Origin of the sequence: Chryseobacterium sp. SNU WT5, assembly GCF_007362475.1 — a bacterium.
GTDB lineage: Bacteria > Bacteroidota > Bacteroidia > Flavobacteriales > Weeksellaceae > Kaistella.
In genome coordinates, this window is sequence record NZ_CP041687.1 from 2,017,621 (window position 1) to 2,132,963 (window position 115,343).

107 protein-coding genes and 1 tRNA gene (2 of these 108 only partly in view) are annotated in these 115,343 nt (G+C 35.0%); 87 read left to right on the top strand and 21 right to left on the bottom strand.

The annotated features are described in order from the left end of the window. From FNJ88_RS09545 to FNJ88_RS09600, 12 genes are all read left to right on the top strand, one after another. A protein-coding gene (locus FNJ88_RS09545) for a DUF5991 domain-containing protein (RefSeq protein ID WP_143852897.1) crosses the window boundary here: on the top strand, positions 1 to 346 show its 3' portion. 371 nt of this gene lie to the left of the window's left edge; only the last 346 of its 717 coding nucleotides appear in the window; its start codon lies off the left edge, out of view; it ends in the stop codon at positions 344 to 346. Positions 347 to 529: 183 nt separating this feature from the next. Further along, on the top strand, positions 530 to 1,906 hold the full coding sequence (locus FNJ88_RS09550; RefSeq protein ID WP_143852898.1) for a DUF4403 family protein: 1,377 nt from the start codon (positions 530 to 532) through the stop codon (positions 1,904 to 1,906). Between the two features lie 60 nt (positions 1,907 to 1,966). Continuing rightward, positions 1,967 to 2,037, top strand: a tRNA-Cys gene (locus FNJ88_RS09555). Positions 2,038 to 2,196: 159 nt separating this feature from the next. After that, positions 2,197 to 3,486 (top strand): DUF389 domain-containing protein, encoded by a 1,290-nt coding sequence (locus tag FNJ88_RS09560; protein ID WP_317132171.1) that lies wholly within the window; start codon positions 2,197 to 2,199, stop codon positions 3,484 to 3,486. 150 nt (positions 3,487 to 3,636) lie between these two features. Then, positions 3,637 to 4,227, top strand: coding sequence for a YMGG-like glycine zipper-containing protein (locus FNJ88_RS09565; RefSeq protein WP_143852900.1), 591 nt, complete (start codon positions 3,637 to 3,639; stop codon positions 4,225 to 4,227). A 53-nt stretch (positions 4,228 to 4,280) separates the two neighbouring features. Continuing rightward, positions 4,281 to 5,900, top strand: coding sequence for an LIC_10190 family membrane protein (locus FNJ88_RS09570; RefSeq protein WP_143852901.1), 1,620 nt, complete (start codon positions 4,281 to 4,283; stop codon positions 5,898 to 5,900). A gap of 73 nt (positions 5,901 to 5,973) precedes the next feature. Then, positions 5,974 to 7,041 carry a chorismate synthase gene (gene aroC / locus FNJ88_RS09575; protein WP_143852902.1) on the top strand — a complete coding sequence of 356 codons (1,068 nt, stop codon included), beginning with the start codon at positions 5,974 to 5,976 and terminating at the stop codon, positions 7,039 to 7,041. A 54-nt stretch (positions 7,042 to 7,095) separates the two neighbouring features. Then, positions 7,096 to 7,707, top strand: a complete 612-nt coding sequence (locus tag FNJ88_RS09580; RefSeq protein WP_143852903.1) for a thioredoxin family protein — start codon at positions 7,096 to 7,098, stop codon at positions 7,705 to 7,707. Between the two features lie 19 nt (positions 7,708 to 7,726). Beyond that, positions 7,727 to 8,278 carry a TlpA family protein disulfide reductase gene (locus tag FNJ88_RS09585; protein ID WP_143852904.1) on the top strand — a complete coding sequence of 184 codons (552 nt, stop codon included), beginning with the start codon at positions 7,727 to 7,729 and terminating at the stop codon, positions 8,276 to 8,278. Positions 8,279 to 8,347: 69 nt separating this feature from the next. Then, positions 8,348 to 8,686 (top strand): YkvA family protein, encoded by a 339-nt coding sequence (locus FNJ88_RS09590; protein WP_410494963.1) that lies wholly within the window; start codon positions 8,348 to 8,350, stop codon positions 8,684 to 8,686. Between the two features lie 507 nt (positions 8,687 to 9,193). After that, positions 9,194 to 10,102 (top strand): tRNA (adenosine(37)-N6)-dimethylallyltransferase MiaA, encoded by a 909-nt coding sequence (miaA, locus tag FNJ88_RS09595; protein WP_143852905.1) that lies wholly within the window; start codon positions 9,194 to 9,196, stop codon positions 10,100 to 10,102. 4 nt (positions 10,103 to 10,106) lie between these two features. Beyond that, positions 10,107 to 10,664: a thioredoxin family protein gene (locus tag FNJ88_RS09600; protein ID WP_143852906.1), complete on the top strand. Its 558-nt coding sequence runs from the start codon at positions 10,107 to 10,109 to the stop codon at positions 10,662 to 10,664. 68 nt (positions 10,665 to 10,732) lie between these two features. Here FNJ88_RS09600 and FNJ88_RS09605 read toward each other — a convergent pair whose 3' ends face one another. Then, the gene (locus FNJ88_RS09605) at positions 10,733 to 11,371 is read right to left on the bottom strand and encodes an MBL fold metallo-hydrolase (protein WP_143852907.1); all 639 of its coding nucleotides are present in this window, start codon (positions 11,369 to 11,371) and stop codon (positions 10,733 to 10,735) included. Positions 11,372 to 11,496: 125 nt separating this feature from the next. Here FNJ88_RS09605 and FNJ88_RS09610 point away from each other — a divergent pair, with 125 nt between their 5' ends. Next, positions 11,497 to 12,708 (top strand): type IX secretion system plug protein domain-containing protein, encoded by a 1,212-nt coding sequence (locus FNJ88_RS09610; RefSeq protein WP_143852908.1) that lies wholly within the window; start codon positions 11,497 to 11,499, stop codon positions 12,706 to 12,708. Between the two features lie 93 nt (positions 12,709 to 12,801). Here FNJ88_RS09610 and hemH read toward each other — a convergent pair whose 3' ends face one another. Next, positions 12,802 to 13,830, bottom strand: a complete 1,029-nt coding sequence (gene hemH, locus FNJ88_RS09615) for a ferrochelatase (protein WP_143852909.1) — start codon at positions 13,828 to 13,830, stop codon at positions 12,802 to 12,804. Between the two features lie 201 nt (positions 13,831 to 14,031). Next, a complete protein-coding gene (locus tag FNJ88_RS09620) occupies positions 14,032 to 14,910 on the bottom strand; it encodes a NifU family protein (protein WP_143852910.1) in 879 nt (292 codons plus the stop codon). A 189-nt stretch (positions 14,911 to 15,099) separates the two neighbouring features. Between FNJ88_RS09620 and FNJ88_RS09625 the strand changes: the two genes are divergently transcribed. Beyond that, the gene (locus FNJ88_RS09625; RefSeq protein WP_143852911.1) at positions 15,100 to 15,615 is read left to right on the top strand and encodes a gamma carbonic anhydrase family protein; all 516 of its coding nucleotides are present in this window, start codon (positions 15,100 to 15,102) and stop codon (positions 15,613 to 15,615) included. A gap of 20 nt (positions 15,616 to 15,635) precedes the next feature. Here FNJ88_RS09625 and FNJ88_RS09630 read toward each other — a convergent pair whose 3' ends face one another. After that, on the bottom strand, positions 15,636 to 16,172 hold the full coding sequence (locus FNJ88_RS09630; protein ID WP_143852912.1) for a hypothetical protein: 537 nt from the start codon (positions 16,170 to 16,172) through the stop codon (positions 15,636 to 15,638). 27 nt (positions 16,173 to 16,199) lie between these two features. Between FNJ88_RS09630 and FNJ88_RS09635 the strand changes: the two genes are divergently transcribed. Continuing rightward, positions 16,200 to 18,320, top strand: a complete 2,121-nt coding sequence (locus tag FNJ88_RS09635) for a helix-turn-helix domain-containing protein (RefSeq protein WP_143852913.1) — start codon at positions 16,200 to 16,202, stop codon at positions 18,318 to 18,320. Between the two features lie 147 nt (positions 18,321 to 18,467). On the opposite strand, the gene lnt is transcribed toward FNJ88_RS09635, so the two are convergent. The 6 genes from lnt to FNJ88_RS09665 form a co-directional block, all read right to left on the bottom strand. Next, positions 18,468 to 20,129, bottom strand: a complete 1,662-nt coding sequence (gene lnt, locus FNJ88_RS09640) for an apolipoprotein N-acyltransferase (protein ID WP_143852914.1) — start codon at positions 20,127 to 20,129, stop codon at positions 18,468 to 18,470. A 179-nt stretch (positions 20,130 to 20,308) separates the two neighbouring features. Beyond that, positions 20,309 to 20,668 carry a dihydroneopterin aldolase gene (gene folB, locus FNJ88_RS09645; protein WP_143852915.1) on the bottom strand — a complete coding sequence of 120 codons (360 nt, stop codon included), beginning with the start codon at positions 20,666 to 20,668 and terminating at the stop codon, positions 20,309 to 20,311. Between the two features lie 177 nt (positions 20,669 to 20,845). Then, a complete protein-coding gene (gene nadA, locus FNJ88_RS09650) occupies positions 20,846 to 21,865 on the bottom strand; it encodes a quinolinate synthase NadA (RefSeq protein ID WP_143852916.1) in 1,020 nt (339 codons plus the stop codon). 3 nt (positions 21,866 to 21,868) lie between these two features. Next, complete coding sequence (locus FNJ88_RS09655) at positions 21,869 to 22,600, bottom strand: NAD(P)-binding domain-containing protein (protein WP_143852917.1); 732 nt, start codon at positions 22,598 to 22,600, stop codon at positions 21,869 to 21,871. Continuing rightward, complete coding sequence (gene gmk, locus FNJ88_RS09660; RefSeq protein ID WP_143852918.1) at positions 22,597 to 23,160, bottom strand: guanylate kinase; 564 nt, start codon at positions 23,158 to 23,160, stop codon at positions 22,597 to 22,599. The genes FNJ88_RS09655 and gmk overlap by 4 nt, the downstream gene beginning before the upstream one ends. An 84-nt stretch (positions 23,161 to 23,244) precedes the next feature. Further along, positions 23,245 to 24,102 carry a YicC/YloC family endoribonuclease gene (locus FNJ88_RS09665; RefSeq protein ID WP_143852919.1) on the bottom strand — a complete coding sequence of 286 codons (858 nt, stop codon included), beginning with the start codon at positions 24,100 to 24,102 and terminating at the stop codon, positions 23,245 to 23,247. A 129-nt stretch (positions 24,103 to 24,231) separates the two neighbouring features. Between FNJ88_RS09665 and FNJ88_RS09670 the strand changes: the two genes are divergently transcribed. The 5 genes from FNJ88_RS09670 to murI all read left to right on the top strand — a co-directional run bounded on the left by FNJ88_RS09670 (position 24,232) and on the right by murI (position 29,955). Continuing rightward, positions 24,232 to 25,293 carry a PASTA domain-containing protein gene (locus FNJ88_RS09670; protein ID WP_143852920.1) on the top strand — a complete coding sequence of 354 codons (1,062 nt, stop codon included), beginning with the start codon at positions 24,232 to 24,234 and terminating at the stop codon, positions 25,291 to 25,293. 63 nt (positions 25,294 to 25,356) lie between these two features. Continuing rightward, complete coding sequence (locus FNJ88_RS09675) at positions 25,357 to 26,415, top strand: RluA family pseudouridine synthase (RefSeq protein WP_143852921.1); 1,059 nt, start codon at positions 25,357 to 25,359, stop codon at positions 26,413 to 26,415. 49 nt (positions 26,416 to 26,464) lie between these two features. Then, positions 26,465 to 27,409, top strand: coding sequence for a type IX secretion system membrane protein PorP/SprF (locus tag FNJ88_RS09680; protein WP_185145803.1), 945 nt, complete (start codon positions 26,465 to 26,467; stop codon positions 27,407 to 27,409). Between the two features lie 216 nt (positions 27,410 to 27,625). Beyond that, positions 27,626 to 28,750, top strand: coding sequence for a radical SAM family heme chaperone HemW (hemW, locus tag FNJ88_RS09685; RefSeq protein WP_143852923.1), 1,125 nt, complete (start codon positions 27,626 to 27,628; stop codon positions 28,748 to 28,750). Positions 28,751 to 29,124: 374 nt separating this feature from the next. Continuing rightward, complete coding sequence (gene murI, locus FNJ88_RS09690) at positions 29,125 to 29,955, top strand: glutamate racemase (RefSeq protein WP_143852924.1); 831 nt, start codon at positions 29,125 to 29,127, stop codon at positions 29,953 to 29,955. Between the two features lie 6 nt (positions 29,956 to 29,961). On the opposite strand, the gene FNJ88_RS09695 is transcribed toward murI, so the two are convergent. The 3 genes from FNJ88_RS09695 to FNJ88_RS09705 all read right to left on the bottom strand — a co-directional run bounded on the left by FNJ88_RS09695 (position 29,962) and on the right by FNJ88_RS09705 (position 31,771). Then, on the bottom strand, positions 29,962 to 30,570 hold the full coding sequence (locus FNJ88_RS09695) for an RsmD family RNA methyltransferase (protein ID WP_143852925.1): 609 nt from the start codon (positions 30,568 to 30,570) through the stop codon (positions 29,962 to 29,964). 117 nt (positions 30,571 to 30,687) lie between these two features. After that, positions 30,688 to 30,933, bottom strand: coding sequence for a four helix bundle protein (locus FNJ88_RS09700; protein WP_228414513.1), 246 nt, complete (start codon positions 30,931 to 30,933; stop codon positions 30,688 to 30,690). Positions 30,934 to 31,048: 115 nt separating this feature from the next. Further along, positions 31,049 to 31,771 (bottom strand): DUF3822 family protein, encoded by a 723-nt coding sequence (locus FNJ88_RS09705; protein WP_143852926.1) that lies wholly within the window; start codon positions 31,769 to 31,771, stop codon positions 31,049 to 31,051. 190 nt (positions 31,772 to 31,961) lie between these two features. Here FNJ88_RS09705 and FNJ88_RS09710 point away from each other — a divergent pair, with 190 nt between their 5' ends. Next, a complete protein-coding gene (locus tag FNJ88_RS09710; RefSeq protein WP_228414514.1) occupies positions 31,962 to 32,267 on the top strand; it encodes a DUF6370 family protein in 306 nt (101 codons plus the stop codon). A 155-nt stretch (positions 32,268 to 32,422) separates the two neighbouring features. Here the strand turns inward: FNJ88_RS09710 and FNJ88_RS09715 are convergent, their stop codons facing one another. Further along, entirely contained in the window at positions 32,423 to 32,989 is a 567-nt protein-coding gene (locus tag FNJ88_RS09715; protein WP_228414515.1) for a Smr/MutS family protein, read from the bottom strand. Between the two features lie 502 nt (positions 32,990 to 33,491). Between FNJ88_RS09715 and glyA the strand changes: the two genes are divergently transcribed. The 19 genes from glyA (at position 33,492) to FNJ88_RS09810 (ending at position 53,016) form a co-directional block, all read left to right on the top strand. After that, positions 33,492 to 34,757: a serine hydroxymethyltransferase gene (gene glyA, locus FNJ88_RS09720; RefSeq protein WP_143852927.1), complete on the top strand. Its 1,266-nt coding sequence runs from the start codon at positions 33,492 to 33,494 to the stop codon at positions 34,755 to 34,757. A 271-nt stretch (positions 34,758 to 35,028) separates the two neighbouring features. Then, positions 35,029 to 35,211, top strand: a complete 183-nt coding sequence (locus FNJ88_RS14635) for a hypothetical protein (RefSeq protein ID WP_410495267.1) — start codon at positions 35,029 to 35,031, stop codon at positions 35,209 to 35,211. Positions 35,212 to 35,292: 81 nt separating this feature from the next. Continuing rightward, positions 35,293 to 35,721 (top strand): regulatory protein RecX, encoded by a 429-nt coding sequence (locus tag FNJ88_RS09730; RefSeq protein ID WP_143852928.1) that lies wholly within the window; start codon positions 35,293 to 35,295, stop codon positions 35,719 to 35,721. A gap of 206 nt (positions 35,722 to 35,927) precedes the next feature. Beyond that, entirely contained in the window at positions 35,928 to 36,569 is a 642-nt protein-coding gene (locus tag FNJ88_RS09735; protein ID WP_143852929.1) for an outer membrane beta-barrel protein, read from the top strand. Between the two features lie 75 nt (positions 36,570 to 36,644). Further along, the gene (locus FNJ88_RS09740) at positions 36,645 to 37,445 is read left to right on the top strand and encodes a polysaccharide biosynthesis/export family protein (protein ID WP_143852930.1); all 801 of its coding nucleotides are present in this window, start codon (positions 36,645 to 36,647) and stop codon (positions 37,443 to 37,445) included. A 5-nt stretch (positions 37,446 to 37,450) separates the two neighbouring features. Next, positions 37,451 to 39,769 carry a GumC family protein gene (locus tag FNJ88_RS09745; protein ID WP_143852931.1) on the top strand — a complete coding sequence of 773 codons (2,319 nt, stop codon included), beginning with the start codon at positions 37,451 to 37,453 and terminating at the stop codon, positions 39,767 to 39,769. A gap of 73 nt (positions 39,770 to 39,842) precedes the next feature. Further along, entirely contained in the window at positions 39,843 to 40,763 is a 921-nt protein-coding gene (locus tag FNJ88_RS09750; protein ID WP_143852932.1) for a glycosyltransferase family 2 protein, read from the top strand. Positions 40,764 to 40,773: 10 nt separating this feature from the next. Further along, positions 40,774 to 41,610 (top strand): glycosyltransferase family 2 protein, encoded by an 837-nt coding sequence (locus FNJ88_RS09755; protein WP_143852933.1) that lies wholly within the window; start codon positions 40,774 to 40,776, stop codon positions 41,608 to 41,610. 7 nt (positions 41,611 to 41,617) lie between these two features. After that, positions 41,618 to 42,499 (top strand): glycosyltransferase, encoded by an 882-nt coding sequence (locus FNJ88_RS09760; RefSeq protein WP_143852934.1) that lies wholly within the window; start codon positions 41,618 to 41,620, stop codon positions 42,497 to 42,499. Next, on the top strand, positions 42,499 to 43,380 hold the full coding sequence (locus FNJ88_RS09765; protein ID WP_143852935.1) for a GT-D fold domain-containing glycosyltransferase: 882 nt from the start codon (positions 42,499 to 42,501) through the stop codon (positions 43,378 to 43,380). Before FNJ88_RS09760 ends, FNJ88_RS09765 begins: the two co-directional genes overlap by 1 nt. Before the next feature lie 128 nt (positions 43,381 to 43,508). Continuing rightward, positions 43,509 to 44,348, top strand: coding sequence for a glycosyltransferase (locus tag FNJ88_RS09770; protein WP_143852936.1), 840 nt, complete (start codon positions 43,509 to 43,511; stop codon positions 44,346 to 44,348). Between the two features lie 10 nt (positions 44,349 to 44,358). Continuing rightward, the gene (locus FNJ88_RS09775; protein WP_143852937.1) at positions 44,359 to 45,477 is read left to right on the top strand and encodes a glycosyltransferase; all 1,119 of its coding nucleotides are present in this window, start codon (positions 44,359 to 44,361) and stop codon (positions 45,475 to 45,477) included. After that, positions 45,470 to 46,441 carry a glycosyltransferase gene (locus tag FNJ88_RS09780; protein ID WP_143852938.1) on the top strand — a complete coding sequence of 324 codons (972 nt, stop codon included), beginning with the start codon at positions 45,470 to 45,472 and terminating at the stop codon, positions 46,439 to 46,441. Before FNJ88_RS09775 ends, FNJ88_RS09780 begins: the two co-directional genes overlap by 8 nt. A 36-nt stretch (positions 46,442 to 46,477) precedes the next feature. Further along, on the top strand, positions 46,478 to 47,545 hold the full coding sequence (locus FNJ88_RS09785; protein ID WP_143852939.1) for a hypothetical protein: 1,068 nt from the start codon (positions 46,478 to 46,480) through the stop codon (positions 47,543 to 47,545). Further along, positions 47,538 to 48,512 (top strand): glycosyltransferase, encoded by a 975-nt coding sequence (locus FNJ88_RS09790; protein WP_143852940.1) that lies wholly within the window; start codon positions 47,538 to 47,540, stop codon positions 48,510 to 48,512. The genes FNJ88_RS09785 and FNJ88_RS09790 overlap by 8 nt, the downstream gene beginning before the upstream one ends. A gap of 87 nt (positions 48,513 to 48,599) precedes the next feature. Continuing rightward, positions 48,600 to 49,694 (top strand): hypothetical protein, encoded by a 1,095-nt coding sequence (locus FNJ88_RS09795; RefSeq protein ID WP_143852941.1) that lies wholly within the window; start codon positions 48,600 to 48,602, stop codon positions 49,692 to 49,694. A 168-nt stretch (positions 49,695 to 49,862) separates the two neighbouring features. Next, positions 49,863 to 50,903 carry an EpsG family protein gene (locus FNJ88_RS09800; RefSeq protein WP_143852942.1) on the top strand — a complete coding sequence of 347 codons (1,041 nt, stop codon included), beginning with the start codon at positions 49,863 to 49,865 and terminating at the stop codon, positions 50,901 to 50,903. Further along, a complete protein-coding gene (locus FNJ88_RS09805; protein ID WP_143852943.1) occupies positions 50,903 to 51,871 on the top strand; it encodes a glycosyltransferase family 2 protein in 969 nt (322 codons plus the stop codon). Before FNJ88_RS09800 ends, FNJ88_RS09805 begins: the two co-directional genes overlap by 1 nt. 11 nt (positions 51,872 to 51,882) lie before the next feature. After that, positions 51,883 to 53,016, top strand: a complete 1,134-nt coding sequence (locus FNJ88_RS09810) for a glycosyltransferase family 4 protein (RefSeq protein WP_143852944.1) — start codon at positions 51,883 to 51,885, stop codon at positions 53,014 to 53,016. Between the two features lie 49 nt (positions 53,017 to 53,065). Here the strand turns inward: FNJ88_RS09810 and FNJ88_RS09815 are convergent, their stop codons facing one another. Further along, positions 53,066 to 54,049 (bottom strand): lipoate--protein ligase, encoded by a 984-nt coding sequence (locus FNJ88_RS09815; protein WP_143852945.1) that lies wholly within the window; start codon positions 54,047 to 54,049, stop codon positions 53,066 to 53,068. A gap of 431 nt (positions 54,050 to 54,480) precedes the next feature. Between FNJ88_RS09815 and FNJ88_RS09820 the strand changes: the two genes are divergently transcribed. The 37 genes from FNJ88_RS09820 to FNJ88_RS10000 all read left to right on the top strand — a co-directional run bounded on the left by FNJ88_RS09820 (position 54,481) and on the right by FNJ88_RS10000 (position 98,562). Further along, positions 54,481 to 60,072 (top strand): GEVED domain-containing protein, encoded by a 5,592-nt coding sequence (locus FNJ88_RS09820; protein ID WP_143852946.1) that lies wholly within the window; start codon positions 54,481 to 54,483, stop codon positions 60,070 to 60,072. A gap of 227 nt (positions 60,073 to 60,299) precedes the next feature. Continuing rightward, positions 60,300 to 60,560 (top strand): hypothetical protein, encoded by a 261-nt coding sequence (locus tag FNJ88_RS09825; RefSeq protein ID WP_143852947.1) that lies wholly within the window; start codon positions 60,300 to 60,302, stop codon positions 60,558 to 60,560. Positions 60,561 to 60,619: 59 nt separating this feature from the next. Then, positions 60,620 to 61,228, top strand: a complete 609-nt coding sequence (locus FNJ88_RS09830) for a sugar transferase (RefSeq protein WP_143852948.1) — start codon at positions 60,620 to 60,622, stop codon at positions 61,226 to 61,228. Next, positions 61,225 to 61,836 carry an acetyltransferase gene (locus FNJ88_RS09835; RefSeq protein ID WP_143852949.1) on the top strand — a complete coding sequence of 204 codons (612 nt, stop codon included), beginning with the start codon at positions 61,225 to 61,227 and terminating at the stop codon, positions 61,834 to 61,836. Before FNJ88_RS09830 ends, FNJ88_RS09835 begins: the two co-directional genes overlap by 4 nt. Next, entirely contained in the window at positions 61,836 to 62,966 is a 1,131-nt protein-coding gene (locus FNJ88_RS09840; protein WP_143852950.1) for a DegT/DnrJ/EryC1/StrS family aminotransferase, read from the top strand. The genes FNJ88_RS09835 and FNJ88_RS09840 overlap by 1 nt, the downstream gene beginning before the upstream one ends. Positions 62,967 to 63,077: 111 nt before the next feature. Next, positions 63,078 to 65,018, top strand: a complete 1,941-nt coding sequence (locus FNJ88_RS09845; RefSeq protein ID WP_143852951.1) for a polysaccharide biosynthesis protein — start codon at positions 63,078 to 63,080, stop codon at positions 65,016 to 65,018. Positions 65,019 to 65,059: 41 nt separating this feature from the next. Next, positions 65,060 to 65,869 carry a polysaccharide biosynthesis/export family protein gene (locus tag FNJ88_RS09850; protein ID WP_143852952.1) on the top strand — a complete coding sequence of 270 codons (810 nt, stop codon included), beginning with the start codon at positions 65,060 to 65,062 and terminating at the stop codon, positions 65,867 to 65,869. Between the two features lie 19 nt (positions 65,870 to 65,888). Then, positions 65,889 to 68,258 (top strand): GumC family protein, encoded by a 2,370-nt coding sequence (locus tag FNJ88_RS09855; RefSeq protein WP_143852953.1) that lies wholly within the window; start codon positions 65,889 to 65,891, stop codon positions 68,256 to 68,258. Next, positions 68,259 to 69,545: a nucleotide sugar dehydrogenase gene (locus FNJ88_RS09860; protein ID WP_143852954.1), complete on the top strand. Its 1,287-nt coding sequence runs from the start codon at positions 68,259 to 68,261 to the stop codon at positions 69,543 to 69,545. Between the two features lie 341 nt (positions 69,546 to 69,886). Further along, positions 69,887 to 70,975, top strand: coding sequence for a DegT/DnrJ/EryC1/StrS family aminotransferase (locus tag FNJ88_RS09865; RefSeq protein ID WP_143852955.1), 1,089 nt, complete (start codon positions 69,887 to 69,889; stop codon positions 70,973 to 70,975). A 30-nt stretch (positions 70,976 to 71,005) separates the two neighbouring features. Then, positions 71,006 to 72,046, top strand: coding sequence for an aminotransferase class V-fold PLP-dependent enzyme (locus tag FNJ88_RS09870; RefSeq protein ID WP_228414516.1), 1,041 nt, complete (start codon positions 71,006 to 71,008; stop codon positions 72,044 to 72,046). A gap of 14 nt (positions 72,047 to 72,060) precedes the next feature. Next, positions 72,061 to 72,915, top strand: a complete 855-nt coding sequence (locus tag FNJ88_RS09875) for an acyltransferase (protein ID WP_143852957.1) — start codon at positions 72,061 to 72,063, stop codon at positions 72,913 to 72,915. Positions 72,916 to 72,978: 63 nt separating this feature from the next. Beyond that, positions 72,979 to 74,490 carry an oligosaccharide flippase family protein gene (locus FNJ88_RS09880; RefSeq protein WP_143852958.1) on the top strand — a complete coding sequence of 504 codons (1,512 nt, stop codon included), beginning with the start codon at positions 72,979 to 72,981 and terminating at the stop codon, positions 74,488 to 74,490. A gap of 4 nt (positions 74,491 to 74,494) precedes the next feature. Further along, positions 74,495 to 75,685, top strand: a complete 1,191-nt coding sequence (locus FNJ88_RS09885) for a glycosyltransferase (RefSeq protein ID WP_185145804.1) — start codon at positions 74,495 to 74,497, stop codon at positions 75,683 to 75,685. 26 nt (positions 75,686 to 75,711) lie between these two features. Then, the gene (locus tag FNJ88_RS09890; protein ID WP_143852960.1) at positions 75,712 to 76,929 is read left to right on the top strand and encodes an O-antigen ligase family protein; all 1,218 of its coding nucleotides are present in this window, start codon (positions 75,712 to 75,714) and stop codon (positions 76,927 to 76,929) included. Further along, positions 76,930 to 78,057, top strand: coding sequence for a glycosyltransferase (locus FNJ88_RS09895; protein ID WP_143852961.1), 1,128 nt, complete (start codon positions 76,930 to 76,932; stop codon positions 78,055 to 78,057). Between the two features lie 23 nt (positions 78,058 to 78,080). After that, positions 78,081 to 79,304 (top strand): glycosyltransferase, encoded by a 1,224-nt coding sequence (locus FNJ88_RS09900; RefSeq protein ID WP_143852962.1) that lies wholly within the window; start codon positions 78,081 to 78,083, stop codon positions 79,302 to 79,304. A gap of 5 nt (positions 79,305 to 79,309) precedes the next feature. Further along, on the top strand, positions 79,310 to 80,293 hold the full coding sequence (locus FNJ88_RS09905; RefSeq protein ID WP_143852963.1) for a hypothetical protein: 984 nt from the start codon (positions 79,310 to 79,312) through the stop codon (positions 80,291 to 80,293). 111 nt (positions 80,294 to 80,404) lie between these two features. Next, positions 80,405 to 81,547, top strand: a complete 1,143-nt coding sequence (locus FNJ88_RS09910) for an N-acetyl sugar amidotransferase (protein ID WP_143852964.1) — start codon at positions 80,405 to 80,407, stop codon at positions 81,545 to 81,547. A gap of 1 nt (position 81,548) precedes the next feature. Further along, on the top strand, positions 81,549 to 82,163 hold the full coding sequence (gene hisH / locus FNJ88_RS09915) for an imidazole glycerol phosphate synthase subunit HisH (RefSeq protein ID WP_143852965.1): 615 nt from the start codon (positions 81,549 to 81,551) through the stop codon (positions 82,161 to 82,163). 3 nt (positions 82,164 to 82,166) lie between these two features. Continuing rightward, on the top strand, positions 82,167 to 82,925 hold the full coding sequence (locus FNJ88_RS09920; protein WP_143852966.1) for an AglZ/HisF2 family acetamidino modification protein: 759 nt from the start codon (positions 82,167 to 82,169) through the stop codon (positions 82,923 to 82,925). A 7-nt stretch (positions 82,926 to 82,932) separates the two neighbouring features. Further along, entirely contained in the window at positions 82,933 to 83,967 is a 1,035-nt protein-coding gene (locus FNJ88_RS09925; RefSeq protein WP_143852967.1) for a polysaccharide biosynthesis protein, read from the top strand. 69 nt (positions 83,968 to 84,036) lie between these two features. Continuing rightward, on the top strand, positions 84,037 to 84,453 hold the full coding sequence (locus FNJ88_RS09930; RefSeq protein ID WP_228414517.1) for a WxcM-like domain-containing protein: 417 nt from the start codon (positions 84,037 to 84,039) through the stop codon (positions 84,451 to 84,453). Between the two features lie 12 nt (positions 84,454 to 84,465). Beyond that, positions 84,466 to 85,584 (top strand): NAD-dependent epimerase/dehydratase family protein, encoded by a 1,119-nt coding sequence (locus tag FNJ88_RS09935; protein ID WP_143852969.1) that lies wholly within the window; start codon positions 84,466 to 84,468, stop codon positions 85,582 to 85,584. A 1-nt stretch (position 85,585) separates the two neighbouring features. Continuing rightward, complete coding sequence (locus tag FNJ88_RS09940) at positions 85,586 to 86,815, top strand: O-antigen ligase family protein (RefSeq protein WP_185145805.1); 1,230 nt, start codon at positions 85,586 to 85,588, stop codon at positions 86,813 to 86,815. Next, positions 86,763 to 87,899 (top strand): non-hydrolyzing UDP-N-acetylglucosamine 2-epimerase, encoded by a 1,137-nt coding sequence (gene wecB, locus FNJ88_RS09945; RefSeq protein WP_143852971.1) that lies wholly within the window; start codon positions 86,763 to 86,765, stop codon positions 87,897 to 87,899. The genes FNJ88_RS09940 and wecB overlap by 53 nt, the downstream gene beginning before the upstream one ends. After that, positions 87,896 to 89,152 carry a glycosyltransferase family 4 protein gene (locus FNJ88_RS09950; protein ID WP_143852972.1) on the top strand — a complete coding sequence of 419 codons (1,257 nt, stop codon included), beginning with the start codon at positions 87,896 to 87,898 and terminating at the stop codon, positions 89,150 to 89,152. The genes wecB and FNJ88_RS09950 overlap by 4 nt, the downstream gene beginning before the upstream one ends. 27 nt (positions 89,153 to 89,179) lie before the next feature. Then, positions 89,180 to 90,076: an NAD-dependent epimerase/dehydratase family protein gene (locus tag FNJ88_RS09955; RefSeq protein WP_143852973.1), complete on the top strand. Its 897-nt coding sequence runs from the start codon at positions 89,180 to 89,182 to the stop codon at positions 90,074 to 90,076. Then, positions 90,076 to 91,071 (top strand): MraY family glycosyltransferase, encoded by a 996-nt coding sequence (locus tag FNJ88_RS09960; protein WP_143852974.1) that lies wholly within the window; start codon positions 90,076 to 90,078, stop codon positions 91,069 to 91,071. The genes FNJ88_RS09955 and FNJ88_RS09960 overlap by 1 nt, the downstream gene beginning before the upstream one ends. Positions 91,072 to 91,151: 80 nt before the next feature. Continuing rightward, positions 91,152 to 92,174 carry a Gfo/Idh/MocA family protein gene (locus FNJ88_RS09965; protein ID WP_143852975.1) on the top strand — a complete coding sequence of 341 codons (1,023 nt, stop codon included), beginning with the start codon at positions 91,152 to 91,154 and terminating at the stop codon, positions 92,172 to 92,174. Positions 92,175 to 92,177: 3 nt separating this feature from the next. Beyond that, complete coding sequence (gene rfbC / locus FNJ88_RS09970; RefSeq protein WP_143852976.1) at positions 92,178 to 92,723, top strand: dTDP-4-dehydrorhamnose 3,5-epimerase; 546 nt, start codon at positions 92,178 to 92,180, stop codon at positions 92,721 to 92,723. 11 nt (positions 92,724 to 92,734) lie between these two features. Beyond that, entirely contained in the window at positions 92,735 to 93,826 is a 1,092-nt protein-coding gene (gene rfbB / locus FNJ88_RS09975) for a dTDP-glucose 4,6-dehydratase (RefSeq protein ID WP_143852977.1), read from the top strand. Between the two features lie 17 nt (positions 93,827 to 93,843). Continuing rightward, entirely contained in the window at positions 93,844 to 94,224 is a 381-nt protein-coding gene (locus FNJ88_RS09980; protein ID WP_228414518.1) for a GxxExxY protein, read from the top strand. Between the two features lie 50 nt (positions 94,225 to 94,274). Then, the gene (rfbA, locus tag FNJ88_RS09985; RefSeq protein WP_143852978.1) at positions 94,275 to 95,135 is read left to right on the top strand and encodes a glucose-1-phosphate thymidylyltransferase RfbA; all 861 of its coding nucleotides are present in this window, start codon (positions 94,275 to 94,277) and stop codon (positions 95,133 to 95,135) included. A 142-nt stretch (positions 95,136 to 95,277) separates the two neighbouring features. Then, the gene (locus tag FNJ88_RS09990; protein WP_143852979.1) at positions 95,278 to 96,495 is read left to right on the top strand and encodes a sodium:proton antiporter; all 1,218 of its coding nucleotides are present in this window, start codon (positions 95,278 to 95,280) and stop codon (positions 96,493 to 96,495) included. Between the two features lie 45 nt (positions 96,496 to 96,540). Continuing rightward, positions 96,541 to 97,842: a 30S ribosomal protein S12 methylthiotransferase RimO gene (gene rimO / locus FNJ88_RS09995; protein ID WP_143852980.1), complete on the top strand. Its 1,302-nt coding sequence runs from the start codon at positions 96,541 to 96,543 to the stop codon at positions 97,840 to 97,842. A gap of 342 nt (positions 97,843 to 98,184) precedes the next feature. Beyond that, complete coding sequence (locus FNJ88_RS10000) at positions 98,185 to 98,562, top strand: septal ring lytic transglycosylase RlpA family protein (RefSeq protein WP_143852981.1); 378 nt, start codon at positions 98,185 to 98,187, stop codon at positions 98,560 to 98,562. 222 nt (positions 98,563 to 98,784) lie between these two features. Here the strand turns inward: FNJ88_RS10000 and FNJ88_RS10005 are convergent, their stop codons facing one another. From FNJ88_RS10005 to FNJ88_RS10015, 3 genes are all read right to left on the bottom strand, one after another. Next, entirely contained in the window at positions 98,785 to 99,546 is a 762-nt protein-coding gene (locus tag FNJ88_RS10005; RefSeq protein ID WP_143852982.1) for an exodeoxyribonuclease III, read from the bottom strand. A gap of 3 nt (positions 99,547 to 99,549) precedes the next feature. Beyond that, on the bottom strand, positions 99,550 to 100,047 hold the full coding sequence (locus FNJ88_RS10010) for a hypothetical protein (RefSeq protein WP_143852983.1): 498 nt from the start codon (positions 100,045 to 100,047) through the stop codon (positions 99,550 to 99,552). A gap of 110 nt (positions 100,048 to 100,157) precedes the next feature. Further along, complete coding sequence (locus tag FNJ88_RS10015) at positions 100,158 to 101,699, bottom strand: PglZ domain-containing protein (protein ID WP_143852984.1); 1,542 nt, start codon at positions 101,697 to 101,699, stop codon at positions 100,158 to 100,160. 272 nt (positions 101,700 to 101,971) lie between these two features. On the opposite strand from FNJ88_RS10015, the gene FNJ88_RS10020 reads away from it, so the two are divergent. The 8 genes from FNJ88_RS10020 to FNJ88_RS10055 all read left to right on the top strand — a co-directional run bounded on the left by FNJ88_RS10020 (position 101,972) and on the right by FNJ88_RS10055 (position 109,658). Then, the gene (locus FNJ88_RS10020) at positions 101,972 to 103,183 is read left to right on the top strand and encodes an HD domain-containing protein (protein WP_143852985.1); all 1,212 of its coding nucleotides are present in this window, start codon (positions 101,972 to 101,974) and stop codon (positions 103,181 to 103,183) included. Positions 103,184 to 103,243: 60 nt separating this feature from the next. Further along, complete coding sequence (gene lpxD / locus FNJ88_RS10025; RefSeq protein WP_143853913.1) at positions 103,244 to 104,275, top strand: UDP-3-O-(3-hydroxymyristoyl)glucosamine N-acyltransferase; 1,032 nt, start codon at positions 103,244 to 103,246, stop codon at positions 104,273 to 104,275. Then, complete coding sequence (locus FNJ88_RS10030; RefSeq protein WP_143852986.1) at positions 104,268 to 105,665, top strand: bifunctional UDP-3-O-[3-hydroxymyristoyl] N-acetylglucosamine deacetylase/3-hydroxyacyl-ACP dehydratase; 1,398 nt, start codon at positions 104,268 to 104,270, stop codon at positions 105,663 to 105,665. The genes lpxD and FNJ88_RS10030 overlap by 8 nt, the downstream gene beginning before the upstream one ends. Next, positions 105,666 to 106,454 (top strand): acyl-ACP--UDP-N-acetylglucosamine O-acyltransferase, encoded by a 789-nt coding sequence (gene lpxA, locus FNJ88_RS10035; protein ID WP_143852987.1) that lies wholly within the window; start codon positions 105,666 to 105,668, stop codon positions 106,452 to 106,454. It abuts the gene before it with no gap. A gap of 59 nt (positions 106,455 to 106,513) precedes the next feature. Beyond that, a complete protein-coding gene (gene efp, locus FNJ88_RS10040; protein WP_143852988.1) occupies positions 106,514 to 107,077 on the top strand; it encodes an elongation factor P in 564 nt (187 codons plus the stop codon). Between the two features lie 23 nt (positions 107,078 to 107,100). Beyond that, complete coding sequence (locus FNJ88_RS10045; RefSeq protein WP_143852989.1) at positions 107,101 to 108,003, top strand: LpxD N-terminal domain-containing protein; 903 nt, start codon at positions 107,101 to 107,103, stop codon at positions 108,001 to 108,003. 84 nt (positions 108,004 to 108,087) lie between these two features. Then, positions 108,088 to 108,960, top strand: coding sequence for a succinate--CoA ligase subunit alpha (sucD, locus tag FNJ88_RS10050; protein WP_143852990.1), 873 nt, complete (start codon positions 108,088 to 108,090; stop codon positions 108,958 to 108,960). A gap of 17 nt (positions 108,961 to 108,977) precedes the next feature. After that, a complete protein-coding gene (locus FNJ88_RS10055) occupies positions 108,978 to 109,658 on the top strand; it encodes a porin family protein (protein ID WP_143852991.1) in 681 nt (226 codons plus the stop codon). Between the two features lie 285 nt (positions 109,659 to 109,943). Here FNJ88_RS10055 and FNJ88_RS10060 read toward each other — a convergent pair whose 3' ends face one another. Then, positions 109,944 to 110,708, bottom strand: coding sequence for a hypothetical protein (locus FNJ88_RS10060; protein WP_143852992.1), 765 nt, complete (start codon positions 110,706 to 110,708; stop codon positions 109,944 to 109,946). Between the two features lie 352 nt (positions 110,709 to 111,060). After that, positions 111,061 to 111,324: a hypothetical protein gene (locus FNJ88_RS10065; RefSeq protein WP_143852993.1), complete on the bottom strand. Its 264-nt coding sequence runs from the start codon at positions 111,322 to 111,324 to the stop codon at positions 111,061 to 111,063. A 1,301-nt stretch (positions 111,325 to 112,625) separates the two neighbouring features. Here FNJ88_RS10065 and ltrA (FNJ88_RS10075) point away from each other — a divergent pair. Then, positions 112,626 to 113,942 carry a group II intron reverse transcriptase/maturase gene (gene ltrA / locus FNJ88_RS10075; RefSeq protein ID WP_143852995.1) on the top strand — a complete coding sequence of 439 codons (1,317 nt, stop codon included), beginning with the start codon at positions 112,626 to 112,628 and terminating at the stop codon, positions 113,940 to 113,942. Between the two features lie 55 nt (positions 113,943 to 113,997). On the opposite strand, the gene FNJ88_RS10080 is transcribed toward ltrA (FNJ88_RS10075), so the two are convergent. Beyond that, positions 113,998 to 114,483 carry a toxin-antitoxin system YwqK family antitoxin gene (locus tag FNJ88_RS10080; protein WP_143852996.1) on the bottom strand — a complete coding sequence of 162 codons (486 nt, stop codon included), beginning with the start codon at positions 114,481 to 114,483 and terminating at the stop codon, positions 113,998 to 114,000. A gap of 643 nt (positions 114,484 to 115,126) precedes the next feature. Between FNJ88_RS10080 and ltrA (FNJ88_RS10085) the strand changes: the two genes are divergently transcribed. Beyond that, on the top strand, positions 115,127 to 115,343 hold the 5' portion of the coding sequence (gene ltrA, locus FNJ88_RS10085; protein ID WP_143852997.1) for a group II intron reverse transcriptase/maturase. 1,100 nt of this gene lie beyond the right edge of the window; 217 of the gene's 1,317 nt are visible here — the first part of the coding sequence; the start codon lies at positions 115,127 to 115,129; the stop codon falls past the right edge of the window.

Genomic DNA, 115,343 nt, shown 5'->3' on the forward strand with positions numbered 1-115,343 from the left:
AAAATGGAATGGAGTTTATGATTTAAATATTGATTATGGAAAATTAGATGATAATGCAGAAATGTCAATTACCTATATTTTAGAAATTAAAAATGGAACATGTACATTTTCAGGACTGGGTTATAAGACCTTTTTTACTGATGTTTGTGAGATAAAAGAAGAAAATAATAAACTGAAATTAAAATATTTAAAATCTACCGACGGGGATGGGTTTTCAGACCATTCAAACATTAAAATTTTAGGAGAAATAACCTCTAAAAATGGTGCCTATTACATAAAAAGCCCAATAGTGGCAGATTTAAAATGGAACTACAACAAAGAAATAAAATTAACTAAAACAAATTAATCAAATTTTTGAAAATTGCTATATAATTATTATGCTAAAATATTAAAATTTTACGTCAAGATGGGTTATAGAGATAAAAAACGATGATTTTTACTTGAAATTTAGAAATTAAAAAAATCATGCATTTAATTTTTCTACTTATCCGAATTTTACAGAAATTTGCGTTAGATAGAAAATACAATAATGAGAAATTCTTTTTTAATTCTTTTTTTATTTTTAACGATAAAATTATTTTCGCAGCAGCCTGGCGATTATTCAACTTTGCCAAAGTTGGAATTTCCGAAAATTAAGTCTTCGATTACCATGCCGGTGAAAATTCCTCTTTCTGAAATTGGAAATGTGATCAATAATTCGGTACCCAATTTAATATTTGAAGATAATTCCTATACCGATAATGAAAACGATCAGTTTAAAGTAAAAGTTTGGAAAACGCGACCAATTCGCTTGGTAGGTGGAACAAAGCAAAATCTATTAATAGAAGTGCCTTTAAAAATCTGGGCAGAAAAAGGCATTGGTACATTTGGACTATACAATTATCAAAATACGACCTTCGAAACCGTTATGTACTTCAATATCCAATTGTTCTTTAATAATAACTGGACTATGACTACTAAAACTTCACCATTAGGTTTTAAATGGGTTACGAAGCCAGTTCTGGATTATGGAAGAATCAAAATTCCTATTACCTCTGTCGTAGAATCCAGTTTAAAGAAACAACAGACGGACTTTTGTAAAACCATTGATAATATGATGTTGGAGCAGTTAAATTTTCAACAATATGCAATCATGGCGTGGAATCAGTTTTCGCAGCCTTTTGAAATTAGCGAAGAGTATAAAACCTGGTTGAAGATTACACCAGTAAGTGTGAATATTACACCGCTCGTATTTTACGGAAATAGAATTGATGCAAATATTGGGATCGATACGTATTCGGAAACTTTTACGGGGGAGAAGCCAATGTCTTCGCCTTTAATAAGTACGGTTACCAATTTTAATTATGTTCAGCAGCTCCCTCAAACATTCCTTTTACAGACAACCGCAAATATCCCTTTTAGCGAAGCAACAGCTATAGCCGAGAAAACTTTTTTAGGAAAAGAATTTGATTTCCGCGAAGGAAAGTCGAAAATTAAAATAAGTTCAATTAGAGTGTACGGTGAGGATCAAAAGATTATGATTGAAGCCCAAACAGAAGGAGCTATTGAAGGAATTTCTTACATTACAGGAGTGCCGGTCTATGATGAAGCCAGAAGGAAAATTGTTCTTTCTGATACCAAATTTAAGTTAAAAACGAGTAATATTTTATACAAAGCTGCAACTCTCTTATTCCACAGAAAGATTGTGAAAATGATTGAAGAAGAATATGGAATCCCAACCGCGGAACTTGAAGACACTTCCCGAAAGAGCATCGAAGAAACGTTTAATAAAGAATATTACAAAGGTCTGAAAATGCGTGGTAAGGTGTTTAAATTGAAGCCTTCAAATATTATTTTAAATGCAACTGGAATTACCGCTGTTATTGATACACAAGCACAATTGGAGCTTTTTGTGAAAGGATTATAAATTAATTTTACTTTTAATTTCTTCGAGTTTAGAAAATTTTCTATATTTGCAAACCCAAATGGTTCTTTGGCCGAGTGGTTAGGCAGTGGTCTGCAACACCATCTACAGCGGTTCGAATCCGCTAGGAACCTCAAAAACCCTATTAATCTGAACATGATTTTTAGGGTTTTTTTATAATAGCACTATGTCTTAGAGTTTTAGGGTGAATTGATTGTCTTCTTAAAACGAAATTTTATAATTAAAATGCTTCCTTTTATTCTCTACATTTGTTAACTTTTTAATTTAAGATGATGAACAACTATTTTAATCTCCAGGAAGGAGAGGAGCAAAAAGAAAAAGTGCTGGCGAATATCAAAGGTAGTCTTGTTTTTTCTGGTGCGAATGTATGGATTTTAGCGTGTGCAATCATGATTGCATCTGTGGGCTTAAATGTGAACTCTACGGCGGTAGTAATCGGTGCAATGCTTATTTCACCTTTGATGGCGCCAATTGTAGGTGCCGGTTTCGCATTGGCAATGTTCGACTTTCATTTGTTGCGTAAATCTTTAAAGAATTTACTGATCTCAACTTTGGTTGGCTTAATTGTGTCTTTTCTATACTTCTTGCTTACTCCTTTTAAAGAGGCACAGTCTGAAATTTTGGCAAGAACTTCACCTAATATTTATGATGTGTTGATCGCTTTTTTTGGTGGTTTGGTAGGTGTAATTGCGGTCACGCGGGTAGAAAAAGGAAATCCAATACCAGGGGTAGCGATTGCGACCGCTTTGATGCCACCGCTTTGTACTGCGGGATATGGCTTGGCAACTGGTAATCTCACTTATTTTGGTGGCGCTTTGTTTTTATATGCCATCAATTGCGTATTTATTTGCATTGCAACTTACTTTATTGCAAAATTTTTAAAATATCCTGCCGTAGGTTTTGTCGATCAAAAACGGGAAAAGCGGGTACGTAATTGGATTACAATTATTACGATAGCGATGATTGTTCCAAGTGTTTTCTTTGCGTATCAATTTATACAGCAGCAGCGATTTCAAGAAATGGTTACAGATTACGTGCAGAAAGAATTTGAATCGAAAGGAAATACGGTTGTTTATCAGAAAACGAATTACTCTTCTCCTGGTGCACCTCGAACGATTGAACTGGCATTTTTGAACCGAAAATTTACCTCAAAACAGATAGAAGAGGAGAATAACAAATTACGAAATTTAGGGCTACCCAATACCAAACTTATTATTCGGCAAGACAGTGCGTTCCTGGCAGATGCATCCGCAAAGAAAATTGCCAATAATGAAATTGATAATGACCGTACCAAGTTAATTTCAGATTTAAATGCGTCTGTGGAGAAATATACTTTCCGCACCGAAAATTTATACAAGGAAGCTTCGTCTATTTTTCCAGAACTCCTTTCTGTGTCGGTAGCGAAACAAGAGGTTTTCTCTAAAACAGATTCTACCAAGTTAATTCCGGTAGCGTTCTACGAAACAGAGAAAGCGATGAGTAAACCAAATGAGGAAACTTTACGCAAATGGTTGAAAGCAAAATTGAAAGTAGATACAATCGAAATCTATCGCCGACCATAATTCTTATCCAATTTTAACGTTGACAGTCACCTCTGTAGGTGCTTTTTGAAAAGAATCTTCAGTTTAACAATTCTTTAACAGTAGAATGGTTTCCTTTTTGAAACTGTTGAGTTTACTGATTAATTTTAAGGAAATTTAAAAAAAGCAATTATGAAATCATTTAATGACTTCCCACAAAAAAACAATACCTCAAGCGTATTCAAAAATATATTTCTAACAGGTGCATTTTCAGTTGTTATGTTAACGGCCTGTTCTAAAGAAAAAGATACAGTCTCTGAAAAATCTTTGGATCAGCAAAAAATAGAATTTCAAACAAGACAATTAGAGATTGAGAAACAGAAGTTAGCTATTGAAAAAGAAAAGATGGCTTACGAAACTCAAAAAAAAGCAGATAGTATTGCGCAAATTCAACAAGCAAAAGCAAGTGCAAAACCACAAGTTATTAGAGAAACAAAAACAGTATACGTAAATAATTCTCCAAGAAGAGCTTCCTCTTCAGGAAATTCTAACGCAGGTTCTTCACAAGGGTCCAATCAAACTGTTGCACAGAAAAAAGGAATGAGTAAAGCTGCTAAAGGTACGATTATTGGAACTGTAGGTGGAGCAGCAGCAGGTGCAATTATAAGTAAGAAAAATCGTGGCTTAGGTGCGGTAATTGGTGGTATTGCTGGTGGAGCTACTGGTTATACAATCGGTAGAGCGCAAGATAGAAAAGACGGAAGAGTTAAACCAAGAAATTAACATTTGATCATATTTTAAAAAAAAGATTGCTTATTTTTAAGCAATCTTTTTTTATGCTTTATATCGCAGCTTTACTCATTATGCTTTTGCCTGCTTTACTGGGTATTGGGGCCCTGTTTCAAAAATACGTTTGTATTTTTACAGAAAGTATAGCTTTACAGTGTTTTACTGGGATTTTTACGGTCACTGTTATTTGGGCTGTACTCGCATTCTTCATACCGTTAGATATTGCTGTAGAAGTATCAACATTAGTGATAGGATTGCTTGCATTTTTTTATTTCAAAGTATATGTTAAACTTTGGAAGTTCTTGTGTTTCCACCGCTTCCTGTTTCTCATTCCCTTACTGATCATTGTTTTTTTTGGATCTTATTATCCTTTTATTTTAGATCATTTTGGATATTACGTTCCAACAATCAGTTGGCTTTCTGAAGTAGGTTTGGTTCAGGGCATTTCTAATCTCGATTTACTTTTGGGACAAATGTCTCTGTGGCATATTTTTCAGGCAGGATTTTCTAATTTTACAGATCCTTTTTTAAGAATAAACGTATTGGTTCTTGTAGTTTATCTGATTTACTTGTTGGAAAATAAATCGTGGATTCATTTCGTTTTTTTACCTTTTTTATTCCTGTTCAGTCAATCTCCTTCCACTGATCTACCTGTCACTGTTTTTTCATTAATTATTCTAAATGAAATGTTCCGTAGTCATAAAGACGTAGGATTTTTACTGGCATTGTCGGTCTTTGTATTTGCTATAAAACCTACCATGATTTGGTTGCCCATATTTGTTTTTCTATACAGTATTCTTATTGCAAAAAACAACTGGAAATTTATACTGCCGGGAACTTTTATCATGGTTCTATTTCTATTTAAGAATGTATGGACCTTTGGATTCCCCATATTTCCGGTACAAATTTTTGATTTTGGTTTCTTGTGGAAACCTAATCCTGAATTATTACAGAATTCTTCCGAGTTGGCACTCAGGAAAACGTATGATATGCAATACAGTTATTTAGAGATCATTCGTTTCTCATCTTTTGACTATATTAAGAATTGGTTTTTTTTAAAGGGAATCAAAAGCTACATTCACATCCTTTTTTTATTAAGTGTGATTGCTTTTTTAATTTTTGCTTTGTGCAAAAAATCAAAATTGATCTGGTTGCTTTTTATTTCAATATTTATTAAAACTATTTTGGTGCTTTTATTTTCTGCACAATATCGATTTTTCTTCGACGTCTTTTTTGTGATGATGTTTGTATTTTTTTATCGGGTAATACCTTCGAGATTAGCACTCTTCGTTTTTACTGTATTATCAGTATTTTTCTTTGGATTTTTATCTTTTCCCCGAATGGTTCAAACTTATTTTCCGAGTTTCAAGCTGGGGAATTTTATCAGCGGTGTTAGCAAAAATCAATTGATAGAACCTGCTCACTTTAAATATAATAAATACAAAGCATACCAGCTCGGTAATCTAAAATTTAATGTTGTCGATGGGTATGTCTTTAGTTTTGACACTCCTATTCCTGCAATTTCACCTCAGTTTATTAAAGAGGATTTAGATGCAGGTGTTTTTCCACAATTAAAAGGAAAAACTGTAAAAGAAGGTTTTGTATGGCGAAAGATCACCTCTGAGGAAAAAGAGAAACTTAGAAATATTTTGAAGGATTTTCGATAGGTAGTTCGTTTCTTGCTCATCAAACATGATATTAACTGATTCTAAAACCAAATTATCTCATTAACTTTGCTTTATGTTCAATTTAGGAAATTTTCTCACGCTGTCCACCTTTGGCGAAAGTCATGGGGAAGCCTATGGCGGAATTATCACCAACTTTCCAGCTGGTTTAAAAATCAATTTAGAAGAAGTTCAACATCAACTTGACCGGAGAAAACCTGGACAGAGTTCGATCGTTACCCAACGAAAAGAAAGCGATATGGTGAAATTTCTATCTGGTATATTTGATGATAAAACTACGGGAACGCCGATCGGATTTTTAATTGAGAATGAAAATCAGAAATCTAAGGATTACGATCATATCGCTAAGTCCTATCGGCCCAGTCACGCAGACTACACCTATGACCAAAAATATGGAAGACGGGATTACCGTGGTGGCGGCAAATCTTCGGCGCGCGAAACGGTTAACTGGGTCGTTGCGGGAAGTATGGCAAAACAGATTTTACCTGAAAAGGTAGAAATCAATGCCTATGTTTCGTCAGTTGGAGAAATTTTTTGCGAAAAACCCTACCAAAATTTAGACTTTTCAAAAATTGATTCTAATGATGTTCGTTGTCCCGACGCGGAAACGGCCGATAGAATGATCGACAAGATCAAAGAAATAAAAAAAGAAGGAAACACCATTGGAGGTACGATAACATGTGTTATAAAGAATCTGCCAATTGGAATTGGGGAACCTGTTTTTGGAAAGCTACAAGCTGAATTAGCAAAAGCAATGTTAAACATCAATGCCTGTAAAGGATTTGAATATGGAAGTGGATTTTGTGGTGCAAAAATGACTGGTAAGGATCACAATGATTTGTTTAATGAAGATTTTTCCACCAAAACAAACTTATCGGGTGGAATACAAGGTGGTATTTCAAATGGAATGGATATTTATTTTCGTGTGGCCTTCAAACCGGTAGCAACAATATTACGCCCGCAGGACAGTTTTGATAGCGATGGGAATCCAATTATCGTAGAAGGGAAAGGGCGCCACGACCCTTGCGTTTTACCGAGAGCCGTTCCTATTGTTGAGAATTTAGCAGCCTTCGTTTTAGCAGATCTGTATCTCATTAATAAATTGAGAAAACACACTATGTGACTTAAGTCACCTATTAATTAAAGATTTATACGGAAATTTGACAAAATAAAAAGAATGAAATCAACGATTCAAGAAGACCAGGATATCAATAACGCAGAAGCGAGTAAAAATTACTGGCAGAACGCGATCTCTTTCGATGAATACATGAAAGTTGCAGAAGAACGATTCCATAATAATCCCGATCAAAACGATGAGCATCAGGAATATTATGAATTAGGATTGCAAAGACTTAACCGTACTATCAAAACCTATAAAGTTGATCCAGCGCAATTGGAGGAGCTAAAAGCAAAAAATTTTACTGGTAAGATTTTAATTGTTTCGGAGCCTTGGTGTGGAGATGCAAGCGCCACTGTTCCTGCAGTTTCTACGTTTTTCACAGAAGCAGGTATACCGGTCAAAGTGTTCCTTCGCGATAGCGACCTTTCTCTGATTGATCAATTTCAAACCAATGGTACACAATCGATTCCGAAAGTACTGATTATTAATGACGATTTTTCCATCAAAGCAAACTGGGGTCCACGCCCGCAATACGGAAATGAACTTTTGAAAAAATTTAAAGAAAATCCAGAAACTTATCCCAGAGAAGTTTTTTACAATGACTTGCAAGTTTATTATGCCAAGAACCGGGGCAAAGATGCAATACAGGAAATTATTTCTTTACTTTAATTATTAAAACAGACTTTAGATGAAATTCATAAAGAAGAACGGGTTTTTTATTTTAGCAATGGCGTTCATCGCAGTGCTTTATATTTTCCCTTCTGTTAAGCTGAAACTTAAGGATCTTTTCTTCCCTGTCGCAGCAATAGAAAATGCAATTACATTAAGCGATGAAGATTATGATATTCAGTTAAAAGGAATCAATGTTCCAGATACCAACCTTAAAGATCTGAAAGGGAATAAGTTGGTTCTGTTGAATTTTTGGGGTACTTGGTGCCCGCCTTGTCGAGAAGAATGGCCTACCATTCAAAAACTGCATGATTCAAAAAAGGATAAAATTGATTTTGTTTTAATTGCAATGCAGGATAAAGAAGAAGATGTAAGGGCTTTCCTGAAAAAAAACAATTATTCTGCTCCCGTTTATATCGCCGAAAGTCCGATTACCAACCATGTATTACCGAAAGTTTTCCCAACAACATTTTTATTAGATAAAAATGGTAGGATCCTTTTGAAAGAGGATGGTTCCAAAGACTGGAATTCGAAATCTGTACATGAATTCATAGACAACGTTTCCCCTTAGTTTTAACAGTAATTTAGAAATTGTGGTATGGATTTTGTGATTTAGTAGATGTTCAAAACCAAAATCAAAATGAAAATTTCGAAAATTCAATTAGCTAAAGAAGCATTTAAGCATAAAGGATTCATTCAAAAGATTCCCGTGATCATTCGTATGATTAAATCCGCAACTAAAAAAGGAGGGTATAAACCTCAGTTTACAAATGTTGTAGTACCGGCTTTGGTATTGGTGTACCTAATTTCACCCATTGATATTATCCCGGATTTTATCCCTGGCATCGGTGTATTGGATGACTTTGCACTGTTGGCTTTCGCAATTCCTTTATTGGTGAAGGAAGCTGAAAAGTTTATTGCTTGGGAAGTTTCAAATAAAGCCGAAGATAAGGTGAGTGAAGCCCAAATTATAGCTTAAATTATTAATACATTTAAATAAATACCGTTTCTGAAAAGATGCGGTATTTTTTTGGAGCAAGAAGAGTAGTCTATTTTTTGATTTTCGTACCCGCTCTTCGTTGCAATCTTTTTTGCTTTCGCAAAAAAGGATTTCCGCTGCGATCGGGGCTATAATTTCAGGTAAGTTGTAAATTTACCAGAATATTTTATTACTGGCAGCGATCAGCTTTAGTAGATTTACCTTAATTTTTCTTATTATCAGAAAAAATTTAAAAAATGATTTTGTACAATTAATTTTTTATATATATCCATAAATTGTCATTATTGTATTTTCTCTGCGAACTTTGCTCAATGAAATGCCTTTGCGAAACTCAAAAAAGCGTGTAAAAAAGCATTTTTGTAATTAAATCTTTGCGTCCCGATGGCTATCGGGATTGTGTTTAGAATTTGCAACATGATTGAAAACGAACATACATTATTAATATTCTTATAAATTTTATTCAAAAAAAATCAGGAAATTTGCAGGGTGAAAACATTAATTTCAATTATTGGAACAACAGGCATTGGGAAAACCAAATTAGCCATTGAAATTGCTAAACATTTCGAAGCTGAAATCATTTCCTGTGACTCCAGACAGTTTTTCAATGAAATGAATATTGGGACCGCAACTCCTTCTGCAGAAGAATTAGCTGAGGTTCCGCATCACTTTATTGGGAATTTATCTGTCGGGGATTATTATTCTATTGGGCAATTCGAAAGAGATGCTGTACAGAAGATTGAAGATCTTTTCCATAAACATAAAGTAGTCGTATTAGTTGGTGGTAGTATGATGTATGAAAAAGCGGTAATAGAAGGCTTGCATGATCTTCCAGAAGCAAATACAGAAAATCAGCAGAAGCTTGAAAAAATCTTGGAAGAAGAAGGTATCGAAAAATTACAGAATATCCTTAAAGATTTAGATCTCGTTTATTTTTCTAAAGTAGATCGGGATAATCCAAGAAGGTTGTTTCGTGCGATTGATATTATCTGGCAAACAGGTAAAACATACACCGAGAATATTTCAGAACAGATGAATAAGCGGAATTTCGATGTTATCCGAATCGGTATTCAGGCACCACGAGAAATAATCTACGAGAGAATCAACCAACGCGTAGATTTAATGATAGAAAATGGATTGCTCGCAGAAGTACAATCTTTGATCCCCTTTAAAAATAATCTGGCTCTACAAACGGTTGGCTATTCCGAATTGTTCAAATATTTTGACGGAATTTGGACTTTAAATTTTGCCATTGAAGAAGTTAAGAAGAACTCGCGCAGATTTGCAAAAAGACAATTGACTTGGTACCGCAAAGAAGAAAACATCAATTGGGTAAATTTTGAAAATTCGGTGCAGGAATCATTATCTTTGCTCCATACTTTAAATATTAAAAAATAATACAATGGCAAATACTCCTTCAAATATGCTCGAACTTGGAACGAAAGCTCCTTTCTTTGAACTTCCAAATCCTTCACAAAGCAACGAATTGCAATCTTTGGAGGATTTAAAAGGAGAGAAAGGAACGTTGGTCTTTTTCATGTGTAATCATTGCCCATTTGTGCTGCACGTGATTGATAAATTGACAGAATTGTATGAGGATTATCAAGAGCAGGGAATTGAATTTATCGCGATCAACGCAAATGATGTCGATAAATATCCCGCTGACGCACCCGATAAAATGGTTGAATTTCAAGTAGAAAGAAAATTTGATTTCCCTTATTTATATGATGAGAGCCAGGCCATCGCCAAAGCATATGATGCTGCATGTACACCAGATTTTTTCTTTTTTGATGACAAACTGGACTTGATCTATCGCGGACAAATGGATGACTCAAGACCAGGTAATCAAAAAGAAATTACAGGTGAAGATCTAATCGTTGCCTTCGAAAATTTATTGGCAGGCGGACCGCAAGAAGAGATCCAAAAACCAAGTATGGGTTGCGGTATCAAATGGAAATAATAAGATCCTATAATACGATCTGGCGTATAGCAAAAAAAAGACAAGAATTTCAGTTCTTGTCTTTTTATTTATTTAAAGAAGGGACTGTAATTCTTCTCAAATCCAATAGTGGTGGGATTTCCATGTCCGTTGAAAACCTGAGTGTCCTCATGAAGAATAAAAAGTTTCGTTGTAATGTGCTCTAAAAGCTGTTCGTGGTTTCCTTTGTATAGATCAGTTCTGCCGATACTTCCCTCAAATAAAACATCGCCCGAAATCATGAATTTCTGGGCTCCATTATAAAAAGCAATACTTCCTGGCGAATGACCTGGTACATGTATTATTTTAAACTCATCATCTCCTAATTTAATAATTTCATCTTCCTGTAAGTAAATGATCTCACCTTCAAAAGGTTTAAAGAAAAAACCAAATCGATTAGCATCCATAGGATTTCGATCCAGGATCTCCTGATCTAATTCATGCATTAATACTGGAACTTTGTACTGATCAAAAGCTTTCTGCAAGCCCAGAACGTGATCAATATGAGCATGGGTAAGAAGAATATTCTGGACTTTCAATTGTTTGTCCTTAATAAATTTTTCTAAAACAGCTGTTTCCTCGTCTGAGAAATTTCCAGGATCGATGACAAAGGCGTCTTTATTTTCATTATAAACGACATAGGTATTTTCGGAGAAAGGATTGAAGGTGAAAGATTGAATATGCAACATGTACTTTTTTTACAAATTTAGAATCTAATTTTAAATTAAAAAATTTTAAGTCATAACAATATCTGTAATAATATTGTGTTATTGAAGCAGAAATCAGCTCATCAAAAAACATTACCTTCGTATCAATGAAATATTTACCACTTTACTTTCTGTTTTTCAGTATATTCTTCTCTGCGCAAGATATTCGCAGTGTACAGCTTTTTAATCCGCAAACAAATGATGAAACGGCGGTAATTAGGTTTAATGAAAATCTTATTTTACGATTTGATGATTTATCTAATTCGAGCACGATTTATCGTTATACTTTAAAGCATTTCGACAGAAACTGGAATGATGACGGTTTGTTTTTTACCGAATATGCCAATGGAAGTTTAAACGGGATATTAGAGACGCTTCGGTATTCATTTAATACTTCACAACCTTACACCAATTATACCTTAACGTTTCCCAATGATAAAATTCAGCCCAAGATATCGGGTAATTTTGAATTAGTGGTCTATCAGGATTCACCAAGTAAACCACTTTTTACCAAAAGATTTTGTGTAGTAGAAGATGGTGCAAATGTAGGGCTTAACATTTCCAGAACTTCTGATGCTAAAAATAGGGAGATCAATCAGAGGGTAGAAGTTCAGGCTATTGGAACCAATTCTGCAATGAATTCTAACTTAAATTCTTTGACCCTTAATGTCATACAGAATAACAATTGGCATACAGGTGTGTACAATCAAAAACCCAGTTCGAATCTCGGAAATAAAATTCTGTTTCAGCAGATGAATTTAGCATTTCCCGGGAATAATGAGTTCTATTATTTCGATAATAAAGATTTGAAACAGGCATTCGACATGGTTGCTCAAGCAGAGAATGTTGATGGAATTAATTACACCTATCTTCATCCCGTTTGGGCTTTCCCACTCAATTATCAATATCAACCCGATGTTAATGGTGCCTACTATTTTCGAAGAAATGACTTAGGAATTGAACGAAATGCAGACCGGGAAGCTGATTATTCATGGGTTTATTTCGCATTAGATTCAGAGAATACCCATAAACAAATCTATGTTTTGGGGGGCTTTAATGATTTTCAGGCAACTAAAGAAAATCAAATGATCTACGACGAAGTGACAAAAAAGTATATCGCGAAAATATATTTAAAACAAGGTTTCTATAATTATATTTTAGCCACAAAAAACGCCGATGGTTCTATGAACTTCGGCGAAATTAACGGTAATTTCTGGCAGACAGAAAACCTGTATCAAGCTTTTCTGTATTATCAGCCTTTCGGTAGAAATTATGATGGTCTGATTGGTTATGGTGAATTCAGGACTCCTGTGCGATAATTTATTTCTCTATTTTTTCAGAAGAAACGATAATTTTATAGCTTTCGCAGTCTTTAAAGCATTGGAGTGCGTTCGGTAGAGAAATACCATGGTTTAAACCAGATAAAAATCATGCAATTTTTCCTCGCACAAAGTCTTTACAACTTCAATCCAACGGTCCTCATCGTTAAGACAAGGAATGTAGTGGAAGGTTTCCCCTCCGCCATGCATAAACTGCTCTTTGCCTTCTACGGAAATTTCTTCCAGAGTTTCCAAACAATCAGAGACAAAAGCTGGGCAAACGATTGCAAGGTTTTTAATTCCTTTTTTACCCAAATTCTCTAAAGTTTCGTCTGTGTAGGGTTCCATCCATTTATCATTTCCCAATCGTGATTGGAAAGTAACCATCACTTTTTCTTTTGGTAGATTTAATTTTTTAATTACCTCTTCCGTTACTTTAAAACATTGGTGTCTGTAACAAAACTGATGACTGGGATTGTCATCTCTTGAACAACAATCATTTAAGTTACAGGTGTTTGTAGGATCAGTTTTATAGATGTGCCTTTCTGGTACCCCATGATATGAAAACTGAAGAGCATCAAAGTTTTCAGGAAGTTTCTCCCGAATACTTTCTGCGAGACAATCAATATAAATTTCACGATTATAAAATGGCTGAATATAATTGATCTTAATATCAGAAAAGTGCTTTTTGCGAACCTCTTCTGCTTTTTCAATTACGGTTTCGGTGGTACTCATCGCATATTGCGGATAGAGTGGGAATAATACGATTTCCGTGACACCTTGATCCGTCAGGTTTCGGATTCCAGTTTCTATGCTTGGTTCTGCGTACCGCATTCCAATTTCTACGGGACCATCAACGATTTTTTCCAACTTCTTTTTAATCCGTTCGGTAATAAAAATCAAAGGTGAGCCTTCATCAGTCCAAACTGTTTTATACGCTTCTGCGGATTTCTTTGGGCGGGTATTAAGAATAATCCCCTGCACGAGTAAAGATCTGAAAAACCAGCGATAATCAATCACTTTTTCATCCATTAAAAACTCATCCAAATACTCCTTTACATCTTCAACTTTCGTCGACCTTGGTGACCCGAGATTAACTAATAAAATTCCTTTTTTTGACATCTGTTTTTTATTTGGGTACCTTAAACCGCCTTTCGCTCTCGCTTTTTTATAGTTTCCTCGCCCTTCAAGAGGATTCGGGTGAGGAAAAAAAAGCTTCGTAAATCGGCGCGCAACCCAGTTATATTTTTAAAATTTTGAATTAAGAAGAAATGTTTTCCTTTCTAACATCTAACATCTAACATCTAACATCTAACATCTAAACTATCCGTTCACCGCTTCCACATGTTGAACCAACTCAGGTACAAATTGTTTCAAAAGATTTTCAATCCCACCTTTCAGCGTAGCGGTTGAGCTTGGGCAGCCGGAACACGCTCCCTGTAATAACATTTTCGCAGTTTTCGTTTCTGCGTCGTAGTCTATTAATGATATTTTTCCACCATCGCTCTCCACGGCTGGAGCAACATATTCTTTTAAAATATCCGATATTTTTTGTTCCGTTTCGGTATATTCTCTGTTGATTAATGCTTCTACTGGGCTTTCATGTTTTTGAGCAGCTGTATTGGACACGATACCACCTTTTTGAAGATATTCTGCAATAAATTCTTTTACGGTAATCATCACCTCATGCCATTCAACCGATACGTTTTTAGTAATTGCCACGAAATTATCCGAAATAAATACTTCTTTAGCAAAGTCATATTCATCAAAAATCGCTTTAGCTAAAGGGACGGCAACTGCTTCTTCTGGAGTTTTCACTTCGATAAAACCATCAAGTAGCAACGTATTCGAAACGAATTTCATCACCATTGGATTAGGTGTCATTTCAGCATAAATCAAATGCTCTTCATTTTTTTTCTGAAGATATATTCTTGGATTTGCCGCCAGTTCTTGTTCGATAATTATTTTTAGAGGATCGATAACATTTTCCCATTCTACACCATCTTGTTTCGCAACTGCAACAAAGTTTGCCGTAATAAAAATTCTTTCGACAAATGGATATTGGAATAGCTCTTTTGCTAACGGTATTTCTGTAATGTCAGAATCTCTGTCGAGCTCTAGAGATCCTGGAATCAAGTTGTAATCTGCTACAAACTTCATTACCTTTTGGTTCTCTGTGGGCTCTATAATTATTGGTCTCATTTTATTTTCCTAAATTTGATTTACAAAAATACGGATAACAAATCAGATTTCCGCATCGATATCTTAGACCTTGTCAATGAGTAATATCAGTTGATAGTAAAAAAACCAAGATTATCTTAAAACTTAATAGAATTGATTTTATCGGTCTAAATTATCAAATTGGCACATCATCAAATTAAAAAAATAAACATGGCGCTTATAAAAGAACTTTTAGGTAAAACACCGCAGATTGGAAATGATACATTTTTAGCGGAGACTGCAACGATCATCGGTGATGTTACCATGGGCACAGAATGCAGTATTTGGTACAATGCAGTTATTCGTGGTGATGTGAATTATATCAAAATGGGTGATAAAGTAAATGTTCAGGATAATGTCATGTTGCATTGCACCTATGAAAAATTTCCGCTCGTGATTGGAGACAATGTTTCAATTGGTCATAATGCAATTGTCCATGGTTGCACGATCTATGATAATGTTCTCATCGGAATGGGAGCCATAGTGATGGATGATTGTTTGGTCGAAAGTAATTCCATTGTTGGTGCAGGATCCGTAGTAATCCAGGGGACTCATATAAAATCTGGTGAAGTTTGGGCAGGAACACCAGCACGAAAAATAAAAGACATCTCCGCTGAATTATTGGAAGGTGAAGTCAACAGGATTGCTAATAATTATGTGAAATACTCTTCGTGGTATAAGGATTAATTTCCAAATATTCTACTCAATCAATTACTAATTTCTGATGCTCGGGAGTTAGTTCCTACTAATACGGCTCTTCCGTTTTCGCATTGTATAGTTGTAGGCTCTGGAACTACTGCACAATCCGACATGAGTCCATATTTGGTATTAAACACCGATTGCATTGTGGTGAAGGAAGTTATTTTTGGTACAATTTCACTCTCTAAAGTTTTAGGATAAGCGATATAAGAACTCGCTCCTCCACATGGTTTTGCTCCAATTGCTGTAAATTTCCATTCGGTTGGATCAGAACAGGTTTCAGTAGCAATTAATGAATCAATTTCTGCAATGAGTTTTTGCATTTTTAGTCGATCATCTTCTTGCGTAGAGTTATTGTGGGGTTTTTGAGAAATATCTTTTGGTAAAGTCTCCTCATCTACAACCCCTTTATTGGTAGAACAAGCGGTTAATGTTAAGACTGAAATAACGGTAATTAATAGGTTCTTCATTTGGATTTTTTCTGCACTTACAAAAATACGGTCTTTTTTATAAATCGTTTGAAAAGACATTTTCACCTCGCTCATTCAAGCCAATTTTCTTAAATTTGAACAATGGACGAATCTCTCTTTAATTTAGCCGAACATACCAATCGCAGTATTTTTCTGACCGGAAAAGCAGGAACTGGAAAAACTACTTTTCTTAACGATTTTGTTAAGAAAACCAATAAAAAACATATTGTGGTAGCTCCTACCGGTATTGCAGCAATTAATGCTGGCGGTGTCACCATTCATTCTATGTTCGGACTTCCATTGAGAACATTTGTACCTACAACCGACAGAATAGACAGCAATTTGGGGAATAATATCTCCGATTTGATGCAACACTTTAAGTACCGTAAAGACAAACTGAAGTTATTGCGCGAAATAGAAATCATCATCATCGATGAGGTTTCAATGCTGCGTGCTGATGTTTTAGATATGATGGATTTTTCGCTGAGGTTCGTTCGTCGGAATCAACAAAAATTTGGTGGTGTCCAAATGCTGTTTATCGGAGATTTGTATCAGCTCCCGCCAGTTGTAAGGGATGAACATTTTTTAGGATTGTATTATAAGTCACCCTTTTTCTTCGAAAGTTATGCCTTAAAGGAAGTGCCTTTAATTACCATAGAATTAACCACCGTTTACCGTCAGACGGACGAAGTGTTTTTGGATATTCTGAATGACATCCGGGATGGGGCAGTGGGAGATATTGATTTTGAAACTTTGAATGAAAGATATATTCCCGATTTCGAGCCAACCAATGAACCTTACGTTTATTTAACTTCTCACAACAGAATGGCCGATGAGATCAACCAGAAAAAGCTCGCCCAATTAAAGGGAAAACCTTATTTCTATAGCGCAGATATTGTTGGGAATTTTAATGAGAATCAATATCCAAATGAGGAAGAACTACAGTTGAAAGTGGGTGCGCAGGTCATGTTTATTCGGAATGATGCAAGTAGTGAAAAAAGATATTTCAATGGCAAGCTTGCAGAAGTGATGAGTTTAGATAATAAGGAAGTTACGGTCCTTATTGACGGCGATGATGAAGTTTTTACCATAAAGAAAGAAACCTGGGAACAGAAAAAATATGGTTTAGATGCAGAAAAAAATATTACAGAAGATGTTTTGGGAAGTTTCCAGCAGTATCCGATCCGTTTGGCTTGGGCTGTGACCATTCATAAATCTCAGGGCTTAACTTTTGACCGCTTGATCATCGATGCAGGGAAATCGTTTGCATCTGGACAGGTTTATGTGGCACTTTCGCGTTGCCGGACCTTAGAAGGTATCGTCTTAAAGTCTAAGATTACACCGAACGTTATTTTTGCAGACCGTAGAGTTTCTCAGTTTCAGGATGAAACCAATGCGAATGAAAAAATAGAAGAGATTCTTCAAACGGAGAAGTACGATTATAGTATTAAAAAAGTGGTCAGTGCTCTCGATTGTTCCTGGTTTAAGTATTCGCTGGAAACTTGGTTTCAATCGACCAGGACGAGTAAAGCACTTGATAAAAATAAAGCCACATATCTCTATAAAACCCTTCGACCCAAAGTTGAAAATTTTGAGAGTGTTTATGGTAAGTTTGCGAAAGTGATGCTGCAGAAAACATATAAATTTATCAATGGTAAGGAGGAGTGGAGTGAAATAGAAGACAAAGCAAAAGGGGCCGTTAATTTCTTTTTTACCAAAGTGAATTTAGAGGTATTTCAACCATTACTCGATTTTTACTCAGAGAATAAAGGGACAAAAGGTTTAAAACAATACAATGAAGATTTCCGGGTTTTTCTGGATGATTTAGAAGATTACCTGAATGATCTGAAGAAAGTTAATTTGCTCGAATCATCACTGTTCAACACCGATAACAATGTTGCCATTTCTACAAAGGTTGCTAAAATACCCTCGCACATTTTAACTTTCCAGTTATTTGAGGCGGGTAAAACCATTCCTGAAATTGCAAAAGAACGCGGTTTGGTAACCGAAACGATTTTTGGGCATTTAGCTAAGTTTGCGGAACAGGGTTTATTAGATTTAACCAGAATTTTTGATAAAGAAAAGATTAAAACTTTCGAAAAAGAATTTAAGAAAAATCCCCATGAAACATTAAATGACTGGAAAAGGGCTTTGCCGAATGATTTTGAATTCAATGAAATACGCTTATTATTAAATCACTTTACTTATAAGAAATCAAAGTAAATAACTGATTTCTAATAATTTATAACTAAGGGTGAGTTTTATAGATGAAGTAATGATTGCCATGATAAAAAAAGCAGAGGTTAAAATATAATCTCTGCTCATTTAGCTTTAAATAGGGCTGTGCTTTATGGTGAAAAATTGATTTCGTTACCTTTTAATCACAATTTTTTTCATGGGTTCCTGTGGTTTTCTATTCTGATACTTTTTAATCAAAGTATAGAAAACTAAAAAACCAAAAACGAATATTGAAATTCGTGATAGTAGGTCACCAGCTCTTGTGTAGAAAGTTTGATGTTCGTAAAGATTCACTTTTGCAAAAAGAGTCGTCTTATCTCCGTATAAAGTATCTGTAAGAATATCACCTTTTGCATCAATATGGGCAGAAATGCCACTATTGGCAGACCTCGCGATTTCACGACGGGTTTCAATCGCACGCATTCTTGCATAAGCGAGTAGTTGTTTATGTCCCTGTGTTACACCCCACCAGGAATCATTGGTCATAATTCCTAAGAAATTTGCCCCTTTTTTTACATAATCAGTTACAAACTCTCCGTAAATACTTTCATAACAAATGATTGGCGCCATTTTCCCATTGTTAAAAGGATTCTTAAAAGCTTTACGTTCCTCATCCGTTCCCAAAGAGGCAGTTGTTCCTCCCAGATTAAGCATTGCATCTCCTAAAAGGGGTTTCAATACATTGATGTAGGGGAAGATTTCCACGCCGGGAACTAGTTTTCCTTTATGGTAAACTTCAACTTTCTGATTGGGGATAATCTGTACTGCCGAGTTGTAGCTGTCCACATAAACTCCTTGTGATGTTTTGTAAGCATTTTTAGATTTATCTTTTTCATTTGGGTAAAAGCGATGGGAGGAAATACCGGTTACAAAAACTGATTTTGGATGTCCTGTTAAGAACCCTTTTACTTTATTTAAAAGTTCGCTTTGTTCAAAACCTGTTTCAGAAATAGAGCCGAATCCAGGCAAAGATGTTTCAGGGCCAATATAATAATCAATTTGCCCTTTGGAGTTTTCCTCAGCTAAAGTGAGTAGGTCATTTAAAATGGTTAAACTGTCTTTAGAATATTTTTCGGTGTAGGGATTAAGTTCTGGTTGCAACATTAAAACGTTGACGGTTCCAGTCGGTTTTAGATCGAAATTTTGGTATTTTACGATAGAAATTACCATCGGTAAAGCAATTCCTGCAAAAAGTATAACGCTGTTGATAATTAAAGGATTACGTTTTCGTCCCGCTTCCCAAATTCTTAAAGTATAGAAGGCGAACACATTCACGACTAGAATCCAAAAACTACCACCAGTTGCTCCCAGCGTATCGTACCACTGAATTAATTGGGGATAGTCGGCAAACACATTTCCTAAGTTTAGCCACGGCCATGTTAACTCCCAACTCAAATGGATCTTCTCGAAAACCATCCAGATGGCAACAAAGAAAACCAGTCCAAAATAAGTTCCCTGCGCATTTTTGTACCAATGGTAACATTGAAAAATGAAAGAATAGAATAAAGAATTCAGCAAAACTGGGACAACTACTGCGAATAATGAATGCGATCCGTCGGGGTTTCTGGCACCATATAACCATCCTGTTGTTACAATGTTCCAAATTACAAAACAAAGGTAAGTAAGACCGAAAATGGTCCAGCTTTTATTCTTGATTTTTGAAAATTTAGAAATATCGTGTTCGAGAATGAGTAAAGGAACGAGCGCGAAAAATATAAAAAATGGAATTCCGTAGGTAGGCCAGGAAATACTCAATAAGATCGCCGAGAATAAAGATAGGATAATATATTTCATAGTTTGTTTAAACTGATTATGTTTCCAAAGTTAATCAATTATTGAATTTCCACTGATACAGATGATTTGATTTATCTCAGGTTACAGGCGTTGTAGATATTCAATTCCCAGTACAATGTCCGCTTGTACCTTTTGCAACCTCCTTTTTTTTTAATATTAAATTTTAGTTCTTAAATTATTTAAAAGTGATTTTCTATTTCCACACTTACGCCGTGCATTTCGCCCGTCATTGGCGGATTTGTTTTGGTCATTCTTATTTTAATAAAAGAAATTTGCGGAAATTTTAACTTGATGTTTTTCAAAATTCTACCTGCAACGTGTTCCATCAATTTGGAGGCAACTTTCATTTCATTATGAATGATCTCATTGATTTCTGCGTAGTTAATCGTATCGAGCAAATCATCGGTTCCAACGGCTTTCCAAAGATCAGCATGAACTTCTACATTCAAAAGATAGTACGTTCCAATGAGCGTTTCTTCCGGAAGAGCACCGTGGTAGGCGTAAATTTTCAGGTCTTCTATAATTATTTTTGAAGTCATCTTTTATTAATTAAGCTCTAAATTTTATATTCAAAATACGAACCCCGCAATAGGGATGGAAGTGGAAATCCCACAGCAAGCGGTGCCATTGCGTAGGCGCGAGGAATTGCAACGGACAGCCCGGCTTTTTTTGTTTTGCTTTTGCGGAGGAAAAAAAAGATTGCCAAGAATCTCACCTTACTTAATCGTCGTAGAGAGATCCAGCATGGCTTCAATCGGTTTCAACGCTTTCAGTCGCAACTCTTCATCCATGGTGATTTCTGGTAATTCATATTTCATGCAGAGATACAGTTTTTCCAAAGTGTTTCTTTTCATATAAAAGCATTCTGAACAATTACAGGATTCATCGAAAACCAAAGCTGGTATTAGTTTTTTATGCGGTGCTCGCTTTTGCATTTCGTGCAGAATCCCTTCTTCGGTTGCCACGATAAATTCCTGAGCATCGTCTTTTTCAACAAAATTTAAAAGGCCAGAGGTGGATCCCACATAATGAGCGAGATTCAAGACCGCTTCTTCACTTTCAGGATGAGCAATCAATTTTGCCTGTGGATGATCTGCGAGTTGCTGGGCGATTCTCTCCATAGAAAAAGCTTCGTGTACGATACAGGTTCCGTCCCAAAGAATCATGTCGCGTCCGGTTTTCTTCATCAGATAGCTTCCTAGATTTTTGTCAGGTGCAAAAATAATCGGTCGGTCTTCCGGCAAAGAACGAATGATGGTTTCGGCGTTAGAACTCGTCACGATAATATCGGATTCTGCCTTTGTTTCTGCGTTGCAGTTGATGTAAGTGGCAATTAAAGCACCAGGATGTTTCGCGCGCATGGCCCGTAATCCTTCGCCGCTGCAACCGTCTGCCAATGAACATCCAGCTTGAGTGTCTGGAAGGACAACCTTCTTGGTAGGATTTAAAATTTTCGCTGCTTCTGCCATAAAATGAACCCCACAAAAAGCAATCATATCTGCGTCCGTATCTTTTGCAGCTCTGGCTAATTGCAAAGAATCACCCAAATAATCGGCGATATCCTGAATAGCAGGCGGTTGATAATAATGCGCTAAAATTACCGCATTTTTTTCTTTTTTTAAGTCCAAAATTGCCTGCACCAACTCTTCTCCTTGCGGAATGATCAGGTCGTCAATTTTTAGAAAACCTCTTACCGGCAAGTTTGCTTTTGCTTTATTTATATTTTCTGTGCTCATTATTTAAAAATCTTTAGGATTGGGATGTATAAATGTATAATTAAAATCTTGAATCAAATGTTCCGAAGAAATAATTCTGTTATTATTTTGCTCGTCTTTCTCTGTCTTGTTTTGACTTTCTAAATTTAAGATCTCTTGAATTGAAGGATGTTCAGGTGCGACAACATTATAAATTTCAGATCTTTTTTCGGAGTGAATCAAAAGGTCTACAACTGCTATAATATCTTCGAAATGAATATAATTTGCCTTTTTTTTTGGATTCTCGGGTGTTCTGTTTTTAAATATATTGTTAAGTGAACGTTCATCACCCATTAATCCTCCAAAACGTAAAATATTAGTTTGTGGATATTTCTTTGTTACCAAGGTTTCAGAGGCTGAAATATCTGCTCGTAAATGGTCTGTATCTTTTTCGGTAAAGACTTTATTTTCCGTAGGATATACGCCAGTGGAACTAAAAACCATGGTTTTTGGAAAAGTTTTCTCCAGTTTTTGAAATCCTGTGTGCCAATCATCTCTTGAAATCGGCATGCTAAAAATAGCCATGTCTACCGAATCCAGGATACTAAAGTCCGGATTTGAATTAAAATCAAGCAAATGGACCTCTTTCGCTACTTTTTGTAAAAAGTTAATTTTTTCTGGCGTGGTGGTGGTGGCAATAACATGCTCACCTTTTTCGGATAAATGTTGTGCTAACTTTTCGCCTACCCAACCACAGCCAATAATAGCAATTCTCATGATTTCAGGAAATTGATTAGTAAGTTTTCGATTTCAGTTTTCGCGTCATCCAGTTGATCATTAACTACAATTTGATCAAACTCATCTTTAAATGCTATTTCCTCGTTTGCCTTTGCAACGCGTGTTTTAATGGTTTCAAGATCATCAGTTCCGCGTGCGATTAACCTTAATTCCAAAGCCGCAACGGAAGGCGGCATAATGAAAATAGAAAGTGCTTTGTCACCAAAATACTTTTTTAGTGAAATTCCGCCTTTCACATCTACATCAAAAATGACCGCTTTTCCTTCTGCCCAGATTCTCTCGACTTCTGATTTTAAAGTTCCGTAATATTTATCAATGTACACTTCTTCAAATTCTACAAAAGCTTCTTCCGCAATCTTCGTTCGAAATTCCTCTGGATTGATAAAATGATAATCAATACCGTTTTTCTCCTCGCCTCTGGAATTTCTGGTGGTGCAGGAAATTGAAAATTCCAGTTGTGAGAATTTTTCCAGACAATGTTTTACTAAAGTCGTTTTTCCGCTACCTGATGGCGCTGAAAATATGATTACTTTTTGCATTTAATTTATTTTATAAAAAAGACAAAGAGAATATAGATAATAATTCTGCTTTTTCTTATCTATTATTATCTTAATTTCTTGTAACTACAAAACATTGAGTGTTTGTTCTTTGATTTTTTCTAGATCATCCTTCATCATCACAACAAGTTTCTGAATTTCTGCGTGATTGGCTTTTGAACCCAAGGTGTTAATCTCCCGGCCAATTTCCTGAGAAATAAAGCCAAGTTTTTTACCATTGAAGTTTTCGTTTTTCATCACTTCCAGATAATATTTTAAATGTTGCGTAAGTCTTACCTTTTCTTCAGCGATATCAAGTTTCTCTGTATAGTAAGCCATTTCCTGATAAAAACGGGTTTCATCAATCTGATCAAACTCGTTAAGGCTTTTTCGGTAACGCTCTTTCACAGCATCCATTCTTATTTCTTCATAAGGTTCTACCTGACTTAGATAATTTTCTATTTTTTTGATATTTCTTGTAAGTTCTTGATCCAGAATCTCCCCTTCTGTCTCGCGGAAATTGTCAAATTTTGCAATCGCTTCCTGAATCAGTTCCCTTAGGTAAATCCATTCATCATCGCTTAACTGATCGGATTTAGTTGAAATAACATCTGGCATTCTAACGGCCATTTTCAGATATTCGAAGTCAGGACCGTCGCTCGCAATTTTCTTTAATTCATCGATGTATAATTTTACTAAACGATGATTAATGGTGACATCATTGGTGTCATTCAGGGATTCTATATTGATATAGCAATCTACCTTCCCCCGTAGTAGCTGATCATTGAGCGCTTTTCGAACTTCGAATTCTTTTTCTCTGTATCTTAAAGGAATTTTTATATTCAGGTCAAATGATTTGCTGTTTAAGGATTTAAGATCGACGGTAATTTTTTTACCTTCAAAAACACCTTCGCTTCGTCCGAAGCCTGTCATGGATAAAATCATGTATATTCTTTATCAGACAAAGATAATTATTTCAAATCTTTTAAAGTTAATAAAAGAGACCAACAATATTGAATGAGGACAGAAAAGATTATTTTATATATTTGCATTTATAATAAAAGAATTAGAAATATGCTAAAATCGCTCTTTCATTGGAAAGTTTTGGTTAATATACTGGTAGCGGCTGCAGTATTTATCGGTCTGGTTTGGTTAACTTTTCGTTGGCTGGAAGTACATACCAATCACGGCAAAGAAATTCCTGTGCCCAACGTAGTAAATAAATCCGTACATGATGCGATTAAGATTTTAGATGATACTGGCCTGGAATATGAGGTTGATAGCTTTAAATATGATCCTAAATATCGGCCTTTTCAAGTATTGCAAATTTATCCTTCTCCTGGCTCACGTGTAAAAGGCGGAAGGACGGTATTATTGAAAGTTAATCCCAGAACTTGGGCTCAGGTTTCGGTTCCTGATATTTTGGATAGATACAAAGGTTTGGCTTTTAGACAATTGGAACAGGTTGGGTTAAAGGTAGGTGATACGATCTATGAACCGAGCATCCAGCGAGATGCTGTCCTTAGGATGATATATAATGGTGCGACCTTGAAACCGGGGGCTTTGTTACCAAGATTTACAACCATTGATCTGGTGATTGGAGCTGGTCCAAGAAGGAATATTTCGGTTCCCAATCTTGTTGGTTTAACCGTTCAGGAAGCTAAATTGATCATTGCTCAGAATCTATTCGAAATTGGGCTGGTCGAGCATGAGGACGGAGGCAGCGATGCATCAGATATTGTTTATTATCAGGATCCAGCATCTATGGATGTAAGAGATCAGGGAATGCAAATTGATATATGGGCAAGTAAAAAAACACCAGCTGAAATGGGTGCAAAAATAGCTCAGCTCAATTCAATTTATAGAATAAAGATGGATTATTCTGAGCCCACTTACTATGATGATGCACCTGTTTACAGTACACCATCTGCTCCTAGTACAGGTGGGACGCCAGAAGCTCCTAAACAGGTGGTTCCGAGAGAAGAGGCTCCCCGACCAAATGTTAATAAACAGGAAAATCCCAAACTGGCTACGGAACAAAAACCTAAAGTAACCGAGCAAAAATCCAAACCCGCAACAACTACTGCTCCCAAAACGGAAGAAAAGCCAAAAGCTAGAAAAGTTATTGTTGAGTAGGCAAAAGACAAATATGATTAAAAGCTTCGACCAATTAGTTGAAGCTTTCTTTTTAAAAATAACATGACAGAAGATACCGACCCAATTTTAGAAGACGAAAGCTTGAATCATGATTCAAACGAAGAAGAGTCTGAAGGACTTTATGAACATTTATCAATAAAGGTTGATAAAGGTCAGGAACTGCTTAGAATTGATAAATTTCTGCATATTTTTCGCCAAAATTCTTCCAGAAATAAAATTTCGCAGACTTGTCGCGCTGGCAATGTGGTTGTTAATGGCAATCCGGTAAAACAAAATTATAGGGTAAAACCCGGGGATGATATTTCTGTTTTGTTGACCCATCCGCCAAGAGAAAATGTTATTATTCCACAAGATATCCCAATCAATATTGTTTATGAAGATGATGATGTATTGGTTGTTGATAAAGAAGCCGGAATGGTAGTTCATCCTGGACATGGTAATTATGATGGCACTTTGGTTAACGCTCTCGCTTTTCATTTACAAAAGAACGGTCACCAATCAGATCTTGACCGCGTAGGTCTGGTTCACCGGATTGATAAAGATACCTCTGGACTTCTTGTAGTGGCAAAGACCGAATATGCCCTGAGTTTTCTGGCGAAACAATTTTTTGACCGTACTACCAAAAGATTGTACTGGGGTTTTGTATGGGGCAACGTAACTGAAGATGAAGGAACGATTCGAGGCAATATCGGAAGACATTTAAAAAATAGAATGCAAATGGCCGTTTTTCCAGATGGTAGTTTGGGTAAACATGCGGTAACGCATTATAAAGTTGTAGAACGCTTACGGTATATCACTTGGGTAGAATGCAAACTGGAAACCGGTAGAACGCATCAGATTAGAGCACATTTCAAACATATCGGTCATACTTTGTTTAATGATGAACGTTATGAAGGAAATCAAATTTTAAAAGGAGTAAATATGCCGAAATACAAACAGTTTATTAAAAATGTATTCGATGTTTTGCCCCGTCACGCGTTGCATGCGCATACTCTAGGTTTTACTCATCCAACTACTAAAAAAGAAATGTATTTTGAAAGTCCAATGCCAAAAGATATGGATGACGCCCTGGAAAAATGGAGAAGATATTTGGAATCTTAGAAATCGCAAACTTTTTCTATATTTGTTATAAATCCACCAACCAGTTATTATGAGAAAGATATTATTTTTATTTTTCATGGTAGTATTTTTCGGAAGCTATAAAAGCCAGGAAACTTTGCCACTTTACCAACAGTATCTCCTCGATGGTGATTTCCTATTTAATCCTGCATTATATGGAAATTCGGATGATGTAGTTCTGAATTTAAATTATCAGAAGCAGTTTTCTAATTTCGCTCAGTCACCGAATGTTCAGTCAATAGGAATGCATGCGAATGTTATTGATAGGGTAGGAGCTGGATTATCTTTTTTTAGAGACCAGAACGGACCAATCTCTTCTAATGGGATTTCTGCAGGTGCTGCTTATTTTATCCCGCTTGATGATGATGGTGAACGTAAAAGCCAGTTTTCATTCGGAACCAACGTTAATTTTTATAATATGAACATTGATTTGGGAATGCTTTATCCGAAAGATCCAGGCGATCCTTTATTAAGCAGTGAGAATATCTTTCTTGTCTATGCAAATATAGGGATGGCAGTAACGTACCGTAATTTTTTCGCTGGGGTTTCTGTAAATGATATTGCTTTAAGTAATGATATTCCCATTGTAAACGGAATCGAACCCGAACCTTCGAAAATTCTATTAAATTCCGGTTATAACTGGTATTTTAATGACGAAATCTATGTAACACCATCGGTTATGGTTAATCTAAATACCAACTCTTCAAAAATCGTGGATATTAATTTGATGGCAACCGTTTTGGGAGAAACAAATTCATTTTCTGCTGGTGCAAGCTTAAGGTCTGCGAGCAATAAATTTGGAAGTCAGAATCTGGGGGTATCTCCAATTGTAAAAGCAACCGTAAATAATTTCTTTTTTGGCGCGACTTACAATTTTGGATTGTCTGACATTCAGCAGTATGCGGGTTCCAGTTTTATGTTGAGCGTAGGTTATAAATTGGACAATTTCATCAATACCAGAGGATTTAGATACTAGATAACAGATTTCAAGAGGCAAGAGGCAAGAGCCAAGAATCAAGAGGCAAGAACCAAGAATCAAGAGCCAAGATGCCAGATTCAAGAAAATAAATTTTTGTCATCGATGAAAATGTTATACTCTTACATCTAATTTCTCGCATCTAGCATCTAACATCTAACTTTTAGCATCTAATCTCTACCATCAAATCTCTAACTTCTAGCATCTAACACTAATTTGATCTATCTTCACATTCCTTTTTGTAAACAAAAATGCAGTTATTGCAATTTTCATTTTTCTACCTCTTTAAAATCTAAAGACGAGATGATTTCGGCTATTAAAAGAGAAATAGGCCTTCGAAAAGAAGAGTTGGAAATCAAAAATTTAAAGTCACTCTATTTTGGTGGTGGGACGCCATCTATTTTAAAAGTGGATGAACTGCAATCAATTATTGATGAGGTTTTGAAATATTTTACTTTTGATTCAGATATCGAAATTACCCTGGAAGCCAATCCAGACGATTTAGAGAAGAATTTTGTAAAAGAACTATCCAGAACATCCTTTAACAGGCTGTCGATTGGGACCCAAAGCTTTTTCGATGAAGACTTGAAATTAATGAACCGCGCTCACAATGCCGGTGAGGCAGAAAGTTCCATCAAAAGAGCACAAGATTCTGGGTTTGAAAATATCAGTATTGATCTCATCTACGGATCACCAACTTCTAATTTTGAAATTTGGAAGCAGAATCTAAATAAAGTAATCGACCTCCAAGTTCCACATGTGTCTTCTTACGCCTTAACCATTGAGCCAAATACGGCTCTGAATGCATGGATCTCACAAGGAAAGATTGCTGCACCTAAAGAAGCAGAGCAGCATCAGGAATTTTTCTACATGACAGACTTTCTAAAAGACCATGGTTTTGACCATTATGAAATCTCTAATTTTGGAAAATCTGGATTTCATTCTAAGCACAATTCAGCCTATTGGAAATATCAGGAATATTTGGGGATTGGTCCCTCTGCACATTCGTATAACGGCCGCGATCAGCGAAGTTGGAATATTGCCAATAATCAGCGGTACATGAACTCCTTAAATAATAATATTTTAGCAAAAGAAACTGAAATACTCTCCGAGAAAGATCAGTTTAATGAAATGCTGATGATTGGATTACGGACCACTTGGGGTGTAGATCTGTCTTCTTTAAAGGAGAAGTGCAGTGCAGAATTATTGGAATATTTCCATAATGAAATCAAAGTGAAACTTGAAGACGGGTTTTTAGAGATTGAAAATAATCATGTAAAGATTCCGGAAAAACACTGGTTTTTAGCTGATGGCATTGCTTCAGATTTGTTTATGGTTTAGAAAATTGGTGCTGGATAATATTAGATTCTTATTCATAAATAAGATAAAACTTACATAGATCCGCAAATCGTCATTATTGTATTTTGTCTTCGAACTTTGCTAAATGAAATACCTTTGCAAAACTCAAAAAAGCGTATAAAACAGCATTTTTGTAATTAAATCTTCGCGTCCCGATGGCTATCGGGATTGCGTTTAAAATTCGCCACATGATTGAAAACGCCTATACATTTAAAACATTCAATTATCATTCTGCAATACAAATCACCATTATTTATAAATTTCTATAAATAGTAAGGAAAGGGATTTTCTAAGTTCTCTTCACTAAAATCTAACTTCTAGCAACTTATTTGTATTTTTGCAGAAATTGCAGTCAGTTGAAAACTAAAAAACCAGATTTTACCCATTTATCCGCCAATCAACCTATAGGAATTTTCGATTCTGGTGTTGGAGGTCTTACGGTTGCGAAAGAGATCAAAAAGTTGCTGCCGAATGAGAATCTGATTTATTTTGGGGACACTAAACATCTGCCCTATGGTGAAAAATCCCGTGAGGCGATTGTAGGTTATTCTACGAAAATAACTAATTTTTTATTGGAGAAAAATTGTAAGGCCATTGTTATTGCTTGTAATTCTGCCACCGCAAATGCATTAAAAGAGGTGTTGGAATTGGTTGATAATAAAGTTCCTGTAATTGATGTTATCAATCCAGTTGCCGAAAAAGTGTCTTACGAGATTCATAATAATGTCGGCGTCATTGCGACCAAAGCAACGGTGAGTTCTGGGTTGTACAAAAAATCAATAAGAAAACATAATAAGTTTATTAAGGTAGATGAACTGGCCACCCCGCTATTAGTTCCGGCTATCGAGGAAGGGTTTAGAAATCACCCTATTACCAATGCTATTATCTATAATTATTTGAGTAATAATAAATTGAAGAATATTGAAACTTTAATTTTAGGATGTACCCATTATCCGCTTTTGCTCAACGAAATTAAACAGTATTATGGAAATAGAGTGAGGGTAATTGATTCCCCAAGTATAGTCGCCAATCAATTGAGGATTATATTGGAAAAGCATCATCTGCTAAATGACGGTAATCAAAAACCGACCTATCAATTTTATCTTTCAGATATTACCAAGAATTTCGAGAAAATTTCTAAGAAATTCTTTGGTAATAGTATTGATTTAGAAATGAAAGTACTTTAAGTCAATTTATGAAGGAAGGTTTTCTTCTTCAGTATCTTCAATCTCTTCAACGGTATTCTCGTTTGGTTTAAAGAATGAAAAGCTTACATTTCCGTATTTTCTGGTATCGGTAATATTGGGGTGTTGCAATTTTGTTCTACTTTGGTGTTCCAGGATAAAGACACCATTATCTTTTAGATAGTTGTTTTTTAAAACCAAAGAAATTAATTCTTCGTACTGAGCTACTTCCATATCGAAAGGGGGATCTGCAACAACTATTTCATAAGATTTTCGGTTTCTGTTTTTCTTTAGATACTCAAAAACATCCGCTCTAATAGCATTTACCTGCGAGTCCATTTCAAGTTCAGTCGCCGTACCGTTGATGAAGCCTGCATGGCGTGCATTCATTTCTACTGAAGTTACATCCTTGCAGCCTCTGGAAGCGAATTCCAGTGAGATGGAGCCTATACCAGCAAACAGATCAAGAACGGAAATCGAACTGTAATCCAGTCGGAATCGGTTTTCAATAATACTGAATAATGCTTCTTTTGCAAAATCGGTCGTTGGTCTTACATCGAAATTTTTTGGAGCGGAAATTCTTTTGGCTTTCCATTGGCCACTGATTATTCTGTACATGTTTATATTGATGGGTGTTAGGTGCTTGATGCGAAATGCACACGAGCGGAGATTTAATTCAATTTATTTCTAAAGGCAATAATATGATTTATTATTTTATAAGCTCACTATATAATTCTAAAAATTGTTCTTCTGTGATATCGTTCTGTATTTTGCTTTGTAAAGACAAGTTACTGCTTCTGCCAAGGTGCGAATAGAATATTCTGGAAATTTTTTATACTCTGGATTGCTTTGTAATATACTTCCCTCGGCGATATTTAGTGCGATGAAATCTGGAGCTCTTCTAATTTGTGACGTAAGATTAAATGCTTCATTTTTTGGAAAATCTGATGAAATCTGAAAAATTTTTTCTCCATAACTCATTGAATCTTGCCAGATAATTTATTTTTTCAAATTTGAAACTCATCCTTTGTATTTTAAATAAAGAGATTCAACCTTTCTCAATAGTGCTTATCAACACCCAATCATCCGACATCCCTCATCTGCCATTTAGAATAAAGTTCTTTTTTGGAATATTATCGTAAACAATTTTTAAGTTTTTTACAAACTTTCTAAGTTCAGAAATAAAAGTTTCATTTTCTGTAGTCTCACCATAGACGAAAAAGTGCGTGTCGGCAATTGCAAAGTCAATTTTACTTATGGTAAACATGATGAAGTATAAAAAATCTACTTCTGAATTGACATCTAAGTTGTTGTAAAGAATTACTTTTTTATGATCCAAAGCAAAGAATTCACACTGTTGATGATACAAATTGATGTGGATTTCTTTCTGGTTTTTAGCCGAAATTTTATTTAAAAACTGTTCGCCCGAAAAATTGAATTTTGTTGGAAGAGATAAGTCTTTAATTAGTAGGTAAAGCGGTTTTGGGAAGGTATAATAAAACTGGATCCCAAATTTTTTGTTTACGGAAAGCATTAATTCTTCCGCATTTTCATCAACAGGAGCGTTAAAAGCGATTAATTCATAACCGACCTCATGGTGTGAAAATCCCTCAGGCATCAGTGTAAAATGGTTCAGGGCAGATATTACCGTAATTTCTTCGTATCTTCTCTGAATTAAAACCTCCTCAATTTTCTCATTTAGAGCATTTTCAGCTGACTCTTCAGTTAAAAAAAATGATCCTTCCAAAGAAACAGTTTTGTTTCTTGATACTTGATATTGAAAACCGTCTTTGGTAAAAAGTAATTTAAGTTGTTCCATCGTTTAGGGCTACAAATTTATTAAAATTAATCGGCTTTTGAAATTTTGCTGTTTTTTAGTTGTTCATGAGGAAAATCATGATTGGATATGGAACAGTTTTCCTATTTTTACAATAGGATTGAAAGATGATTTATTAAAAATTTAAAAGATCTATTTCCTATTCTTAATTTATAATTAAAGTTAGTTTGATATGAAAAATGTAATTGTTGTTTTATTGTTAATGTTTTCCGTAAGTATTTTCGCTCAGAAAAAAATTGAAAATCAAACCGTAGAAGCTGCTTGTGGCATGTGCCAGTTTAAAGTTAAAACTGATAAAGGTTGCGCAATGGCAGTTAAAATTGATGGTAAGATTTATAATGTGGAAGGTTTAGATAAGAAAACCTATGGCGACGCTCACGCTGCAGATGGTTATTGCAAAATAATGAAAAAAGCAATCGTAAATGGAGAAATCAAAAAGGGCAAATTTTATGCAACCAGTTTCAAATACGTTGATTAAATGTAGGTAATAGGCGGTAGGCGGTAGGTAATAGGTTGCAGGTCGTAAAAAAAGATAAGAGTTATTGGAGAAATTAGTTAATTTTCTAACCTCTAACCTCTAACCTCTAACCTCTAACCTCTAACCTCTAACCTCTATCACCTACATCTAACCTCTTACCTAAAAAAAACCATCACGGTACCCGATTGGTGGTGCAGTATTTCTTTATTGTGAAACTCAATATTAGTTTGGCTTTCCAAAACATCGTAGACCATCTGCTGCAAAACACCGTCGCCAATTCCGTGGATGACTTCCAGTTTTTTTAAATGGTTCTGGCGGCAATAGTCAAGCGTTTTTAACAGTTTGTCTTTCTGTATGAATAATCTTTCAAACGAATCTATTTCAGTTGGGTTATTTGTGAATTTCTCAAAGTGCAAATCCAGTATAAAAGGTTGTTTATTATGTTTCTTGGAAACTGGTTTAGAAAGTTCTTCTTTACGAACAGTTTTAATCTTTTCGTAAATCTCAGCTTCTTGCAGGACTACTTCACCTGTAGTGAATTCGTAGGGAAAACCGTGTTCATCTTCGATAATCACTATGTTGTTATTGATGGTGATGATTTTTCCTTTTAAATCATCGTTAACTACCGAAACCAAATCTCCTACTTTCACCTGATGTGTTCTACTGTTTGGCGAAAATAAGGAATTTGGTAGATTTCTAAGAATGAATTGCAAAGCTTCCACGCTCAAAATTTGTCAAAAATGAAAAGAAGGTAAGCTGAAGCTTTTCTAAAAAGGAATCTTAAAGATTTTTTTAGGCTCAAATATTTCTTAAATCTGAATTTATTTGTTCTGATCGCATTGAAATCGTTGCATTGGCATTTTTTGTTGAAATTCAATCCAATCGATAGGTGAGGTTGAGCTTGTCGAAATCTTTACATGGAGTGAATTGGTAATTTAAGCTTTTCAAAAAAGAAGAATAAATGTTCTAGCCCGATTTTTAGTGGAAATCCTTTTTTTTTGTCCTAAAAATAAGAAGCGGAAAAAGATGATAGGAGAAAGCTGGGAAAGTTTTCGAAAGAAACCAATTTTTCAAGATCCCTGAAAACCTTCCGTAACTTCTAAGTTGTTATAATCATAAAAGAATGGTAGAAAAAATCATTTATTCATCTTTCGAATTCTTCTTAAAAAATTCCATAAATTTGAATCTTTAAAATCAAGAATTAAAAAACATCAAATATACACTATGGATCCTATTTTTGACCTTATTGAACAGGAAAGACAAAGACAAACACACGGAATTGAATTAATTGCTTCTGAAAATTTTGTTTCAGAAAATGTAATGAAAGCAGTAGGTAGTGTATTGACCAACAAATATGCGGAAGGTTATCCCGGAAGAAGATATTATGGAGGTTGTGAAGTGGTAGATGAAATTGAAACATTAGCCATCGAAAGAGCAAAAGAATTATTCGGAATCGAATATGCGAATGTTCAGCCGCATTCTGGATCACAAGCCAATGCAGCAGTTTATCTTTCCATTTTAAAACCTGGAGATCAAATTTTAGGACTAGATCTATCGATGGGTGGCCATTTAACCCACGGATCTTTCGTGAATTTCTCCGGAATTCAGTACAACGCAAATTTCTATGGGGTAGATCGCGAAAGTGGTTTGATCGATTATGATGCCATGCGCCAGAAAGCTTTGGAAGTAAAGCCAAAAATGATCATTGCGGGATATTCTGCTTATTCAAGAGATTTGGATTTTAAAAAATTCCGAGAAGTTGCGGATGAAGTTGGTGCTACTTTATGGGCAGATATTGCACATCCAGCTGGATTAACTGCCAAAGGTTTACTTAGTTCTCCTTTCGAACATTGTCATGTAGTAACTACAACTACACATAAAACTTTGCGTGGACCAAGAGGTGGACTGATTATGATGGGTAAAGATTTTGAAAATACGTACGGTCATAAAACTCCAAAAGGCGAAACGAAAATGATGAGTCAGGTTTTAGACAGTTCTGTGTTTCCAGGAATTCAAGGTGGTCCGTTAGAGCACGTGATTGCAGGAAAAGCGGTAGCATTTGCAGAAGCGATTGATCAAAAATTTGAAGTTTATGCAAAACAAGTGGTAGCCAATGCTCGTGCTTTGGCGAAAGCGATGATCACCCAGGGATTTGATATTGTAAGTGGTGGAACAGATAATCACTTGATGTTAGTTGATCTTAGAAATAAAAATGTAAACGGGAAAGAAACGGAGAAAGCTTTGGTGAAAGCCGATATTACCTGTAATAAAAATATGGTTCCATTTGATGATAAATCTGCCTTTACGACGTCGGGTATTCGTTTGGGTACCGCCGCGATCACGACCAGAGGATTAAAAGAAGCAGATATGGAAGTTCTTGCTGGATTAATCAATGACGTAGTCATCAACATTCATGATGAAAACAAAATCGCTGGTGTTCGTAAAAAAGTAAACGAAATGATGGAAGGTAAGGCGTTGTTTAATTATTAAATAAAAAAGTAAAGGTAAAAGGTAAAGGTTTAGTGGGGTTTCAAAACTAAACCTAACCTTAGCTTCCGCCTCTCAATCATTGCTCTACACGGATTTTACTCAGATGCCAGTTTGAAAGAGGTCAATGGATATTGCGGAAAAGTATTTTTTATTTCAGATTCTCTTCCCAAAAAAGAGGATTATGCCCTAACATCGCAAATACGAAGATCAGCGGAGTATTCCCGTTAATATATCTGAAGGATTTGGCAGAGCAGAGAGTAGAGATAAGACGATTTTTTATAAGTATTCCAAAGGCTCGGCGTACAAAACGAAGAACCATTTGGTATATGGTAGGTTGGTAAAATATTTTGAGGAGCAAAAATCTCAATTAATTATTAATAAAATAGAGATTTTGATACATGAACTTAATAAAATTATTAAGACTTTAGAGCATAAACTCCCACCTCCTGCTTAGCCTTAATCTCACCCTCACCATTAACCTTATCCTTAGTTGGAACAAAAAAAATCATATACTTTCCTCGAAATAAAGCAGAAAATGGTGAACTATTGTGTTTACCAGGATCGTTGCCATCAGGAAGTGGAGCAAAAAATGCGTGATTTTTTATTAGTTCCCGAAGCTAAAGATGAGATTCTTCTTTATTTAATGCAGGAAAATTATTTAAATGAAGAGCGCTTCGCCCGAAGTTATATTCGGGGGAAATTTTACATAAAATCATGGGGACGTAATAAAATTCGCAACCATCTGAAATTCAAAGGGGTCCCGGAAAAGTTAATCAATAATTGTTTCGACGAAATTGAGGATGAGGATTATCAAAAAACTTTAAGCAAGTTGTTTCATAACTACTATTCCAAGCTGAGTGGTTTACAAGTCTACCAAAAGCAATCAAAAACAATTAAATACTTATTGGGAAAGGGTTTTGAGTATGAGGAAATCAAAATTGTAATTTCAGAGATCGACTCGTAATCACTTTAGAATTTGTAGAACAGGAGTTAAGTTTACTTTTCCATATCAGTGTTTTTTGTAATTAAAAGTAAATTTTTCACAATTTTAAAAAATCATCGTAAGAAATGAGTAATAATAACGAAATGAATGGGTTATTATTGGAATTAATTTAAGTAATTTGCAAAACAAATTTTTTTTAATCCAATTCCGACTTTGATTATAATTATATGAAAAAAATCAATCTTCTTATAGCCATTTTTTTGATGGTATCACTTAGCGCGCAAGAGTTCAAATACGGGGTTACCGGAAATTTTCACAAAGGGTCTATTGTTGGAGTACATGATGTCTCTAAAGGGGCTTATGGTGGTACTTTGGGGTTTTTCGGACAATGGCCGCTCGTTGAAAATGACGTCTATGATTCTGCGTGGTTATATATTACCCCTCAGCTTGAATATCATATGGGTGGAGAAATTGCCAAAGCAGATCAAGAGCTTTTCGGAATCCAAAGGTACAGTCATGATTATGTAGCGATGGAAGTGTACTTGAAATGGTTTTTCCACAAAGGAAATATGAAAAGAGATTTATTCCTGTTTGCCGGTCCACGCATTGAATATTTAGTTAGACAGGATAAAAAAGTAGATCCAGGTTATGATTTAGCCTATTATCAGTACAATCTTGATAGTACAGTGAAAAAGTTCGGTTACGGAGTTTCTTTTGGTTTAGGACTGAAAGTTTCTCAGCAGGTAGAAGCCTATTTGCGTTATGATCGTGGATTCAGTAAGGTTTATCCGGATAATAATAACAGAAATACCTACAATAGAATGTTAGGGCTTGGATTTAATTTTTATGTGAAGGAGAACTGGTGGTAAAACTCTCATTATTTAGAAGAGTAAGACTTGTAAAAATAAATATTATTTATCATTTTGGTCTACAAAATATATAACATGAAATATTTTTCGGTATTGATAATGATTACGGTCTTGCTGTGTCAGTCCTGTAATCCTAAGAAAAATATTGTTTACTTGTCCAATAACAACTTTGAGCAAGAAATTTCTCAAGCAAAATACCTGGGTCTTCATATACAGGAAGGAGACCGGTTACAGATTTTGGTTTCAGCTTTTGATGAAATTGCGGTCCGTCCTTTTAATAAATCCAGTATGTCCACCACATCTTCGGTTTCGGCTGATAAGAGTGGAGTTTCTGGTTCGTCTGGCAGTCCCAGTGAATATGTTGTCAATTCCGATGGAACCATTTTATTGCCGACTTTGGGGGCGGTGTATTGTAAAGGAATGACTAAGCAACAGTTAAAACAGGATTTAGAAAGCAGGCTCATGAGGTATTTAACAGATCCTATGGTGACCATCAGCCTTACTAATTTTAGTTTTAGTGTGCTTGGTGAGGTCAAAAGCCCGGGGCAAAAGACCAGTACCAATGAAAAACTGAATCTATTTCAGGCAATGGCTTTAGCAGGCGATGTCACCTATGATGGAAATAAAACCAATGTAAAGTTGATTCGCTACTCGGATTCAGAGGCTAAAGATCAGGTTATTTCACTTGATTTATCAGAAGCTTCAATCGTGAACTCCCCGTACTATTATCTGCAACAAAATGATATTCTGTATGTAGAACCTGATCGAAATAAGCAAGTTGCCGTTCATAGCAACTCCAATGTTGATCAGTGGATCAAATATGGAGGGGTAGGTCTCGGTTTACTCACCTTAATCTTAAGTTTAACACGAAAATAAGGTCGATGGAGCTTTTGGAAAATTCTGTAGCTGTGAAAAAAACACAGTCGGTTGATATAAAAAAAGAAGTTTTTAAGTATCTTAAAAAGTGGCCTTGGTTTCTACTAAGTATGGCGGTTTTTTATACAGCTGCGAAGGTTTACTTGCGCTATGCAGAACCCCAGTTTTATACGAAAACATCCCTAAAACTTCGAGAATCTAATGGTAAAAGCACCGCTCTGAGCGATTTGAAAAACTTGGGAATGGGAGTTAGTGGTGATAATGAATTACAAGGAGAAACTACCGTGATTCTTTCTAAGCCTATTTTAGCCTCTGTCGCAAAGAACTTGAATCTGGATGTGAGTTTTTTCGGAGTTGGTACCATTAAAGAAGTGGAATTATACAACGATTCTCCACTTTCCGGTAAAATCTTGAAAATTTCGGATCCAGCCAAATTTAACGGAGCAACTTATACGATCGATCCTGTAGGAAAAAATTCTTTTAAAATTTCGGGAACTAAACAGGTGTACCGCTTTGGTGCACCGATGAAATTCCCTTTTGGAACCGTTCAAATTGATCTGAAATATGGCACAGTGTTAAACACTCCTATGAAGGTTGTTTTTCGATCTGTTAATAATGTAGTAGGTCATCTGGAAAGTATCATTAATGTAACTTTACCCGAAAATAAAGGTTTGCTGATGGATGTTTCTATGGTGGGCCCTGTTCCCCGAAAGTCAGAGGACATCTTAAATGAACTTGGGAAACAGTACATTATCGATGGGATCAACGATAAAAATCAGGAGGCAAAAAGCACCCAGGATTTCATTAATGAGCGTTTAGAGATTATTACGGATGATCTTTCCGGAATTGAAGGCGAGAAAGAAAAATTCAAAAGGAGTAATCAGATTACCAATTTGGAAGCGCAGGCAAATATCTCACTGGGTAATGCAGAAGAAAATACGAAAACTATCCTAAAGCAGTCTACCCAGTTGGATTTAATCAATTCCGTAATTTCTGCCAGTGCAACGGAGCAGTTGCTGCCTACCGGAATGGGACTTCCCTCCGGAGCCGAAACAACAATTACGGAGTATAACAACTTATTATTAACGCGTAACCGGGTTTTAAAACAGGCTACCGGCGAGAATCCCGCCGTGATTGAAATGAACAAACAGATCTCTGTTCTTAAAAATTTATTGAGAAAAAATTTGATTGAAGCCCGCGAGACCATTCAGTTACAGTTAGGCCAGGCGAATGCGCAACTTAATCTTGCTAAAGGAAACATTAGCAAATTTCCTACTCAGGAGAAAATTTTTCGGAGTATCGACCGGCAGCAGACGTTAAAAGAACAGCTTTATTTGTACCTTCTCCAGAAGCGTGAAGAAAATGCAATTACTTTAGCGGTTACCGCACCAAAAGCTAAAATTATAAATCCTGCCTTTACGACCGGAATTGTAAAACCAGATTACAGGCAGATTATTTATGGGTCTTTAGCAGCAGGCTTTTTTCTGCCGTTATTGCTTTTCATTGGTTGGCAGACTTTGGACACGAGAGTTCATACGAAAGAGCATATTCTGTCTCAAGTATCCGATGGTTCTGTCATTGCAGAAATTCCGGTGAATAAAGAAGAGAATGCGATTGTAAAACCTAATGATTTCTCAGTATTTGCAGAGTCCTTCCGGATATTGGGTTCCAATTTAAAATATCTTTTAAAAGCTAAAGAAATTCGGGATGGAGCCGTTATCCTGATTACTTCATCGGTAAAAGGAGAAGGGAAAACGACTATTTCAATGAACACTGCTTTGACGTTAGCGGGAAAGAATAAGGTAATCATTGTAGGAGCAGATATCCGAAACCCTCAGCTACATCGTTTTGTTGAAGGTGAAAATGTAGGATTAACAGATTACTTGGTCTCCGATGAAGACCATCCTGAATCTTATATTATTTCTTCTAAAATTAATGAAAATTTAGACGTCTTCTTTAGTGGAAGAATAGCACCTAATCCCAATGATTTACTGGATATGAATAAGTTCGACCAGTTAATTGATTTCCTAAAGACGAAATATGATTATGTTATTTTAGACACTGCGCCAGTAATGTTGGTGAGTGATACTTTGCATCTGATTGAGAACTCAGACTTGGTGCTATACGTGGTGAAGTCTAACTTTACAGAGAAAGATATGATCCATTTCGCCACAGGTTTCCAAAAAGATAACCGCATCAAAAATATGGCTTTTGTATTGAATGGAGTTAAACCAGAAGATACCCGTTACGGAAAAAAATATGGTTATGGTTATTATTCCTATACGCATGATCAACCTTTAAAATGGTGGGAGCGTATTTTTTAATTCTTTTTTTAGTAATAGTAGATTGTATTAAATTTATCTATAGTCCGCAGTAATTGTAGTTATAATATTTTAGATGGGTGATCCTTTAGTTAGTGTTGTTGTTGTTTCCTACAATCAGGCGCAGTTTATCGTACAGAACTTAGATTCTTTGAAATCCCAAACTTATACTAACTGGGAACTGATTGTTGCTGATGATGCGTCGTTGGACAATTCTGTGATCGTTTTTAAAAATTGGCTACGTGAAAATAATATTTCAGCAAAAGAAATTTTTCATACCAAAAACACGGGTTTAGCAACTGTTTTAAATGAAGCAGTTAAAATTTGTTTAGGGCAATATGTAAAATTTATTGCGGCTGATGATTTCATGCATCCGGAATGTTTAGAAAAGTCAGTGCGTTGTCTAGAAGAGAAAGGGAAGGAATATGGAATGGTATTTACTGATACTTTTTGCGTGGATGAAAACAGCCAACCTTTACCCGATATTGCAGATTATAATAAGTTAGGAAATATTCCACCCGAAGAATTTAAGAAGGAATTAATTGAAGGAAATCGAATTGCTGCATTAACAGTTTTAATGAGAACCTCCGTTGTAAAAGAAACAGGAGAGTATGATTCAAAATTTATTATTGAGGATTATTATCGGTGGCTAAAAATTAGTGCAAAATATTTAATTGCATATATTCCCGAAAAATTAGCATATTATCGATTACACGGAGAAAATATTTCTAAAACAAAAGCAGAAAGAATATCGACAGAATGCCTGATGCTTCAATTAATGTTCGATCACACAGGCATTTTAAAAGATCGTATTAATAATTTTTTTACTGATCATTATATTTTAAAAAAAGATATTTCAAAGGAATTATTGCGACACTATAATAATTATCCATTTGGTATGAAGATATTAAAATTTTCTATCAGTAATAACGTACCTACCTTCGTATTTAAAATAATATATTCTATCTCCCGCAGAATGAATTTGAAATTACGATAACACTCTGAAAATGGATAATGTTTTAATCTCCGTCATCGTTCCCTGTTACAACCAAGCGCAGTATTTGGATGAATGTCTGCAATCGGTGCTCGACCAAACGTATCAGGATTGGGAATGTATTATAGTTAATGATGGTTCACCGGACAACACTGCAGAAGTTGCTAAAAAGTGGTTGGAAAAAGATGTCCGTTTTAAATATTATTATAAAGAGAATGGTGGTTTATCTTCTGCCAGAAATTTTGGCATTGATAAAGCAGAAGGGGAGTGGATTTTACCACTGGATTCTGATGATTACATTTCTAAAGACTATTTAGATTTAGCCAAAAGTCATTTCGTAAACCAAGACCTAAATGTAATTTATTGCGAAGCGCAAAAATTTGGTGCGGTCAATGAGAAATGGGAACTTGAAGAATTTACTTTGACAAAACTTGCATTGGAAAATTTAATTTTTTGTAGTGCGTTTTTTAGGAAAGCTGATTGGAGGAAGGTTAGCGGCTATGATGAGAATTTGGTGCACGGCTTGGAAGATTGGGACTTTTGGATTTCTCTTTTAAAGGATGGTGGAAAAGTTTTAAAGTTGCAAGAAATTTGCTTTTTTTACCGAATTAAGGAGAAGTCGATGTTGCAAGATCTTAAAGAGAGTAAAAGTATTTTTCCGATTATGTACATCGAAAGCAAGCATATAAACTTTTTTCATCAACAACTTGGTACTTTTAATAAAATATCTAAACTAAATAGGCAGCATGAAGAACTAATTGATATTCTTATTCATAAAAGAAAATTTAGCAGATTTGTAAATCAAATTTATTCCTTATTTGAAAGTAAACTTTTTAAATATAAAATGTAGTTCAATCATGTATTCATTTGCGATCGTAATCCCATTCTATAAACTAACTTTCTTCAAAGATACCTTAAGGTCTTTGGCAGAACAGACCGACCAGCGATTTACGGTTTATATCGGCAACGATGCCTCTCCCGAAAATCCTGAGGATTTGTTGAGAGAATTTGCTGGGAAATTTAATTTTGTTTACAAAAGGTTTGAGCAAAATTTGGGTAGCACTTCGTTAACCAAACAGTGGGATCGGTGCATTGAAATGATGACCGACGAAGAATGGTTTATGATTTTGGGTGATGATGATTATTTAAGCAAAAATTATGTAGAGGAATTTTATAAAAGTCTTGAAATTGCTCAGAAAAATTGTATCAATGTAATTAAATTTAATTCTTCTACCGTTGACAAGAATAACAATGTCAGATCAGAGAAAAAAATAGAACCTCTTATCAAATCGACAATCGATCATTTTTTTGATAAATTTCTGACTGAATTTAGAAGTAGTTTATCTGAACATGTTTTTAGAAAATCGGCCTACAATAATTGTGGTTTTTTCGACATGCCTTTAGCGTGGCATTCTGATGACTTAGCATTGTTAGAATTTTCACATTATCGAAATATACTATTTTTAAAAGGTGCAAAATGTTATGTTCGTGTTTCAGCAGAAAGTATAAGTGGCAATCGAGACAAGAACAAAGTACAAATGGAGAAGGCGTCTAAAATGTTTTATGACCGTATCTGTCAAAATTTAGATAAATTTACGACGGATGAAAAGAGAAAATTATTTGGTATTATCCACTGGAATGAAGAAGTAAAAAATATTAAAATAAAAATTCCTAATAAAATTTATGAATTTTACAAATGCTACGGATTTAAGTCTGCTCTAAAAACTTTTCTTACATAATGAAAAAATACTTTTCTCATATTTATTGGATGTTCAGAACCTGGCCTCTACGCTGGGACTTTCCAAGCTATAAAATCATGAGCATTGACTATACAATTGATGATATTATAAAAAATAGAAAAAGTGTTTCAAGGTTCGGTGATGGGGAATTTGTGTTACTATTGAAAGAAGGTGATATTGGTTTTCAAAAGCCAGACCTAGTATTATCCAATAAGATTTTGGAAGTTTTGCATAATAGAAATCCAAAATTTTTAATAGCAATTCCAGATAGTTTATCTTCAACAAATGTTCTTAATCGTTTTTCAAAAGTTTTTTGGTTAACGTTTATTAATACGCATGGTAAAGCCCTTTCAAAAATACTGGATAAAAAATATAGATATGGGAATGCAAATATAACACGGCTTTATGCTACCAGAAAAAATAAATCGAAATCAAAAAAGTATTTTGATAAAATCAAAACTATTTGGGAAAATGAAGATATTTTAATAATTGAGGGAAACCTTTCGCGATTAGGAGTAGGAAATGATTTGTTTGATAATGCAAAATCATTACAAAGAATTTTATGTCCACACAAAAATGCTTTTGATCGATATGATGCTATAAAACAAGCTGTAACAAATTATGGTAAAAATAAATTAGTACTTGTTGCATTAGGACCAACTGCAACGGTGCTATGCTCGGAACTTTCTAATGAAGGTTTATGGGCTGTAGATATTGGGCATATCGATGCGGAATATATGTGGATGTTAATGGGAGTAAAACACAGAATAGCCATTAAAGGAAGACATGTTAATGAATCCAATAATTCCGAAGGATATGAACTAGATTTGGAATTTGCAATACCGTACAATAAATCAATTATCTTAGACTTATCGAAATGAGACCGCCGTTGATTTAAATTAATAGTTTAGTTCAAACTACAGCTTGCAAATTACTGTGACAAATTAAACATTAAGTTAGCATCCTGCGATATTAAGAAAACACTACGTTTTTTAAATTATATATATTAATGAATAGCCCTCTTTTTTCAATTTTAATCGCACAATATAACAACGGAAAATATTTCGAAGACTGTTACAAAAGCATCATTGCTCAAACTTACCAAAACTGGGAAGTGATCATTGTTGATGATGGTTCTACCGATAATTCTGTGGAAGTGATGAAGCAAATGATTGGTAATGATTCCCGCTTTAAAATCGAAATCTTTCCTGAAAACAAAGGATGTGGTTGTAGCAAAAGAAGATGCGCCGAACTTGCAAGCGGTGAGATATGTGCTTTTTTGGATCCAGATGACACAATTACACCTGAAGCACTTTCGGTCATGGTGGCAGAACACGCTAAACATCCTGAAGCATCTGTAATTTATTCTAAGACATTTATTTGTGATGAGTTTTTAAATATTAAAAGTGAGGGGAAATCGAAACAAGTCAAAAATGACAGTCTTTATTTTTATAATTTCGATGGTTTTGTATTTCATTTTTTATCTTACAAAAAGAAATTCTATGATCAAACCGTCGGCATTAATAGTTATTTGCAAAGGGCGGTAGATCAGGATTTGGTATTTCTACTCTATGAAGTGGGTCCTTGTTTCTATGTTGACAAAACACTCTATAAGTACCGCATTCACAACAAAGGTATTTCTACGACGATTAATCAAGATAAAGCCTATTTTTGGTATTGGGTAGCTATCATGGATGCAGCTAAAAGAAGAAATGTCAATATAGAAGAACTTTTTATTGAAAAAGCTTTACAAAGCAGGAGAGAAGCCGCACTGGAAAAAGAGGTTGCTTCTTATAATAAATCTTGGGTTTTTAAAGGATTAAGGAAATTAGGGGTATTTAAAATATAAATTAGTAGGCATGACTAAAATTCTATTTCTCATTCCAACCTTAATGCATGGCGGCGCTGAGAAAGTCCTCGTTAATTTGGTGAATAATTTAGATCCCAATAAGTATGAGATTACTTTGTATTCGATTTTTGATGGGGGCGTAAACAAAGAGTTTTTAAAGAGTCACGTACATTACCGATACAAATTTAAAAAAGTGTTTCGAGGCAATTCGCAAGTCATGAAATTGTTTTCTCCAAAGTTTTTATATCGCTTCTTCATCAAAGAAAACTATAATGTGGTCGTTTCTTTTTTAGAAGGTCCGGCGGCAAGGATAATTTCTGGATGTAATGATCCCAAAACAAAAAAGGTCGCCTGGATCCATTCTGACATGCTCACTCATAATTTAGCGGCAGTAGGTTTTAAAAATTTCGCAGAAGCACAGAAATTATATAACAAATTTGATCTGATTGCAGGTGTTTCTAAAAATGTGGTGGATTCTTTTCAAAAGATCTTTAACTCAAAGGTATTCGTTCAGGTTTTATATAATGTGAATGAAACTGAAAATATTCAAAAACTTGGGACTGAAAAGATAGTCTACAACTTTTCGGAAAATATAATCAAGATATGTTCTGTTGGAAAAATAACAGGTAACAAAGGATTCGACCGTTTATTAGAAGCGCATCACCGATTATTATCTGCGGGATTAATCCATCAGATTTATATTCTCGGAATCGGCGAAGATCAAATTCCGTTGAAAAAAAGAATAAAAGAACTGGGTGTCGAGCAAAGTTTTACATTATTGGGCTTTCACAAAAACCCTTATCAATATATGAGCAAATGTGATCTCTACGTGTGCAGTTCCCATAGAGAAGGATTCAGCACGTCCGTTACAGAAGCTTTGATCTTAGGTGTACCTGTAATTTCTACAGAGGTTTCTGGTGCGAAAGAATTGTTGGGCAAAAATAACGAGTATGGTATCGTCACAGAAAACACTACGGAAGGAATTTATCAGGGATTACAATTACTTTTAGGAAACCCACAAAAACTATCCCATTATAAAATACAAGCCGAACTGCGCGGGAAAGAGTTTTCCAAAGAAAAAACCGTTATAGCAGTCGAACAATTATTTGATTCCATGCTACATGAATAATTTGATCAGTGTCATTATCCCGGTCTTTAACAGTGCCCAATATCTGGAAAGATGTCTGGATTCGGTTATTTCCCAAACGCACCGAAATTTAGAGATCATTATTGTTAATGATGGTTCCGAAGATCGTTCCGCAGGAATAATTGAACAATTTTCCGTACGAGATCAAAGAATTATTGCAATTCACCAGGAAAACCAGGGTGTTTCTGCTGCCAGAAACGCAGGTTTAGCCATTGCAAACGGGGATTATATCGGTTTTGTAGATGCAGATGATGAGATTTACGCTGACATGTATGAATTTCTAAGTCATAATTTAGAAAAATATGAAGCCGATATTTCCCACTGTGGCTTTGAATTGGTGAAAGAGGATGAAACAATAAAATTTCATGATACAGGAATTGTTTTAGTGCAGAATAAAATTGAAGCGCTGAAAGAATTACTTGCAGGCGATAGAGTAGAACCGAGTACCTGCAATAATTTATTTAAAAGGGAAATCCTGAAAAAGATACGTTTCGCAGTAGGTGTTAAAATTAATGAAGATCTTCTTTTTAATATTGAAGCGTTCAATAACGCACAAAAAACTGTTTTTGAAGATGTCGTAAAATACAAATACCACCATAATCCAGTTTCTGCTTCGCACTCATCTAAAATACTTTTTATTCAAGAAGAAGTTTATAAAGCAGCCCAAAAAATCAGATTGCTTTTGCAGGATGCGGAGATGAAAGAAGCCGTTGAAAAATTCTATGTTACCAAATTGCTGACCATTTTAAAATCCTTAAAAAAGCATCACTTATTTAGGTCAGAAATGTCCCTAAAACTTCGTTCAGAATTAAAAAATAATTCCACGAGAAATCTGGGTCTGCGAGTTTCCCTTTTAAAAAACTTATTGGTTTACTTCCCCTTTTTCTACAATCCTTTTATCTATTTTTACAATCTCTTTTTTGCGAAGAATCAGAAGTGGAAATAAAGGGGTGATCTGACTACGTATTAAACAAATAGAACTATGAGATTTGATCAAGGTAAAGTATATATTGACCCCTCCAGCAATATCATTTATTCCTCTTATTATATAAAAGGTCTCTATGAAGTTTTTGGTAAAAAAAATGTTTCGTTTTCTACCTGTTATTTCGAATCTTTAAATAAAAGAAAAGACGACTATTCATATGATGCCTACATGGCTCTAGTGATCGTAAGTAAAGGGAAGAAAAACAAAGTAATTATTGATTTTGGTGATGATTATCCCATCCGGGAAAATGCATATGAATGGTGTGATGTTTATGCGAAAATCAATTATGATCCAAAACGAACACGGCCTTACTTTAAAGAAAAAATCCATTCCATACCGCCAAGTTTTGGCATCAAGATCTGGAATGTTTCAAAAGCCATATATTATTGCGTCTCAAACCTCATCAAACTAAAATTTAATCCTCAAATTTCTTTGAAAAATTACTTTCGCTCTTATTTAAGCCAAATTAAACAATTGCGGTTGGAAAGTTTTTTACCAAATCACAAGGAAAAATCTGTACAGGAAAAATCTGTGTTTTTTATTGCCAGTTTATGGCCGCATGCAAATTGTCTCACAGGAACCAATAGGTATCGGAAAATGTATATTGACAGTTGCTTAAAAAATGGGGTGCATTTTGAAGGTGGTTTTTGGGTGACAGATACCGGTCATCCGCAGTTTAAGGAATTTAAACAATTAACTTTTACTAGAAGATATCCTTTGCGGGAATTTATTGAGAAAACTAAAAAGTCACTTTTCGTCTTTAATACTCCAGCAGTTCACCACTGTCATGGCTGGAAATTAGGACAGTTTTTAGCCATGAATAAAGCGATTATTTCTACTCCTTTCCAAAACGTCCTTCCCGTTGATTTGGAACATGGTAAAAATATTCATTTCGTCAAAAATGAACATGATATTGCGGCGGCGATTGAGAAGTTGGTGCATGATGAGGAATACCGCACAAAATTGGAAGAAGGAGCTCAAAAATATTATTTAAAATATGCGGAACCGGCGGCAGTCATTTCACATATAAATCAGAAATTAAAATTAAATTCTGCTCATGAATGATAAAATAAGTATTATTGTTCCGGTCTATAATGTGGAAAAATACCTTCCGCAATGTATGGATAGCATCATTTTTCAAACCTATCAAAATTTAGAAATTATTTTGGTGGATGACGGTTCTACAGATTCCTGCCCCCAAATTTGTGATGATTATGCTTTAAAGGATGAGCGAGTAAGAGTAATTCATCAGAAAAATACCGGCGTTGCCGTAGCCCGAAATATGGGCCTAGGAATTTTAACTGGTGATTTTGTCGCCTTTGTAGATCCAGATGACATTCTTGCTCCTCATTTTTATGAAAATATGTTACGATGTCTCATCGAAAATAATGCCGATATTGTGGAATGTGACTTCATTAATTTTACAAGTGAAATAGACATAACTCTTGACTTATCGAGTGTTGCAATTAGAGAAAAGATTTATGACGCAGAAAAAGCACTGGAACTTTTGATGAAAGAAGAAATAAAGCAAATGCCATGGAATAAATTATTAACAGCAGAAATATGCAAAGGTGTTTTGTTTCCAGCAGGTAAAAAGCATGAAGATGATTTTTGGGCTTACCAAATTTTTGGAAACGCCAAAAAAATCATCAAGCGAGACGAAATTCTGTATTTTTACCGACAGCATAATGAAAGCAATATGGGAAGGCAATACAATTTGACCAGGTTAGATGGTTTATCAGCGATAGAAAATAGAATAGAATATATACAAAACCATTTCCCTAATTTAGAAACTTTAGCAATTAATAAATTTTGTTTTGGCTCTTTATGGCATTATCAGCAAATTGAAAATAACCCTGAATTAGATCCGCAGATGATTTGTCGAAGCAAAATTTTAGAAGATGTGAAGGGATATAATAAATGGTCACTTATTAAACAATGGAAATTGAAGGAAATATTCTGGTACCAGTTTTTTATAAATGCACCAAATATTTGCATCGGATTTAGAAATCTCATTAATAAAGGCAAATGAAAGCTTATCTATATTAATTTTTCTAGTTTACCGCTCGTTTTGATTTATAATATGGAGTTCTAGATTCATTCAAAATAGGAAAAAGTAATGTTAGAAACAGTTCTAAATAATTTTATTGTAAAACTCAACAACTACCCACACTTCAAAAAAAGTTTGGTGAAACTAATCGACTTTTTATTCGAATTCCGAAAAGTGACCGTAGGAAATCTCACGCGAAATCCAGCTTATATCTGTCATATACTGCGTTCAAAAGTAATTGCAAAACCTGGAACGCTTTCCTTTGGAGCTGTTTTTAACCCTGGGGTTTTAATCGTAGATAATCAAGTCATATTGTTGGCAAAAGCTCAGAAGATTCCTTGGTTTAAAACACAGGGCAAAAAACGTGAATTGTATTTGCAGGGAAATCCAGTCTTGATGACCCTTGATAAAAATACGATGCAGGTTCTGGAAGAAAATGTTATTACTAAAATTCTGGATTTCCCACAAGAAATAGACTGGGCAATTGAGGATACCCGACTTTTTTATTGGAAAGGTCAAAAGATGATCAATCATAGTTTAGTGATAAAAGGAGTATTAAATGGTAGCCTTAATCAGACCTCCGTACTTTCTTCCTTATCAGTTTTAGATGAAAAAGAAAAAACTTTTCGTTTTTGTGCGTTACCAAAATTAGATTTCCCCCTTCAGAATTTTGAAAAAAACTGGGTCTACAAAGAATCCCGTAGTGAATTGTTTTTATTTTATTCGATCCATCCTTTTCGGGTCTTAAAACTGGAAAATGAACAAACTCTGCAGTTTAAAACTATTGTTAATCAGCAATCATTTTCGAAGCTTTCTGATCCTGGTGGTTTTGGCACCATGGTTTCTTTTAGTACCAACCCTATTGATTTCGATGAAAAGTATTGGCTGTTAATTATTCATCAAATAAAAAATAAAATTTCAGGAAGATGTTATTATCATTGGGCGCTTTTAATCAACAAAGAAACTTTATTACCAGAAAATATAACTTCAAGACCTATTTTTTCAGGAATGGGAGCGCGTGGCAGAACTCCTGGCATTCGGTATATTTCTTCCATTTTAAAAGTGGAGGATGAGATTTTATTTTTCGCTGGAGAAGGAGATGTGTATATTACGGTGACCAAAAAGAAAATAGTAGACATAGAAGCGATGTTTGTCGGATTATAGCGGAAGGATCGCCTCTTTATCATTATAAAAGAAGCATAAAATACCTTTCCTGTTTATCATATCAGAAATTTAGAATACTTTTGTCCTTAACCTTAACCTTAACCTCAACCTCAATTGTTCGACTGGGTTCCCATTAGTAGTTATACTGCCGTATATTTTAATGTTTTGATGATTGTTGCAATTATCATTCTTTTTCATGCTTATCAATATGGTAATTTTGGAACTTCTACAGAGTCATTTTCAAAAAGTGCGGGAGTTTTTATGCTGGCTTTTGTAATGCTGTTCATGGGGACAAGGCCTGTTAGTGAGGTTTTTGGTGACATGAGTAATTATAGTGGTTTTTATAAAGTAATTGAGCAAGGAGGAACGGTTATAATTAAAAGTGATTTCCTTTTTAATAAATTTATGATCTTCTGTGCCAGGTTGATGAGCCAGTACTATTTCTTTTTGCTGTGTGCCGTTATCTATACATTACCTTGCTATATTTTTTCAAGAAAATATTTTGGTCCTAATTGGTTTTATGTATTTTTTATTTTTGTCGGTTCCTATATGTTTTGGCCCTATGGCACAAACGGAATAAGAAATGGTTTAGCAACTGCCGGGTTTCTTCTCAGTCTATGTTTCTATAATAGAAAAATAATAATGTATTTGCTAATGGCATTATCTTTCGGGATTCACAATTCGGTAATAATTCCTATTGCAGCATTTGTTGTTTCCGGTGTTTATAAAAACCCAAAAGTATATCTTTATATTTGGTTGGCATCAATACCATTATCTTTAGTTGGCGGGAGTTTCTGGGAAGGCTTTTTTGGTGCAATCGGTATTGGTGGAGACACTAGAGCTGAAGATTATTTGACGAATGCTAATGTAAACAGAGCTGAGTTTGCTTACACAGGTTTTAGATGGGATTTTTTGTTTTACTCTGCTTTTGCTGCTTTTGCAGGTTGGTATTTTATTTTTAAGAAGAAGGTTAATGACAAGTTTTATATTCACTTATGGGGAATTTATATGATTGCGAATGCATTTTGGATTCTGGTCATTCGAGCCAATTATTCGAATCGTTTTGCCTATTTGTCGTGGTTTTTGGTAGCGCCAATCATTGCTTATCCTTTATTACGCTACAAATTATTTCCTAATCAGTACAGAGTAGTGGGAGTTGTAATATCTGTTTATTATTTATTCACTTATTTTATGTTTTTAAGAGGATAATGAAAAAAATAACTATTATCATTCCCTGCTACAATGTAGAGCGGTATATTGCGAAATGTATCAGTTCTGTCTTTCAGCAAGATCTTCATGAAGATGAATTTGAAGTGATTATTGTTGATGATGATTCGCCAGACGGAAGTTTAGCAATCGCACGAGAAGTCACGCAAAATCGAAAGAATATAACAATAATATCACAGGAAAATAAAGGACTAGGTGGTGCTAGAAATACGGGTGTCTTAAATGCTACTGGAGAATACCTTCTTTTTTTGGACTCGGATGACTGGTTGTTACCGAATGTTTTGAAAAACTTACTCATTATCGCAGAACAAGATGACTTAGATATATTGGAGTTTTCAGCACAAGGTATTAATTCTGAAGGAAAAATTCTTTACCAGATCTCCAACAACAGTACCGTTTTTAACTCGGGTTTTGATTATTATAACAACATCCGATATATGAATTCTGCCTGTAATAAATTATACCGCCGCGATTTTTTGCGAAAAAATAATATTTTATTTTTAGAACAGATTTTTATTGAGGACTTTGAATTTAATACAAGATGTTTCTCTAGTGTAAAACGAATAAGAGCAACAGATTTAGTGGTAGCCCAGTTCTTGCAGTCAGAAAACTCAATTACGCGGAATACAGATGATTCGAAAAAAAATAAAATGATTTCGGACATTATTGCTGTAATCAAAAAAACCCACAACTTATCTACCGAATTTCCAACTTGCAAACAAACCGATTTATTCTTTTTAGAAAGAATGAATTTTTTAGTTGCCACCTTATTTTTTCAGTTGGTTAAAAGAAGAAGTTCCTATGAGGAGGTGAAAGCATTAAAATCGCAGTTGATTAAAGAAGATGTTTTTTATGTTAATCATCAAATCTTTGATGTTAAAAAGAATATTTTCAGAATTTTACTTTTAAAAAATTTGTGGTTATATCCCGTGGTAAGGTTTTTTAAATAAATAACGTTTTAATGAATAAAAAGAAGATTTGCTTTATTGTTTCCAGTCCTTTAACGGTTAAGGCATTACTATTGGAAAATATAAAGGCGCTATCTACCGAATTTGAAGTCTATCTGGTGGCTAATTTCAAAAATGAAGAGCAGATTAATATTTCACCGGATCTTACAGACATTTTTCATGTTCAAATAGAGAGGAAAATAAATCTTATTAAAGATTTACAAGCATTAAATAAGTTAAGAAAAGTTCTGAAAGAACAGTCTTTTCATGCCATTCATACGGTAACACCAAAAGCTGGTTTAATAGGAATGTTGGCTGGAAAAATTGCAAAAACAAAAGTGCGTACTCACATTTTTACCGGGCAGGTATGGTATACCAAAACTGGCTTAATGAAAGCGTTACTGATGAACTTGGACAGGTTTTTAGTTTCCTTATCTACTAATATCTTGGTAGATGGGCAATCGCAAAGAAAGTTCTTAATTTCTAAAAAAGTAATAACAGAACACAATTCAAAAGTTTTGGGCAAAGGTTCAATTAGCGGAGTAAATATTAATAAATTCAGACCTAATATCAATAGTAGAGAAAGGTATCGAGCAGAACAGAAGTATAGTCAAGATGAGGTCGTCTTCTTATTTTTAGGCAGAATTAATAGAGATAAAGGAGTAATTGAATTAGCCAGGGCGTTTTCCAAATTGCAACAGGAAATCCCACATGTTAAATTACTGCTGATCGGATTTGATGAAGAGAAATTAGTGCCTCAGATTCTTTCTATAGTGGGAGATCCCAACTTTAAATTCTATGGATCTACAAACGAACCTGAATTGCTGCTTCAAATAGGTGACGTTCTTTGCTTACCGAGCCATCGGGAAGGTTTTGGTACCACAGTAATAGAAGGTTCATTATTGGGATTACCTATTATTTGTAGTGATACTTATGGATTGATGGAGACCATTATTGACGATCAAACTGGTTTCAGACATCCTGTACATGATGTAGAGTCTATTTATGTTCAAATGAAAAAACTGGCAACCGATCCGCAATTAAGAACTAAAATGGGAGAAGCGGGCAGAAGATATGTTTTAGAAAACTTTACGGCTGCTCAAATATCAGGAGAATGGTTACAATATTATAGAGATTTACTAAAGTGATCCACCAAATTCCGCTGATTTCAAAGTTAATACGGTAACCAAAATCAACCTACTTAAATCCCTCCAAAATTTCCTCCTCCGTCACTTTTCCGAAAAATGCCGTTAGGTCGATGGATTGAAGAAGTCTTTTTAAACTGGTGAGTTCATGATGCTGACCAACTAACTGCTCTTCAAAAAGTTCGATGGGTTTGGAGGCAAAGAAATCACCAAATATTTTCGCTTTCTCAATGATGCCATGAACGACTTCCAGGTGAAATTCTATAAATCCAGCCGGTATTTTTAGGGCCTTTTTGAAATTATAGTTGGGGGAGAAGCCAAAATTCCAGTCCCATGTTTCATATTTTTCTTTCATTAATTTCTCGATTCCTTCCAAATCTTCTTTCGTCAACTCATAAGTCTGGGCTCCGGGATTGTTTTTTATAATTTCCTGGGTCAGGAGATTCTTGAGATCATTGGTCGTAGTGTCTTTTGGTAAATAATCGATGAGGTTGGTAACCCGTGATCTCGTAGATTTGATGGCTTTATCCACGTATTTTAGGGGATTCACCTTTAGGGCTTCTCCCAATATTTCCATTTCCGAATTCAATAAAATCGTTCCATGTTGGATCATCTTGCCGTGTCGCGCCAGTTTTGCATTACCACTGAATTTTTTACCATCCACCAGCAGGTCATTTCTGCCCTGCAATATTGCCGGAACTCCCAAACGGTTCAAAATCTTAAGCACCGGTTCTGTAAAGATCGAAAAATCCATAAAATCATGCTGACCTAATAACGTATGAAAAGAAAAATTAAGATTTCCAAGATCGTGATAGACGGTTCCGCCACCAGACATTCTTCTTACTACCTTAATGTGATGCTCGTTTACATAATCCAAATTAATTTCTGCCAAGGTATTTTGGAACTTACCCACAATAATGGAAGGTGCATTTACGTACAATAAAAATAGATCTTCTGTAGGAAATTGTTTTAACAGATATTCTTCAGAAGCAATATTAAAATAGGCGTTGTGGGAGGGCGAGTCAATTAAAAGCATAGGTCATTGTTTCTTGTAAAATTAAGGCTTTTAATAAAGATAAGCCAAACCACCTTACCCTTTATTTTTCAACCAAAACCAAAACCTCAGCCTCAGCCTCAACCTCAGCCTCAACCTCAACCTTAACCTTTTGCCCTCTTATGATAAACTCAACACCCAAACTTTTGTTTCTTTTGTGGTAAAATAAATCTTTCGAAATCAGAGTAACCCACCAAAATACAGTACCTCGTTATTTCTAACCTCTAACCTCTAACCTCTAACCTCTAACCTCTACCACCTTCTTTTTTACTGAAACTCCATTATGACCTTATATTTTTAATTAAAAATTGACGAAACAAATTGATTCTTAAGGGTATTGTTTTTTTGTCATAATGATATATCTTTGTACCGTGAAAAAAAATTTATAATAGTATAACTGCCAAAAGTTTTATATGAATAACACTCTACTCCTGTCCTCTCAAAACACAAATCCAATTTTTACTAGAGAAAATCTTACCCAAAAGATAAAAAGTTCTATTTTTTTATTTTTAATTCTATTTTCTTCTTCTTTATTTAGCCAGACGACGATCATTCTTCCTGCTGACCAAACCAGTTGGTATGTCCCTTGTGATGTAACGACAATAACGGTAGAGGTTTGGGGAGCTGGCGGCGGCGGGCAGTCTGTTACCGGAAATGGTGTGGCAGGGAGAGGTGGAGGAGGTTCTGGAGGGGGCTATGTAAGAAATAGTTATACGGTTACTCCTAACTCCAAAATCAGTTATTCTGTAGGAATAGGTGGTAACGGTTCTGCTTCGGCTGCAAATGATGGTTCAGCTTCGTGGTTTTCAACACCTATCACTTTATTAGCGGTCGGTGGAAAAGGTGCTGCGACTATGGGAACGGGTTCAGGTACTGGGAGCATTGCGCTAACCTCAGGTAACGTCGGAGGTACAACAGTGAGTACCTATGGAGGAAATGGAGGAAATGCTACTTCAACTACCACTGGAGGAGGTGGTGCGAGTGCCGGAAACGCAAAAGGAAATAATGCGAATGGAGCTACTGGCGGAGCTGCGGCAGCCAATAGTTATGCAGGTGCCAATGGAATTAACTCAAGCTGGGGTGATGGTGTCAGTGCGACTATTGGTGCTGGTGGATCTGGGTCAAAAAAAGGAACGAGTAATGATACCTGGAAAGGTGGATCTGGCGGTCCTGGACAAATACGGATTACCTATACCAGTAGCATACCATCTAATTATTGTACCAAGGTTTTCCTTAATTCAGAACCCATTACCAATGTCACCTTTGGGGGAATCAATAATACTTCCTCTCCATTGCTATCCTCACCTGCTTATGAAAGTTTTTGTGGAATTCCCGCAAATATAGCACAGGGGCAAACGTATCCCGTTTCTTTAAAAGGGAATACAGATGGTGATTTTACCGATTATTTTACTGTATTTATTGATTTAAATAGAAATGGAAGCTTTGCCGATGCCGGCGAGCGTTTCGATATTGGAACAATTAAAAATTCGACCGGAACAGATGCTCTTGTAGCTACGAATAATATTCTAATTCCATTTTCGGCTACTTTGGGACTTACCAAGATGCGTGTGGCTAAACATTATAATAGTTATCCTGATGATTGCGATCCACAAACGTACGGTCAGGTAGAGGATTATGTGATCAACATCACGTCTCCGCCAGCTTGTACAGGAACACCTTCGGGTGGACTGGTAACGCTTACGCCAAATTCTGGAGCGCCTTCAAGTGTTTTCGTTGCAAGTGTTGCTGGCGGAAGTGGAGGAACGGGATTAACCTACCAATGGGAATCTGCAACAAGTGCGGGTGGACCTTGGACTAATGTAACAGGTGCCACTACCGCTACAGCAAATATTACAGCTGTCAATACTCCAGGCACTACCACCTATTACAAGAGAAAAATAACCTGTTCTGGGTTGTCAGGTTATTCAGATACAAAAACTTTTGTAACAGGTTCTGGAGTTTATAAAGTTCCTGCAACGGGCAATGAAACAATTACAACTTGTTCTGGAACTATTTATGATAACGGTGGAACTGGGCAGTATAATAATAGTTCTAATGGATTTACTATTATTAAACCTGCTACAGCTGGCGCATTAGTGAGATTGAATGTAGTATCATATAATGTAGAACGTAGTTATCCAGATTATGTAACGATATACGATGGAGAAGGCACTACGGGAGAAATTCTGGCCGGTGGTTTCATTCACACCTCAGGAACAGGCACATGCAGAGATTATAAATCAGATCTGCCATCTCAAATAACATCTAAAACAGGTTCGCTTACGGTCAAATTTCAGTCGGATACTGGTACACCATGTGATGGATTTGAATTTACAATAAGTTGTTTTACACCAACTCCTTGTTCAGGTGCACCAACCGCTGGGACTTTTACTCTATCTTCCAGCACAGGTGCACCTTTATCTGCATTTACTGCGACGGCTTCTGCACCTTCCACAGATGGGGGATTAATCTACCAATGGCAAATTGCAGAAACTAGCAGTGGTCCCTGGACCGATATTGCCGGTCAAACGAAGATAAATGCTGGTTTTACAGCAGTTCCAACGCCTAATACTACCAGAATTTATAGAAGAAAAGTAACCTGTACCAATTCTGGACTTGTTGCTTATACTCCTGAAAAAAGTTTTACAACAAATCCGGTAACTTATTGTACTCCTACGGTATCCAGTGGATACGCAACCACCAATTATATTACATCGGTCGCTTTTAAAGGGACTTTAGTGGAAGCTGAAAATATTCAAGCTACACCATTTAACAATACTACTGCGCCAATAGGCTACCAAGATTATACAGGATTACCTAAAAGCGTACAAGCACAGGGTGGTGGTGTCAATGTATTGATGGTAACTACCAAAGAAAGTTTATACAAAGCCTGGATTGACTGGAATGGTGATGGCGACTTCACTGATCTTGGAGAAAATATTTATAATGCGGGTGGTACAGGGCAGTTTTCAACCACGATTGGGTTTAAGATTCCTGATAATGCACCTCCGGGTGATTATAGAATCAGGATCCGAACAAGTTCAGTTGATGAAAATTTTAGCAGTTGTGGAGATATTTCTCAGAATGGAGAGACAGAAGACTATTTATTTACTGTAGTTGCTAATTGCTGGAGTATGGTAACAGGTACAACCGAGGCGACAGGTTGTGCAGGAACATCTGTGGATTTAAAAGCCGAATCTTCTGGAGTAGTTACCGAGTTTCGTTGGTATGATGCCATAAAAGGAGGATCCTTGGTAGGAACATCTCTTCCAGACGGTGCGGGAAAAACGGTATGGACGACGCCAATTCTTTCTGCAACCAAAACTTTTTACGTAACAGCCTACGGAGGCTGCGAATCTTTAAGCAGGGTTCCAGCGAAAGCTTTTATCAATCCTGTGCCGGTTATTACCTTTACCCCGTCCAGTGCGAAGGCATGTGGCGATAACTCCATCGTTAGATTGTCGGCTTCAGGGAATAACCAAACAGACTGGTTAATTAATGATAATTTTCAGGCAGCTGGAACCGGAAAATTTGTGCCCGGACGGGAATACAGTATTGATACAGGAGGACCTCTTGATATAAAAACCCAATGGACCAAACAGTCAAGTGCTTTTGTGGCCAATGGAGGAACAACCTGGACGCCTGCTGTAGCTTCTGGAGCGCAGGGCAATAACTTTTTATTTACAACTTCTGATATTGGATCCAAAAAAAGAGTAGAGACAACCTTAACTTCCATACCCTTAGATACAGGAGGATTCAATACATTAAGATTTAAGTTTAGAATGTATTATTCCCGATATTTTAAAGGGTTGAATGAAGAGCCACTCAAAGATTTTGTAAAAATACAGGTTTCGGATAATGGAGCCCCTTGGGTTGATCTGGATTATATTACCCGAAGTATTGGAGAAGCCAGTAATTTTGCTTTCCCTGGTGAAAGTGCAGCAGTTCCATTCTCATACTATGATTTAAATGCTTATAAAGGGAAAACTAATTTCAAACTTAGAATTCTCTATTACGCTGATGACTGGTGTGATGGAGTAGCGATTGACGATGTAGAATTGTATGGTGAAAAAGATTTGGCAGCTTCGTTTAGTTGGACCAAGGATCATGCTATTGATTTTTACGCTGATGCGGCAGCGACCGTGCCTTACTCGACAACAAGTTCCACCGCGGCAGTATATATTAAACCGAGCCCTGATCAGATGGAACAGTACACCAGCTGGAATATCAATGCAACAGCACTCCTAAATAATGGCTGTACCGCAACGGGTAAAGTACAGGTGGAGAATTTTAGTAAAATATGGAATAATGCAGGTACCTCTTGGAACACACCAGCAACCTGGAAACCAACAAATGGCTTACCGGATCTCAGCACATGTGTGATCGTGCGGACTCCTTTAATTGTAGACAGCTCTCTAAATCCAGCCGGTGCAATGGCAAAGAGCATCACAATTATTGAAAATGGTAAATTAACGGTCAACACCGGTAGTGCCTTAACAGTAAATGATGAGATCATCAACAGAAAAACAGTAGACCGTTTGATTGTACAAAATGATGCGAACTTGGTGCAAAATACGGATGCAGCGGTCAATGTAGGACCAATTACGGTCAATAGAAACTCTACCTCAAAACGGGAAGATTATACTTATTGGGCAAGTCCTGTTAAAGCGCAACAGTTAAAAGCATTTTCTACGGGAACGCTCGATGCTGGATTCTATACCTACAATGAAACTGATGATAAATTTTATCATATTCCTCCAACTACAAACGTTTTTGGAAATAACAGTGCTGGTATTTTCGAAAGTGCTGCCAAAGGCTATGGTATTAGAGCCAATAACAGTTTTTCCAATACAGTACCATCGGTATTTGAAGGTTCTTTTAAAGGAGTTCCTAATAATGGGTTAATTCCATTTGCGTTGCAATACAGAGGGGCTAGTGGAGGGTATAATCTTGTTGGGAATCCATATTCGTCGAATATCAATTTTACAACACTGGTTGCGGACAACAGCACGGCAATAGAAGGACTTGCTTATTTCTGGACTAATATCAATCCAAATGGACCGATGCAAGGAAGCAATTATCCTTCAGGAGGTCTTTTTAATAACTATGCTATTTTAAATCTTACAGGGGGAATACCGGCCACCAGTTCAGTGACCTCGCAGGCTAATAATACGATTAAAAGTGAAACTCCTACGAATATTATTAAAGTAGGCCAAGGTTTTATCGTGAAAGCGCTAGGTACAGGTAAGACCCTGAATTTTAAAAATGCAACCCGGTCTATTTCTTCCACTTCAAACTTTTTTAGTAAAGGAGTTGAATCAAAAGAACAGGCTGAGGTTTCAGATGATCGTTACTGGATTCATTTAACGACGCCTCTTGGGGTCGTAACCACCGCCTTGGTTGGTTATAAAAAAGAAGCCACCAATCAGTTTGATACCAATTATGACGCAGAACTTCCCGTAGTAGGATCAGATGCGTTATATACCACTTTAGCGGATTTCAAATTAGGAATTCAAGGAAGAAAAGGACCTTTGGTAACGGATGATGTCGTTCAGTTAGGAACGAGTCACTATGCTGATGGTTCTTACGTATTCAGCTTAGGGGAAAGAGAAGGAATCTTTACGAATGGCCAAAAGATCTATTTGCGTGACAAGGAAACTGGTATGGTGACGAACCTTATGCAGAACAATTATAGTTTCGTGGCCAAATCAGGACAAACCAACGGAAGATTTGAGTTAATTTATAAATCAGATAACGTTCTGGCAACCAGTGACCTGTCCAAGGAAAACCTTGTGGTATATAAAGACGGGAGAGATTTTGTTATTAAATCAGCGGATAAAAAGATTACAAACATAGAAATGTATGATGTCAGCGGTAGATTAATGTACAAAGAGCAATCTAATAATTATAAGATTGTTATTCCTGCAGAAAATTTCGCACAAGGAGTGTATATTTTAAAAATTAATCAGGAAGGGGAAATTACTTCCAGGAAAGTTTTAAAATAATTACGAACGATGAATAATAAAGCCAGTTCTGGTGCTGGCTTTTTTATTGATGTAATTTGATCAACGATAGAGATGATTTGAATTTTCAATTGATAAAAGAAGGTTAATTTATTGTTATCAATCAAATATGATTATTCATTTAATTTTAAATCATAAATAATCATAAAAAAATTTGATTTTTGTCTTATAATTATATTTTGAATGCTATTTTTGCTAAAACAAAACTGATGAAAAAAATTCTTTTCGTAATTCTTATTCTTACGGGTTACTTCCTCCATGCTCAACAAGCAGACAACCCATTTTACGAAACAGAGAAAGCGGTGGAAAAACCTAAAGATATCCCGGAAAGTGGCGAAAATGAAACGGACAGACTTCCTGGAAATCCTCCTAAGCCTGTTCCCATTGATGATTATATACCCGTATTAATAAGTATTGCAGTAGGTATGATCATATACAAGACTTACCAAAAAAAGAAATTACTTTCGTAGTTGATGAACGCCTAAAATGAAGTGTATAGATTCTAATTCTAATCCCTTGTAAATTATCAATGTATCGAAGTATTCTAAAACCCATTACAGGGTTCTCGATTGCGTTTTTAAGTCTTGTCGCGTTGAGTCCCGTATTTTTATTGATCACTTTTTTGTTGTCAGTTAGTAATAAAGGGAATCCTTTTTTTATCCAGAAAAGACCCGGTAAGAACGGTAACATATTTCATATCATCAAATTTAAAACGATGAATGATAAGAAATGCGAAAATGGTATTTTATTATCGGATTATGAACGTTTGACCTTCGTAGGCAAGGTAGTTCGTAAAACATCGCTGGACGAAATTCCACAACTGATCAATGTATTGAAAGGGGAGATGAGTATTGTAGGACCGCGACCTTTACTTCCGGAATACTTAGACCTTTACAATGAAGAGCAGCACAGGAGACACCATGTGCAACCCGGAATTACGGGTTGGGCACAAGTTAACGGCAGAAACGCTTTATCCTGGGATGAGAAATTTAAATATGATGTGGAGTATGTGGAAAAAATTTCACCAATTTTAGATGCCAAGATTATGATGATCACCGTTCAAAAAGTGATTAGACGACATGGGGTGAATGCCAATAATTTAATTACAATGGAAGCTTTTAAAGGGAATGCCGCATGATTTTATATGGAGCCAGAGGACAGGCTAAAGTTATTTACGACTTGATCCTTTCCAATAATCAATTAATAGAATATCTGGTAGACGATAATCCGCCGGACCATTTTCCGCATCATCTTGAAATTCTTAAACCAACAGAAGGATTATTAAAGGACAAAAACGTTATTATTGCTATCGGTGATAATCGCATTAGAGAAATTATTTATCATCGAATCAGAAATTGGTGTCACTTCGAGACAATGCAACATTATAGTGCGTACGTTTCTCGTTTTACAACAATAGGGGAAGGAACTGTAATTATGCCTAATGTTTGTATTAATGCTGAAGTTAAGATAGGAAAACAATGCATCATCAATACTGGAAGCATTATCGAACATGAATGTGTGATCGAAGATTTTGTACATATTTCACCAAAAGCATCTCTTGCAGGTAATATCATTGTGAAAAAAGGAGCTCACGTTGGTTTAGGGGCAAATGTGATCCAGGGCATTACCATCGGAGAAAATGCGATTATAGGTGCTGGTGCAGTTGTTTTAAAAGATGTTCCGGCAAACGCAGTTTTAGTGGGCAATCCAGGTAGAATAATTAGATTTATTTCAGAAGAAAATTAATGGAAGAGAAAATATGGTTATCATCTCCGCATATGGGTGGTGGAGAAATGAAGTATATTCAGCACGCGTTTGATGAAAACTGGATTGCGCCTTTAGGACCGAATGTAAATGGACTTGAAAAAGACTTAGAAAAATATTTAGGTCAGCATTCTCATGTAGCCGCTTTAAGCTCTGGATCTGCTGCGATACATCTTTCCCTGATTTTACTGGGAGTAGAGCGCGGTGATTTTGTAATTTGTCAAAGTTTAACTTTCTCTGCAACGGCTAATCCTATTATTTACTTAGGAGCGCAACCATTATTTGTAGACAGTGAAAAAGACACTTGGAATTTGTGCCCAAACGCGGTAGAAGAAGCAATCAAATTCGGGATTTCCAAAGGAAAAAAACCAAAAGCAATTGTTACCGTTAGTTTGTACGGATTACCCTACCAGGTAGATGAGATCAAATCTCTTTCGGAAAAATATGATATACCAGTTATAGAAGACAGTGCAGAAGCTTTGGGAAGTACCTACAAAGGTCAAAAGTGTGGTACATTTGGTGATATTTCAGTAATCAGTTTTAATGGAAACAAGATCATCACCACTTCTGGAGGTGGTGCATTAATTGTTAAAGATGAAAGCCTAAAAAAAAGGGCAGTCTTTTTGGCAACGCAAGCGAAAGATGATGCACTTCATTACGAACATTCTTCCATAGGATACAATTACCGGATGAGCAATATCAGTGCGGGAATTGGTAGAGGACAAATGGAGGTTTTAGAAGAGCGGATTGCCCAGCGCAGAGCAAATCACCTTTTTTATCAGGATATCTTTAAAGATCACCCTTATTGTTCCTTGCATACGGAACCTTCTGATGATTTTTATTCTAACCATTGGCTGAATATTATTACTATAGATCCTGATTCTAAGATTGAGATTAAGGAAGTAATAAACGGATTCTCGGCTGCCAATATTGAAATCAGGCCAATTTGGAAACCAATGCATTTACAGCCAGTCTTTATGAAATGTCATTATTTTGGTAAAAGCATCGCAGAAGATCTCTTTAACAGAGGGTTATGTTTACCGTCAGGTTCTAATCTCACGCAAGGCGATAAACAACGAATTACAGAAATCATAAAAAAAACACTGCTTTAATATATTCCTTCTTTTTTTGGCATATTAATTGTAATTTGCGTACAATTAAAAATAAGGAATGAAGGTGAATGGTGTCGATATTAAAATACTTATATTTAAATATTTATTTTAATGAGTTTACGGACTATTTTGAAAAAAAAAATATACGGCGGGGATAATTTGATGAATTTTTCAGACGTTCGTTATTTACCCCGTTGGGTTATCTTGGCGATCGACGTTTGCTTGATTATTTTATCTGTATTCTTTTCTAGATTCTTAATAGAGAAATTAAATGCATCTGCCGACCATATATTTGGGACTGCAGATTTGGTTTTTCTAATAATCGTTGTATTAAGTGTGTTTTTTATGATTGTCTTTAGAACTTATTCTGGGATCATACGACACTCTACTTTTATCGATCTTTTTAAATTATTTCTGGCCATTTTCAGTACGACAATTTCAGTAGCCATTATTAATTTTCTGTATTATTTTCTTTCGGATAATAGATTGATTTTTAATTCACTTCCTTTTCTTACCCTCTTTTTTATTGTTTCCTTCATGTTCCTATTTCTTTTCAGATTATTTGTAAAGGAATTTTTTCATATGATGCGAGACTTCCAGCGCAGTACTTCGCGCAAGAGAATCTTGGTATTAGGTATTGACGAGCAATCTGTCGCGATGGCTCGTGCAATTATCGATAATCCACATCTTCCATATCATATTGTTGGTTTTGTTACGCAGCGTCATGATTCGAACAGAGCCCATCTTCTGGGAAAACCGATCTATACAAAAGAGAAAATCCAACACAGTACAAAAGAAGAAATGACAATTGACGGGATTTTACTCATCAATGAACTGATGGATAAATCCGAAATGAATTTTTGGGTAACACTCTTTCTGGAAAAGGATCTACAGATCTACAAAGCACCTTCCTTACAAAAATTGAAAAGTAATGAACATGAAGGGACGATCAAGACGTTACAAATTGAAGATCTATTGAATCGTAAACCGATCAAAATAGAAAATGAGGAGGTAAGAAAAAGACATCTCAATAAAACGATTTTAATTACAGGTGGAGCTGGTTCTATCGGTAGTGAAATTGTTAGGCAAGTTGCCCTTTTTGAACCTCAACTAATCGTAGTTTTAGATCAGGCAGAAACACCACTTTATGATATTGAAATAGAGATGCGGAGTCTGTTTCCGCAAATTTCTTTTAAATTTGTTTTGGCAGATATTTCAAATAAAAACCGCTTAGAACCGTTGTTTCGACAATATAATTTTTCAATGGTGTACCATGCGGCCGCGTATAAGCATGTCCCTTTAATTGAAGAAAACCCACATGAAGGAATTTTAGTTAATATTCAGGGAAGTAAGAACTTGTCTACTTTAGCTTCTCAATATAAGGTCAATAGATTTGTAATGATTTCGACGGACAAAGCTGTAAAACCGACCAATGTGATGGGAGCTTCTAAACGGGCTGCTGAACTTTTTGTACAGGCATTACAAAATACCGAAAATAATTCAACAAAATTTATCACCACCAGATTTGGAAATGTATTGGGCTCCAATGGCTCCGTAATTCCTCATTTTAAGAAACAAATTGAGCATGGTGGTCCTATCACTATTACCCATCGTGATATTACCCGATATTTTATGACCATTCCAGAGGCGTGTGATTTAGTTCTACAGGCAGGAACGATGGGAGATGGTGGCGAGATCTTCGTATTTGATATGGGAGAGCCGATCAAGATTTTGGACTTGGCACACCGTATGATTAAACTTTCTGGTCTGGAACCTAATGTTGATATTAAAGTAATTTATACAGGTTTACGCCCCGGTGAAAAATTGTACGAAGAATTGTTAAGCGATGATGCTACAACAATGCCTACACATCATGAAAAGATCATGATTTCAAAAGATCCCACGATTGACTTCGAGGTGATAGATGGGTTATGTAGCAACATTGCAGATGCCGCTTGTCGTGGAGAGAAAACGGCAGTAGTGCAAATACTGAAAGATATCGTACCAGAATTCATCAGTAATAATTCAATTTATGAGGCCTTGGACAAATAATACAGAATTGTATATTTGCAAATATTTTTTAAAAGAAAGAAATGAACAAAAACATATTTTTAAGTCTTCTAACCCTTTCATTAGTGCTGTTTTCGTGTAAAACGACAGATAAAGCAAGTGATTTGGGTTATATGCAGGATATTGAACAAATCGCTACTCAAACAGCTATTAATACCAGCAATACAACACTTAAAGAAGGCGATCAGCTGGTAATCGTAATTACCGCTAAAGATATGGATGTGGTAAAACCCTTTAATCAGAATTACTCGTCTGGGGAAATAACGAATTTATCTTTACCCAGTAGTAATACTCCAGCTCAGGGACAATCTTCAGTTGCTGGACCTACCTATATCGTTGATACGAACGGACAAATCGACTTTCCTACTTTAGGAAAATTACAAGTTGCGGGAAAAAACTTAGTTGAGTTTCAGGATGATCTAAGAAGGAAATTAACTTATTATATTAAAGATCCGTCCGTAAATGTGAAAATCACCAATTTCAAAATAACCGTACTTGGAGAAGTTGCAAAGCCTGGCCAGTATATTATTGCGGATGGACAAGCAACTATGCTTACTGCTCTGGGTTTAGCAGGAGATCTTACCATGTATGGTAAAAGAGATGATGTTTTAATTGTGCGTAATGAAGGTGGCCAAATAACCAAACAACGGGTAAATATGTTAAAAGCAGATTTTATTAACTCTGAATTTTTTAACCTTAAACAAGGGGATGTTATTTATGTTTCGCCTAATCAAACTAAAGAGAAAACAGCCAGATTAGATCCTAACATGCCGATTTATATATCAGTAGCTGGAATCGTTGTTACCATTTTAGCTTTAGTTTTCAAAAAATAATATTCTACTTCAATATATAATGAATAATAGTTCTTTAAATAAAAGCAATCTCGATGACAATTCGGGTGATATTGATCTAAAAGAGGTTTTAAAGCCTTATACAAAGAGAATCTCGTGGTTTATTATGAGCGCGCTCCTTTTTTTAGTGCTTTCTTACTTATATCTCAAAACTCAAAATGAAATTTACGAAATTTCCTCTACCGTACTTATAAAAGATTCCAAAACTACTCCTGTAAGCCAGGACTTCGGCGCTTTGAGAGATATTTCTGGTTTCGGAAAAATAGGGAGTAATGGGGTAGAGAACGAGATGGAAATCTTCAAGTCTAAAAAACTGATGCGTCAGGTTGTACAAGAGCTAAGATTACAATCCTCCCTTTACGCGAAGGGAAAATTCCAGGATACCGAACTTTATGGCGAGAGTTCACCAATTATTATTCAGGTATTAAATGAGAAACAAAATGCTAAGTTCTTTAAGGAGCCAATAAAATTAAGTTTTAGTGGGAATGAAATAACATTGGGTTCCGATGAATTACCTACGCTCAAAAGTTCATTTGGGAAAACGATAAGTTTACCTTTTGCCAATATTATCATTACTAAAAATAATAAGTATGTAAAGCCTGCGGAAGTGGCTACAGAGTTATTATTGGACATCAATAGTTTACAGAAAGCAACTGATCGTTTACAGTCTAATTTACGGGTAGCTCTTGTTAATAAAGATGTTACCGTAATCAAACTGTCAATGAATTATGCAGCTCCTGAAAAGGCAAAAACAATTTTAAACACTTTAGTCCGTGCTTATAATAATGATGCAATTGAAGATAAAAACTCAGAATCAATAAAAACCGCAGAATTCATCGAAGATAGAATTCAAATTATTGCAAATGAATTAGGGGAAGTAGAAAACCGTAAAGAAAGATTTAAAGAATCCAATCGTATTACCGATATAGAAACAGAAGCCAAATTAGGACTCCAATCCTCTGCAGAGGCTCGTGCCAAACAGATTGAGATCGAATCGCAGTTAGAAGTTACCAATGCCTTACTGAACTTTGTCAATAAACAAGGTTCAAATCAAATTTTACCTGGGAATGTAGGTTTAGATAATCCTGCAACGATCACTAATATTGCGACCTATAATCAGTTAGTTTTAGAAAGAAATAGGTTGTTGGAAAATGCGACGCCGCAAAATCCACTTGTAGTAGATCTTTCTAAGCAAATAAATAATATCCGGTCTTCAGTACTAGAGAGTCTAGCTAAGAATAAGAATGCATTGCAAATTGCCAAAAATAATTATCAAGTTGAGCAAAATAGTTTGGCGGGAAAGATATTGAAAATGCCTGCACAAGAAAAGTTATTTAGAGAAATTGAGCGTCAGCAACAGATCAAAGAAAGTCTTTACCTGTTACTTTTACAAAAAAGAGAAGAGACGGCAGTTTCGCTAGCTGTTACTGCGCCAAAAGCGAGGGTGATTGATGAAGCCTACGTTTCTCCTTTGCCAGTGTCACCTAAACGCTCTATGATTCTTTTAGGAGGTTTAATTTTAGGAATTTTACTACCATTTATTGCTATTTATTTAAAAGAATTATTTGATGATAAATTAGAAACGAGAGCGGATCTTGAAAAATTGACCTCATTCCCTATTTTGGCAGAACTTCCCCAATTGGAAAAAGGTCAAAATGAAATTATCGAAGTTAACGACCTTTCTCCAATGGCGGAAGCATTTAGGATTTTGATCACCAATATGAATTTTATTCTCCCCAAGAAGAATGACGGGAAAGTAGTTCTGGTCACATCCACCGTAAAAGGAGAGGGTAAAACATTTACCTCTGTAAATTTATCACTCACGTTAGCAAATCCATCCACCAAAGTAATAATTATTGGAGCTGATATAAGAAATCCACAACTTCAAAGATATAATGAGAGCAGGAGAGGCCTGGCTGGGGTAAGTGAATATTTATACGATAGTTCTTTCGAAGTAGATCATGTTATTCATCAATCTACTTTTAATGCCAATCTCGATGTTATTTATTCCGGAAGTATCCCTCCAAATCCGACAGAATTATTAAGCAACGGTAGATTGGAGGAGCTGATTTCTCACTTAAAATCTGTTTATGATTATATTATTTTAGATACTGCACCATTATTGTTGGTGACGGATAGTTTCCTTATTTCAAATCTTGCAGACGCCACTTTGTATGTGACGCGTTCAGGGTATACAGAAAAATCTTTAATTGCTTTTGCGAATAAGAACATAGAATCAGAGAAAATCGTAAATGTTGGTTTTGTAATAAATGATATAGAGAAAGGAAATTTCGGGTACGGTAATAAGTATGGGTATGGTTATGGAACCGAAAATAAAACATTTTTTCAAAAATTAAAAGAGAAATTCTAAATGTATAAAATTGCAATAATTGGTCAGGGTTACGTAGGATTACCTTTGGCACTTGAGTTTTCAAAACATTTTCCGGTATATGGTTTCGATATCAACGAACAGCGGGTAAACGAACTGAACGATGGAAAAGATCATACCCTGGAAGCGGATTTGGATTTGTTGGATAGCGTTTTACAATCCGCGAAGGAATCTGATTTTGCAACAGGTTATAAAGCTACTGCAGCTATTGAAGAAATAAGAAACGCTAATGTATATATCGTTACTGTTCCTACGCCAATTGACCGTTTTAATTCTCCGGATTTAAGACCATTGATCAATGCGAGCGAACTGATAGGTAAAGTATTAAAAAAAGGAGATGTGGTGATCTATGAATCCACCGTATATCCTGGATGTACCGAAGAAGAATGTATTCCTGTCTTAGAGAATAATTCTGGATTGGTCTTCAACAATGATTTCTTTGCCGGATATTCCCCCGAACGCATTGTTCCTGGTGATAAAGTGAATACGCTGACTACGATTGTGAAGGTGACATCAGGTTCAACTCCTGAAATCGCAGAAGTGGTGGATCAATTGTATAAAAAAATAGTTACCGCAGGAACACACAAAGCTCCAAGTATAAAAGTTGCGGAAGCTTCAAAAGCGATAGAAAATGCACAACGAGATGTGAATATTTCTTTTGTTAATGAATTGGCATTAATATTTGACCGTGTCGGAATTGATACCAATGATGTTTTGGAAGCTGCCGGAACAAAATTTAATTTCTTAAAATACAAACCAGGATTAGTAGGAGGTCATTGTATTTCCGTTGATCCATACTATCTTGCTCATAAAGCAACTCAGTTAGGATATCATCCTCAGGTTATTTTAAGTGGCAGAAGAGTCAATGATATGATGGCTCAGTTTATTGCGGGTAAAGTCGTAAAATTGATGATTCAGAAAGGTCAGGCTATTAAAGGGGCGAAAGCGCTAATCCTGGGAGTAACTTTCAAAGAAAATTGTCCAGATGTCAGAAATACAAAAGTAGTAGAAATTCATGCTGAATTAAAGCAGTTCGGATTAGATGTTGATTTGTGGGATCCTTGGGCCAATCAGGCAGAGGTGAAACATGAATATGGCATTGATATTATCCCCGCTCTAATTGAAGGAACAACTTACGACGTTATTTTACTTGCAGTAGCTCACAATGAATTCCTTACTTTGGACTTTAATAAAATCAAGAATGATAATACGGTTATTTTCGACGCAAAAGCAATTTTGAATAGAGATATCGTAGATTCAAGATTGTAATTTAACATTGGTGATTCAAAATATAATCTAGAACGAGTTGCAGTGAAGTGCAATCGATGAAGGAGGAAATTTCTTTTAATGAAAAGAATTTTTCGAATCCTTCTTATTCATTATATTTGTAAAGTTGAGTATTAAAAGGAGAATTTGCCGGTTGCTTTTGAACTCTTTTTTATTGATCATTGAATTGAAGCGTTTCTCCCAAAAAAGTACTTTTTAAAAAAGGGAGAATTCTTTAATAAAAATAATACAATAATTAGGTAGCGATCGCAGATAAACAGTATACAATCTAGAAATTTGATCATATTCAACATATTTTCTAGGTTACAAAATAAAATAATAAGATGATTCCATTAGTAAAGCCTTTTATTCCACCCAAAGAAGAACTTATGCCTGCATTAGAAGAAATTCTCTACAGTGGATATATTGCGGAGGGTGAACCGGTGTATGAGTTTGAAAGACAATTTTCTACCTATTTGGGAAATCCTAATTTACTGGCACTTCATTCTGGTACAGATGCACTTCACCTCTCATTAATTTTGGCCGGAGTAGGCAAAGATGATGAAGTCATTAGCACTGCCTTAACAGCTGAACCTACAAATGTTGCTATAACGATGGTTGGAGCAAAAGTTATCTGGGGAGATGTTGATCAAAATACTGGTTTATTATGTCCAAAATCTGTAGAATCTTTAATAACAGAGAAAACGAAAGCTATTCTTTTAGTTCATTATGCGGGAATGGTGTGTGATATGGATTCTTTTAATGATATTTCTGCCAGATACGGCATTCCGATTATTGAGGATGTAGCACACGCTTTAGGAAGTAAATATAAAAATCAAATGGTAGGGTCCAATTCCCCTTTTTCTATATTTTCCCTTCAAGCTATTAAACATATGACAACGATCGATGGAGGTGTTTTATCATTTAATTCAAATGCTAATATGGATCGAGCCCGAAGAATGAGATGGTTTGGCTTGGACAAAGGCAAAAGCCGTTTGGAGAATGATATTACTGAAACAGGGTATAAATATGCAATGAATAATGTAAATGCAACGGTTGGTTTAGTTCAAATGAAGTACGTTGATTCTATAGTTAAAAAATATATTAGCAATGGAAAGTATTTTGATAATGAATTAAAAAACGTTGAAGGTGTTGAACTGCTTAAATATTATGATAACACTGACCCTTCCTATTGGTTATATACGATGAAAGTAGAGAGAAGAGATGAATTCATTAAGAAGCTTGCAGAACATAATATTGCGGCCTCACCGTTGCATCACCGAAATGATTCTCACAGTATATTCGCCTCATCAAAAAGAGAGTTGCCGAATTTAGATATTTTTTATACAAAAATGGTGCATATCCCTTGTGGATGGTGGGTGACAGAGGAAGATAGAGCGCATATTGTCAATGTAATAAAAGCCGGTTGGTAGTAGTTTATGATACCTTTATTTAAACCTTATATGCCAGATGATATAATGAGCTCTGTACAAGAAATCTTGTATTCGGGTAAATTGGCTTATGGTAAATGGGGAGAACAATTTGAAAATGAAATAAAATCCTATTTAGGAACTTCGTTGGTTTCCTTAGTTAATTCCTATTCATCAGCATTAAATATCGCTTTAGATGTTTTTGAAATTGGGGAAGGAGATGAAATTATCATGTCTCCCATGTGTTGTCTACAATCAACGCAACCTCTGGCTCAGAAAAAAATTAAAATTGTTTGGGCAGATGTTGATCCTACCACTGGAACTTTAGACCCAACCAGTGTTGAACAACAAATAACCAGTAAAACAAAAGCAATATTCCACAATCAACACTTAGGATATGTTGGCTATATTGATGAGATTAATGAAATTGCAAATAAATACAGCTTACTTACGATAGATGATTGTGTAGATGGTATGGGCGGCGTTTATAAAGGAAAGAAAGTAGGGAATTGCGGTAGTGACGCAACCGTTATCTCATTCCACGCGGTGAGATTACCTAATGCTTTAGAATGCGGTGCCATTACTTTCAAAGATCCCAAACATTTTGAAAAAACAAAATTACATAGGGATCTTGGATTAGATAGAACACAGTTTCGTAAGAAAAATGGCGAAATTAATGAGTTATATGATGTAACTACTGCTGGGTATGGAGCTACAACTAATGAAGTAAATACTTATATAGGATATAAGCAAATGAGTATCCTTGATCGTTTGCATGAAAAGCAACGATCCAATGCTCGAGCTTGGGAGAAATACTTTATACACTCTGGAATAGAATGCAAACCAATTAATATCGTAAACGGCACCGTTCCTACTTATTGGGTTTTTGGGGCCTTTTCTGATCAGAAAGAAGACTTAATCCAATCATTTAAGGAATTAGGATATATGGCATCTGGAGTCCACTTGAATAATAACAGATACTCTTTGTACGGAGAATATGTTGATCTGCCTGGGGTCAATAGTTTTTACAACAGATTTTTAGCACTTCCATCCGGTTGGTGGGTGAATATATAGATGAAATAAAATTTATGGAGAATACAAATCAAATTCACGAAACGGCGAAAATTAATCCCAAAGTCAAATTAGGGAAATATAACAGAATCGGTAAAAATGTGGTTATTGACGTTTTGGGTGACAAAGCTGGACATGGAGTTTTTATTGGAGATAATAATATTATTAATGATAATACAAGAATATTCGTTCATGATACGCTGTCAATCGGAGATTGGAATGTGTTTCACAATGATATGCTGATTATGGCAGAAGAAAAAATGTCGATTGGCCATAATTGTTGGTTTGGTCAAAATACAATTTTAGACTCTACTGGCGGACTACAAATTGGAAACGGAGTAAGAATTGGTATGTATTCTCAAATTTGGACCCATGTTGCAAGCGGAGAGCAGATTGAAGGCTGTACTTTATATGCTAAAAGGGAAACGATCATTGAGGATGATGTTTGGTTAGTGGGCAGTTGCGTTGTTGGATCTGGCATCCATCTGAGAAAAAGAAGTATCGCACTGATAAATTCTGTTGTAACTAAAGATACTGAAGAGGGAAGAGTTTATGCGGGAAGTCCTGCAAAATTAATGGAAAAGGCCAATTTCTATAAAGATATTTCTTTAAAGGAAAAACATGATTTGCTGAATGGTTGGTTAACAGAATTTGTTAATCTCTCGCCAGAGATCGACTTAGTGCTCAATGATTCAGAGTCAATTTTATCTTATAGAGATTGTCAAACTGTTTTCACGAGTATTGAAAACAAAAACGATATCGGCAGTACTTTTTTCTTATTTGATAAAACGTACAACAAATCTAATACCGAATTAGAAAGGAAAGTGTATAAATTCTTATACAATAATAAAGCTCGCTTTTTGCCTAACTAAAAAAGATAAGAGTATTTAGTATAGCTGAGGTAAATTGCTTTTAATAAATAGCATACTTTTTTTATGTTTAAAAATATCGCTGCTAATTTTTTTGGCAGATTTTGGAGTATTATTTCCAACTTTCTCTTTCTTCCTTTATATATTCACATCTTAGGATTTGAAAACTATTCTATCATTAGTTTCACGCTAGTGATTGCTGGTTTTATGGCCTTTTTAGATTCAGGACTAACCTCTACATTATCACGGGAATTTGCAAAAAACACTTCAGTATCTGAGAAGATAAATACATTCATAACGCTGGAAACGATGTATTTGATCATTGTAACGACCGTTACGATAATCATTATTATTGCTGCTCCTGTTATTGTAGAAAAGTGGATTAATTTAGAAACCAATCAAAATGTAACTTGGTTAATTCGCATCATTAGTTTTGATATTGGTTTTCAAATGTTATTACGGTTTTATTTGGGAGGCTTACTAGGGCTTGAGAAACAGGTGAAAGCAAATGTAGTGCAGATATTATGGGGTATTTTCCGCAATGGTTTGGTGCTTATAGTGATCTTATTCACACCTACTCTGGAAATGTTTTTTATGTGGCAGTCTGTTTGTACCGTTATTTTTGCTATAATTTATCGATTATTTCTCACAAAAGAATTGTACGGAAAGCCACTTTACAATTTTACCTTATGGATAGATAGAAAAGTTCTACAGACGATTGGGAAATTTGCAGGTGGTATGCTCCTTATTTCACTGGTTGCAGGAATCAATACGCAATTGGATAAAATGACCATAAGTAAACTCTTACCTTTAGAAGAGTTAGGATATTATACCCTGGCTGTTTCGCTGGCAACCGCAGTTGCGGTTTTAGTTAATCCCATTGCTACTGCACTATTGCCGAGGTTTACCTCTTTGTTTTCAATCGAAAAAAAGCAGGATATAATTGATCTTTTTAAAAGAGTAAATCTTTATACCATCATTATTATAACTTGTATCCTGGCAATTTTAGTTATATATCCTAAAACAATACTTTGGATTTGGACTGGTGAAAACTATGGAGAAAAAGTGTCTTCAATTTTGCAAATAATGGCTTTTGCGTATGCTTTTATTTCATTTTCTATTATTCCATATAATATTGCTATAGCCAATGGGTATACTAAACTAAATAATATTTTGGGTATTTCCAGTGTTTTATTTACAATTCCAGGCTATTATTTTGCAACAAGATATTATGGAGTTTTAGGTGCAGCTGCCGTCTTCGCATTTGTGCAGTTTTCTACTACTTTTATTTATGTTTATTTAGTAAACAGGAAATTTCTTCAAATTCCCAATTTTGTTTTATATATAGTAAAAAATTTCATACTCCCTATTTTTACTTCTATAGCTGTTGCTTATTTTTGTTCCATTATTTTTAATTCTTATCTTGGATACAATAAATATATATCTGGTCTCGTAATTATCTTAACTTCAATTCTTATTTGTTTGCTTAATTTTGTACTCTTTATTTCAAAAGCAGATAAAATTTCCCTATATCAAAAAATAGAACTAGCTTATGGTAAGCTTAGATCATCAAATTGAAAATATGACTGAAAAACTTTTAAGTATTGTCGTTCCTACCAAAAATAGATATTTCTATCTCAAGTATTTGGTAACCTATTTTAACCAGATCAAGGATTTGGGAATCGAACTAATTATACAGGACAATAGTGATGAATTAGAGGATCAACCTGATTTTAAAAATTTTTTAGAAAACCTTGATGATCCCAGGATTATTTATTCTTTTATAGAAGAAGGACTTTCCGTAATAGACAATTCAGATGAAGCACTACTAAAAGCGTCAGGCGAATATGTTACTTTTATTGGAGATGATGACATTTTTAGTCATCATCTAATTTCTTTTTTAAAAGAAGCGAAGGCTAAAAATATTTCCGCCATTCTTCCAGAGAAATCTTCTTACAGTTGGCCAGATATTACGTCCAGGTTTTATGGCAATAAACTTTCCGGTAAATTTACCCAAACTAAGATTTCAGGAGAAAAAAAAATTATTTCAACTTCTGAAGAATTAGATAAGGTTTTAGAACTTGGGGGAACGGAAATTTTAGAATTACCAAGAGTGTATCACGGTATTGTAAAGCGCTCGATCTTGCAACAAATTTATGAAGATACAGGTAGTTATTTTCCTGGGCCAAGTCCAGACATGGCAAATGCGGTAGCAATTTGTAATTATCTGGATAAGCTATTAGTCATAGATATTCCGCTGGTTATATCTGGTCATTCTAAAAAAAGTGGAGGGGGTTTAGGAGTAAGCGGAAAACATTTGGGAGAGATTTCTGACTTTAAACATTTACCGAAGGAGACTGCAGGAAATTGGACGAAAGAAGTCCCTATGTACTGGTCTGGATATACCATCTATGCCGAATCGGCAATTCAAGCCTTAAAAAGATTAAACCTTGCGGACAAATTACTGAAGTTAAATTATAATTTTCTGTATGCCACTTGTCTAGTGTTTGATACCCATTACAAAGAAAGAATTATCAAAACAATTAACAGTTCGGTTGAAAAGAAAATTGGCGTTTCGAAAATTAAAATTAATTTTCTGTATATTAAAGTTTGGTTAAAAAGAATTTCTTACCATTTGAAAAGTAATATGAGATACATTTTTAAGGATGGCACAAATGGTAGTGTTTTCGAAAAAGGAGATATCTACGATGTAGCAATCCTAAATGATCAAATGATTGAGAATTATCTTAATTCAAATATGACATTTTTGTAACATTTTATTTTTTAAAACTATTTGTAGTGAATATTACTAAAATCAATGTCTATCTTAGTACTTTGAGTTTTGTGCTCTGTATTATTGGATATTCACTTGCAACCACCTTTTTTCTACCAAGCTCTTCCGACCTGGAAAGTGTTTCGCAATCAGTAACTATTCCATATCGAGCATTTGCTCTGTGTGTAATGTTATTGGTAGTATCCTTAAATATTAAGAGAAGTGTATTTCCGATTTCCTTACCATTATTAGTATTAATATTATATTGGTTCTTTCTAATCATCAGAATTTTTTCAGATATTTATATGCGTACTGATTATTTTTTAACAGATACCTCTCAACTTTGGTTATATATTTTTGGTATTTGTCTAGCAGGGTTATACAGCACAATTAAAAGTTTTGATCATATTAATACCGAAAAAGCATTTTATTTTGTTTGGGCGGGGGTAATTCTGATGTTAACGCTTACCTTATTTTCGAATCAGGCTTTGTTAACCAATACCAACAATGAATATAGGGTAGATGCGAATGTCGCGTTGAATACAATATCTTATGGGAACTATGGTGTTCTAGGTCTGCTACTATCCATCTATATTCTAATCAATAAAAAGGTAAATAAATTCTGGAAAATATTTGCAATACTTTCTATCATATTATGCGTTTACAGTGTTTTGCGCTCTGGTAGTAGAGGGCCTATCTTAGCATTTTTGCTCGTTGTTTTATTTTGGTTTTTCTCTAAAGGTAAAAACTTAAAAACAGGTTTAGTAATTTTGGCACTTTCTTTTTCGGTACTGTATCTGTTACAGGATTTTATTTTATCGTTAATGGGGGAAATTTCACCTGTTATCGAAGTTCGGTTGAGAGAATCATTAGAAGGTGGAGTGGATGATGGAAGGTCACGACTGTATGATGATGCTATTAATATTTTCCTGAATCATCCTTTATTTGGTCATCAATTCGCTATATTTGATGGACAAGGTGGATATGCATATGCACATAATTTAATTTTAGATTCAGCGATGGCTTTAGGAGTTTTAGGAGCTCTAGCAATGATTTATATAATTTTTTCGGCACTAAAAGTATGCTATAAAAACATACATTACAATAAGAAGTATTATTGGGTAAGTTTAATTTTGCTTCAACAAATCACCATACTAATGGTTTCTGGTACATTTTATCAAGACCAATTATTATCTGTGCTATTAGTTTTTCACTTTATGGCCGATAAAAAAACAAAAATTTAAATGAAAGTAGCAATAATCACTAATATTGTAACAGTATACAGAGAGGGGTTTTATGATAGATTATTCAGTAATAAAGATTTTGTTGTAACGGTTTATTGCAATGACCATATTAAAGGGACTAATCTTAAGTCTATTCATGAAAAATATGGAGATCGAGTTAAAATAGTTCCTCATATAGGATTGAAGAATGAGAAAATTGGATTTCAATTTTTGCCTATAACAGAAATAATTCGATCACATGATGTTATATTTCTAGACGGTAATCCTCGAACATTATCTAATTTATTGATTGGCTTTATAGCACTTTTTTTACGAAATACTAAAGTAGTTATGTGGACTATGGCACACTCATATGGCGCAAATAAAATCACGGAAAACTTACGATTAAAATGGACTTCCATTTATAAAAATATTTTTGTTTATACTGATAAAGAAGTGGCGACCTTAAGGAACAGAGGTTTCAAGAAACAGAATATTATCGGAATGAACAATGGACTGGATCAACGTAAAATTGATGGACAAATCGCAATTTGGACTGGTAGTAGCATTGATAATTGGAAGAAAGACAGACATTTGGAAAGCAATTTTATTCTTCTTTCGGTTGCAAGATTAGTACCCAAAAATAAATTTCAATTAATGATAAAGGCCCTTCCGTTATTAGTGCAAAGTATTCCTGAAGTTAAATGGATCATTATAGGAGATGGTGAGGAGAAAATTTCTTTAATAGAACTTGCAAAAAAATTAGACGTAGCAAAATATATCATATTTGCAGGATCTATATTTGAAGAGGAAGAATTGGCCCCTTATTTTTTATCATCTAAAATTTTTATTCACCCTTCATCAGTAGGTCTTAGTATCATGCACGCATTTGGGTATGGTTTGCCAATCATAGTAGATGGTGTTGAGGGTATGCATGGACCAGAATATGGAGCTTTCAGAAATAATGAGACGGGAAAAAATTACGATCGTAACGATTCTGAAGATCTTGCAAATAAAATTATTGAGATTGCAAAACAACCTCTTCTACTTGAAGAAATGAAAAAAAATGTTGTTAAAATTGCGAGAGAGAAATATAATATAGATATAATGGTGAACAGATTTATTGAAATGATAAAAGTCGCTAATTGATAATTTTAGTAGAGGCTAAATGAATGAAAGTAGTACAAATAAGCATAGAAGTTAACTCTGGTTCTGTGGGTAGAATCGCAGAACAAATTGGAGAAAAAATTATTGAAAATGGCGGAGAGAGTTACATAACATTCGCTAGGAATAATTTACCAAGTAAATCAAAAGTTATTCAAATAGGTTCTATGGTGGATGTTTATTATCATGTTCTTAAAACAAGGATATTTGATAATCACGCACTCGAATCAAAGTCGGCTACTAAAAAATTAATTAAGCAAATTGAAGAAATTAATCCTGATATTATTCATTTGCATCATTTACATGGTTATTTTATCAATATCAAAATTCTTTTTGATTTTTTAAAAAAAATTAACAAACCTGTTGTTTGGACTTTCCATGATTGTTGGTCTTTTACAGGTCATTGTGCACATTATGAGTATGTAGCATGTAATAAGTGGGAGACAGAGTGTTTTAAATGTCCCCAAAAAAATCAATATCCTAAAAGTCTATTAATAGATCGTTCAAGAAAAAATTTCCAACAAAAAAATAAGATTTTTAACTCTCTAGAGAATATGACTGTAGTTCCAGTATCTAATTGGTTAGAAGGGGAAGTGAAAAAATCATTCTTAAAAGATCATAATATTTGCACTATACAAAATGGTATTGATTTAAAGTCCTTTGTTCCTCTTCCAACAAGAGAAAAAATAGTTAAAAAATATAACCTTAAAAATCAGAAAATTATATTAGGAGTTGCAAGTACTTGGGACGAGAGAAAAGGTTTGGATTATTTTATTCAATTATCTGAAAAATTAAATAAGGATGAATTCCAAATAATATTAGTAGGTTTAAGTGGTCAACAAATAAAAAAATTACCAAAAATTATTGTTGGTATTATGAGAACTGAATCCGTAAAGGAGTTGGCAGAACTTTATTCTGCGGCCGATGTTTTTGTAAACCCCACATTAGAAGATACTTTTCCAACAACTAATTTAGAGGCATTAGCATGTGGAACTCCTGTAGTAACATTCAATACAGGTGGTTCGCCAGAAGCTCTTAGCAAGGAGACGGGATTAATAGTTGAGAAGGGAAACACAGATGAATTAATTGTAGCTATTAAAAAAATTACAACTAAGAACAAAAGTGAATATATGATGAATTGTAGAAAAAGAGTTGAAAAGTATTTTAATAAAGACATCCAATTTATGGAATACCTAAAGCTTTATGCCCAATTGTTAAGTAATAAAAACTAACTCCTATGAATTTGGTATCAAAGAGTCTAATTTTTGTTTTGCTTTCACTTTTTAGTTGTAAAACAAATCCGATTGAAAAGAAGGGAAACAATTTAGTTGAAGATTCACAATATTCGAAAAAAATTGTACCGCGAGAAATGAAGCTGTTGTATTATCTGGGTTCTACTGAAAAGCAATTCAAATCATTGCAGGTCGCTAATCCGAATGTAGTAGAAGTGAAGTATTTAGACGAGAACATGTTAATTAATCCTAAAAACAAAAAGGTTGACCATGTAAAGTTGAAAGCAGCTGTTGAGCTGTATTATCCGCAAAAGGATCAACAGGGGTACTGTTATTTGAATGTGGAAGATCCATACCTGGGCATGATTCTAAACCACGACGAAGGAACTGCGGAATTTAAAAAGGGCTTAAATCTTTTCCTGGATATTATTAGAACGCTTAAAAAAATGAGACCGAATGTGAAATTTGGTTTTTATGCGATCCCGTTTTCCACTTATTGGGAAACTAAAACTGGTTTTTTTAATAAGAATGATAAAATTGAGCTATTACTTCGAGAAGTAGATGTTTTTTTTCCCTCATTTTATATGTTTTATGATGATGGCGTAGTAGGGTTTTTAAAAAACAAGGAATATCTGGAATCTAATACGCAAAATGCCATAAAGCTTAGTATGAAGTATCATAAGCCTGTTTACCCATTTGTAATGCACCGCTATCATCCAAGTAACAAAAAATTAGGGTGGAAGCTTCTATCGGATAAGGAATGGACCAATTATATTACGACAGTGGTTGCATATCGATATGAAGATAACCAGATTAATGGAATAACTTGGTGGGGCCCTGATTCCTATTTTTACGGACTTGGGACATTGGAGGCCTTTAAAAAAGAATTTAAAGGACCTACGAAGTCGTACCAGTTAAATAATGATCAGCAATTAACCAATAAAGCAACAGAAGTTTTGAAAATTTTCAGAGAATATAATCAACACTGACACTTCCTAACTTGTTAAGTGCTTTTTTTTATTAAAATTGACTAATTTTGCAGCACAATTTTTTCTGTAAAAAATATATATTAAAGCTCCTTTTAACTCTTTACCATATTCATGCAAAATCCACACTATCAAATCTGTACTAAGACCATCATGGATACCACAGATCCTAATATCGTGTTCAACGAAAAAGGAGAAAGTGATTACTACACCAACTACAAAGAAAACATAGAGCCCAATTGGCATCCTGACGAACGGGGCTATGAGGAGTTAATGAAAATTGCTGATAAGATAAAAAAAACCAGTAAGAACAAGGACTTTGATTGTATCATTGGTCTTTCTGGCGGATTAGATAGTTCTTATGCTGCTTATATCGCCAAAGAAGTAATGGGAATTCGACCTCTCATTTTCCATGTTGATGCTGGTTGGAATACGGATAAAGCTGTAGGTAATATAGAAAAATTAATAAATGGTTTAGATTTAGACCTATACACAGAAGTGATCAATTGGGAAGAAATGAAAGATTTGCAAACCTCTTTCTTAAAATCTCAAATAGCAGATCAGGATTTACCACAAGATTATGCCTTCTTTTCTGGCTTGTATAAATTTGCCAGAAAACACAAAATAAATTATGTCTTAACAGGAGGTAATTTCTCCACAGAATGTTGCCGAGAACCCGAAGAGTGGGGAGGGTTCCCAGGAATAGATACTACTTTGGTAAAAGATATTCATAATAAATTTGGAAAAAAACCGCTAAAAACCTTTCCTTTAGTTGATATCCTATCGTACAAAATACTTTACAAATATGTCTATGGGATGGAAGTGTTCAAACCATTAAATCTTGTTCCGTATATTAAGAAAGACGCAGAAAAATTATTAATGGATAAATTTGGTTGGGAGCCTTTTCAGCATAAGCACCATGAATCCAGATTTACCCGATTCTATGAAGACTACTGGTTGCCAAGAAAATTTGGTTATCAAAAAAGAAAAGCTCATTTCTCTAGTTTAATTTTAACCGGACAGATGACCAGAGAAGAAGCTCTGGAAAGAGTTTCAAAACCTGAGCTGTCTGAGGAGTTTCTGCAAAAGGAATTTGAATATGTGGCTCACAAACTAGAAATGACTACAGATGAATTGCAGCAAATATTTGAAGGTGAAAATAAGACCTACAAAGACTATAAAAATAAAATGGGACTCATTAAAATGGGTGCTCAGGTCATGCAGAAACTTGGCCTAGAAAAAAGACTTTTTAGATAATATGATCACAATTATAGATTATGGTGTAGGAAATATAAATGCTTTTGTAAATGTTTATAAAAGAGTGGACGTTCCTGTAAGAATCGCCAAAACTTCTGCTGATTTAGAAGGTTCAGAAAAATTGATTCTTCCTGGGGTGGGGCATTTCGATTATGCAATGTCCAAATTGAATAATTCCGGAATGAGGGAAACGTTAGATGATTTAGTTCTTGAGCAAAAAGTTCCGGTAATTGGAATATGTGTAGGCATGCAAATGATGGCTAACTATAGTGATGAAGGAAACGTGGAGGGCTTAAAATGGATTGATGCATCCGTGAAAAAGTTCGACGAGTCCAAAATACATCAGGCAACCAGACTTCCGCATATGGGTTGGAATGATGTAAAACCTGTAAAAGATGTAGCCCTTTTTCAAGGATTAGAGAGAGATGCAATTTTCTACTTTTTACACAGCTATTATTTTGAATGCAATAATTCTGATGATGTAATGGCAATTTCAGACTACGGAATTGAATTTGCTTCGGCAGCACATCACGAAAATAAATATGGAATTCAGTTCCATCCAGAAAAAAGTCATCATTATGGCGAAATTTTACTCCATAATTTTGCAAAACTATAAGAGATGCTTAGACCAAGAATAATTCCCAGTTTATTATTACAGGATAATGGCTTAGTGAAAACAGTTAATTTCAAGAATCCTAAATACGTTGGTGATCCTATTAATGCAGTGAAGATATTCAATGAAAAAGCGGTCGATGAGCTCGCTGTTTTTGATATTGATGCCACTGCAAAAGGATTGGAACCAAATTATAGTTTAATAGAAAGGATTGCAAATCAGTCCAGAATGCCTCTTTGTTATGGAGGTGGCGTGAAAACAGTGGAACAGGCACAAAAAATTTTTGGATTAGGAATCGAAAAAATTGCTTTGAGTTCTGCAGTTTTACAGAATCCAGATCTAATAACAGAGATTGCCGACAGAGTAGGAGGTCAAAGTGTTATTGTGGTTCTGGATGTTAAGAAAAAACTTTTTGGTGGTTATGAAGTATATACGCATAATGGAAAAAAAGCAACCGGAATAAACCCTTTTGATTTTGCTGCGAAAGCACAGCAGTTGGGAGCTGGTGAAATCCTAATCAATTCTATTGATCAAGATGGATTAATGAAAGGATATGACCTTAATCTTATTGATAAAGTACGTGAGAAAATAACCCTTCCACTTACGGTACTAGGTGGTGCAGGATCACTCGCAGATATTAAGAAAGTAATCGATAAACACCGAATTATCGGTGTTGCTGCGGGAAGCCTTTTTGTATTTAAAGGGGTATATAAAGCAGTTTTAATTAATTATCCGACTAAAACGGAAAAAGAAAATATTTATTAAGATGAGTATGGAAATTAAAAATAAAGTCCTTCTAATCACAGGCGGAACGGGTTCTTTTGGAACTGCAGTTTTAAACAGGTTCTTAGAAACAGACCATTTTAAAGAAATTCGTATTTTCTCTCGTGATGAAAAGAAGCAGGACGATATGCGAAACCTTTATAAAAATGATAAAATCAAATATTATATTGGAGACGTTAGAGATTATACCAGTGTAGAACCTGCAACCAGAGGAGTTGATTATGTTTTTCACGCAGCGGCATTGAAACAGGTACCATCATGTGAGTTTTTTCCTATGCAAGCGGTGAAAACTAATGTAGAGGGAACTCAAAACGTTATTCGTGCAGCAGCACTGAACAAAGTAAAAAAAATAATATGCTTAAGTACAGATAAAGCTGCCTATCCTATCAATGCAATGGGGATTTCCAAAGCGATGATGGAAAAAGTGGCTGTTGCAGAAGCTAGAAATTTAACGGATACAACTGTTTGTTTAACCCGTTATGGAAACGTAATGGCTTCTAGAGGTTCTGTAATTCCGCTATTTTTAAATCAAATACAGAAAGGCGAAGAAATTACCATTACGGATCCTAATATGTCCAGATTCTTCATGTCTTTGGACGATGCCGTTGATTTGGTTTTATTTGCTTTCGAAAACGGAAATGCAGGAGATCTTTTTGTAAACAAAGCACCTGCAGGTACAATAGGTCATTTAGCACAAGCTTTAATGGAACTTTCTGGTAAAGAAACTTCCATAAAAATCATAGGTACACGACATGGTGAGAAATTGTACGAAACACTTTGCACCAGAGAGGAAATGATGAAAGCTGAAGATATGGGCGATTTTTACAGAGTTCCAGCAGATAATAGAGATTTGAATTATGCCAAATATTTCTCAGAAGGTGAAAAAGATATAGCCGTAATCGAAGATTATCATTCTCATAATGCAGAGCAACAAGGTGTAGAAGGGTTGAAAAAACTAGTTTCCGGTTTGCCATTGATCCGAAAAGAAATTTTTGGTGAAGATGTAATGCAGTATCCCTATTAGAAATTTTTTAGGTTACTCTAAATACGTTCAGCAAGAAAGTACGAATGAAATAGATGTAGATAAATGCATATGGAACCCGAATTAATTAAAGGAAATAATCACCTTGACGATCGAGGAAAACTTACGTTTAATAATGATTTTTGTGGCTTTACAGTAAAAAAAATGTACTCCATCGAAAATTATGATTTAGATTTTGTTCGTGGATGGCAAGGACATCAAGTGGAGCAACGCTGGTTCTCAGCAGTTACGGGCTCTTTTAAAATCAAATTAATAAGGATCGATAAATGGGAAAATCCAGCGAGAAATTTACCGATTGCGGAGTTCCATCTAAATGCGCAAAATTTTGATATTCTTCATATTCCCAGTGGATTTGTAACATCAATTCAAGCTTTAGAAAAATCATCTAAGCTATTGGTTTTTGGAGATTACCAATTAAATGAGCTTCAAGATGAATTCCGATTTCCAAATGAGTATTTTAATGCGTAATATTATGAAGAGATGAAAAGAGTAGGAATTACAGGGCAAAATGGTTTCGTAGGATCACATTTATATAATACTTTAGGTTTAAATACCGAAGAATATCAAAGGGTAGATTTCGAAAAAGAATATTTCGAACAACCGGATGACTTGGATTATTTTGTGAAACAATGTGATGTGATCGTTCATTTGGCGGCAATGAACCGACATCCTGATCCAGAAGTGATCTACAACCAAAATATTGGTCTTGTAAACAAATTAGTAGCTTCATTAGAAAGAACAGGATCCAAAGCGCACGTTTTATTTTCATCTTCATCTCAGGAAGAAAGAGATAATCTCTATGGGAAGTCTAAGTTGGAAGGTCGGATCCTTTTTACAGAATGGGCTAAGAAGTCTGGTGGGATTTTTACTGGATTGATTATTCCAAACGTTTTTGGGCCATTTGGACAACCTTATTATAATTCCTTCATTGCTACTTTCTGTCACCAGCTAAGTCACGGTGAGAGTCCTGTTATTGAAACAGATGGAGAGGTAAAATTAATTTATGTAGCAGAGCTGGTAAAGGAATTTATCCTGCAAATTAAAGATGGTACCACCCATGAACATTATACGGTTCCGTTTACAACCTCAATTAAAGTTTCTGAAGTATTAAGCAAATTAAAACTTTATAAAAATTTGTACTTTGAAAAAGGTGAAATTCCAGAATTACACTCAGATTTTGACTTGCAATTATTCAATACATTCAGGTGCTCCTTTGATATCCCAAGTTATTTTCCTGTTAAACTGATGCAGAGTAAAGATTCTCGAGGTGCTTTTGTAGAGGTTGTTCGCTTAGGAATTGGAGGTCAGTGCTCTTTTTCAACAACCGTTCCTGGAATTACAAGAGGAAATCATTTCCACACCCGTAAGATTGAACGTTTTGCTGTAATTAAAGGAAAAGCATTAATACAGTTAAGAAAAATTGGAACAAAGGAAGTAATTGATTTTTATTTAGACGGTTCTGAGCCCGCGTATGTGGATATGCCCATCTGGTATACACACAATATTAAAAATATTGGTCAGGAAGAACTTTTAACCATATTTTGGATAAACGAGGCTTATAATGCGGAGGATTCAGATACTTATTTTGAGACCGTATAAAATGGAAATAATAAAAAAGTTACCTCTCGAAGTCTGGTTTTTGTTACTAATTGTCACTGGGTATACGATTTTCAGCGCCTTGGCGGTTCCTTTTAATATTGAAAATAGTCAGATCTTCTCTGTTCCTTTCAGAGTGATAGTGTTTTTATTGTCGCTTTATATTATTGGTAAAAATTTTACTTTTAAGAAGGGTAAAAATATTGCAGTCCTTGCAGTTATTTTTTTTTGGCTACTGTATTCTTTAAAAAGCTATCTCAGTTTTACGAATGATTTTTATGAGAATCCATTTGCCCAAAATTATATGGATGTGTATGTTCGTATTTTTGTAATTGCTTTTGTTCCTTCTCTTGCATTATTATTTATTAACTATAAAGAAATTAATTTTTCACAGGTTGCAAAAGGATTTTTCTACACGTTGGTAGTTATGTTAACTGTAAATATGATATATGGTGTATTAATGCCAGCTGGTAAAAGTCTACAATTTATTTTTAGCATGTACTATATATCTTATGGTCACTTAGGCACCTCTTTAGTCTTAATTTCTTTGTTTTACTTTCTTTTTCGCTCAAAAGAAATACCATCGTATTTATTGATATATGGTATGATGCTAGGTATTAGCACTATTGTTATCGCCGGAGCAAGAAGTCCATTTCTGGCCATAATGGTTGCGGTCCCTTATTTACTTGTTATTAAAAAGAATTACAAATTAATCTCTATTTTTATTCTTTTACTGCTACTATCAATAATTGGAATCTATTTCTTAGGAAGAAATGAAAATTTTGAATTAATGTTTGTGGATCGTACTTACCTGTGGCTCTTTGAAGGTGATAATAGTTTAAGAACTCCACTATTTAAAAACGCTTTAAATATTTTTAAACAAAATCCTATTCTTGGAGGTAGAACTCATTTCGAAAATGGGATGTATCCACATAATATTTTTTTGGAACTTTTAATGGCGACAGGAATTGTAGGTTTAATCATCTATATGTTAAAATTTATTCCTGTCATTAAAAATTTCAAAATATTCTCTTATCAAATAATTAATTCTTACCATATCTTATTTTTTACTTTATTCCTACAATATTTCGTCCTGTGCTTTACGTCGTTCACCTTATATTCAGTTCCCGAATTTTTGTATTTTAGCAGTATTATAATAGGTATCAGTTTAAACAATATCAATGAAGAAAATGAAAGTAATGACGGTCGTAGGAACCCGTCCGGAGATTATTAGATTATCAAGAGTTCTTACTGCTCTCGATACTTCCGAAGCCATCGACCATATCATCGTTCATACAGGCCAAAACTATGATTACGAGCTTAATCAAATATTTTTCGAAGATTTAGGTTTGAGAAAACCTGATTATTTTCTGGAGGCTGCAGGTAAAACTGCTACAGAAACAATCGGTAATATTTTAATTAAAATAGATCCTCTTTTGGAGCAGGTGAAGCCTGAAGCTTTTTTAGTTTTAGGAGATACCAACTCTTGTTTATGTGCGATTCCCGCTAAAAAAAGACAAATTCCAGTATTTCATATGGAAGCAGGAAACCGTTGCTTCGACCAACGCGTTCCAGAAGAAACTAACCGTAAAATTGTAGATCATACTGCAGATATAAATTTAACTTACAGTGACATAGCTCGTGAATATTTATTAAGAGAAGGGTTGCCTGCAGATCGAATTATTAAAACGGGCTCACCAATGTTTGAGGTTTTAAATCATTACCTGCCAGCGATTGAAAAATCAGATGTTCTGTCGAGACTAAATTTAGAAGAAGGTAAATATTTTGTGGTTAGTTCGCACCGCGAAGAAAATATTAATTCCGAAAAGAATTTTGGAGGTTTAATGGAAAGTTTGAATGCAATTGCAGAAAAATTTGGTTACCCTATTATTGTTACAACCCATCCCCGAACCAGGAACATGATTGATAAGATGAAGGTAGTTGTTCGTCCGGAAATTCAATTTTTAAAACCGCTCGGTTTCCACGATTATAATGCTTTACAAAAAAGAAGCTATGCAGTTCTGTCGGATTCCGGGACGATATCTGAAGAATCATCAATTTTGAATTTTCGCGCACTAAACATAAGAGAAACTCATGAAAGACCGGAAGCAATGGAAGAAGCTAGCGTAATGATGGTCGGTCTTTCGCCAGAAAGAATTATGCAGGGATTAACTCAATTGCAACAGCAGAAGGTAGGAACTGATCGAAATTTCCGTTATGTTTCAGATTATTCCATGCCGAATGTTTCTGAAAAAGTGGTAAGAATTATACTGAGCTATACTGATTATGTAAATAGAGTGGTTTGGAGTAAATCATGAAAATTTTAATAGTTACCCAATATTATTTTCCTGAAAATTTTAAAAGCAACGACCTTTCTTTTGAACTTCAAAAGAGAGGTCATGACGTTACCGTATTAACTGGATTACCTAATTATCCAGAAGGTAAAATTTATGAAGGATACGGTATTTTTAAAAATAGAAAACAAGAAATTAATGGGGTGAAAATTATTCGTTCGCTTTTACTTTTGCGGGGTAAAGGTGGGGGAGTAAGATTATTTTTGAATTACTTCAGTTTTGCATTTTTTGCATCTTGGAAAGCCTTCTTTTTGAATTTTAGTAATAAGTATGATGCAGTTATTGTACATGAACCTTCACCAATCACGCAATTTTATCCGGCTTTACTGCTAAATAAACTACAAAATGTTCCTGTTTATTTTTGGGTGATGGATCTTTGGCCGGAAAGTTTACAAACAGCAGGAGGAGTAAAAAATAAAGTAGTACTTAGTTTTTTTAAAAAAATGGTGATCAGTTTTTACAATAATTCAGAAAAAATACTGATTACTTCAAAAGGATTTAAGAAATCAATATTAGAAAAAGGGGATTTTGAAAAGAAATTAGAATATTTTCCTAATTGGGCAGAAGATGCGATTTCCGAAGGTGACAAGAGCTTTGCTATTCCTCAATTACCAGATGGGTTTAAGGTAATGTTCGCAGGAAATGTAGGTGAAGCACAAGATATGGATGCGATCATGAATTCGGCGTTAGAACTTAAAGATTACTCCGAAATAAAATTTATTATTGTAGGTGATGGTCGTAAGATGCCTTTCGTTCAGGAATTTGTACAGAAAAATAAATTAGAAAAGAATATAATAACGGTCGGTAGATTTCCGGTTGAAGCTATGGCAAGTTTTTTTGATAAAGCAGACGTAATGTTGGTCAGTTTAAAAGATGATACAATCTTCAATCTTACTGTCCCGGCGAAAGTTCAAGCTTATATGAGCGCTTCTAAACCTATAGTTGCAATGCTAAATGGTGAAGGTGCCGATATTATTAAGGAAGCGCAATGTGGTTTGACTGTGCCTGCAGCAGATTCAAAACAGTTAGCAAAAACGATTTTGAAAATGTCTAATTTACCACATTCAGAGTTAGTGAAAATGGGAGAAAATAGTAGAAAATTTTTTCAAGAGAATTATCAATTATCCAGTTGTATTGATAATTTAGAAAGGATTTTAACTCAAAAAAGAGCAAATCCGTATTTAAAAACAGAATTGCAAAAACATCGGTTTAAGTAATTTAGAAAAGCGATTAAACAAACACAAATGAACATTACCATAACAGGTGCATCAGGTTTCGTCGGTCAAAATCTTGCAAAATATTTGAAAGATTACGGAAATAGTGTTTGTGCTCTTTCACTCCGAAATAAAAATTGGAATTTAGATGAAAACGCAAATGCTATCATTCATCTGGCTGGCAAAGCACACGACACCAGTAATAATTCTGATTCAGAATCCTATTTCAAAATAAATAGAGATTTAACAATAGATATTTTTAAACAATTCCTAGCTTCGGACGCTAGAGATTTTTTTTATTTTAGTTCTGTTAAAGCTGCCGCCGATACGGTCGAAGGTATTCTAGAAGAGAACTTTAAAGCCGATCCTCAAACAGCGTATGGTAAATCAAAGTTAGAAGCAGAAAATTATTTGATAAAACAAGATTTACCTGCTGAAAAGCGACTTTTTATTATTCGACCCTGTATGATTCATGGTCCCGGCAATAAAGGAAACCTTAATTTGTTATATAAAGTGGTTGAAAAGGGAATCCCGTGGCCATTAGCATCTTTTGAGAATCATAGATCTTTTTTGAGTATTGATAATCTCAATTTTTTAATCTGGAAAATGCTTCAAAACAAAGAAGTTAACTCAGGAATTTATAATTTCGCTGATGACCATAATCTATCGACTAACGATCTTGTTAAAATTATTGCAGATGTAAGTGGTAAAAGATTGAGATTATGGAAAGTTAATACTTCGTTAATTTCAAATTTTGCAAAAATTGGAGACATAGTGAACTTACCAATTAATTCAGAACGATTAAAAAAATTAACAGAAAGTTATATGGTTTCTAATATGAAAATAAAGACCGTTTTAAAAATTGATCATCTTCCGGTTTCTGCAAAAGAAGGTATAGAAAAAACCATTAAAAGTTTTCAAAAATAATGGAATACTTAATCATCAGTTTTACATTTTTTATAAGTATGTTGCTTTACTTTAGAATAGCAAACAAGTATAATATTATAGATAAACCCAACCATAGAAGCGCGCATACCGAAATAACGCTGAGAGGTGGAGGGATTATCTTCGCGGTCTCTTATTTGTTTTTTATGGGTCATGAAGTGTTTTTTAAAGCCTACAGATTTACTTTGGAAAGCTCTGTAGAACCTAACTTCTGGATTTTCGGTGCTGGTCTATTACTGATCTGCATGATAAGTTTTATTGATGACATCATTGATCTATCCTCAAAAATACGGTTGTTATTTCATTTTGTATCCGTTACGCTATTGCTTTTCTTTGTGAATGCATTTCAATTATTGCCCTTTTGGTCAATTCCAATTTGTTATGTGTTGATCATTGGTATTCTCAATGCTTATAATTTTATGGATGGAATTAACGGAATGTCAGGACTTTACAGTTTGGTGGTTCTTGGTTCACTTTTGTATATCAATCAATGTGTTTTCAACTTTGTGGAAGCTGACTTTATTGTTTATCCCATTCTTGCGAGTATCGTGTTTCTGTTTTTTAATTTTAGAAATAAGGCCCGGTGTTTTTTAGGTGATATTGGAAGTATGGGTTTAGCTTTTTGGATTATTGCCCTTTTGGCCTTGTTAATGTTAAAAACAGGACAGCTCAAATGGATTCTTTTTTTAACAGTTTACGGGACTGAAACTGTTCTAACAATTATAGAAAGGATAAAGTTAAAGGAGAATATTTTTGATGCTCACCGTCGACATCTATATCAATTGTTTGCTAATGAAAAACAGGTTTCACATCTCTATATTAGTACTTCTTATGCACTTATTCAAATTGTAGTGTGTACAATTGTGATTTTTTCGAAGTGGGCAGATTGGTTGATTTTTTGTGTAATTTTGTTGCCAGCGATAGCCTTTTATCTATTCATAAAGTCTAACTTAAAAAAACGAATAACCATTTTATAAATTATTTTACTATTTGTGTTTGTGATTTGTAATTCAGCAAAGAATACGTAGGAAGCTGTTAAAATGTCTTTTTTTCAAAAATGAATAATAAAATTAAAATTGCGGTCTTAGGATATGGAAATATTGGCAAAAGACACGTAGAGGTGATTTTGAATAACGCTGAATTTAAAATAATTGCGGTTATTGAATCTGTGTTTACGGAGTGTCCGCTTCTAGATAAAGCTTCTATTCCTATTTTTGAAGATTTATCAAAGTTTTTCAGTGCAGATTTGAAAGTTGATTTTATCGCCGTCTGTACGCCAAACGGATTGCATTTCCAACATGCGAAATCAATTTTGGAGCAGAATATCAATGTGATTATTGAAAAACCGATTACAATTGAATCTAAGCATGCTGAAATTTTAACAAAAATTGCAAATGAGAAAGATTTGAAGATATTTCCAGTGATGCAGAATCGGTTTTCTCCTCCCGCACTTTGGTTAAAGGATTTGCTAGATTCTAAAAAATTAGGTAAAATATTTATGGTTCAAGTTTCCTGCTATTGGAATCGGGACGAGCGCTATTACTCAAAAAATTCTTGGAGAGGGACAAAAAACCTGGATGGTGGCAGTCTCTACACACAATTCTCTCATTATTTGGATATTTTATTTTGGTTGTTCGGCGATATTACCAATATTATCAGCAAACTTAAAGACTTTAATCATCAAAAATTGACTGAATTTGAAGATAGTGGTATTATAACTTTTGACTTTCAATCAGGTGGAATTGGTAGTTTTAATTTTTCAACATCGGTTTGGCAAGAAAACCTGGAAAGTTCAATTACAATAATTTCAGAGTATGGATCTGTGAAAGTAGGCGGACAATATATGGAGCAGGTTGAAAAATGTTTAATAAAGGATTACGAATTACCCGCTTTGTCTCAAACAAATGCTTGTAATGATTACGGCACCTATAAAGGCTCCGCTCAAAATCATCATTTTCTTTATCAAAATATTGCAGATATGCTCAATAGGAATGTAAAACTTAGAACGCAACTTGATGAAAGTGTCCAACTTATCGAACGCATTGAACAGATATATAGTAATAAAATAGAACGGTATTAAAATATGAAAATTAAAGAAACCCCATTAAAAGACTGTTATATAATAGAGCCAATTTTATTCGAAGACGATCGCGGTTATTTTTATGAAAAATTCAATGAAAAGAAATTTAATGAATTAACGGGATTAAATGGGCATTTTGTCCAGGATAATGTTTCAAAGTCTAATTACGGTGTAGTAAGAGGATTGCATTTGCAAAAAGCGAATCATGCACAGGCAAAATTGGTTTCGTGTTTAGATGGGAAAGTTTGGGATGTTGCAGTAGATTTAAGGAAGGGTTCTCCTACTTTTGGGAAATGGTTTGGCGTGGAACTTTCGGGTGAAAACAAATTGCAATTCTATGTGCCCAGAGGTTTTGCTCATGGGTTTTCTGTACTTTCAGAAACCGCAGTTTTTGCTTATAAATGTGATAATTTTTATTATAAAGAATCAGAAGGTGGTGTTTTGTGGAACGATCAGGAATTAAGAATAGATTGGAAATTACCGACAGCGGATATCCTTCTCTCTGACAAAGATAAAATTCAACCTACCTTCGCTGAAGGAAATTTTTAGAAAATACAGTTATGAAAAATATTTTGATCACCGGTGGAGCTGGTTTTATAGGATCTCATGTGGTTCGGGAATTTGTACAGAACAATCCGGAAGCAACTATTATCAACCTCGATGCTTTAACGTACGCTGGAAATCTGGAAAATTTAAAAGATATTGAAAACGAACCCAATTATGTTTTTGAAAAAGCAGATATCACGGATGTAGATGAGTTAAGAAAAGTTTTTGAGAAATATCATCCCGATGCAATCATCCATTTAGCTGCAGAAAGTCACGTTGACAGAAGTATTGAGGATCCGAGTTCTTTCATTAATACCAACGTAAATGGAACTGCAAACCTTTTGAATTTAGCCAGAGAATTCTGGACGTTAAATCCAGATCATCAACATGGTAATTTTCCGAATGAAACCAGAACTAATTTATTCTATCACGTTTCTACGGATGAGGTTTATGGAAGTTTGGGCGAAACGGGTTTCTTTTTAGAAACTACCGCCTATGATCCTCAATCTCCGTATTCTGCAAGTAAAGCGGCTTCTGATCATTTGGTTCGAGCGTACGGAAACACCTACGGAATGCCATTTATTATTTCGAATTGTTCGAATAATTACGGTCCCAATCATTTTCCTGAAAAATTAATTCCATTGTGTATTTCTAATATTTTAAATGGAAAACCTCTTCCAATTTATGGAGATGGAAAATACACCAGAGATTGGTTGTATGTAATTGACCACGCCAAAGCAATTCATCAAATATTTTTTGAAGCAAAAACGGGTGAAACTTATAACATCGGTGGTTTTAACGAATGGCAGAACATTGATTTGGTGAAAGAGCTTATCAAGCAAATGGATGAAAAATTAGGAAATCCAGCAGGTCATTCTGAAAAATTAATTACTTACGTGAAAGACAGACCAGGACACGATTTACGATACGCAATTGATGCAACTAAATTGAATAAAGAATTAGGTTGGATGCCAAGTGTAACTTTTGAAGAAGGACTTGGAAAAACAATCAACTGGTTTTTAGAGAATAAAGATTGGCTGGATAATGTGACTTCTGGCGATTATCAGAAATATTATGTTTCGCAATATTCGAATGATACGAATTAAAACAAATTTCACAAGTTGTGGAAGATAAAATTCTTTTCAAAGATGAAAGTTATAAGATCATTGGCATTTGCATGAATGTTCATTCCTCTTTGGGTACAGGATTTTTAGAAGCTGTTTACAGTGAAGTTTTAGAAATAGAATTCAAAAAGAATAATATTCCTTTTGAAAAAGAAAAAAAATTAGAGATCTTCTTCAACGGAGAGAAATTAAATAAAACATATCGAGTAGATTTCCTTTGCTTTAATGAAATAATTATTGAGTTAAAGTCTGTAAGCTTTTTACATGATAACTTCTCAAAACAATTGCAAAATTATCTTAAAGCGACCAATAAAAAATTAGGAATACTTATTAACTTTGGGGAGAAATCTTTAAAATATAAAAGAATTATTAACTTATAAAATCTGAGTTAATTCGAGAAATTCGGATAATTCGTGAAATTCAAAAAATTATGAAGGGAATTATTTTAGCCGGAGGTTCCGGAACAAGATTGTATCCTTTAACGATCGCCGTTAGCAAACAGTTAATGCCAGTATATGATAAGCCGATGATTTACTATCCGCTTTCAACTTTGCTATTAGCGGGGATAAAAGATATTTTAATTATTACAACTCCACACGATCAAGAAGGATTCATCAAGCTTTTAGGAGATGGTTCAGCGATTGGTTGCAATATTCAGTATAAAGTTCAGCCGAGTCCGGATGGTTTAGCTCAAGCATTTATTTTGGGCGAAGAATTTATCGGTGACGATTCTGTAGCTTTAGTTTTAGGAGATAATATTTTTTATGGAACTGGTTTGGCAAAATTGCTGGAAAGTAAGACCAATGTAAGAGGAGGTTGTGTTTTCGCTTACCAGGTTTCTGATCCCGAACGATATGGGGTTGTAGAATTTGATGAAAATTTAAAAGCAGTTTCCATTGAAGAAAAACCAGAAAATCCTAAATCAAATTTTGCAGTTCCTGGCTTATACTTTTATGATAATTCTGTAGTAGAATATGCTAAAAATTTGAAACCATCTGTTCGTGGAGAATTAGAGATTACCGATATTAATAGAATTTACCTTGAAAAAGAACAGTTGGAAGTAGGAGTAATGTCTCGTGGAACAGCGTGGTTAGATACTGGAACATTTGATTCCTTACATGAAGCTTCAGAATTTGTGAAAGTTCTGGAAAAAAGACAAGGATTCAAAATTTCTTGTATTGAAGAAATAGCCTACCTAAAAGGATTTATTAATAAAGAACAGTTGCTAAAATCGGCCGAAAAGTACGGCAAAAGCGGTTACGGAGACTATTTAAAAAAGTTGATTGTTTAATAGGAATCGAAAAAAATATAAAGAGAGTCAAATAAGGCTCTCTTTTTTATTGATTAAACTCAGGCAGTATATGATTGCGCTGAAGAAAATTGTTTAAAAAATAACTTCAGATCTTTTATTGAAATTTTTATATATTTACTTCATGGCTGAAATATTTATTATCGGAATTTGTCTCATTTTACTAATATCTTATCTCTTTGATATTTCTACCAAATTTACTAAGATTCCGTCTGTTATTTTATTATTAGCGACCGGTTGGCTTTTGAATCAGGTTGGGGGATTGTTTAATGTGATCATTCCAAACCTGAATGTTATTCTGCCAATTTTGGGTACAGTAGGGCTGATCTTAATTGTTTTAGAAGGTTCCCTTGAACTCGAATTAAATCAGTCTACAAAGGAAGTTGTGAAAAAATCTGCTGTTATTGCTTTGGTTCCGTTGGTAATTATTGCCATAGGATTTTCACTTTTTTTATATCTGGAGTGGAATATTTCCTTTAAGCAAAGTTTAATCAATATTATCCCGTTTTGTATTATCAGTAGTTCAATCGCAATTCCCAGCGCGATTAATTTAACAAAACAGAAACGTCAGTTCATCACTTATGAAAGTAGTCTGTCAGATATTATAGGAGTACTGTTTTTTAACTTCGCTACGTTTGGAACTGCAATTACATTAAGTGGAGCAGTTCATTTTGCCGGCCAGTTTCTGCTGATGTTGTTAATTTCCGTAGTAGCATCTTTAGTTCTTGCATTTCTATTGGCCAAGATCGATCATCATATTAAATACGGGCCGATAATTATTCTTAATATTTTAATTTATCAAGTTTCAAAGATTTACCATCTTCCCGCTTTGATTTTTATCCTGTTTTTCGGATTGGTTTTGGGTAATATTGACGAGTTACGAAATGTGAAATTCTTACGGAATATTCGGTTTACAAAACTAACCAGAGAAGTGAGGCATTTTAAAGATGTGGTAATAGAAGCTACTTTTATTGTCAGAACGCTCTTTTTTATCGTATTCGGATTTGTACTAAAAACGGAGGATATTATTAATCAAGATTCTTTAATTTGGTCTATTTCAATAGTTATTGCCATTTACATCTTACGTGCAGCTTTCTTAAAATTAGGTAAAATGGATATGCAACCTCTTTTTTATATTGCACCGCGTGGTTTAATTACGGTGCTTTTATTTTTAAGTATTACGCCCGAGCAGCGTTTTGCGTATCTTAATGAATCTGTTGTGATCCAGGTCATTCTAATGACAACCTTTATAATGATGATCGGCCTTTTATTTGAGAAAAAAGGTAAACCGGAGATGCTGAGATTTCCAAATTTCCGTAAAGACAAATCAGAACAAGAATAATTTTTTGCGATAATATCCTTACCTTTGCGGCCAATAAATTTTATAATGCGCACAAAATCAGTCGGAAAAAAGAAAATAAACATCGTTACTTTAGGATGTTCCAAAAATGTATATGATTCGGAAGTGTTGATGGGACAGCTAAAAGCCAATGGTAAGGAAGTAGTTCACGAAGATAAGGGCGATATCGTTGTTATTAATACTTGTGGTTTTATTGATAATGCAAAAGAAGAATCTATTAATACGATCTTAGAATTTGTAGAAGCTAAAAACCGTGGCGAAGTAGAGCAGGTTTTTGTTACAGGTTGTCTTTCAGAAAGATATAAGCCCGATTTAATTAGAGAAATTCCCGATGTTGATCAGTATTTCGGAACCCGTGATTTACCTTTGTTATTAAAGCATTTAGGTGCAGATTATAAACATGAGTTGGTTGGTGAAAGAATGGTTACTACTCCAAGACATTACGCTTACCTTAAAATTTCTGAAGGATGCGACCGCCCATGTTCTTTCTGCGCAATACCTTTAATGAGAGGAAAAAATATTTCTACACCAATTGAAAATTTAGTTATTGAAGCAGAGAAATTGGCGAAAAAAGGGGTGAAGGAATTAATCTTAATTGCCCAGGATCTAACCTATTACGGCTTAGATTTATATAAAAAGCGTGCTTTAGGTGATTTGCTTTTACGTTTGGTGAAAGTAGAAGGAATAGAGTGGATTCGTTTACATTATGCTTTTCCAACAGGCTTTCCAGAAGATGTTTTAGAAATTATCAAGAACGAACCGAAAGTTTGTAACTATATCGATATCCCATTACAGCATATCAATTCTGATCTTTTAAAAGCGATGAAGCGTGGAACTTCACACGAGAAAACCAACGCTTTATTAGCCAAGTTCAGACAAATGGTTCCGGATATGGCTATCAGAACGACTTTAATCGTAGGTTTTCCAGGTGAAACAGAGGAGAAATTCCAGGAGATGAAAGAATGGGTTCGTGAGCAGCGATTTGACCGTTTGGGATGTTTTACCTATTCACACGAAGAAAATACAACTGCTTATGTTTTAGAGGACAACGTGCCTCAAGACGTAAAAGAAGCTCGGGTAGAAGAGATCATGGAATTGCAGTCACATATTTCTTGGGAGAAAAATCAAGAGAGAATAGGTAAAACTTACCGCTGTATTTTTGATCGTAAAGAGGGTAATTATTTTGTAGGACGAACAGAATTCGATTCTCCGGATGTTGATAATACTGTTTTAGTTTCTGCAGAAAATACCTACTTATCCATTGGTGAGTTTGCAGATATTAAAATTACTTCAGCTGAAGAGTTTGATTTATACGGAGAACTCGTTTAAGAATCAGCAGGTTTTAAGGCTATAATTATCAAAATAGCAATAATAAATAGTAAAAAAATACTTTCGGAATTTCTGAAAGTATTTTTGGTTTAAGATGCTGATTGAAAGATGGTTAAATGATAGGATTGGTTGGCGTTATGCAGTGTTTAGTTAAATTAATTAACATTTGGGACTCTTTTTTAACACAATTTATGAATCTTTGTCAGCTACCGCTATTAGCAAGCAGACACGTGTTGTTAACAAAAAATTAACAATTCCTTAAGAGAGTTTAACTTATCAAATGTTGTGTAAGTCAATTTCGGAATAAATTTGCAGAGTCAAAACCAATAAAAATAATTCAAAATGATGAAAAGAGGAATACTCCTAATCATAATGATGATTTCAACACTCGGTATTTATTCATTCAACAAGTATGATGCCGATGATGCCAAAACTAGTTTTGCATCGTTCTACCACGATAAGTTTAACGGTAGGAAAACAGCAAGCGGAGAGATTTTCAGTAATGCAAAGTTAACCGCAGCTAACAGAACCCTTCCTTTCGGGACGATGGTGAAAGTCACCAACCTGAGAACGGGGAAAAGTGTAATCGTAGAAATAAATGACCGAGGTCCTTTTCATTCTTCCCGAGCACTTGACCTCACCAAGGCAGCCTTTAAGGCCATAGGAAATACCGCAAGAGGTACTATGCCCGTAGAATACGAAATTATCGACAACGACTAACATTTACGTTTCAAAAACCAAAGCCGATTCTCTAGAGTCGGCTTTTTATTTGCTTATTTGATCGGTCCAAAACCTGTCCTGAATTTCTCAAAATATTAAGGCTTTCTTTTTCCACGACGTTTCACAAAAAAGTGCTTTTTTCCGGCCAGATCTGCAACGATTGATGCGATAAAGTGAATCAGGTATTTACACGAACTTTTATTGTTGAAAAAAGTCCTTTAGTTACGAAAGTTCTACCATCACAGGACAGTGATCAGAGTGTACCGCTTCTTTTAAAATAGCAGCTCTTGACAGCTTTTCTTTCAATGAATACGATACGAAGTTATAATCTAATCTCCATCCTTTATTTCGGGCTCTGGAATTCTGGCGATAGCTCCACCAGGAATAATTATCCGGTTGATCGTTGAAGAATCTAAAACTGTCAATCAGCTCACATTCTTCGATAAATTGAGTCATCCATTCTCTTTCCATCGGTAGGAAGCCAGAGGTGTTCTTTAAGCCTTCTGGATTGTGAATGTCGATTGCGTTATGACAAATATTAAAATCACCACTTATAATAAGGTTAGGAATCGTTTTCTTTAATTCTTTGATGTAATTCAGGAAATCATAACAAAACTTCATTTTGAAATCTAATCTTTCAATGTTGGATGCAGAAGGAACATATACCGAAATCACTGAAAATTTTTCAAAGTCAGCACGCATAATTCGACCTTCAGAATCATAATGTTCAATTCCGCAGCCGTATTCTACATGAATAGGTTTTATTTTAGAAGCGATTCCAACTCCCGAATACCCTTTTTTCTGTGCAGAATGCCAATAACTGAAATAGCCATTATTTTCCAGGCTTTCCATGTCGATTTGATCATTTCCGGCCTTACTTTCCTGGATACAGATCACGTCGGGATTGGCAACGGTAAGCCATCCTAAAAAATCTTTGGTAAAAGCTGCACGGATTCCGTTTACATTATAAGAGATGATTTTCATTGATTAAAATTTTTCGTAAATAAGATACATTAGAAGGAGAAGAGCTGCAATAATAATAACAATTTTTCTTTTAGTAAACGTACTTTCTTCAATAAATAGGGTGCTTTTTTTAGAATTCTTAATTTCATTCTCTAAAAAGCACTTTTCATATTCTATTATATGGGGGTTATTACCTATCGATTTTTTAACTTTTATCCAGTCAAGATCATTTGGGTAAACAACTTTTTCCAAGGCGCTTCCTTCTTTTAATTTAACGGTTATTATTCCATCATGATTTTCAAAACTCACTTTCAGAGCACTTTTGTTTGCCTCCGGTTGAAATACAAATTGTTCTTCTCCATTTTTAATGGCACCCAATAAGCTCATCGTTGTCTCTAAATTTAATCGGGACTTTTGTTCAAATATTCTTACAGCCTCTAATAGTTGATCTTGTTCTAGAAGTCTAAGAATTACTGTTTTATCAATTCCCAAATCTTCTAAAGTAGTTTTTACGTCTTGCATGAATAGTAGGATTAAGAGCTTTATTTTTGGAAACAATTTAAATAAAAAAGCGGGAAAAATCAAAGATTTTTCCCGCATCAGAACCTAAACGAAATAAACTATGAAAAAAACTATTTAGGTTCCAGAATACTGATAGGGATGATGCACTCCTCTAAAGAAATTCCACCGTGTTGGTAGGTTTCTTTGTAGTAATTTACAAAATGATTGTAATTTTTTGGATACGCCAAAAATGTATTGTTCTTGGCGAAAATATACTTTGAACTTAAATTCCCTTTTGGTAAAAAAAGTTTCTCTGGATTGGATATTGCCCACACATCACTTTTGTCGTACGTTAAACTTCTGCCAGTTTTATAACGGATATTTGTAGATGTTTCTCTGTCGCCAACTACTTTACTCGGTTTCTTTACATAGATCGTTCCATGATCTGTAGTAATTACCAGTTTGAAGCCATTTTCTGCTGCCTGCTTGATAATTTTTAATAAAGATGAATTTTCAAACCAAGTATAAGTTAAAGATCTAAAAGTTTTATCATCTCTAATTAATTGATTAACGATTACATTGTCCGTTTTTGCATGAGATAAAATATCTATAAAATTATAAACGATAACCAATAAGTCATTATTTTTATGCTGATTGAAATCATCTAAAACTTTACGTTCAAAATCGGCATTCAGAATCTTGAGATATTTCATGGATTTGTCAGATAATCCAAGACGTTTCATCTGATCTTCTAAAAAATCACGTTCATGCTCATTTTTGTTCCCTTCTTCGTTATCATTGATCCAGTATTCGGGAAATCTCTTTTCGATTTCAGAAGGCATCAATCCCGCAAAAAAGGAATTTCTTGCATACTGAGTAGCCGTAGGTAAAATACTGTAATAATAATCTTCTGATGTTTTATTATAGAATTTCGTGAACAAAGGTTCAATGACTTTCCATTGATCATACCGGAGATTATCGATCATTAATAAAAGAACTTTCTCTTTTTCAACAACTGTTTTTACTTTGTCTTTAAATAAAGTGTGACTCATCATCGGTTTCTCAGAGGAGTTCAGCCAATCTTCGTAATTATTTTCAATAAACTTAGAGAATTGAATATTCGCTTCCTCTTTTTGAGATTGTAGCAAATCGGCAAATTCATTGTCAAAAACTTTGTCAAATTTAACTTCCCAACTTACTATTTTCTTGTAATACTCGGCCCATTCCTGGTAGGTTTTTAAATACGAGAGTTCCATAGAAAGATTTCGAAACTCTTGTTGGTATTCTAAAATGGTTTTCTGCTCTATTAAAGTTTCCTCTTGCAAATTCTTTTTTAGAGACAGTAAAATCTGATTAGGATTTACGGGCTTCAAAATGTAATCTGCAATTTGAGAACCAATTGCTTGCTCCATGATCAGTTCCTCTTCATTTTTGGTCACCATTACAATTTTAATGGCAGAATCAATATTTTTAATCATAGGAATCGCTTCCAAACCAGAAATACCAGGCATGTTCTCATCTAATAACGCCAACTGATAATTCTGTTTTTCGATCATTTCCAAAGCTTCGTTGACGTTATTTACCGGAGAAACTTTGTAGCCCTTACTTTCTAAAAATACAATATGAGGTTTCAGTAAATCTACTTCATCATCAATCCAAATTACTTTTGACATTCAGTTATTAATTTTATGTTTTTATTCGCTGTAATAAATCTCGTGTATCAAATTTATTTCGCTTCTTTATGAACATCAAAAATACAACCATTAAATGCCAACTTTAATTTAAAATCAAGTTAAACTTGAGTTAAATTTAAATAGAATTAATTAAAATAATTCTGTTTAAAAATAAATCATGTCCTTATTATATAGCGATTTTATTAAATTAATAAAATCGTCATTTTATCACTGCAAACAAAAGAGTAAATTTGCATTTTAGAATAATTTAGATGACCAACAAATTCAAAATAATCAATGATCCAGTTCACGGGTTTATTAATATACCACATGAAATTCTTTTTGATGTTATAGAGCATCCTTACTTTCAGCGATTGCGAAGAATTTCGCAGACAGGCTTGCTTAATTTGATTTTCCCTGGTGCAACACATAACCGTTTTCATCATGCTTTAGGAGCAATGCATTTAATGTTCACGGCGTTGGAGACTTTAAGACTCAAAGGAACTGTAATTTCAAAAGAAGAGGAAAAAGCAGCCCTGCTGGCAATTTTGTTGCATGATGTAGGACATGGGCCATTTTCTCACGCACTCGAAAATATGTTGATGGATGATTGGCATCATGAGAAGCTGTCGTTATTATTAATGAACAAGATGAACGAAGAGTTTAATGGCGAGCTTTCTATGGCGATAGAAATGTTTAAAGGTCAATATCATCGTAAATTTTTTAATCAATTGATATCTTCCCAATTGGATGTGGACCGACTGGATTATTTAAAAAGAGATAGTTTTTACACTGGAGTAGCGGAAGGGAATGTCAACACTCAAAGAATCATCTCCATGATGAATGTGAGTGGAGATGAATTGGTGATCGATGCGAAAGGGATTTACTCAATTGAAAACTTTCTTACCGCTAGAATGTTTATGTATTGGCAAGTTTATTACCATAAAACGGCTGCTATCGCTGAATATTTATTAGTGAAAATTTTAAGTCGTGCAAAGTTTTTAATTGCGCACGGAAATGAACTTCCCGCTTCTGAAAATTTATGGTATTTCTTACACCGCGATCAGGATCAGAAGGCTTCCGAAGAAGATATTGCCCGTTTCACCGAGTTAGATGACAATGATATTATTCAAGCCATTAAATTATGGTCGAAAAATGAAGATGTTGTGCTTTCTTACCTCTGTCAGTGCATTATAAAAAGAAAGTTCCCTAAAACTATTATTTCATCCAAACCATTTGATAAAGCTTTCATTAATGAAAAAATCAAGAAAACAGATGAGCGATATGGCGAAGGTTGTGGACTTGAGTTGGTTGATGAAATATCCCGGCATTTACTTCCTTATAATTCAGAAGTTCAACCCATTTATTTGTTGCAGAAATCAGGAGATAAGATTACTTTGGATCAATCAGAGAATCAAATTCTTTCTTCCTTTATCAACCAATTGAACACCAAGTATATTTTATCCTTCCCACGAGAAATCTAGGATTATTTTTCTAAGCGAAAATGATTTGCGATATTTATGAAATTGCTATATTTGCAAGATATGGAGTTTACCGCATCGCAGATTGCAAATTTTATTAACGGACGCATCATTGGAGATGAGCACGCATTGATCAAAGGGGTTTCCCCAATTGAAAATGGAGAGGAGAATTACCTTTCATTCGTTGCTCAAGATCGGTTTGTACATCATATTCAGAATTCAAAATGCTCTGTAATCATCGTTTCAGAAAAGCTTTTGACGGAAGAGAAGTATAATCCTACCATCATTGTGGTAGAAGATGCCTATCTTTCTTTTCAGATATTGATGAATTTATATCAGGAAATGAAAGGACGTAGAACCGGAATCGAAGATGGAGCTGTTTTTCATGAATCTGCAACCGTGGGCGAAAATGTTTATGTTGGAGCTTTTACTTGTGTATCAGAGAAAGTGATTATAGGCGAAGATTCTCAGATTTATCCTCAGGTTTTTATAGGCAGAAATGTTAAGATTGGTAAAAACTGTGTCATATATAGTGGCGTTAGAATTTATGATTATTGTGTGATTGGTGATAATTGTATCATCCATTCCAACACTGTGATTGGTTCAGATGGTTTTGGTTTTCAGCCTACTAAAGATGGTTATCAAAAAATTCCACAATTAGGGAATGTAATTTTAGAGGACGATGTAGAAATAGGTTCTAATTGCAGCATTGACCGCGGAACGATAGGATCAACTATTATTGGAAAAGGAACCAAAATAGATAATTTAATTCAGATTGCCCATAATGTAAAATTGGGACAGCATAATGTGATTGCTGCACAGGCAGGAATTGCAGGTTCCACCGTTATTGGTAACTGGAATCAAATAGGTGGTCAGGCAGGAATTGCCGGTCATATCCAAATAGGAAATCAGGTGAAAATTCAGGCGCAAAGTGGCGTGAATAAAAAACCAAAAGATGGGGTAAGCCTTTATGGTTCACCCGCTATTAATGCCAGTGATTATCGCCGTAATTATGTGCATTTCAGAAATTTTAGTGACATCGTAAAACGTATAAATAATCTTGAGATAAACTCAAAAGATAAAACTAATGAGTGATAAACAAAAAACACTAAAGGAAGAGGTTTCTCTTTCTGGAATAGGATTGCATACCGGTAGAGAAGTAACACTTACCATAAAACCAGGAAAAGAAAATTCTGGATTTGTATTTGTAAGAACTGATCTTGAAGGTCATCCTCACATCGAAGCAGATGTTAATTATGTAACTACAACCGAGCGTGGGACTACCCTGGAGAAATTAGGTGTAAGAATTCATACTTGTGAGCATTTACTTGCTGCCTTAGTGGGTTGCGATATTGATAATGCTGTTTTAGAAATGAACAGTGCAGAACCACCAATATTAGATGGTTCTTCTAAGTTTTTCGTAGAAGCCATCGAAAAAGCAGGAATTGAGGAACAAAATGTTGCTCGCGAGTATTTGGTGGTAAAAGAAGTGCTAAGTTACAGTGATCCTGCAACGGGGTCCGAAATTACAATCATTCCTTCTGATACTTATGAAGTAACTACAATGGTTGACTTTGGGACAAAAGTGTTAGGAACTCAAAATGCTACTTTGAAAGATATTTCAGAATTCAAAAATGAAATATCCTCTGCAAGAACATTTAGCTTCCTCCATGAATTGGAAATGCTTTTAGATGCAGGTCTTATTAAAGGTGGTGATATTTCTAATGCGATTGTATATGTAGATAAAGAGCTGACACCAGAAACAGCAGATAAATTAAAGAAGGCTTTTGCTAAAGACGATATCGCCATTCGACCGAATGGTATTTTAGATAATCTTACCTTAAATTATCCTAATGAAGCGGCTCGCCACAAATTACTCGATGTAATTGGTGATTTAGCTTTAGTTGGAGTTAAAATAAAAGGAAAAGTTATTGCTAATAAACCAGGACATTTTGTAAATACCCAGTTTGCCAAGAAATTGAACAGACAGTGGAAATTACAGCGAAAGAAAAATGTTCCGGATATCGATATATATAAGGAACCCGTTTATGATATCAATGGTATCATGCGTTTGATGCCTCATAGACCACCGTTTTTGTTAATCGATAAGATTTTAGAGTTGTCGGACACTCATGTAGTTGGATTGAAAAATGTAACGATGAATGAACCTTTCTTTGTAGGTCATTTTCCAAAGGAACCAGTTATGCCTGGAGTGTTACAGGTAGAAGCGCTGGCGCAAACCGGTGGAATTTTGGTTTTGGCGAGCGTGCCTGATCCGGAGAACTACTCTACTTATTTCATCAAAATGGATAAGGTTAAGTTTAAAAAGAAAGTAGTACCGGGCGACACTATGGTATTTAAAATAGAATTGATATCACCTATCAGAAGAGGAATAGTACATATGCAAGGTTACGGCTACGTAGGCGACAGTGTAGTCGTTGAGGCAGAACTAATGGCGCAGGTGGCAAAAAATAAACCTGATTAAATGATTCATCAACTAGCGGCCGTAGATAAGCGTGCAAAAATCAGCAAGAGTGTTACCGTAGAACCATTTACAACCATTGCCGGAGATGTCGAAATCGGTGAAGGAACCTGGATCGGGAGTAACGTTACTATTATGGACGGAGCGAGAATTGGTAAAAATTGTAGAATTTTTCCCGGTACCGTAATATCTGCAATTCCTCAGGATTTAAAATTTGATGGTGAAGATACACAAGTCATCATCGGCGACGGAACTACGCTTAGAGAATGTGTAACCGTTAATCGCGGTACAAAAGCTTTAGGTTATACGAAAGTTGGAAGTGAATGTCTTATAATGGCCACTTCTCATATTGCTCACGACTGTGTTTTAGGAAATAATGTAATCATTGCAAATGGCTGTGGTATCGCCGGACACGTAGAAATTGGTGATTATGTGGTCATGGGAGGACTTTCTGCCATTCAACAATTCGGTAAAATTGGAAAACATGCGATGATTTCTGGCGGATCGCTAATTAGAAAAGATGTTCCACCTTATGTAAAAGTAGGTAGAGACCCGATATCTTATGCAGGAATTAATTCTGTAGGACTAAGACGAAGAGGTTTTACCAATGATAAAATTTTTGAAATTCAAAAGATCTACCGAGCAATTTTCCAGATGAAAATGAATGTGTCCCAAGCCTCAAGCTATGTGGAAAAAGAAATGCTTCCTACTGCAGAACGTGATGAAATTTTAGAATTCATCAAAAATTCTCCAAGTGGAATTGTCAAAGGATATGGTACTGGAAAAGAATAAATAAACAAAACAATAACCGGTTAAGCTAATAATAAGTCTTGACTTCAATAAATATTTAAATGGCTACAAGCAACGATATTAAAAAAGGAATGTGTATCGAATTTAGTAATGATATTTTCAAAATCATTGAATTTATGCATGTTAAACCTGGTAAAGGCCCCGCATTCGTACGTACAAAAATGAAATCTGTTACCAATGGTAAAGTTTTAGACAATACCTTTTCTGCAGGTCACAAAATCGATGAGGTTAAAGTAATCACCAGAAAATTCCAGTATTTGTACGAAGATGATAATGGGTATCACTTTATGAATAATGACGATTTTTCGCAAATTTATCTTGATAAAGTGATGATCGAGAACTCACAGTTTATGAAAGCTGGCGAAGAAATTACCATTATCTTGAAAGATTCTGATGAATCGCCATTATCAGCTGAAATTCCACCTACCGTTTATCTTGATGTAATCGAAGCAGATCCAGGTGTAAAAGGTAATACTGCAACGAATGCTCTTAAAAATGCAATTGTAGAAACCGGAGCTCGAGTAATGGTGCCTTTGTTTATTGAAGCTGGTGACAAAATTAAAGTAAATACCGAAGATGGTTCTTACTTAGAAAGAGTAAAATAAAGCATTATAGAAAACATTTGCATATGACTTTCGCAAAACCTCAAACTCTTCAATCTATTTCAGAAATTATCGGTGCTAAGATGATTGGTAACGCTGATTTTCCTGTTTTAGGAACCAACGAGATTCATCGAGTTAAGGAGGGCGAAATTGTCTTTGTGAATCATCCAAAATATTACGATAAAGCACTGAACTCTGCAGCAACTGTCATTCTAATTGATAAAGAGGTTGCTTGTCCAGAGGGTAAAGTTTTGTTAGTTTCTAAAGATCCTTTTGGAGATTTTAATAAAATTAATAAACATTTTACAAAAATCACCAATTTTGGGGAAACACTACATGAATTGGAGGTTGGTGACAATACCCAAATTCATTCATCTGTTGTCATTGGTAATAACGTAACGATAGGGAGCAACTGTATTATTTTTCCTAATGTAGTCATTGGAGATCGAACAGTAATTGGTGATCATGTAATCATTCAGTCGAATACCGTTTTAGGAGGTGAGGCTTTTTATTACAGGAAATTAGACGGGAATTTTGACCGATTAGTTTCAATAGGGAATGTTATCATTGAAAATAACGTAGAAATTGGTAATAATTGTACGATTGATCGTGGAGTTACCGATTCAACGATTATTGGTGAAGGCTCAGTTTTAGACAATCAGATTCAAATTGGTCATGATACCATTATAGGTAAGAAGTGTCTGATTGCTTCCCAAACAGGAATAGCAGGTTGTTGCGTGATAGAAGATGAGGTTACTATTTGGGGACAAGTAGGAATGGCTTCGGGAGTTCGTGTTGAAAGTGGCACTGTTCTCCTGGCAAAATGCGGAGTCAATCGAGATCTAAAGAAAGGAACTTATTTCGGTTCCATTGCAGAGGAATTCAAGCAATATTTAAGAAAAGAAGTGAAACTTAAAAATTTGAAATAGCAGTTGTAGATGCTCTTTATTTCAAATTTTATTAAGTAATTTTGTAGATAGTAAAGATTTAAAAATAAATTTAAAAAATAAGCAATGTCAGTATTAGTAAACAAAGATTCAAAAGTAATCGTACAGGGTTTTACCGGAAATGAAGGAACTTTCCATGCCGGACAAATGATTGAATACGGAACCAATGTAGTTGGGGGAGTTACTCCAGGTAAAGGTGGTTCTGAGCATTTAGGAAAACCAGTATTTAATACGGTTGCTGATGCAGTAGAAAAAGCTGGTGCTAACGTAAGTATTATTTTCGTACCTCCTGCGTTTGCAGCAGATGCAATTATGGAAGCTGCTGAAGCTGGTATTAAGGTAATCGTTTGTATTACAGAAGGAATCCCAGTTGAAGATATGGTGAAAGTGAAAGCATATCTTGCTGACAAAGATAGCAGATTGATCGGACCTAACTGCCCGGGAATTATCACATCTGATGAAGCAAAAATTGGTATTATGCCAGGTTTTGTTTTCAAAAAAGGAAAAGTTGGAATTGTTTCTAAATCTGGAACTTTAACTTATGAAGCAGCTGACCAAGTAGTGAAAGCTGGATACGGAGTTTCTACCGCAATCGGAATTGGTGGTGATCCAATCATCGGAACAACAACTAAGGAAGCTTTGGAATTATTCATTAATGACCCAGAAACTGAAGCAGTCGTTATGATTGGTGAAATCGGGGGTAACTTAGAAGCTGAAGCTGCAAGATGGTATAAAGAAAGTGGTTCTAAAAAACCAGTTGTAGGATTTATAGCAGGACAAACTGCTCCTAAAGGTAGAACAATGGGTCACGCAGGTGCAATTGTTGGTGGAGATGATGATACCGCGCAAGCGAAAATGGCTATTATGAGAGAAAACGGAATCAACGTTGTAGACTCACCAGCAGAAATAGGTGCGACTGTTGCGAAGATTTTAGGATAAAACCAAAATCATTGATTATGAAAAAAATAATTTTCAGTTCTTTACTTTTAGCGTCATTATCAGTATCTGCTCAGATCGATTTCAGCAGTACCCGTTATGGACTTACTGGTGGCGGCACCTATTCTAGGATTACCAACGCCCACAATCCTTCAGGTGCTAGAATTTCTGGTTATGGTGGGGTATTAGCACTTATTCCGTTGGATAGTAACTATCAGTTTTATCTACAACCACAAGTGGAGTACTACGGCGCAGGTGAATCTGGTAAGGATAAAAATGCTAAAGGGAAGAGCGGATATAATGCGGTATATGCTAATAACTATATTAGTGTGCCCATTTATTTCAAAGGTTATTTTTCGGAAAATGAATCTGAGTTTTTTGCCATGGCAGGCCCTCGATTCAATTTTCTAATTAATCAAAAAGTAGAAGGTGAACCAGCAAATAGACCTTATTATAAAGTAGAGCAGTCTCCATTACCGCAATATGCAGGAGTTAATGGTAAAGCCAGTTCTTTCAATTTCGCATTGGGCTTTGGACTTGGATTTTCTTATAAAAGACAGTTAGAAATTACTGGCCGCTACGATCTTGGTTTAGGGAATGTTTATAAAAATTTAATGAGCGAGCCTGGTACTGATCCGAATATTGCCAAAAAGAAGACAGAACAAGTCATAAGTCTTGGTCTAAGTTATATTTTTGAATAATATTCTTTTATAGATAACAAAAAGTTCCATCAATTAATATTGATGGAATTTTTTTGTGAGGAATGAGCTGGATTATATTGCTATATTGGCAATACGGTTTTATCTCCTGTATTTTATTATTTCAATCGTTGGGTTAATCCAGTTTTTACTTATCTCGAGTTTAATATTCGGAATTATATCTTTCTCTTCATATTTCAAATATTGTCGACAGTTGACCGTACATAAGATGGCGAAACGCGTACTCCACCCAATTATGATCGGAGCCATTTATTCGATTGTGTGATGTTATTTTTCAATTTTGATGGTAATAGTGTTACTTTCGATTTTATTTACATATAAACTATTAAATTTTTCAATAATTAGACTTAGTTCTTCGTCAGTAGTGTTTATTCTATTTGCTTTATAATTTTTTTCAAAATCTGCTAAATATTTATTTTGATCAACCACTTTCATGCTTTCTAAACTTGGACTTGTGGATAATGCTGTAATATCTTTTTTCAGTATAGCTTCCTCACTATCCGTCAATTTAGTCTTAAAATTTTTTGTTATAAAATAACTATCTCTTGTATAATTATGTGTTTCTTCGTCTTCATTGTAAATTAAATTAAATTTAATTTTATCTTCCTTGATAGTTTCATCACTATAAAATTGGGTTAGATAAGCATCTCCATTTATATGTAAAACGATAGTTTGATTTGGTAATATTGTAACAAAATCATCATTTTTTCTGCTTCCTGGTATTTCTGGATTTCCTTCGTAATTGAGTTTTCTCCCTTGAGTGAAATTTACAGTAAAGTAATCAGTAGTTATTTTTGAAGATGTTTTCGGTTTTAGGATTGTAATTGGAATTGGTGATTTATTAGTCAGATTTGCCTCTAAAGATAAGAACTCTCCTTTTTTCCAAATAAAATTTTCTTTGGGATTAATTAAAATTAACTCTATGATTTTCGCATTGTTCTGTACAATTTTTGATTCTTTCTCACCTATATTATTCGTGGAACAACTTATGAAAAGTAAAAATATTGATAGAAGTAATAGCGTTTTTTTCATTTTTTTTATTTTTTACAGAGTGCTGTTATATGACGCACAACGGCTACGTATTAGTGATGGTGCGCCTTTAACGGGGAAACTTTCTTATTTATTGTGAATTAATCTTCGGAACATCTAAAATGGATAAGCTTTTGATTCCTCCTCACTCCTGCCAATACGATGTTGAACTAAACCTCCGGTAGCTTTCCCTGATGCTGTTTTATTGCCTTTGTTTTTATTCAACCAAAAATAAAATCTCTAAATGGCTACAAAAAAATTTTCGGAGGACTTAAGAACGAACAAAATTTAGAATCGCGCTTCGGGCGAAGTTAATGGTTTTTCGGAACTGATACAACGTTATGAAAGAAATATTTCAATCTAAGGAAAGAGTCTCAGAATCTTTGATAATTCTTGCAGGCATTTTGCTACCGTAGCGCTTCATTTCGGTAAAATGTCGGTGTTGTAAAGAAGGAAACTTGATTACCCATCTCCCTTTTCGGACAGAGAGGACCGCCACAGGATTTCTTGCCGTTTTCACTACTTCATCTGCAAAATAAACTTTGCGGTTAAGGGATTTTATATCTGTAAAGTCAAAAAAGCCTGTGAGTGCTTCAAAAAACTTCACTTCAGTTCCCAAAAAAAGCAGTCCTTCTAAAAAACTGCTCTAATATCCTAAATTCTAGAAACGATAACTCCATAAGGGTGGGGAGTAAAGCCACCGGAGGTGAGCCTGTCCAGAGCGTAGCGAAAGGATCTAACAGGCTTTCATTTCTTGTCTTTCAGACAAAACGAAAGCTTAGTTATTACCTGCAGTATTTTTCTATTCTAATTTAACATTCAGTTCAGATCTAATTTATAATTCTGAAATATTTCTTACTTTATATTTTTATGTCTCATAACATTTATATGTATGTGTAATAACAGTATCCTTTTTAACTATTTGTAAAAATAAATCACCTTTCTTTTTAATAAAATAATCTCCCTCCTTCATTTCATTTTTATATTCTTGCCACCATCTGTTACCATGTTCACATTCGCAAGGTTCAGAGGTTTTAGGGTTTTCACCTATAATTTTAAAAGAACTTAAATGCTCGACTCTTTTAATTCTTATTTCACAGTTTTCCTCACGGATGTTATTTGTCGAATCTTCGCAATTAGGTTTCCAGATTTTGGGAACCAAAATGTAGAGTCCAAAAATTGAGAAAATAGTTATTAAAAAATTTCTAGTTATTCGATTCATTGTAATATTGAAGGTAACGTTTTGGGTATTGCCGAAGGCGGGGATTTTTAGCACAAAAGTTCAATCGAAGAACGAAAGTCGAACCTTGCAAAAATGTCCAATCGAAGCCGTTCAGCCCCGCTTTTGGCAATACCTTGTGTGTGCCCAGCATGGGCATCTTTCTCTTACGAAAGTAGGAAATTAATCTAGAGGGTGCAAGTCCCTTATGGGCGAGGGTAACGCCTTGAACCATTAGTAAGTCGCAAGGGTGGTAACCGTGAGGTTACATCTGAAGAAATGCAAAGCATTCATGAATACCTTAAAAAAACAATAAAAAGGAATGAATAAAGCGCGACTACAATCCCGATAGCTATCGGGACGGTACTGACGAACAGGAACCGTATAGGAGGCATTTATGCATGGGTAAGCAAGCACATCATTGTAACGCCCTAAGATTACAAAAGTGCATAAATGTAGATACGGCAGGAATTGAGTGAAAGAAGATGCCATTACCTGGGGAGATCTTCGTAGCCACGAGTTGGCAAAACGAAGAAGTCAGCAGAAGTCATAGTACTTAGGAGTAACGAGCCGATGAATAAATCGGAGGACTCACAACCCAAGGAAGGACTGAACGTATTTTGGTTCTTAATTCACAATGGAATTCCCGTTAAACGGAATAGCCTTGGGAAAGCGGAACAGGTTAAAGTAAAAGAACAAGAATGATTGAAAGAGTATTACATCCTCGTAACATGCAACGAGCCTTACAGCAAGTAATTGCGAATAAAGGCAGTGCTGGCGTGGACGGAATGAACGTGCAAGAACTATCTGATTATCTTCGGAAAGAGAAAACACGACTTTATTCTTCCATAAAAGAGAGGTGTTATCTTCCTCAACCCATTCTTGGAGTAGAGATTCCTAAAGGAAATGGTAAAACCCGACTTTTAGGAATACCAACAGTAACCGATAGAGTGTTACAACAAGCGGTATCACAAGTTTTGATGCCACATTACGAGAAGGAATTTAGTGTTCACAGTTATGGATTCAGACCCAACAAAAACGCCCGCCAAGCAGTTGGTAAAGCGTTGGAGCATATCCATGAAGGTTATCCATTTATTGTAGACATTGATCTAAAGACCTTCTTTGATGAAGTAGACCACTGCATTCTTCTGAACTTACTTTATCGAAAGGTAAAATGTCCAGTAACCATGCGCTTAATCCGCAAATGGTTACGAGCCCCAATTCTAATCAATGGTCAATTACAGAAACGAAGAAAAGGAGTTCCGCAAGGTTCGCCTTTAAGTCCGTTATTGTCGAATATCCTGCTCAATGAGTTGGATAAAGAATTGACAAAACGTAAACTTCGATTTGTGCGCTACGCAGATGATTTTAGTATTTATACCCAGTATAAAAGCCACGCAACTGCAACGCTAAAAGCCATAGAGAAGTACTTGAAAACGAAACTCAAACTCACTATTAATGGTGAGAAAAGTGGAGTTAGAAAGCCAGTACAATTTGAACTACTGGGATTCGGATTCGAATCTACATATAAGAAAGGGGACAAGGGAAAATACCAATTGGTAGTAGGTAAGAAAGCGTGGACACGATTGAAAGAGCGACTAAAATCCCTCACCCGAAAAACCGCTCCGATAAGTTTTGATGAGCGTATCCAAAAGATTAACGAAGTTCAGCGTGGATGGTTAAACTATTTTCGAGGAACAAGTATCAAAGGAAAACTCCTCAGCTTTGACGGATGGCTGAGAAACCGACTGCGGTATTGCATTTGGCATGATTGGAAGAAGCCCGAACGGAAGAGGAAAAACCTCATTCGATTAGGAATCGACCAAAGCCTTGCGTATGCATATAGCCGAACTCGGAAAGGAGGATGGGCAGTCGCACAAAGTCCTATTTTAGGAACAACAATCACTATTTCAAGGCTAAAGAAACGTGCATACATCGCCATGTTAGAACTTCATCTATCACTTAACCCATCAAGATACGAACCGCCGTATACGAGACCCGTACGTACGGTGGTGTGAGAGGCGTACTCCGTTCAATTATGGGCGGAGCCGTCTACTCGATTATCTGTGGTTTTTATTCCACTAGTTTTCCATCCTTGTAATTTTGGATAATTTTTTCTTTTCCATCTTCATTATACATTTCCCATATTCCATCATAAACCCCAACTTTCCAATTTCCAATTCCTCTTAATTGTCCGTTTTCATACCAATATTTATGAGTTCCATTTGGTTTTCCGTCGATAAATTCTCCCTCACGGGCTTTTATTCCGTTAGAATGCCAATATTCCCAAATTCCATTCTCTTTATGATTTTTCATCAGACCTTTAGAATAGACATTTCCATTAAAATAATAAGATGTTTTATTTCCGTCAGTTATTGGTTTAAACTGAAGTTTTTCTGCTTTTTCGGGTGATAAATTTTGTCCGTTTTTCAAAAAGTCAGATTTTCCAATCAATGTGTCTCCGACATAAATTTCATATTCATCCAAATTTATATTTTGAGAAAATAAATTTCCAAAAGTTAGTATTGAGAGAGTTAATGTCAGTAATATTTTTTTCATCGGGGTCTTGTTTAAAATCACAGATAACGTTTCGGGGCTTTGCGATGGTGGGGCAATCGAAGCACAAATCTTCAATTTTGCACATAAGTTTAATCGAAGAACTACCGTTGAACTTTGCAGTTTCGCCCCACTATTGCAAAACCCTTGTGTGTGCCCAGCATGGGCATCTTTCTCTTACGAAAGTAGGAAATTAATCTAGAGGGTGCAAGTCCCTTATGGGCGAGGGTAACGCCTTGAACCATTAGTAAGTCGCAAGGGTGGTAACCGTGAGGTTACATCTGAAGGAAGCGAGACTACAAAACTCGGTACTGACGAACAGGAACCGTATAGGAGGCATTTATGCATGGGTAAGCAAGCACATCATTGTAACGCCCTAAGATTACAAAAGTGCATAAATGTAGATACGGCAGGAATTGAGTGAAAGAAGATGCCATTACCTGGGGAGATCTTCGTAGCCACGAGTTGGCAAAACGAAGAAGTCAGCAGAGGTCATAGTACTTAGGAGCAACGAGCCGATGAATAAATCGGAGGACTCACAACCCAAGGAAGGACTGAACGTATTTTGGTTCTTAATTCACAATGGAATTCCCGTTAAACGGAATAGCCTTGGGAAAGCGGAACAGGTTAAAGTAAAAGAACAAGAATGATTGAAAGAGTATTACATCCTCGCAACATGCAACGAGCCTTAGAGCAAGTAATTGCGAATAAAGGCAGTGCTGGCGTGGACGGAATGAACGTGCAAGAACTATCTGATTATCTTCGGAAAGAGAAAACACGACTTTATTCTTCCATAAAAGAGAGGTGTTATCTTCCTCAACCCATTCTTGGAGTAGAGATTCCTAAAGGAAATGGTAAAACCC

Excerpts from the sequence above, each read along its gene's own strand:
- rfbC (WP_143852976.1), top strand. The coding sequence starts at position 92,178 with ATGAAAATTAAAGAAACCCCATTAAAAGACTGTTATATAATAGAGCCA.
- FNJ88_RS09870 (WP_228414516.1), top strand. The coding sequence starts at position 71,006 with ATGCCAGATGATATAATGAGCTCTGTACAAGAAATCTTGTATTCGGGT.
- FNJ88_RS09830 (WP_143852948.1), top strand. The coding sequence starts at position 60,620 with ATGTATCGAAGTATTCTAAAACCCATTACAGGGTTCTCGATTGCGTTT.
- FNJ88_RS09755 (WP_143852933.1), top strand. The coding sequence starts at position 40,774 with ATGGATAATGTTTTAATCTCCGTCATCGTTCCCTGTTACAACCAAGCG.
- FNJ88_RS09845 (WP_143852951.1), top strand. The coding sequence starts at position 63,078 with ATGAGTTTACGGACTATTTTGAAAAAAAAAATATACGGCGGGGATAAT.
- FNJ88_RS09875 (WP_143852957.1), top strand. The coding sequence starts at position 72,061 with ATGGAGAATACAAATCAAATTCACGAAACGGCGAAAATTAATCCCAAA.
- FNJ88_RS09825 (WP_143852947.1), top strand. The coding sequence starts at position 60,300 with ATGAAAAAAATTCTTTTCGTAATTCTTATTCTTACGGGTTACTTCCTC.
- FNJ88_RS09840 (WP_143852950.1), top strand. The coding sequence starts at position 61,836 with ATGGAAGAGAAAATATGGTTATCATCTCCGCATATGGGTGGTGGAGAA.
- FNJ88_RS09610 (WP_143852908.1), top strand. The coding sequence starts at position 11,497 with ATGAAATATTTACCACTTTACTTTCTGTTTTTCAGTATATTCTTCTCT.
- lnt (WP_143852914.1), bottom strand. The coding sequence starts at position 20,129 with ATGAAATATATTATCCTATCTTTATTCTCGGCGATCTTATTGAGTATT.
- FNJ88_RS09965 (WP_143852975.1), top strand. The coding sequence starts at position 91,152 with ATGAATAATAAAATTAAAATTGCGGTCTTAGGATATGGAAATATTGGC.
- FNJ88_RS09850 (WP_143852952.1), top strand. The coding sequence starts at position 65,060 with ATGAACAAAAACATATTTTTAAGTCTTCTAACCCTTTCATTAGTGCTG.
- FNJ88_RS09695 (WP_143852925.1), bottom strand. The coding sequence starts at position 30,570 with ATGTACAGAATAATCAGTGGCCAATGGAAAGCCAAAAGAATTTCCGCT.
- FNJ88_RS09635 (WP_143852913.1), top strand. The coding sequence starts at position 16,200 with ATGGACGAATCTCTCTTTAATTTAGCCGAACATACCAATCGCAGTATT.
- FNJ88_RS09855 (WP_143852953.1), top strand. The coding sequence starts at position 65,889 with ATGAATAATAGTTCTTTAAATAAAAGCAATCTCGATGACAATTCGGGT.
- FNJ88_RS09630 (WP_143852912.1), bottom strand. The coding sequence starts at position 16,172 with ATGAGCGAGGTGAAAATGTCTTTTCAAACGATTTATAAAAAAGACCGT.
- FNJ88_RS09920 (WP_143852966.1), top strand. The coding sequence starts at position 82,167 with ATGCTTAGACCAAGAATAATTCCCAGTTTATTATTACAGGATAATGGC.
- FNJ88_RS09620 (WP_143852910.1), bottom strand. The coding sequence starts at position 14,910 with ATGAGACCAATAATTATAGAGCCCACAGAGAACCAAAAGGTAATGAAG.
- FNJ88_RS09750 (WP_143852932.1), top strand. The coding sequence starts at position 39,843 with ATGGGTGATCCTTTAGTTAGTGTTGTTGTTGTTTCCTACAATCAGGCG.
- FNJ88_RS09670 (WP_143852920.1), top strand. The coding sequence starts at position 24,232 with ATGCTAAAATCGCTCTTTCATTGGAAAGTTTTGGTTAATATACTGGTA.
- hemH (WP_143852909.1), bottom strand. The coding sequence starts at position 13,830 with ATGTCAAAAAAAGGAATTTTATTAGTTAATCTCGGGTCACCAAGGTCG.
- rimO (WP_143852980.1), top strand. The coding sequence starts at position 96,541 with ATGCGCACAAAATCAGTCGGAAAAAAGAAAATAAACATCGTTACTTTA.
- FNJ88_RS09680 (WP_185145803.1), top strand. The coding sequence starts at position 26,465 with ATGAGAAAGATATTATTTTTATTTTTCATGGTAGTATTTTTCGGAAGC.
- FNJ88_RS09585 (WP_143852904.1), top strand. The coding sequence starts at position 7,727 with ATGAAATTCATAAAGAAGAACGGGTTTTTTATTTTAGCAATGGCGTTC.
- FNJ88_RS09930 (WP_228414517.1), top strand. The coding sequence starts at position 84,037 with ATGGAACCCGAATTAATTAAAGGAAATAATCACCTTGACGATCGAGGA.
- FNJ88_RS09820 (WP_143852946.1), top strand. The coding sequence starts at position 54,481 with ATGAATAACACTCTACTCCTGTCCTCTCAAAACACAAATCCAATTTTT.
- FNJ88_RS09860 (WP_143852954.1), top strand. The coding sequence starts at position 68,259 with ATGTATAAAATTGCAATAATTGGTCAGGGTTACGTAGGATTACCTTTG.
- FNJ88_RS09780 (WP_143852938.1), top strand. The coding sequence starts at position 45,470 with ATGAATAATTTGATCAGTGTCATTATCCCGGTCTTTAACAGTGCCCAA.
- FNJ88_RS09765 (WP_143852935.1), top strand. The coding sequence starts at position 42,499 with ATGAAAAAATACTTTTCTCATATTTATTGGATGTTCAGAACCTGGCCT.
- nadA (WP_143852916.1), bottom strand. The coding sequence starts at position 21,865 with ATGAGCACAGAAAATATAAATAAAGCAAAAGCAAACTTGCCGGTAAGA.
- aroC (WP_143852902.1), top strand. The coding sequence starts at position 5,974 with ATGTTCAATTTAGGAAATTTTCTCACGCTGTCCACCTTTGGCGAAAGT.
- FNJ88_RS09990 (WP_143852979.1), top strand. The coding sequence starts at position 95,278 with ATGGCTGAAATATTTATTATCGGAATTTGTCTCATTTTACTAATATCT.
- FNJ88_RS09700 (WP_228414513.1), bottom strand. The coding sequence starts at position 30,933 with ATGAGTTATGGAGAAAAAATTTTTCAGATTTCATCAGATTTTCCAAAA.
- FNJ88_RS09960 (WP_143852974.1), top strand. The coding sequence starts at position 90,076 with ATGGAATACTTAATCATCAGTTTTACATTTTTTATAAGTATGTTGCTT.
- FNJ88_RS09580 (WP_143852903.1), top strand. The coding sequence starts at position 7,096 with ATGAAATCAACGATTCAAGAAGACCAGGATATCAATAACGCAGAAGCG.
- FNJ88_RS09675 (WP_143852921.1), top strand. The coding sequence starts at position 25,357 with ATGACAGAAGATACCGACCCAATTTTAGAAGACGAAAGCTTGAATCAT.
- FNJ88_RS09955 (WP_143852973.1), top strand. The coding sequence starts at position 89,180 with ATGAACATTACCATAACAGGTGCATCAGGTTTCGTCGGTCAAAATCTT.
- FNJ88_RS09815 (WP_143852945.1), bottom strand. The coding sequence starts at position 54,049 with ATGCTTTTAATTGACTCGCCCTCCCACAACGCCTATTTTAATATTGCT.
- FNJ88_RS09710 (WP_228414514.1), top strand. The coding sequence starts at position 31,962 with ATGAAAAATGTAATTGTTGTTTTATTGTTAATGTTTTCCGTAAGTATT.
- FNJ88_RS09745 (WP_143852931.1), top strand. The coding sequence starts at position 37,451 with ATGGAGCTTTTGGAAAATTCTGTAGCTGTGAAAAAAACACAGTCGGTT.
- FNJ88_RS09865 (WP_143852955.1), top strand. The coding sequence starts at position 69,887 with ATGATTCCATTAGTAAAGCCTTTTATTCCACCCAAAGAAGAACTTATG.
- FNJ88_RS09950 (WP_143852972.1), top strand. The coding sequence starts at position 87,896 with ATGAAAATTTTAATAGTTACCCAATATTATTTTCCTGAAAATTTTAAA.
- FNJ88_RS09790 (WP_143852940.1), top strand. The coding sequence starts at position 47,538 with ATGAATGATAAAATAAGTATTATTGTTCCGGTCTATAATGTGGAAAAA.
- FNJ88_RS10000 (WP_143852981.1), top strand. The coding sequence starts at position 98,185 with ATGATGAAAAGAGGAATACTCCTAATCATAATGATGATTTCAACACTC.
- wecB (WP_143852971.1), top strand. The coding sequence starts at position 86,763 with ATGAAGAAAATGAAAGTAATGACGGTCGTAGGAACCCGTCCGGAGATT.
- FNJ88_RS09935 (WP_143852969.1), top strand. The coding sequence starts at position 84,466 with ATGAAAAGAGTAGGAATTACAGGGCAAAATGGTTTCGTAGGATCACAT.
- gmk (WP_143852918.1), bottom strand. The coding sequence starts at position 23,160 with ATGCAAAAAGTAATCATATTTTCAGCGCCATCAGGTAGCGGAAAAACG.
- ltrA (WP_143852995.1), top strand. The coding sequence starts at position 112,626 with ATGATTGAAAGAGTATTACATCCTCGTAACATGCAACGAGCCTTACAG.
- FNJ88_RS10020 (WP_143852985.1), top strand. The coding sequence starts at position 101,972 with ATGACCAACAAATTCAAAATAATCAATGATCCAGTTCACGGGTTTATT.
- FNJ88_RS09805 (WP_143852943.1), top strand. The coding sequence starts at position 50,903 with ATGAAAAAAATAACTATTATCATTCCCTGCTACAATGTAGAGCGGTAT.
- FNJ88_RS10010 (WP_143852983.1), bottom strand. The coding sequence starts at position 100,047 with ATGCAAGACGTAAAAACTACTTTAGAAGATTTGGGAATTGATAAAACA.
- FNJ88_RS09785 (WP_143852939.1), top strand. The coding sequence starts at position 46,478 with ATGAGATTTGATCAAGGTAAAGTATATATTGACCCCTCCAGCAATATC.
- FNJ88_RS09800 (WP_143852942.1), top strand. The coding sequence starts at position 49,863 with ATGATTGTTGCAATTATCATTCTTTTTCATGCTTATCAATATGGTAAT.
- FNJ88_RS09900 (WP_143852962.1), top strand. The coding sequence starts at position 78,081 with ATGAAAGTAGTACAAATAAGCATAGAAGTTAACTCTGGTTCTGTGGGT.
- FNJ88_RS09895 (WP_143852961.1), top strand. The coding sequence starts at position 76,930 with ATGAAAGTAGCAATAATCACTAATATTGTAACAGTATACAGAGAGGGG.
- FNJ88_RS09770 (WP_143852936.1), top strand. The coding sequence starts at position 43,509 with ATGAATAGCCCTCTTTTTTCAATTTTAATCGCACAATATAACAACGGA.
- FNJ88_RS10060 (WP_143852992.1), bottom strand. The coding sequence starts at position 110,708 with ATGAAAAAAACGCTATTACTTCTATCAATATTTTTACTTTTCATAAGT.
- FNJ88_RS09810 (WP_143852944.1), top strand. The coding sequence starts at position 51,883 with ATGAATAAAAAGAAGATTTGCTTTATTGTTTCCAGTCCTTTAACGGTT.
- folB (WP_143852915.1), bottom strand. The coding sequence starts at position 20,668 with ATGACTTCAAAAATAATTATAGAAGACCTGAAAATTTACGCCTACCAC.
- FNJ88_RS09605 (WP_143852907.1), bottom strand. The coding sequence starts at position 11,371 with ATGTTGCATATTCAATCTTTCACCTTCAATCCTTTCTCCGAAAATACC.
- FNJ88_RS10015 (WP_143852984.1), bottom strand. The coding sequence starts at position 101,699 with ATGTCAAAAGTAATTTGGATTGATGATGAAGTAGATTTACTGAAACCT.
- rfbA (WP_143852978.1), top strand. The coding sequence starts at position 94,275 with ATGAAGGGAATTATTTTAGCCGGAGGTTCCGGAACAAGATTGTATCCT.
- FNJ88_RS09795 (WP_143852941.1), top strand. The coding sequence starts at position 48,600 with ATGTTAGAAACAGTTCTAAATAATTTTATTGTAAAACTCAACAACTAC.
- FNJ88_RS09905 (WP_143852963.1), top strand. The coding sequence starts at position 79,310 with ATGAATTTGGTATCAAAGAGTCTAATTTTTGTTTTGCTTTCACTTTTT.
- FNJ88_RS09565 (WP_143852900.1), top strand. The coding sequence starts at position 3,637 with ATGAAATCATTTAATGACTTCCCACAAAAAAACAATACCTCAAGCGTA.
- FNJ88_RS10055 (WP_143852991.1), top strand. The coding sequence starts at position 108,978 with ATGAAAAAAATAATTTTCAGTTCTTTACTTTTAGCGTCATTATCAGTA.
- FNJ88_RS09625 (WP_143852911.1), top strand. The coding sequence starts at position 15,100 with ATGGCGCTTATAAAAGAACTTTTAGGTAAAACACCGCAGATTGGAAAT.
- FNJ88_RS09760 (WP_143852934.1), top strand. The coding sequence starts at position 41,618 with ATGTATTCATTTGCGATCGTAATCCCATTCTATAAACTAACTTTCTTC.
- FNJ88_RS09705 (WP_143852926.1), bottom strand. The coding sequence starts at position 31,771 with ATGGAACAACTTAAATTACTTTTTACCAAAGACGGTTTTCAATATCAA.
- FNJ88_RS10045 (WP_143852989.1), top strand. The coding sequence starts at position 107,101 with ATGACTTTCGCAAAACCTCAAACTCTTCAATCTATTTCAGAAATTATC.
- FNJ88_RS09735 (WP_143852929.1), top strand. The coding sequence starts at position 35,928 with ATGAAAAAAATCAATCTTCTTATAGCCATTTTTTTGATGGTATCACTT.
- glyA (WP_143852927.1), top strand. The coding sequence starts at position 33,492 with ATGGATCCTATTTTTGACCTTATTGAACAGGAAAGACAAAGACAAACA.
- FNJ88_RS09655 (WP_143852917.1), bottom strand. The coding sequence starts at position 22,600 with ATGAGAATTGCTATTATTGGCTGTGGTTGGGTAGGCGAAAAGTTAGCA.
- FNJ88_RS10005 (WP_143852982.1), bottom strand. The coding sequence starts at position 99,546 with ATGAAAATCATCTCTTATAATGTAAACGGAATCCGTGCAGCTTTTACC.
- FNJ88_RS10080 (WP_143852996.1), bottom strand. The coding sequence starts at position 114,483 with ATGAAAAAAATATTACTGACATTAACTCTCTCAATACTAACTTTTGGA.
- FNJ88_RS09940 (WP_185145805.1), top strand. The coding sequence starts at position 85,586 with ATGGAAATAATAAAAAAGTTACCTCTCGAAGTCTGGTTTTTGTTACTA.
- lpxD (WP_143853913.1), top strand. The coding sequence starts at position 103,244 with ATGGAGTTTACCGCATCGCAGATTGCAAATTTTATTAACGGACGCATC.
- FNJ88_RS09550 (WP_143852898.1), top strand. The coding sequence starts at position 530 with ATGAGAAATTCTTTTTTAATTCTTTTTTTATTTTTAACGATAAAATTA.
- FNJ88_RS09600 (WP_143852906.1), top strand. The coding sequence starts at position 10,107 with ATGGCAAATACTCCTTCAAATATGCTCGAACTTGGAACGAAAGCTCCT.
- hisH (WP_143852965.1), top strand. The coding sequence starts at position 81,549 with ATGATCACAATTATAGATTATGGTGTAGGAAATATAAATGCTTTTGTA.
- FNJ88_RS09730 (WP_143852928.1), top strand. The coding sequence starts at position 35,293 with ATGGTGAACTATTGTGTTTACCAGGATCGTTGCCATCAGGAAGTGGAG.
- FNJ88_RS09775 (WP_143852937.1), top strand. The coding sequence starts at position 44,359 with ATGACTAAAATTCTATTTCTCATTCCAACCTTAATGCATGGCGGCGCT.
- FNJ88_RS09925 (WP_143852967.1), top strand. The coding sequence starts at position 82,933 with ATGGAAATTAAAAATAAAGTCCTTCTAATCACAGGCGGAACGGGTTCT.
- FNJ88_RS09560 (WP_317132171.1), top strand. The coding sequence starts at position 2,197 with ATGAACAACTATTTTAATCTCCAGGAAGGAGAGGAGCAAAAAGAAAAA.
- lpxA (WP_143852987.1), top strand. The coding sequence starts at position 105,666 with ATGATTCATCAACTAGCGGCCGTAGATAAGCGTGCAAAAATCAGCAAG.
- FNJ88_RS10030 (WP_143852986.1), top strand. The coding sequence starts at position 104,268 with ATGAGTGATAAACAAAAAACACTAAAGGAAGAGGTTTCTCTTTCTGGA.
- FNJ88_RS09590 (WP_410494963.1), top strand. The coding sequence starts at position 8,348 with ATGAAAATTTCGAAAATTCAATTAGCTAAAGAAGCATTTAAGCATAAA.
- FNJ88_RS09835 (WP_143852949.1), top strand. The coding sequence starts at position 61,225 with ATGATTTTATATGGAGCCAGAGGACAGGCTAAAGTTATTTACGACTTG.
- rfbB (WP_143852977.1), top strand. The coding sequence starts at position 92,735 with ATGAAAAATATTTTGATCACCGGTGGAGCTGGTTTTATAGGATCTCAT.
- FNJ88_RS09570 (WP_143852901.1), top strand. The coding sequence starts at position 4,281 with ATGCTTTATATCGCAGCTTTACTCATTATGCTTTTGCCTGCTTTACTG.
- FNJ88_RS09885 (WP_185145804.1), top strand. The coding sequence starts at position 74,495 with ATGACTGAAAAACTTTTAAGTATTGTCGTTCCTACCAAAAATAGATAT.
- efp (WP_143852988.1), top strand. The coding sequence starts at position 106,514 with ATGGCTACAAGCAACGATATTAAAAAAGGAATGTGTATCGAATTTAGT.
- FNJ88_RS09910 (WP_143852964.1), top strand. The coding sequence starts at position 80,405 with ATGCAAAATCCACACTATCAAATCTGTACTAAGACCATCATGGATACC.
- sucD (WP_143852990.1), top strand. The coding sequence starts at position 108,088 with ATGTCAGTATTAGTAAACAAAGATTCAAAAGTAATCGTACAGGGTTTT.
- FNJ88_RS09665 (WP_143852919.1), bottom strand. The coding sequence starts at position 24,102 with ATGATTTTATCCATGACAGGCTTCGGACGAAGCGAAGGTGTTTTTGAA.
- FNJ88_RS09880 (WP_143852958.1), top strand. The coding sequence starts at position 72,979 with ATGTTTAAAAATATCGCTGCTAATTTTTTTGGCAGATTTTGGAGTATT.
- FNJ88_RS09740 (WP_143852930.1), top strand. The coding sequence starts at position 36,645 with ATGAAATATTTTTCGGTATTGATAATGATTACGGTCTTGCTGTGTCAG.